85 protein-coding genes, 25 tRNA genes and 1 pseudogene are annotated in these 91,029 nt (G+C 42.6%); 70 read left to right on the top strand and 41 right to left on the bottom strand.

The window, feature by feature from the left end:
• Window positions 1–34 precede the first annotated feature (34 nt).
• On the bottom strand, window positions 35–1,489 hold the full coding sequence (locus V7K41_RS16545) for an MFS transporter (RefSeq protein ID WP_334849780.1): 1,455 nt from the start codon (window positions 1,487–1,489) through the stop codon (window positions 35–37).
• A gap of 226 nt (window positions 1,490–1,715) precedes the next feature.
• Here V7K41_RS16545 and V7K41_RS16540 point away from each other — a divergent pair, with 226 nt between their 5' ends.
• On the top strand, window positions 1,716–2,936 hold the full coding sequence (locus tag V7K41_RS16540; protein WP_334849786.1) for an ABC transporter substrate-binding protein: 1,221 nt from the start codon (window positions 1,716–1,718) through the stop codon (window positions 2,934–2,936).
• Between the two features lie 212 nt (window positions 2,937–3,148).
• On the opposite strand, the gene V7K41_RS16535 is transcribed toward V7K41_RS16540, so the two are convergent.
• Window positions 3,149–3,541 (bottom strand): type II toxin-antitoxin system VapC family toxin, encoded by a 393-nt coding sequence (locus V7K41_RS16535; RefSeq protein ID WP_334849778.1) that lies wholly within the window; start codon window positions 3,539–3,541, stop codon window positions 3,149–3,151.
• Entirely contained in the window at window positions 3,538–3,783 is a 246-nt protein-coding gene (locus V7K41_RS16530) for a type II toxin-antitoxin system Phd/YefM family antitoxin (RefSeq protein WP_334849777.1), read from the bottom strand. The genes V7K41_RS16535 and V7K41_RS16530 overlap by 4 nt, the downstream gene beginning before the upstream one ends.
• Before the next feature lie 31 nt (window positions 3,784–3,814).
• Between V7K41_RS16530 and V7K41_RS32910 the strand changes: the two genes are divergently transcribed.
• Entirely contained in the window at window positions 3,815–3,946 is a 132-nt protein-coding gene (locus V7K41_RS32910; protein WP_442943205.1) for a hypothetical protein, read from the top strand.
• Window positions 3,947–4,050: 104 nt separating this feature from the next.
• Window positions 4,051–4,962: a proline iminopeptidase-family hydrolase gene (locus V7K41_RS16520; RefSeq protein ID WP_334849776.1), complete on the top strand. Its 912-nt coding sequence runs from the start codon at window positions 4,051–4,053 to the stop codon at window positions 4,960–4,962.
• On the opposite strand, the gene V7K41_RS16515 is transcribed toward V7K41_RS16520, so the two are convergent.
• From V7K41_RS16515 to V7K41_RS16505, 3 genes are all read right to left on the bottom strand, one after another.
• Window positions 4,953–5,255, bottom strand: coding sequence for a type II toxin-antitoxin system VapC family toxin (locus tag V7K41_RS16515; protein WP_334849774.1), 303 nt, complete (start codon window positions 5,253–5,255; stop codon window positions 4,953–4,955). The genes V7K41_RS16520 and V7K41_RS16515 overlap by 10 nt on opposite strands.
• Entirely contained in the window at window positions 5,256–5,561 is a 306-nt protein-coding gene (locus tag V7K41_RS16510) for a hypothetical protein (RefSeq protein WP_334849772.1), read from the bottom strand.
• 343 nt (window positions 5,562–5,904) lie between these two features.
• Window positions 5,905–6,183 (bottom strand): hypothetical protein, encoded by a 279-nt coding sequence (locus V7K41_RS16505; protein ID WP_334849771.1) that lies wholly within the window; start codon window positions 6,181–6,183, stop codon window positions 5,905–5,907.
• A 213-nt stretch (window positions 6,184–6,396) separates the two neighbouring features.
• Here V7K41_RS16505 and V7K41_RS16500 point away from each other — a divergent pair, with 213 nt between their 5' ends.
• The 6 genes from V7K41_RS16500 (at window position 6,397) to petJ (ending at window position 10,398) form a co-directional block, all read left to right on the top strand.
• The gene (locus V7K41_RS16500; RefSeq protein ID WP_334849769.1) at window positions 6,397–7,305 is read left to right on the top strand and encodes a carbohydrate ABC transporter permease; all 909 of its coding nucleotides are present in this window, start codon (window positions 6,397–6,399) and stop codon (window positions 7,303–7,305) included.
• Complete coding sequence (locus V7K41_RS16495) at window positions 7,302–8,138, top strand: carbohydrate ABC transporter permease (RefSeq protein WP_334849767.1); 837 nt, start codon at window positions 7,302–7,304, stop codon at window positions 8,136–8,138. Before V7K41_RS16500 ends, V7K41_RS16495 begins: the two co-directional genes overlap by 4 nt.
• Before the next feature lie 157 nt (window positions 8,139–8,295).
• Complete coding sequence (locus tag V7K41_RS16490) at window positions 8,296–8,511, top strand: hypothetical protein (protein WP_334849765.1); 216 nt, start codon at window positions 8,296–8,298, stop codon at window positions 8,509–8,511.
• 128 nt (window positions 8,512–8,639) lie between these two features.
• Entirely contained in the window at window positions 8,640–9,131 is a 492-nt protein-coding gene (psbV, locus tag V7K41_RS16485) for a photosystem II cytochrome c-550 (protein ID WP_104908421.1), read from the top strand.
• A 257-nt stretch (window positions 9,132–9,388) separates the two neighbouring features.
• Window positions 9,389–9,805 carry a plastocyanin gene (petE, locus tag V7K41_RS16480; RefSeq protein WP_334849763.1) on the top strand — a complete coding sequence of 139 codons (417 nt, stop codon included), beginning with the start codon at window positions 9,389–9,391 and terminating at the stop codon, window positions 9,803–9,805.
• Window positions 9,806–10,053: 248 nt separating this feature from the next.
• Entirely contained in the window at window positions 10,054–10,398 is a 345-nt protein-coding gene (gene petJ, locus V7K41_RS16475; RefSeq protein WP_334849761.1) for a cytochrome c6 PetJ, read from the top strand.
• Between the two features lie 569 nt (window positions 10,399–10,967).
• On the opposite strand, the gene V7K41_RS16470 is transcribed toward petJ, so the two are convergent.
• Complete coding sequence (locus V7K41_RS16470) at window positions 10,968–12,476, bottom strand: hypothetical protein (protein ID WP_334849759.1); 1,509 nt, start codon at window positions 12,474–12,476, stop codon at window positions 10,968–10,970.
• A gap of 611 nt (window positions 12,477–13,087) precedes the next feature.
• Here V7K41_RS16470 and V7K41_RS16465 point away from each other — a divergent pair.
• On the top strand, window positions 13,088–13,783 hold the full coding sequence (locus V7K41_RS16465; protein WP_334849758.1) for an esterase/lipase family protein: 696 nt from the start codon (window positions 13,088–13,090) through the stop codon (window positions 13,781–13,783).
• Between the two features lie 100 nt (window positions 13,784–13,883).
• Entirely contained in the window at window positions 13,884–14,510 is a 627-nt protein-coding gene (locus V7K41_RS16460; protein WP_334849756.1) for a cytochrome b N-terminal domain-containing protein, read from the top strand.
• 329 nt (window positions 14,511–14,839) lie between these two features.
• Here V7K41_RS16460 and V7K41_RS16455 read toward each other — a convergent pair whose 3' ends face one another.
• Window positions 14,840–16,759: a cation:proton antiporter gene (locus V7K41_RS16455; RefSeq protein WP_334849754.1), complete on the bottom strand. Its 1,920-nt coding sequence runs from the start codon at window positions 16,757–16,759 to the stop codon at window positions 14,840–14,842.
• Between the two features lie 326 nt (window positions 16,760–17,085).
• Between V7K41_RS16455 and V7K41_RS16450 the strand changes: the two genes are divergently transcribed.
• Window positions 17,086–17,158 (top strand) — tRNA-Glu (locus V7K41_RS16450).
• Between the two features lie 94 nt (window positions 17,159–17,252).
• Here V7K41_RS16450 and V7K41_RS16445 read toward each other — a convergent pair.
• From V7K41_RS16445 to V7K41_RS16435, 3 genes are all read right to left on the bottom strand, one after another.
• Window positions 17,253–17,840, bottom strand: a complete 588-nt coding sequence (locus V7K41_RS16445) for an SRPBCC family protein (protein WP_334849752.1) — start codon at window positions 17,838–17,840, stop codon at window positions 17,253–17,255.
• 8 nt (window positions 17,841–17,848) lie between these two features.
• Complete coding sequence (locus V7K41_RS16440; RefSeq protein ID WP_334849750.1) at window positions 17,849–19,897, bottom strand: GAF domain-containing sensor histidine kinase; 2,049 nt, start codon at window positions 19,895–19,897, stop codon at window positions 17,849–17,851.
• Between the two features lie 827 nt (window positions 19,898–20,724).
• Window positions 20,725–21,060, bottom strand: a complete 336-nt coding sequence (locus V7K41_RS16435) for a hypothetical protein (protein WP_094347436.1) — start codon at window positions 21,058–21,060, stop codon at window positions 20,725–20,727.
• A gap of 71 nt (window positions 21,061–21,131) precedes the next feature.
• Here V7K41_RS16435 and V7K41_RS16430 point away from each other — a divergent pair, with 71 nt between their 5' ends.
• The 3 genes from V7K41_RS16430 to V7K41_RS16420 all read left to right on the top strand — a co-directional run bounded on the left by V7K41_RS16430 (window position 21,132) and on the right by V7K41_RS16420 (window position 22,410).
• Window positions 21,132–21,383 carry a hypothetical protein gene (locus V7K41_RS16430; RefSeq protein WP_334849748.1) on the top strand — a complete coding sequence of 84 codons (252 nt, stop codon included), beginning with the start codon at window positions 21,132–21,134 and terminating at the stop codon, window positions 21,381–21,383.
• Between the two features lie 114 nt (window positions 21,384–21,497).
• The gene (locus tag V7K41_RS16425) at window positions 21,498–22,004 is read left to right on the top strand and encodes an HNH endonuclease (protein ID WP_322695765.1); all 507 of its coding nucleotides are present in this window, start codon (window positions 21,498–21,500) and stop codon (window positions 22,002–22,004) included.
• 16 nt (window positions 22,005–22,020) lie between these two features.
• Window positions 22,021–22,410 carry an alr0857 family protein gene (locus V7K41_RS16420; protein WP_334849746.1) on the top strand — a complete coding sequence of 130 codons (390 nt, stop codon included), beginning with the start codon at window positions 22,021–22,023 and terminating at the stop codon, window positions 22,408–22,410.
• A 34-nt stretch (window positions 22,411–22,444) separates the two neighbouring features.
• Here the strand turns inward: V7K41_RS16420 and V7K41_RS16415 are convergent, their stop codons facing one another.
• Complete coding sequence (locus V7K41_RS16415) at window positions 22,445–23,293, bottom strand: polysaccharide deacetylase family protein (protein WP_334849745.1); 849 nt, start codon at window positions 23,291–23,293, stop codon at window positions 22,445–22,447.
• Window positions 23,294–23,488: 195 nt separating this feature from the next.
• Here V7K41_RS16415 and V7K41_RS16410 point away from each other — a divergent pair, with 195 nt between their 5' ends.
• From V7K41_RS16410 to V7K41_RS16290, 25 genes are all read left to right on the top strand, one after another.
• Entirely contained in the window at window positions 23,489–23,683 is a 195-nt protein-coding gene (locus V7K41_RS16410; RefSeq protein WP_334849743.1) for a hypothetical protein, read from the top strand.
• 117 nt (window positions 23,684–23,800) lie between these two features.
• Window positions 23,801–23,874: transfer RNA gene (locus V7K41_RS16405), tRNA-Asp, on the top strand.
• Between the two features lie 4 nt (window positions 23,875–23,878).
• Window positions 23,879–23,999 (top strand) — tRNA-OTHER (locus V7K41_RS16400).
• Between the two features lie 3 nt (window positions 24,000–24,002).
• Window positions 24,003–24,076 (top strand) — tRNA-Cys (locus V7K41_RS16395).
• Window positions 24,077–24,086: 10 nt separating this feature from the next.
• Window positions 24,087–24,162: transfer RNA gene (locus V7K41_RS16390), tRNA-Met, on the top strand.
• Between the two features lie 3 nt (window positions 24,163–24,165).
• Window positions 24,166–24,237 (top strand) — tRNA-Trp (locus V7K41_RS16385).
• A 65-nt stretch (window positions 24,238–24,302) separates the two neighbouring features.
• Window positions 24,303–24,373: transfer RNA gene (locus tag V7K41_RS16380), tRNA-Glu, on the top strand.
• Window positions 24,374–24,380: 7 nt separating this feature from the next.
• Window positions 24,381–24,463: transfer RNA gene (locus tag V7K41_RS16375), tRNA-Tyr, on the top strand.
• Between the two features lie 4 nt (window positions 24,464–24,467).
• Window positions 24,468–24,559, top strand: a tRNA-Ser gene (locus tag V7K41_RS16370).
• 4 nt (window positions 24,560–24,563) lie between these two features.
• Window positions 24,564–24,638: transfer RNA gene (locus V7K41_RS16365), tRNA-Arg, on the top strand.
• A 21-nt stretch (window positions 24,639–24,659) separates the two neighbouring features.
• Window positions 24,660–24,734: transfer RNA gene (locus V7K41_RS16360), tRNA-Phe, on the top strand.
• Window positions 24,735–24,740: 6 nt separating this feature from the next.
• A tRNA-Asn gene (locus V7K41_RS16355) sits at window positions 24,741–24,815 on the top strand.
• A gap of 5 nt (window positions 24,816–24,820) precedes the next feature.
• Window positions 24,821–24,893, top strand: a tRNA-Gln gene (locus V7K41_RS16350).
• Window positions 24,894–24,896: 3 nt separating this feature from the next.
• A tRNA-Gln gene (locus tag V7K41_RS16345) sits at window positions 24,897–24,972 on the top strand.
• Window positions 24,973–24,978: 6 nt separating this feature from the next.
• Window positions 24,979–25,055, top strand: a tRNA-Leu gene (locus tag V7K41_RS16340).
• Window positions 25,056–25,061: 6 nt separating this feature from the next.
• A tRNA-Leu gene (locus tag V7K41_RS16335) sits at window positions 25,062–25,139 on the top strand.
• Window positions 25,140–25,212, top strand: a tRNA-Pro gene (locus tag V7K41_RS16330).
• 3 nt (window positions 25,213–25,215) lie between these two features.
• A tRNA-Leu gene (locus V7K41_RS16325) sits at window positions 25,216–25,289 on the top strand.
• Between the two features lie 89 nt (window positions 25,290–25,378).
• Window positions 25,379–25,451, top strand: a tRNA-Pro gene (locus V7K41_RS16320).
• Window positions 25,452–25,455: 4 nt separating this feature from the next.
• Window positions 25,456–25,528 (top strand) — tRNA-Leu (locus tag V7K41_RS16315).
• A 10-nt stretch (window positions 25,529–25,538) separates the two neighbouring features.
• A tRNA-Met gene (locus V7K41_RS16310) sits at window positions 25,539–25,615 on the top strand.
• A gap of 8 nt (window positions 25,616–25,623) precedes the next feature.
• Window positions 25,624–25,696 (top strand) — tRNA-Thr (locus tag V7K41_RS16305).
• Between the two features lie 103 nt (window positions 25,697–25,799).
• Window positions 25,800–25,872: transfer RNA gene (locus tag V7K41_RS16300), tRNA-Gly, on the top strand.
• 139 nt (window positions 25,873–26,011) lie between these two features.
• Window positions 26,012–26,512, top strand: a complete 501-nt coding sequence (locus V7K41_RS16295) for a hypothetical protein (protein WP_334849741.1) — start codon at window positions 26,012–26,014, stop codon at window positions 26,510–26,512.
• A 163-nt stretch (window positions 26,513–26,675) separates the two neighbouring features.
• Window positions 26,676–26,746, top strand: a tRNA-Lys gene (locus V7K41_RS16290).
• A 94-nt stretch (window positions 26,747–26,840) separates the two neighbouring features.
• On the opposite strand, the gene V7K41_RS16285 is transcribed toward V7K41_RS16290, so the two are convergent.
• Complete coding sequence (locus tag V7K41_RS16285; protein ID WP_334849739.1) at window positions 26,841–27,929, bottom strand: glycoside hydrolase family 3 protein; 1,089 nt, start codon at window positions 27,927–27,929, stop codon at window positions 26,841–26,843.
• A 445-nt stretch (window positions 27,930–28,374) separates the two neighbouring features.
• Between V7K41_RS16285 and pds the strand changes: the two genes are divergently transcribed.
• The 4 genes from pds to V7K41_RS16265 all read left to right on the top strand — a co-directional run bounded on the left by pds (window position 28,375) and on the right by V7K41_RS16265 (window position 32,469).
• Entirely contained in the window at window positions 28,375–29,814 is a 1,440-nt protein-coding gene (gene pds / locus V7K41_RS16280) for a 15-cis-phytoene desaturase (RefSeq protein ID WP_334849737.1), read from the top strand.
• A complete protein-coding gene (gene crtB, locus V7K41_RS16275; RefSeq protein ID WP_334849735.1) occupies window positions 29,798–30,730 on the top strand; it encodes a 15-cis-phytoene synthase CrtB in 933 nt (310 codons plus the stop codon). The genes pds and crtB overlap by 17 nt, the downstream gene beginning before the upstream one ends.
• 132 nt (window positions 30,731–30,862) lie before the next feature.
• Window positions 30,863–30,954 (top strand) — tRNA-Ser (locus V7K41_RS16270).
• Window positions 30,955–31,146: 192 nt separating this feature from the next.
• Complete coding sequence (locus V7K41_RS16265) at window positions 31,147–32,469, top strand: ABC transporter substrate-binding protein (protein ID WP_334849733.1); 1,323 nt, start codon at window positions 31,147–31,149, stop codon at window positions 32,467–32,469.
• A gap of 56 nt (window positions 32,470–32,525) precedes the next feature.
• Here V7K41_RS16265 and V7K41_RS16260 read toward each other — a convergent pair whose 3' ends face one another.
• Window positions 32,526–33,368, bottom strand: a complete 843-nt coding sequence (locus V7K41_RS16260) for a hypothetical protein (RefSeq protein WP_334849731.1) — start codon at window positions 33,366–33,368, stop codon at window positions 32,526–32,528.
• A gap of 535 nt (window positions 33,369–33,903) precedes the next feature.
• Between V7K41_RS16260 and V7K41_RS16255 the strand changes: the two genes are divergently transcribed.
• Together V7K41_RS16255 and V7K41_RS16250 are read left to right on the top strand one after the other, a co-directional pair.
• Window positions 33,904–34,221: a hypothetical protein gene (locus V7K41_RS16255; protein ID WP_334849729.1), complete on the top strand. Its 318-nt coding sequence runs from the start codon at window positions 33,904–33,906 to the stop codon at window positions 34,219–34,221.
• A gap of 214 nt (window positions 34,222–34,435) precedes the next feature.
• The gene (locus V7K41_RS16250) at window positions 34,436–36,163 is read left to right on the top strand and encodes a succinate dehydrogenase/fumarate reductase flavoprotein subunit (protein WP_334849728.1); all 1,728 of its coding nucleotides are present in this window, start codon (window positions 34,436–34,438) and stop codon (window positions 36,161–36,163) included.
• Window positions 36,164–36,245: 82 nt separating this feature from the next.
• Here the strand turns inward: V7K41_RS16250 and V7K41_RS16245 are convergent, their stop codons facing one another.
• A complete protein-coding gene (locus V7K41_RS16245; protein ID WP_334849726.1) occupies window positions 36,246–36,446 on the bottom strand; it encodes a DUF6887 family protein in 201 nt (66 codons plus the stop codon).
• A gap of 51 nt (window positions 36,447–36,497) precedes the next feature.
• Here V7K41_RS16245 and tnpA point away from each other — a divergent pair.
• Both tnpA and V7K41_RS16235 read left to right on the top strand, forming a co-directional pair.
• Window positions 36,498–36,713: pseudogene (tnpA, locus tag V7K41_RS16240) on the top strand (IS200/IS605 family transposase); the annotation flags it as partial.
• Window positions 36,714–36,840: 127 nt separating this feature from the next.
• Window positions 36,841–37,026, top strand: a complete 186-nt coding sequence (locus V7K41_RS16235; RefSeq protein WP_334849724.1) for a DDE transposase family protein — start codon at window positions 36,841–36,843, stop codon at window positions 37,024–37,026.
• Window positions 37,027–37,105: 79 nt separating this feature from the next.
• On the opposite strand, the gene ctpC is transcribed toward V7K41_RS16235, so the two are convergent.
• Complete coding sequence (gene ctpC / locus V7K41_RS16230) at window positions 37,106–38,389, bottom strand: carboxyl-terminal processing protease CtpC (protein WP_334849723.1); 1,284 nt, start codon at window positions 38,387–38,389, stop codon at window positions 37,106–37,108.
• A 249-nt stretch (window positions 38,390–38,638) separates the two neighbouring features.
• On the bottom strand, window positions 38,639–39,865 hold the full coding sequence (ispG, locus tag V7K41_RS16225; RefSeq protein ID WP_334849721.1) for a (E)-4-hydroxy-3-methylbut-2-enyl-diphosphate synthase: 1,227 nt from the start codon (window positions 39,863–39,865) through the stop codon (window positions 38,639–38,641).
• A gap of 367 nt (window positions 39,866–40,232) precedes the next feature.
• Between ispG and V7K41_RS16220 the strand changes: the two genes are divergently transcribed.
• Both V7K41_RS16220 and V7K41_RS16215 read left to right on the top strand, forming a co-directional pair.
• The gene (locus V7K41_RS16220; protein ID WP_334849719.1) at window positions 40,233–40,400 is read left to right on the top strand and encodes a hypothetical protein; all 168 of its coding nucleotides are present in this window, start codon (window positions 40,233–40,235) and stop codon (window positions 40,398–40,400) included.
• Between the two features lie 85 nt (window positions 40,401–40,485).
• Window positions 40,486–41,520, top strand: coding sequence for an isochorismatase (locus tag V7K41_RS16215; RefSeq protein WP_334849717.1), 1,035 nt, complete (start codon window positions 40,486–40,488; stop codon window positions 41,518–41,520).
• A 118-nt stretch (window positions 41,521–41,638) separates the two neighbouring features.
• Here the strand turns inward: V7K41_RS16215 and V7K41_RS16210 are convergent, their stop codons facing one another.
• On the bottom strand, window positions 41,639–42,532 hold the full coding sequence (locus tag V7K41_RS16210; protein WP_334849716.1) for a LysM peptidoglycan-binding domain-containing M23 family metallopeptidase: 894 nt from the start codon (window positions 42,530–42,532) through the stop codon (window positions 41,639–41,641).
• Window positions 42,533–42,772: 240 nt separating this feature from the next.
• Between V7K41_RS16210 and V7K41_RS16205 the strand changes: the two genes are divergently transcribed.
• Window positions 42,773–43,981, top strand: a complete 1,209-nt coding sequence (locus V7K41_RS16205; protein WP_334849714.1) for an HhoA/HhoB/HtrA family serine endopeptidase — start codon at window positions 42,773–42,775, stop codon at window positions 43,979–43,981.
• Between the two features lie 235 nt (window positions 43,982–44,216).
• Here V7K41_RS16205 and V7K41_RS16200 read toward each other — a convergent pair whose 3' ends face one another.
• The 3 genes from V7K41_RS16200 to ispD all read right to left on the bottom strand — a co-directional run bounded on the left by V7K41_RS16200 (window position 44,217) and on the right by ispD (window position 46,233).
• The gene (locus tag V7K41_RS16200) at window positions 44,217–44,564 is read right to left on the bottom strand and encodes a DUF760 domain-containing protein (RefSeq protein ID WP_104908394.1); all 348 of its coding nucleotides are present in this window, start codon (window positions 44,562–44,564) and stop codon (window positions 44,217–44,219) included.
• A 149-nt stretch (window positions 44,565–44,713) separates the two neighbouring features.
• Window positions 44,714–45,256, bottom strand: coding sequence for an SMC-Scp complex subunit ScpB (gene scpB / locus V7K41_RS16195; protein WP_334849712.1), 543 nt, complete (start codon window positions 45,254–45,256; stop codon window positions 44,714–44,716).
• Between the two features lie 293 nt (window positions 45,257–45,549).
• Complete coding sequence (gene ispD, locus V7K41_RS16190) at window positions 45,550–46,233, bottom strand: 2-C-methyl-D-erythritol 4-phosphate cytidylyltransferase (RefSeq protein ID WP_334849710.1); 684 nt, start codon at window positions 46,231–46,233, stop codon at window positions 45,550–45,552.
• A 69-nt stretch (window positions 46,234–46,302) separates the two neighbouring features.
• Between ispD and V7K41_RS16185 the strand changes: the two genes are divergently transcribed.
• Window positions 46,303–47,262: a glycosyltransferase family 9 protein gene (locus V7K41_RS16185; protein ID WP_334849709.1), complete on the top strand. Its 960-nt coding sequence runs from the start codon at window positions 46,303–46,305 to the stop codon at window positions 47,260–47,262.
• 703 nt (window positions 47,263–47,965) lie between these two features.
• On the opposite strand, the gene V7K41_RS16180 is transcribed toward V7K41_RS16185, so the two are convergent.
• Together V7K41_RS16180 and V7K41_RS16175 are read right to left on the bottom strand one after the other, a co-directional pair.
• A complete protein-coding gene (locus tag V7K41_RS16180) occupies window positions 47,966–48,694 on the bottom strand; it encodes a class I SAM-dependent methyltransferase (RefSeq protein WP_334849707.1) in 729 nt (242 codons plus the stop codon).
• Between the two features lie 539 nt (window positions 48,695–49,233).
• Window positions 49,234–49,704: a CRR6 family NdhI maturation factor gene (locus tag V7K41_RS16175; RefSeq protein WP_334849784.1), complete on the bottom strand. Its 471-nt coding sequence runs from the start codon at window positions 49,702–49,704 to the stop codon at window positions 49,234–49,236.
• A gap of 504 nt (window positions 49,705–50,208) precedes the next feature.
• Here V7K41_RS16175 and V7K41_RS16170 point away from each other — a divergent pair.
• Window positions 50,209–51,555: a glutamate-cysteine ligase family protein gene (locus V7K41_RS16170; RefSeq protein ID WP_334849706.1), complete on the top strand. Its 1,347-nt coding sequence runs from the start codon at window positions 50,209–50,211 to the stop codon at window positions 51,553–51,555.
• A gap of 733 nt (window positions 51,556–52,288) precedes the next feature.
• On the top strand, window positions 52,289–52,735 hold the full coding sequence (locus V7K41_RS16165) for a Fur family transcriptional regulator (protein WP_334849704.1): 447 nt from the start codon (window positions 52,289–52,291) through the stop codon (window positions 52,733–52,735).
• Window positions 52,736–52,820: 85 nt separating this feature from the next.
• Here the strand turns inward: V7K41_RS16165 and V7K41_RS16160 are convergent, their stop codons facing one another.
• A complete protein-coding gene (locus tag V7K41_RS16160; RefSeq protein WP_334849702.1) occupies window positions 52,821–55,841 on the bottom strand; it encodes a pentapeptide repeat-containing protein in 3,021 nt (1,006 codons plus the stop codon).
• A 143-nt stretch (window positions 55,842–55,984) separates the two neighbouring features.
• On the opposite strand from V7K41_RS16160, the gene V7K41_RS16155 reads away from it, so the two are divergent.
• The 4 genes from V7K41_RS16155 to V7K41_RS16140 all read left to right on the top strand — a co-directional run bounded on the left by V7K41_RS16155 (window position 55,985) and on the right by V7K41_RS16140 (window position 60,532).
• A complete protein-coding gene (locus tag V7K41_RS16155; RefSeq protein WP_334849783.1) occupies window positions 55,985–57,754 on the top strand; it encodes a DUF3685 domain-containing protein in 1,770 nt (589 codons plus the stop codon).
• Between the two features lie 110 nt (window positions 57,755–57,864).
• The gene (locus tag V7K41_RS16150; protein WP_334849701.1) at window positions 57,865–58,572 is read left to right on the top strand and encodes a diacylglycerol/polyprenol kinase family protein; all 708 of its coding nucleotides are present in this window, start codon (window positions 57,865–57,867) and stop codon (window positions 58,570–58,572) included.
• 684 nt (window positions 58,573–59,256) lie between these two features.
• Window positions 59,257–59,853 carry a DUF4360 domain-containing protein gene (locus V7K41_RS16145; protein ID WP_334849699.1) on the top strand — a complete coding sequence of 199 codons (597 nt, stop codon included), beginning with the start codon at window positions 59,257–59,259 and terminating at the stop codon, window positions 59,851–59,853.
• Window positions 59,854–60,013: 160 nt separating this feature from the next.
• Window positions 60,014–60,532, top strand: coding sequence for a hypothetical protein (locus V7K41_RS16140; RefSeq protein WP_334849697.1), 519 nt, complete (start codon window positions 60,014–60,016; stop codon window positions 60,530–60,532).
• Window positions 60,533–60,833: 301 nt separating this feature from the next.
• On the opposite strand, the gene V7K41_RS16135 is transcribed toward V7K41_RS16140, so the two are convergent.
• From V7K41_RS16135 to V7K41_RS16120, 4 genes are all read right to left on the bottom strand, one after another.
• Window positions 60,834–62,285, bottom strand: a complete 1,452-nt coding sequence (locus tag V7K41_RS16135; RefSeq protein ID WP_334849695.1) for a dihydrolipoyl dehydrogenase family protein — start codon at window positions 62,283–62,285, stop codon at window positions 60,834–60,836.
• A 62-nt stretch (window positions 62,286–62,347) separates the two neighbouring features.
• Complete coding sequence (gene cobD / locus V7K41_RS16130; RefSeq protein WP_334849693.1) at window positions 62,348–63,475, bottom strand: threonine-phosphate decarboxylase CobD; 1,128 nt, start codon at window positions 63,473–63,475, stop codon at window positions 62,348–62,350.
• A gap of 26 nt (window positions 63,476–63,501) precedes the next feature.
• Window positions 63,502–63,786, bottom strand: a complete 285-nt coding sequence (locus tag V7K41_RS16125) for an HU family DNA-binding protein (protein WP_010998076.1) — start codon at window positions 63,784–63,786, stop codon at window positions 63,502–63,504.
• A gap of 676 nt (window positions 63,787–64,462) precedes the next feature.
• Entirely contained in the window at window positions 64,463–65,104 is a 642-nt protein-coding gene (locus V7K41_RS16120) for a Uma2 family endonuclease (protein WP_334849692.1), read from the bottom strand.
• Window positions 65,105–65,215: 111 nt separating this feature from the next.
• On the opposite strand from V7K41_RS16120, the gene V7K41_RS16115 reads away from it, so the two are divergent.
• The 3 genes from V7K41_RS16115 (at window position 65,216) to V7K41_RS16105 (ending at window position 66,756) form a co-directional block, all read left to right on the top strand.
• Window positions 65,216–65,836, top strand: a complete 621-nt coding sequence (locus V7K41_RS16115; protein WP_334849690.1) for a Uma2 family endonuclease — start codon at window positions 65,216–65,218, stop codon at window positions 65,834–65,836.
• A 58-nt stretch (window positions 65,837–65,894) separates the two neighbouring features.
• Complete coding sequence (locus V7K41_RS16110; protein WP_334849688.1) at window positions 65,895–66,185, top strand: DUF2281 domain-containing protein; 291 nt, start codon at window positions 65,895–65,897, stop codon at window positions 66,183–66,185.
• Window positions 66,186–66,306: 121 nt separating this feature from the next.
• Window positions 66,307–66,756: a type II toxin-antitoxin system VapC family toxin gene (locus V7K41_RS16105; RefSeq protein WP_334849686.1), complete on the top strand. Its 450-nt coding sequence runs from the start codon at window positions 66,307–66,309 to the stop codon at window positions 66,754–66,756.
• A 63-nt stretch (window positions 66,757–66,819) separates the two neighbouring features.
• Here the strand turns inward: V7K41_RS16105 and V7K41_RS16100 are convergent, their stop codons facing one another.
• From V7K41_RS16100 to V7K41_RS16085, 4 genes are all read right to left on the bottom strand, one after another.
• Window positions 66,820–67,395 (bottom strand): Uma2 family endonuclease, encoded by a 576-nt coding sequence (locus V7K41_RS16100; RefSeq protein ID WP_334849685.1) that lies wholly within the window; start codon window positions 67,393–67,395, stop codon window positions 66,820–66,822.
• Between the two features lie 344 nt (window positions 67,396–67,739).
• Complete coding sequence (locus tag V7K41_RS16095) at window positions 67,740–67,955, bottom strand: hypothetical protein (protein ID WP_334849684.1); 216 nt, start codon at window positions 67,953–67,955, stop codon at window positions 67,740–67,742.
• Between the two features lie 125 nt (window positions 67,956–68,080).
• Window positions 68,081–68,323 (bottom strand): hypothetical protein, encoded by a 243-nt coding sequence (locus tag V7K41_RS16090; protein WP_334849682.1) that lies wholly within the window; start codon window positions 68,321–68,323, stop codon window positions 68,081–68,083.
• Window positions 68,324–68,485: 162 nt separating this feature from the next.
• Complete coding sequence (locus V7K41_RS16085; protein ID WP_334849680.1) at window positions 68,486–70,759, bottom strand: AMIN domain-containing protein; 2,274 nt, start codon at window positions 70,757–70,759, stop codon at window positions 68,486–68,488.
• Between the two features lie 41 nt (window positions 70,760–70,800).
• Here V7K41_RS16085 and V7K41_RS16080 point away from each other — a divergent pair, with 41 nt between their 5' ends.
• Complete coding sequence (locus V7K41_RS16080) at window positions 70,801–71,001, top strand: hypothetical protein (protein ID WP_334849678.1); 201 nt, start codon at window positions 70,801–70,803, stop codon at window positions 70,999–71,001.
• A 69-nt stretch (window positions 71,002–71,070) separates the two neighbouring features.
• Here V7K41_RS16080 and V7K41_RS16075 read toward each other — a convergent pair whose 3' ends face one another.
• From V7K41_RS16075 to pilM, 3 genes are read right to left on the bottom strand one after another with little or no spacing between them, the layout of a single operon-like run.
• On the bottom strand, window positions 71,071–71,835 hold the full coding sequence (locus V7K41_RS16075; RefSeq protein ID WP_334849677.1) for a pilus assembly protein PilO: 765 nt from the start codon (window positions 71,833–71,835) through the stop codon (window positions 71,071–71,073).
• On the bottom strand, window positions 71,832–72,608 hold the full coding sequence (locus V7K41_RS16070) for a PilN domain-containing protein (protein WP_334849675.1): 777 nt from the start codon (window positions 72,606–72,608) through the stop codon (window positions 71,832–71,834). The genes V7K41_RS16075 and V7K41_RS16070 overlap by 4 nt, the downstream gene beginning before the upstream one ends.
• Before the next feature lie 4 nt (window positions 72,609–72,612).
• Complete coding sequence (pilM, locus tag V7K41_RS16065) at window positions 72,613–73,719, bottom strand: type IV pilus biogenesis protein PilM (RefSeq protein ID WP_334849673.1); 1,107 nt, start codon at window positions 73,717–73,719, stop codon at window positions 72,613–72,615.
• 152 nt (window positions 73,720–73,871) lie between these two features.
• Between pilM and V7K41_RS16060 the strand changes: the two genes are divergently transcribed.
• Entirely contained in the window at window positions 73,872–75,176 is a 1,305-nt protein-coding gene (locus V7K41_RS16060) for an ABC transporter substrate-binding protein (RefSeq protein WP_334849672.1), read from the top strand.
• Here the strand turns inward: V7K41_RS16060 and V7K41_RS16055 are convergent.
• The 4 genes from V7K41_RS16055 to V7K41_RS16040 all read right to left on the bottom strand — a co-directional run bounded on the left by V7K41_RS16055 (window position 75,166) and on the right by V7K41_RS16040 (window position 80,517).
• Window positions 75,166–77,268, bottom strand: coding sequence for a hypothetical protein (locus V7K41_RS16055; RefSeq protein ID WP_334849670.1), 2,103 nt, complete (start codon window positions 77,266–77,268; stop codon window positions 75,166–75,168). The two genes, V7K41_RS16060 and V7K41_RS16055, sit on opposite strands and share 11 nt — an antisense overlap.
• 841 nt (window positions 77,269–78,109) lie before the next feature.
• Window positions 78,110–79,411 (bottom strand): bifunctional folylpolyglutamate synthase/dihydrofolate synthase, encoded by a 1,302-nt coding sequence (locus V7K41_RS16050; protein WP_334849782.1) that lies wholly within the window; start codon window positions 79,409–79,411, stop codon window positions 78,110–78,112.
• A gap of 106 nt (window positions 79,412–79,517) precedes the next feature.
• Window positions 79,518–79,643, bottom strand: a complete 126-nt coding sequence (locus tag V7K41_RS16045) for a photosystem II protein Y (RefSeq protein WP_229547922.1) — start codon at window positions 79,641–79,643, stop codon at window positions 79,518–79,520.
• A gap of 346 nt (window positions 79,644–79,989) precedes the next feature.
• The gene (locus V7K41_RS16040; RefSeq protein ID WP_334849668.1) at window positions 79,990–80,517 is read right to left on the bottom strand and encodes a gamma carbonic anhydrase family protein; all 528 of its coding nucleotides are present in this window, start codon (window positions 80,515–80,517) and stop codon (window positions 79,990–79,992) included.
• A 242-nt stretch (window positions 80,518–80,759) separates the two neighbouring features.
• On the opposite strand from V7K41_RS16040, the gene V7K41_RS16035 reads away from it, so the two are divergent.
• The 3 genes from V7K41_RS16035 to V7K41_RS16025 all read left to right on the top strand — a co-directional run bounded on the left by V7K41_RS16035 (window position 80,760) and on the right by V7K41_RS16025 (window position 84,931).
• Window positions 80,760–81,269: a TIGR02652 family protein gene (locus V7K41_RS16035; RefSeq protein WP_442939936.1), complete on the top strand. Its 510-nt coding sequence runs from the start codon at window positions 80,760–80,762 to the stop codon at window positions 81,267–81,269.
• A gap of 169 nt (window positions 81,270–81,438) precedes the next feature.
• On the top strand, window positions 81,439–81,879 hold the full coding sequence (locus tag V7K41_RS16030; protein ID WP_334849667.1) for a VOC family protein: 441 nt from the start codon (window positions 81,439–81,441) through the stop codon (window positions 81,877–81,879).
• Between the two features lie 145 nt (window positions 81,880–82,024).
• Complete coding sequence (locus V7K41_RS16025) at window positions 82,025–84,931, top strand: M16 family metallopeptidase (protein ID WP_334849665.1); 2,907 nt, start codon at window positions 82,025–82,027, stop codon at window positions 84,929–84,931.
• Window positions 84,932–85,120: 189 nt separating this feature from the next.
• On the opposite strand, the gene V7K41_RS16020 is transcribed toward V7K41_RS16025, so the two are convergent.
• The gene (locus tag V7K41_RS16020; protein ID WP_334849663.1) at window positions 85,121–85,270 is read right to left on the bottom strand and encodes a hypothetical protein; all 150 of its coding nucleotides are present in this window, start codon (window positions 85,268–85,270) and stop codon (window positions 85,121–85,123) included.
• Window positions 85,271–85,506: 236 nt separating this feature from the next.
• Here V7K41_RS16020 and map point away from each other — a divergent pair, with 236 nt between their 5' ends.
• Together map and V7K41_RS16010 are read left to right on the top strand one after the other, a co-directional pair.
• Window positions 85,507–86,334, top strand: coding sequence for a type I methionyl aminopeptidase (gene map, locus V7K41_RS16015; RefSeq protein ID WP_334849661.1), 828 nt, complete (start codon window positions 85,507–85,509; stop codon window positions 86,332–86,334).
• A 399-nt stretch (window positions 86,335–86,733) separates the two neighbouring features.
• Window positions 86,734–86,967, top strand: a complete 234-nt coding sequence (locus V7K41_RS16010; protein ID WP_334849659.1) for a hypothetical protein — start codon at window positions 86,734–86,736, stop codon at window positions 86,965–86,967.
• Between the two features lie 220 nt (window positions 86,968–87,187).
• Here the strand turns inward: V7K41_RS16010 and V7K41_RS16005 are convergent, their stop codons facing one another.
• Window positions 87,188–88,507 (bottom strand): hypothetical protein, encoded by a 1,320-nt coding sequence (locus tag V7K41_RS16005; RefSeq protein ID WP_334849657.1) that lies wholly within the window; start codon window positions 88,505–88,507, stop codon window positions 87,188–87,190.
• Between the two features lie 304 nt (window positions 88,508–88,811).
• On the opposite strand from V7K41_RS16005, the gene V7K41_RS16000 reads away from it, so the two are divergent.
• On the top strand, window positions 88,812–90,215 hold the full coding sequence (locus V7K41_RS16000) for an amidase (protein ID WP_334849655.1): 1,404 nt from the start codon (window positions 88,812–88,814) through the stop codon (window positions 90,213–90,215).
• Between the two features lie 2 nt (window positions 90,216–90,217).
• Window positions 90,218–90,916 carry a Crp/Fnr family transcriptional regulator gene (locus V7K41_RS15995; protein WP_334849653.1) on the top strand — a complete coding sequence of 233 codons (699 nt, stop codon included), beginning with the start codon at window positions 90,218–90,220 and terminating at the stop codon, window positions 90,914–90,916.
• The last annotated feature ends 113 nt before the right edge of the window (window positions 90,917–91,029 follow it).

Below are 91,029 nucleotides of genomic sequence, written 5' to 3'. Positions count from 1 at the left end.
GGGAAAAAATACTACCTTATCCTCCTTATCTCCCTCATGCTCTGCCTGGCTCTTGAAGAAACATGAGTGGAACAAGGGCTACTAATCGGAATAGACCAGAGAGGGCAAACAAGCCTAGTAAGCCTCCAGACTGAGCAAATTGGACGAGAAAGCTGCCTATAGTTGTGCCTAGAGCACCACTCGCTCCAGCAACGGCAGCTGCGATCGCAAAATAGATAGACTGATTTTTAATTGGTGCGATTGCCAATTGTATATTGTTGCTGCACAAGTCAATTGCCGCCCAAGTACCTCCAGTCAAGATGTGTAGTAGTGGCAACCACAACCAGATGTCAAGGCGATTAACACCAATCCCCAGCCAAAGCAGTGGTGTGGCTGCAACCAAAATTCCAACACAGATGAGGATGGGACGATTGCCTATCTTGTCTGCTAATTTTCCCCACAATATGAGCATCAGCAAAGTCGCCCCCGCCTGAAGACTGTTGTAGATAGTCACGTAGCTTACGTCTAAATCCAGCGTGTCGAGCATATAGAGGTTAAAAAAAGGACTGCTGAGGTTAACAGCCAGCGTCCAAAAGCTGAAATACAGCAGAAACCTCAAAAAGTTAGAGTTTTTCCAGATGCTGTTATCTAATTGGTTTTGTGGAGTAGGTATATATGGTTGACAATTAGATTCAGGTACAGTACTCGCTTCATCTTTTACAACCTCTGTCTGAATCTCACTTGTTTGAGGAAACTTGCCAGAACAAGTGTTTTGCGTAGCTTGCTGCCGTAGGCATCGCGGATTCATATCCACCTGGAAATATTGACACCCCAATCCCACAATCCCAAACACAATGCCTACCAGTAGAACTACCCCATAACCTTGTAGAGATCCCCCATACCAATGCGATACAACTAGACCGGCCATTGGTACACAAACTAAATTAGTTAGACTAGCGGCACTATTGCGTGTTCCAAAATACCTGCCTCGTAATCGCCGGGGAACTATCATTGCCACCCAACTTAGCCACGATGGGCTTCCTAGTCCTCCCAAAAGATTGCTGAATAGAACAATCAAGAGTGTCAATATTACTAACTGGTGAGGATTAAACACTCCCCAGCTGACGCTTGCAATACCAATTACTAAAACTAGCCATAGCAGCCGACCAATTCCGTGTGTCCGAAGAGAATATTGAAAGCGGCTGGTGCTGCGTTCAGACAAGTAAGCACCCAACGGCTGAATGAGATTGACCAACATGGGAATAGAGGACAGCATCCCAAATACCACTGGACTAGCACCCAATTCCACCAAGAAATTGCTGAGTAAAATCCCGCCAGTTCCCAGAGAGTAAACCGATGCTAAGACAGAATCCGCAGTGGAAGCTTTTAAACTAGTGCGAATAGTATCCTTGGGAATTCGAGAGTTTGAAGAGATTGCTGTTGGTGGTGAGGCAATCTGGGTAAATTCCAGGGTCAGTGGCGCAGTTGTTTCAATCTGAACAGAATCCATCAACATAGATTATGGGTGAAGTATCCTCGGTTAAATCAGGTTGCAAAGGAACTCAGTATGCTTTAATTAGCATTGCTGATGATTTTTCGTTATTTTAGCTTGCAATTTTCAACCAAAATTTCAAATAAGTAAAATATCATTCCTTAATAGCCAAGGTATAAGCGAAAAAAGAGAATATTATTTGTTTGTGAACAATAAAGGATTATTTAATTTTTTGGCATTGGTGATGGCGATCGCGATCGCTATTATTGCTTGTCACAGCCTACAATTGCCAAGCAAACCCTTAGCATCTACCGCAGTCACCATCAAACTTAGCGGTTGGGGAGGCAATCTTGTTGAGCAAAAACTTTTGCAACAGGTACTGCTAGACTTTGAGGCACAGCATCCAAATATTAAGGTCAAATATGAGGCGATTTCTGACCAATACATGGATGTGCTCAAAACTCGTCTGGTTGGGGAAGCAGCGCCTGATGTCTTTTATCTGGAGTCGGTGGAAGCTCCTTTTTTGATGAGTCAAAATGTTCTCGAACCGCTAGAAGCTTACATTACCCCTGAATTTGACCTAGCGGACTTCGAGGATAGCCTACTTGACAGCTTCAAATACCAGAACCATATTTATGGTCTTCCTAAAGACTATTCCACCCTTGCCCTGTTTTATAACAAAAAAGCCTTTGCTGCCGCAGGCTTGAGTAATCCGCCAGCTACTTGGGATGAACTACGCACTTACTCTAAGCAATTGACAGGCAAACTTAACAGATACGGCTTTGGAGAAAACCCCGACTTAGCACGTCAGGTTTATAAAATTAAAGCCTTTGGTGGGCAACTCGTTGACCAAAATAGTTATGCTACCTTTGCCAGTGAGGCAAGTTTACAGGGTTTAGAGTTAGTGATAGATCAGTATCAAAAAGACCGCTCCTCTGCTCAAAAATCTGATGTTGGCACAAACTCAGGTAGTGAAATGTTTGGTCAAGGCAAGGTGGCAATGGTGATTGAAGGTAACTGGGCAATTCCTTACTTAACTCAAACCTTTCCCCAACTTGAGTTTGCTACCGTCCAAGTACCTACTATTAATAAAAAAAAAGGCACAATGCTGTTGACTGTTGCCTACGTGATGAACAAGCAAGCACAGCACAAAGCCGAAGCTTGGGAGTTGATTTCTTATCTCACGGGTAAAGTAGGGATGCAGAAGTGGACAGGAACAGGGTTTGCTTTGCCAACACGTAAATCAGTAGCAAAAAATTTGGGTTATGACCAAGACCCATTGCGATCGCCATTAGTAGCGGGTGTTGATTATGCTACACCGTGGCAAGTAGGTCAGTATCCAGCTGCGATCGTGAATAATTTTGATAACCAGTTTGTCAGCGCCTTATTGGGACAACAACCATTAAAGCAGGCGATGCTGAAGGCAGAGAATGAAGCTAATCAACAGATTAAGACGATGGAGTAAGTAATCTTTCTTAGGGACTTCCAAATAAAAAAATATTCTAAAACTGACGCAAAAATCCTCTTAATCTCTCCTCTCTCTGTGTTCTCTGCACAGCAGTTGCTTCTCCTGTCGGAGACGCTACGCGAACAAGTCGGGCATTGCCCGCCCAACGCACTGCCTCGTCTCTGTGGTTCGTTTTTTGAGATAATTTATTTCTTGGAAATCCCTTACCTCTACCAAATCACTTCTGAGTAGAAATTTGCTATCTCTTTATCAGATGTAATTATTCCAGCTTGATTACTTTTGGCTATTGCAACGACAACTCGATCTACTGGGTCTCGATGACCCCATTCTAAATTGACACTTTCCATCCAAATACTTTCATCAATAGGTACAATCTGAACGGTACTAGACTTTTTTAGCCTTACTACGTACTCGTTAAGATTGACTCCTAAATCTAGTTTTTGATTTTTGATTTTTATCGCAATTTCCCATATAGCTATGGACGGGACAAAACCATTTTTATCCCTTTCCATGTAGTTGCACGCTTCTTTGGCTTGTTCAGAAAGTTTGGCTGGATCTAAACTCCACCAGATTAGGGCACAAGTGTCAAGGACTATCTTCACAATTGTGTCCATTCCTCAGTGGTTGGTGTAGTTAAATCCTCAAAGTACTTCACTTTACCGCGCATCTCCCCAAATAATTCTTCTGTTGAAGGTGTTTGTGCGTATTTGGAAATTTTCACAACTGGCTTACCGCGATCAGTAACTACAATTTCTTCTCCCTCTGACTCTACAAGTCGTAAGAACTCAAGAAGCTGAGATTTAAGTTTACTTTTGGAAATTGATTTCATAATAACCATAGTCATGACTATAGTCATATTCTAATAGGACATAGCATTGGTTCTCACTTGCTTGCAATACAAATGCTCAATATTTCCCGCCTATGACCAAGACTTACTGCGATCGCCATTAGTGGCGGGAGTTAATAACTTTGATAACCAGTTTGTCAGCGCCTTGTTGTGGCAATAACCATGAAAGCAGGTGATGGTGGGAGGACAGAATGATGCTAATCAGCAGATCAAGGGGATGGAGTAATTACGTATACTTATTTAAAAAGTAAAAATATTAACTCCATGAGTACAATTTCTGCCATTGAAGATTTTATTTCATTCCGTAGTAATCAGGTATGGTATCGCATCGTTAAACCAGACCAAGAAGATTCTCAAAAGCTACCACTGCTGTGTCTTCACGGAGGCCCAGGAGTACCCCACGACTACTTGGAACCATTAGAAGCGTTGGCTTCGCCCGCCGCAGGCATCGCCACAACCGGACGCAGGGTGATTTTTTACGATCAATTAGGGTGTGGTAATAGCGATCGCCCCACAGACCCCAACTTATATTCTATTGATTTGTTCAAAGAAGAACTCTTCGCCGTCCGCAGTGCCTTAAATTTAGACCAAATTCATCTTTTTGGACAATCATGGGGCGGTTGTTTAGCATTGGAACATGCCCTTTCTCAACCTACTGGATTAGCCAGTCTCGTTCTAGCTAGCACACCTTCTAGTATTCAACAATTTGTCACTGAAGCTTATAGCCTGATGAATGAGCTACCAATCGAAGTGCAAGAGGTCATTCGTAAACACGAAGCCGATGGTACTACTCAAGACCCCGAATACAAAGAGGCAATGGAGGTATTCAATCATTCTTTTCTTTGCCGAGTAGACCCTTGGCCCAGCAGTTTAACTAGAGCCTACAGTAAAGTTGGTACAGAATTTCGGGGTGCTGGCAAAATCATCGACTGGAATATTGAAGACCGCCTTGGTGAAATTATCGTGCCTACACTGCTGCTTTCAGGTCGCTACGATGAAGTTACGCCCACTTGTGTCAAAACAGTTCACCAAGGTATTTCTGGCTCTGAGTGGGCACTGTTTGAAAACAGTTCACACATGCCTCATCTTGAAGAGACAGAAAGATTCTTGCAAGTCTTAGAAGACTTTTTGAATCGTGTTGAAGGTCATACGGATCGATCTATTTCTTACTCTTGAGACTCAACCTTTTCGTCCCATTCCTGGTAAATTGCCTCACTATTTAGTAACAATGGAGACAACGCTTTTAAGCAATTCACTTCTGTCTGTGTTTCTGCCACACTACGCCCTAAACCATTTCGCTCGGTTGGGCATGTGTAGACGTTCCAAAATTCAATCAAGTTTTGCGGTACGAAGTGCAATTGTTCGCCGCGATCGCGTAACGTCCTGATAGCATTGGTGGCATCTGGGTTCATCGGATGGCTAAGGTCTACACTCCTCAACAAGACATTAGTATCTACAAGGTAAGGCACTTAACCTCGTTCTCCATAAATACTTTCGCGGCTAATGGCTTCATCAGAAAGCGATGGGAGGTTAAGCTCTCGGTGGCTCTCCACCCACTCAGTAAATGCTGCTACCCACTCAGTAGGGCTTGCAGTTTCATAGAAAGGGCGTTCCTCGTCAGCTTGCACTAGCCGCTCAAGCATGGTATCCAGGTGAGGTTTAATTTCGGATGGACTGCGCTTGGAAATCTTCGCCAACAAAAACGTAATTGTCTCAATGTCCTCACTATGAGATTGTTCTAACTCATTCAGATTAGGTTTTGCTTGAGTGTTCATAGTCTGTTGATCATCACCATTTAAGTTAATGTCTTAATTCTCAGCTTACTAATAAATTCTTCTTCCTACTTATCTACAATAAAACTTGTAAACATTTAAATATATTAGGACTTACGCAAAATATCTCTCAAACTCTGATTTCTCTGTGTCCTCTGCGCCTCTGCGGTTCGTTATTCCGTAACTCGTGCGTAAGTCCTATATATTATAGACAAGTTGAGATGTAGGCGATCGCTATTACTCCTATACTTATTAGCAGCAGTTTTCGAGTAAAATCTCCTAATATTCCTAAAGTTATTTTTCCAAAACTGCCAAAACAGCGAGCACCATTTTTATGAGGTTCTTACTAATCCAAAGCCCATTCTAATTTCAGAGTTTCTAACTTAGGATTTTTCACACTCATTCTCTTACACTCTTCCAAAAATTCCTTGACTTGTTCTTCGTTAAGACTTAAGCTGCTATCTTGCAGATTATTGATATAAGTAATCATATCTGAAGTTGTTAAAGCTGAACTGATTTCTTCTAGAAGAATAGCATTTCTAACTTCCCGACAAACTAACTCAATATCTGATGAAGTAAATCTCACACTTTTATCTGCTAAAATTTCAAAGTTGATTAGCTGCATCCCCAAAGAAACTAAATACTAAATATATAGTTCCCTAAGTTACATCTTTAGCTAACTCACACAAGCGACGTCTTTTGACTCGCCGCTTTGGATCTTTTCCAAAGATAGAGACTCATTTAATGAGGTTAAATCTTTTTTGACAGGAGTACGATAAAATCATGCACTACCCATCGCTACAGCCGGGTTAGTGCGGGATTAGATGGAGGTTCAATAATGTTTGAAATTAGCCGGCGCCGGAGTAACCCCAGGTGGAACATTACAGAAGACTTGGCTGGGTATATGTTCATGATGCCCACCATTTTAGTTTTGGGAACTTTTGTAGTCTTACCTATTCTCTACGCCGTTTTTCTTTCCTTGCAAAAAGTCCAACTTCTTGGCGGTATTGAGTACGAGTTCATCGGTTTTCGGAACTTCACGCGATTAGCTGAAGATGAAAGGGTTTGGATTGCTTTGAGAAACACAGCCGAATATGTAGCTATTGTTGTGCCAACTCAAACAGTCTTAGCTTTAATTCTGGCGGTAACTCTCAATTCTGGGATTCGCGGTAAAAATTGGTGGCGCATCCTCTACTTTTTACCCACAGTCACTTCTTCAGCAGTGCTAACGCTAATCTTCATGTGGATTTATAACACTGATGGGCTACTAAACGATTTTCTCGCTTTTGTGGGGCTACCTACTTATAACTGGTTGGGCGATCCAGCAGTTGCGCTCAAAGGCATTATGCTTATGAACATTTGGTCAACCGCGCCGTTTTTTATGGTGATTTATCTGGCGGCGTTACAAGATATACCCCAAACACTTTATGAGGCGGCGGAACTCGATGGTGCAAATGGGTGGCAGCAATTTATCCGCATTACTCTTCCCCTGCTTGCGCCTGTAACCTTCTTTGTGGTAGCTGTGGGGGTAATTGGCACTTTTCAACTTTTTGACCAGTCTTACATCTTCTCTGGCGGTACTGGCGGGCCAAACAACGCTACCTTAACTGTGGTGCTGCTGATTTATCAAGCTGTATTTCGGAATTTACAAATGGGATATGCAGCTGCGATCGCATTTTTGTTAACAGCAGTCATCATTACCATCACTTTGATTCAGCGGCGACTTTTCGGAGGCGAACGAATTTGACTAACACCTCTGGCTTATCCTGGCTCAAAGCCCTGTTGTACATCTTACTGACACTCTATGCCATTATTACCCTAATTCCCTTTCTCTGGGCACTTTCAGCATCATTTAAGTCTCTAACAGAGATTGTCAGTGGTGAACCCAACTTTCTCCCCAAGAATTTTACTTTTGACAACTACAGGCAAATCTTTCTCCAAGAACCGCTATTTTGGCGTTGGTTGTTCAACAGTGTAGCGATCGCCGTCAGCGTTACGCTTTTAAACTTGTTGTTAAATTCAATGGCTGGTTATGCCCTGGCAAGACTGCGCTTTGTGGGCAAGCGCTTTTGGTTCTTCCTAATTTTGGCAGTACTAGCAGTACCGACGCAAATCACCCTGATTCCGACATTTTTGATTTTAAAAGCGATCGGCTGGCTAAATTCTTACCAAGGCATGATTGTTCCTAGCATGGTTAATGCCACTTTTATCTTCATGATGCGGCAGTTTTTCGTTAATTTTCCTAAAGAACTAGAAGAAGCAGCTCAACTCGATGGCTTAAATACTTTTGGAATTTTTCGACACATTGTCTTACCTTTGGCAAAACCAGCACTAGCAGCACAGGCAGTTTTTGTGTTCATGGGGAGTTGGAATAATTTTTTACTGCCTATAGTTATCCTATTTGACCCAGAAATGTTTACCCTTCCTTTGGGGCTGAACACTTTCAAAGGTCAATACATCAGCTATTGGAACTACATTATGGCGGCTTCTATGGTCTTTACCCTGCCAGCTTTAGGCATTTATGCCTTTTTTAATCGTTACTTTATTCAAAGCGTTACCTTTACCGGGGGAAAAGGTTAATAGGCATTGGGCATTGGGTATTGGGCGTTATTCCTCTTGTCTCCTTTGTCTCCCATGTTCCCATTCCCCAAACAGTATTTTGGGCGATAAATTGCACTCCTAACGTGATATTGGTATTACAGAGACTCAATCTCTATCTATCAGTAAAACAAGCATTATGGGTTTTGCAGACCTATCGATCGCAGAGATAGCAGCCGACTACAGCATTCCTGTAGAAAAAGTGTTTTCTCTGTGCAACCAACTGGGAATCGCCTACAAACACCAAAAGACCCGTTTGGCGTTAGAAGATGCAAAGGCAATTATTTCCCAAATATCGTCTGAAATACGCCCAAAAGGTACTAGCGACTCACTGGGTGATAACGAAGTCATCTAAAGGGCTATCTCGGCTTTGGCTAATCACTGATAGCTAATGACAAACAATGAGTCATTAGCAATTAGCAGCTTGGAGATTGAGAATCGCGTTCTTAGCTGTGTTGAGCGTCAAAATCTTTAAGGGGAAACATGTTTATAAGACTAATTGGCGTTGTTGTGGCTACTGTTTTACTTTCGTTTCAGTTGATTGTCGGTAGCGCGACAGCAGTGGAACTGGACAAAGCTACCCGAACAGTGCCATTAAATACTCAGGGTGATACCGTTGTACTCAGCCTTAAACAAGTCAAAGAAGGCAAACGCTTATTTAATTACGCTTGCGCCCAATGTCATGCTGGTGGAGTTACCAAGACAAACCAAAACGTGGGACTCACTCCAGAGGACTTGGCACTAGCAACACCTAACCGTAACAACATTGAAGGTTTAGTAGATTACCTAAAAAATCCCACTACTTACGACGGGGAAGAAGAGATTTCCGAAATACACCCCAGTCTCAAAAGCGCAGATATTTTCACAGCAGTGCGAAATCTGACGGATGATGACTTGGAAGCGATCGCCGGTCATATTCTCTTACAACCCAAAATCGTTGGTACTAAGTGGGGAGGCGGGAAAATCTATTACTAAATCCCGGAGTTGAATCATTGGGAATAGGGCATTGGGCATCGGGAATAGGGCATTGGGAAGAATTTAGTCCCCATTCCCCATTCCCCATTCCCCATTCCCTATTCCCCACTTGCTACTTATTGGACAGCTGGACAGCTTTTTGCAATAAATTGCTCTCCATTCTTAAAAAAAAAATTGATCTATGACAGATTGTCATATTTGGTGTTGATTTTATTTAAAATGAAAAAGGGAAAAAAATTGTTTGTTAGGAGAGAGCTATGAAATTAATTTCGGCAAGCTGGCGACGCCTTAGTTTAGCTGTATTGACAATCCTTTTAGTTGTTAGCAGCTTTGCTGTTTTTACTCCCAGTGCTTCGGCTGAAACCTACAAGGTGAAATTGGGTAGCGATAAAGGAATGCTAGCATTTGAACCGAAAAAGTTGAGCATCAAAGCAGGTGACACAATTGAATGGGTGAACAATAAAGTTCCTCCCCATAATGTAGTGTTTGATCCTGCCAAAAACCCCTCTAAGAGCGCTGATTTAGCTAAATCTCTGTCTCATAAGAAGTTGCTCATGAGTCCCGGTCAAAAGGAAACAACCACTTTTGCAGCAGACGCACCTGCTGGTGACTACACCTTCTACTGTGAACCTCATCGTGGTGCTGGTATGGTTGGTACAATCACTGTCCAATAGCTAGAAACACCAGCGTTTGACACGAGATGATTACTCAGTGAAATTAGCTCATCGCCACACGCTACACTCCTAGAGTGACGCACAAAATACACAAATGGCGGTAACGAGTCCTATCCTTACCTAAGACGCTAAACAATCTGTAGCGATCGAGGAGTGAACTCGTTACCGCCAATTTTGATCAAATTTGACTTAATCAAGGATTAATCGCGTTTATACTCTTGCTGGAGGCTTGTTGCGAGGAAACTCTGTTGAGAATACTTTTATTAATTCTACTGTCAACGATCGCCCTATTCAAATTTACATTCATTAGTCCAGCACTAGCTGCCGAAACATCCAACGGTGCTAAAATTTTCGAGGCTAACTGCGCTTCTTGCCATATAGGTGGCGGTAACATCCTTATCAGCCAGAAAACCTTGAAAAAGGAAGCATTGTCAAAGTACCTAGAAAATTACAATCAAGATTCAATCCAGGCAATTATTCACCAAGTGCAAAATGGTAAAAATGCCATGCCTGCCTTTAAAAATAAGTTAAGTTCTGAGGAGATTCTGGAGGTAGCTGCTTACGTTTTTCACAATGCAGAACAAGGCTGGTAAAGTGCCTATATCATCTAGTTTTTGTGGTGTGAGCGTTTGCTTATCTTTAATTACTAGCCAGCTAGGCGCTCATCCCAAAACATTGGAGAATATTATTTGTTGGAAATCCCTGAGTGCATTTCCTTCTTGGAAGCTTTTAACGAACTTCTAAGTTAAGTATTATGTATGACGAACTAGCGATCGCTAGTTCGTCAACTAGTAAAAACAATATTTTAAACCCAAAACCCTGATGTAGAGACGCGATTTATCGCGTCTTAAAAGACCAATTATCTACACCAATAGATATCTTGCACGAATACAAAACTAGCCCTCATCCCCCAACCCCTTCTCCCAAAATTGGGAGAAGGGGAGACAATTTCAAAGTCCCTCTCCCAAGCTTGGGAGAGGGATTTAGGGTGAGGGCTTTTGATTCATCCAAGAAGTCTAATAACTTTTAACCCAAGCGTATTGTATTTTAAACAAGACTCATGCAAACAATAGTCGAAAAGAATGATTTTCAGGTAGGTAAAAGGCCCTGGAGTACCCTCAGGGCCTTTTACCTACCTGAATCCAAAATCATCAGCAGGTGATTATTTTTCTGAATTAGACTTTTGTCTGCTTTCCTTAACTTCGCGCAACCGTTCTACTAATTTTTTATCCGATTCAGCAGCAGATGTAGACTGGCCCTGATTGATTTTCGGCAACAATAACGGTTCAGAAGTAGTAGCTGCCGATGAAGGCGTAGGCTGGTTATTTTTAATTTGCAGTTCAGATAATGGTTTGGGAGTAGCTGCTGGTGCAGTTAATGGTTTGAGAGTACCTGTTGGTGAGGACGTAGGCGGGTTATTTCTGATTTGTAAATTAGGTAATGGTTTAAAAGTAGCTGCTGGTGAGGGGTTAATCTGATTGTTATTGATTCCCGGTGCAGATAATGACGAGGGCTTTTGCTCTTGATTAATTCCCGTAAGATTGCTCGTGCTGTTTTGGAAACGTAGGTTGAATGGATAGGAACTAATCTGTTTATCTCCCTTGGGGGATTGCTTGTTGAAGTATTGCCTTGCTTTTAATTGCAATTCCGGGGAAATTAACTTGTCTTGAAATTTGATATCTAAGACCTTACCATCAGGATCTACAACCAATACACCCAAAACAGCACCTTCAAGATTTGACTTATCCGTGGATAATGTTTGGCGGATGACTGGTTTTTGTTCAGCGTTAGGGTATTGTTGCTGGACTTCCTTTCTCAGGTTGGCGTAGGAGTCTAGCTGTGCAATTGCCTGTTGGGTTCCCTTCGCCGATAAATCTGCTGTTTGTAGCGTGCTTCCCCTAGTTCCAATTAAAGTATTCCCATTGCTTGGAGCTTGTTTTAGAGAATTTATCAGCGGGTTTTGAGCAATTCTAGACGACGCATTATTATTAATCGGTTGCGTCATTGGCTGAGAAGTCGTATTTACCTGCGCTGTTGCAACGGGGGTAGTGTCAGATAAAATAGGAGGCTGGGCATTCCGCAGAATATCATCAGGTATTTGCTGCGACTGCAATTCTGGCAACCTATTTACAGCCAGCGGCTTAGATGGCTCGTATTTGGCAACGCTCTCACTCACATTCACACGAGGAACTGGCCGAGAGAATCTGGCGCTGGTATTAAATTTAGAACTATCAAATTTAGACGCGTCAAACCGCAAATTATCACTAGGAATCATCCGCAAAGACTGCCTTGTGGGCAAGGAGGAGACTCGATAGTTATTCGATGATGCCGGTAGCGGAGGTAATATCAGCTGACTCGATGATGATGGCGCTAATGGGGTTAATCCCGGTTGGACGCTAAAGTTTGGAGCAGCAAGTGGGGCGACTGGAGGTAATTGTTGTAAACCAATTTGGGGTGTGCTTTGCGGCAAACGGTTTTGGTCTGCTTGGCTCAATTCCAAAAGTCCAACTGTTTTAGATGATGCTGTTTCTTTGGGCTTGTTAGACTCCATCGGCATCAATGGTACGATCATGGCGATCGCACCGTGGATACCAAGGGAGGCTATAGCTGCTATCCCAATTGGCTGGCTTAAGATTTCTGGTATATTTTTCAGCAGGGAGACGTAAGACATAGCTTTTATCGTTCACTCACTCAGTTGCAGTTGACTAGCGATTTTCTTTTTTCGATATGGCAATATCTTGCAAGATATGCGTTCTTCATAAGAAAATAATAACTTCCTCTGCTGGCAATCAAAACGCTAAAATTGCCATTTATTCAAGTTTTTAATTAATGACGCTGTATCATATCTTCAAAATTCCAGCTTGATAAAGAAATATTTGAAAATTACTACTTTTGATTTTTTATTGTTATGACGCACACAATTAAAATTAATATCTGGGAGTCTTATAAAGTTTAAGTAAACGCACAAGTTTGAATACATCAAAACATCTGCCGAAGTTGCCTTGTTTTTTCAACTGTTTTTCAGTCAACTACACTTCTGTAACAGATGACACACGTGTTTGTTAGAAGACTGGGCCCTATTTGAAAATAGTACCACATTGGCAGCCCCTCAAACTGTTGCAAATTGTACAATTTTATTGACATTCTAGCCTTAAATTCCACCAAAGCTATTGGTTTTTTTCTAAGGAGTGAATCAGACGATCGCAATTCTAGCTCCTGAATCATGACTACTTCTTCGTCAAAAAAGTTCAAACCTTCAATCTTGCATCCCCAAAATTTCAAATGCCGTTACCGACAGTTATTTTGCCTGGATATTTAGAAAGTGCGATCGCTTATCGCCAGCTAGAACAATCCCTACAAAAGTTAGATTTTCCTACAGTTACAGTACCACTGCGAAGGCGTGATTGGCTCCCCACTTTGGGAGGAAGACCTGTAACCCTGATTCTGCAACAACTCGATCGTACGATTAAGCATACATTGCAGCAACATAATGCTACTCAAGTTAACTTGATTGGTCACTCAGCTGGAGGTTGGATATCCCGCATCTACATGGGAGAAAAGCCCTATTTAGGACGCGGTGATGTCAAACCATTTCTCTGGCAAGCGCATCCTTTGGTTGCTACTCTCATTACCTTGGGTACACCCCATATTAGCCAAGAACGCTGGACACGCCACAATCTAGATTTTGTCACCAATAATTACCCAGGAGCTTTTTACAAAAACGTTCGTTACGTTTGTGTAGCTGGCAAAACTATCTTTGGAGAAAGGCGGCCTGGTAGTTGGTTAGCTTACAGTAGTTACCAATTAACCTGTGGAAAGGGTAACACTTGGGGAGATGGCATCACACCTATTGAAGCTGCTCATTTGGAGGGGGCGGAAAATCTGGTAATTGAAGGTGTCAAGCATTCTCCCAGAAGTCCTGGAATTTGGTATGGCTCACCAGAACCCTTAAAAGCTTGGATGCACTATTTGATTTAAAAAACTTTATTTTTATATAATAAAAGTAAAATTTATTAAAATTTCTTAGCTAAAATTGTAATAAGAATAAATACTTACTTAAGAACAGGAGGGGTGAGCCATGCAAAGCACCCAGTTCGATCAGATTTTGCGACGAATAGCGACGATATTATCAGTCGTGATTTTGACTCTGTGTTTAATTTATATCTCTACCGGAGTAATGCTTTCTTTTTACTATGAACCGACAGCAGGCGGAGCTTATAACTCATTGAAGATGATTAATACACAACTGCCATACGGCTGGTTGTTTTGGAGAGCGCATGATATTGCTGGTAATGCGGTAATTGCGATCGCTCTAATTCAAATTGTGGTGATGTTTTTAGGTCGGCAATTTCGCAAGAGTTGGCTGGCTGCTTGGATTAGTGTGATTTTGTTAACCCTGAGTGCGATCGGGCTGGATTGGACAGCGATGATTTTAGATTGGACTCAGGAAGGGTACTGGCGTTTTAGCATTGAGTTAGGAACCATAGAAGCCATTCCTTTGATTGGTCGGCAACTGCGCGAAATCCTGACTGGTGGTGGAGCCATTAACACAATTACCGTCGAACACCTTTACACAATCCACAGTTATCTGATTTCGGTAACGACGCTAATTCTCGCCATAGTACATTTGTCTGCTTTACTCTGGCAAGAATGGCAAATGTATCAAGAAGCACCAAAACTAGAAAGCGAATTTATTCCTTCCTAAGGCTAATAAAGAGTCAAAGAAGAGGAAAAGGGGCAGGGGGCAGGAGCAGTGAGGAGAACTCCATAAATAAATTTAGGGGCTTGATTTTGAACGCATTATTTCTTGTGCTACCCATCTCGAAATAAATATTTAACATTAATAGGACTTACGCAAAAACCCTCTCAAACTCTCATTTCTCCGTGACCTCTGTGTCCTCTGTGGTTCGTTTTCCGTTACCTGTGCGTAAGTCATAATTAAGCATAAATAAATTTATTTGTTTTGGAACCCTCTACTGCTAGGAAATGACAGCATCTTCTCCCCTGCTCCCCTGCTCCCCTGCCCCATCCCCCTCATCCCCCAGGAGCCTCACTAGTAGAAAGTTGAGATAATTGGGTAAGGGATAGGTCTTCAACCTCTGGTAACTTCTCTAGAGAAAGGGGAGTGGATTGGGTAGCACCAGATAAGCGTTTTAAAAGGCTAGGTCTGGGGTCATGCAACAGATAAATAATGCGATCGCCAATTTCCCAATCTTGGTTAGCTGGTATTACCTGTAAGCGTTCTGCTCGTTCTACCAATAGCGGTATCAACACTCCAGTCCGAATTTTTTCTTGGATGCGATCGTATTGAGTCGAAAACTCCAACTCATCTAGCGTAGTTGTTCCCAACTTCACTCGCCCATCATTCAAATATTCATTCCAAGTTTTAATTGCTAAGTCTGGGATAAAAGCTTGATTAACTTTATTACTAGCTGAGGTACTCGCTTGCGGATCGCGGGGAAAAACAGCTAAGACGCGCGGGGGTTTAAATTCCTCAGCTGCTCGTTGAGCCAAAACAAAATTTACCTCACCATTACTTGTCATCGCCAAAAAAGTACCCATAGAGCCAAGTCCTGCCTCTTCTAAAACAGCAGCATCCAACGCACTGCTGGCAATAACTCGGAGATTTTGTGCCTCAGCTTGCACAAGACATTCGGGATCAGTATCAATCATCACCACATTTTCTCCCCGTTCTTGAAAGAAGCGGGCAATCAAAAGACTCAAAGGATTACAACCCACAATCACTGCTCCAGTTACATCCTTGGAGGTGATTTGCAGCCATTTAGCAACCCAGCCAGCTGTTAGCCCTTGGCAGACAACAGTCATGATAATTGTCAGGAATACTAGAGCTTTGATCGAATCACCGCCGTTAATGCCGCGTTGTGTCAACGAAATCGCAAAAAAAGAAGCTACAGAGGCAGCAACAATTCCTCTCGGAGCAACCCAGCTTAAAAACAGTTTCTGTCGCCAGTTTAAGTCACTGTTCCAGGTACACAAGAGGATATTAATCGGGCGAACGACAAACATTAGTACCAAAACAGTGAATAAACTACCCCAACCCAAAGCAAACACACTGGCAATGGATAAATCAGCAGCTAATAAGATAAATAGCACCGAGACACTGAGAATTGTCAGCTGACCCTTAAAGCTGCGTAACAGACGTTCTTCCGGGACTGAGGAGTTGGCAAAGACCGCTCCTGCAACTACTGTTGTCATTACTCCCGATTCACTGCGGATTATCTGCGATAAGGTAAACAAGCTCCAAAGTATCGCCAACACCACTAAGTTTTTTAGCTCAAATGACAGAAAACTGGCGCGTTTGAAAATCAAACTCATCAGATAACCGCCAGCACCACCAATTGCTGCTCCAACACCCAGACGTATAAGTAAACCGACGATCGCATTGATCGGGTCAGCATCGCCGTTCAAAATCGTATCGAGGACAACGAAGGCGAGGATAGCTCCTACAGGGTCAATTAAAACCCCTTCTCCTTCCAAAAGTGTTGCCACTTGTCGATCTACATTGATTTGTTTGAGCAATGGGCCAACGACGGTTGGGCCTGTCACCACGACTATGGAAGCATAGAGAAAAGCTATGTTCCAGGGAAATTCACCCAGCCAGTGAGCAGCCATACTCCCGCCAAGCAGGGTGATTAGCGTTCCGAGACTGACGAGCAATTGTAGGCTGACTGAAACTGTACCTAACTCACGCAGATCCAAGTTAAGTCCGCCTTCAAACAAAATGATTGCCGTTGCGAGGGCGACTATAACTTCCAGTCCAGTGCCTAGCGAATGGGGATGCAATAGCCCTATGCCATCAGAGCCAAACAAAATGCCCAACAGCAATAACAAAACGATGCTGGGTACACGAAGGTATGCAGCCAGCACTTGGGCGCTAATGCCTGCAAAGACAGCGATCGCCATCTGTATGGTGATTTCAAAAGATGCTTCCATGTTGTAGATTTTGAGCGATTTATTTCAAAATCTCTTGTAAAAAACCGTAGATATTAACTCTACAGGGTACAACATCATACCCTTTGTTCCTTGCTGTCTTCAGCGTTTTTTAGATATGTGTATACCCCGAAATTCCCCATACCCAACGCTGACGCACCCTGCGCCTTTTCGCAGAAGCATCTACGGACTTTTTTATCTGTCTCCATATCTTTGTATCCTCTTCGAGCTTTTGCTTCCACCCAGTTTAGCTGCCAGAAACTTTTTTTGGCAAAACCTGTTGACAACGGCAAGGAAATTGGTTAACTTATAAAAGGTCTGAGTCCAATGCCCCCATCGTCTAGAGGCCTAGGACACCTCCCTTTCACGGAGGTAACGGGGATTCGAATTCCCCTGGGGGTACTTAAAAACAATAAAAAGCAAAAGCTTTTTTGTTTGAAATCTAGCAATAAAAACCATCATCCAGGAATACAGCTGAATGATGGTTTAATTGTTATTATGCATACGGTTCTTTGCTGGCTAGTTCTTCTACACGTTGGTGAATAGCCAAAAGATTTAACCGCAAATCTTTGCTCAGGCGATTTTCAATAATTCCCACTGGCATAGTGAGTTTAGGCCAAACTTGAATTGTGTAGGACAGATTTGTTCCTAGATACTCACCGAAAGAATAAGGCTCTAAGCACCAGCTACCAGAAAAGCCTTTAAAATCTCCCTCTACCATGCGGAAATTAATTGCTTTGGGGAAGCATTCTTCCAAATCTAGAACTACCCGCGCACAAAAGTTGAAATTCAGTAAGCGTTGGGAGCCTACTTGCTCCAGTCGAATCCCACCATTGGGATGCTCGATTAGATCACTCTTGGCAAGATTGGGGATGAAGTCAGGTAAGGCTTCATAATTTGTCAGAACCTTCCAGATTTGCTCCACTGGGTGGGGAATTTGGACTTTAGCACTGATTTGCCGCTGTCGCTCTGCTATTTTCTCAATTTGAACTTCTACCTGAGCAGGCAAATCCCCTTCTAGGTTGGTGTCATCAGTGGGAGACTGCAAATTAGGGTTCTCTGTTGTGTTCTGTTTTTTAGTCACTTTCAGAATTATGGTTTGCTTTCGTCAGAAAATTGGGGCAGAGTCAGGATGAAGCAAATTTCGCTCTGTTCAGAATCCGAAATTGGGAGACTTTCAACAGCGATCGCTCCATTTAGATGCTGCACTAAAGACTTGACTAAAGCAAGTCCCAAGCCAGTCCCTGGAGTCCAACGCCCTTTTCCACGACGGAACTTATCAAAGATGTAGGTCGCTTCTTCTTCTGAGATGGCACGTCCTGTATTCGTCACCTTCATGATAACTTGATCGATTTGTCGATCGACTTGGTGAACAGCTTCAAGGCGGACTATTGTATCAGGCTCTGAGTATTTACAGGCATTCGTTAATAATTCTTGCAGGATGCGGTCAAAGCTCTCCAGTTCAGTTTGTAGTTTGAGCGATTCCTCCGGCAAATCTACAGAAATCTTTAATCCTTTTTCCGCAAGTTTTTTCTCAAAAGATGCTGCTATATCCTGAATTCTAGTATTTAAATTTATAGATTCTAATTGCGGGGCTTCGTGAGGCGACTCTAGCTTTTGGAGGGTCAACAAGTCATTAATCAAGTTGATTTCCTTTGAACATTCCTGCTCAAGAATATCTAAATATTTACCCTGACGCTCTGGTGCTATTCCTGGCAAACGCAAGTTTTTTATTGACATCAGCATATTTGTCAAGGGGTAGCGTAGGCGATCGCTCATGTTACTCAAAAATTCATCTTTGAGTTCATTCAGTTTCCGTAGCTGCTCAACATACTGCCGTGTTCTTTCATGCAATTTTGCCTGGAGTTCCAGACTACTCTGGAGTTTTGCCGTCCGTTCATCTACCAAAGTTTGCACTTGGCGCAATGTCTGTGACTGAATTATGGCGTTACTCACTTGAGCGCAAACCATTTCCACAAGATTTAATTCTGCTGGTTGCCAATTGCGAATCACAGATTGCTGTAGCACCAAGAATCCTAAAATTTTACCTTGACTCTCCAATGGCACTAAAAGTACCGCAGGTAATTCTTCTATTGCAAATAATGGAGTAGCTGTCAAGGTATCGTTTTGGTCTGTATAGTCATCGAAGATTACTGGTTTTCCAGAATCCATGAAGGCACGCTGGCATAAACCACAGTCTGAAATAAAGAAAGACTCAGCTAAGGTATCTAGTTTATTAGTGCCAGAATTTTGTGTTTCTCTAGCCCATTCAGCAATTACATTAGCTTTCGCTTTGGGGATTTGTTTTTTAGCTTGAGTCTTAAATAGTGGATCTGTATATTTCAGTAATATGAGCAAACCCCGATCTGCCTGTAGAGATTCGGCTGTCGAGGCGATAACTAACTGGAGCATTTGATTCAGCTCCAAGTTGCTACGACTCAATAAGGTTAATTGCTTGATCAAGCTTTGATGCTGCTTGCTTTTTTCCAGGGACTGCTCTTGATGAGTAATTTGTTGAGCTTGTGCTACTCCAGAAAAAGCGATCGCGCAAGCCGACTCAACTTCTTTGAGCAATTGTTTTTCTGATTCACTCCATTCATAAGGTTGGAATTTAATCAGATTAATCACTCCATTATTATTGCCACCAAACCGAGTCGGAATTGCCAAAACCGCTTTTATCGGTAGTGGTAAATATTGACACCCAACTACTAGACTGTTCTGAATTATGGAAATGTCTTCAATAGTCAATGGTTGGGCAGCACATTGCAGCACTGGCGAGTGCATAAGTAACTGTTCCATCGAAAACATTTCTTCTGGGTGTGGCAACCCTAGAAACTCATCAGCACACCAATTAGTAGTAATTGCTTCGTCTGATGTTTCATCCGCCACAGAAACCAAGCAGCAGCAATCTACTTGAAAAGCAACTCCTAGCAATTGAGCAATCTCTTGCAGCATCAAAGCCGTAGCCGAGCTATTAGCAATGATTTGGTTAATCTTTCGTACCAACTCGCGGGCAGGTTCTTCCTGATGCTGCATCAGCTTGACTTGGTAAGGTTGTAGTCGGTCTATGTCATCTACGTAATGTGGCGGCGATGATAAAGGCTTTTTCATTTCTGGCACGCCCTCGGATAATAACCCCATTGTTCTTGCACCCAACCTCTTGGCATATTCTTCACGGTTAGTTGTGTTGCTACACCTTGATAATTAACAAATTTTGTGTGAATACTTTCTCTCACCTGTTATAGCCCTTTTCTATCTCAGATGGCCAAATTTCCACTGCATCAAGCAAATTGCTACATTGGTACATAAGTAATAGAATACTTAAGATATCCTATAAATCCTTAAGTTAGCTTATTTTTAACTGCTCTATCTTGAAATAATTTACTAACTTTATCCTGTCTGTAAGTATACATAAACCGTAATTTCTCTGGAATTACAGCAAAATTCACCTTTTGAGGGCGTAAAATTACGTAACTTGTTTTATAAAGCTTTATTACATTTATTGGAAAAATTAGTAGGTTTAACAAGCTACTCTTTGATCTCCGTAACTCTCAGTAAAACATCAATAAAAGTAAAGGAAACGCGAGGAGGTTGCTCTTGCGGTGTAGGCTTCTCTTCTCTACAAGAGGCTGCACTAACGCGACACACTCGTATTCAGACCTACACTGATAGCGTAACTGTGGTAGCGAGTTCGTGAGCGTCTTGCTCTCAAACTGTGGCAGAAATTTGGAGTAGAGCTTAAATTTAAATAAATTCTTGCTGACCAGAGGTTGCGGCAGTTCTGGCTAAATTTTGAATGCAGCCCAGTTATTAGTAAAAATAACTAGGCTGCATTCGTCTGAATATAAAACTAAACACATCTATTTTGAAAACTATATTTTTTAAAGTAGTAAGAGCATTTTGTCCTCCCTGCTGGTAGTAGCGGGCTTTTCGGCCCGCCCTACTCCAGGTTTCAAAATGGACGAGGTTTATCCAGCCAAGCTCTCGACACTCAGAGGAACCATATCGCCATTCCTCGTCAGTCCTAGCAACATCGGTTCTTGGGGTTGAATTAGTTGACCTGTAAGTACACAGCGTTCTTCTTGCTGAGCTGTGGCAGCTATGCTAGCTCGAATGTCGGATCGCGAAAATCGAGGCTTCCACTCACCTGATTTTTGCTGGACATAATTCCAAAGGATATCTCGGATCAGAGCTTGATATCCCTGATTCCCAGCTATTTCTTTGAGTTTATCTTTGAGTTCCCGCTCTAGGCGAATGCTGGTAACTTCCATATCGGTGGTTGGGGTGCGAGCGATCGTATGCATCAGTTTTTCTCCTTAAAGGTATAGACAGGATAGTAATACAAGTGTAGTATGTTTAAAGGAATGTTCAATAGGTGAAATTTTCTGTGAAATCCATTTACCCCATCTCTACTTCAATTTTGTGCGCTACCAATTGTCGAACCAATTGGGAATCAGCTGCTATGGAAGTGGAGTATTTATTTATGGGCGATGGTAGCCGAAATCATGGGCAAATCACAGAAGGTAATGATGATTATAAGTATGTAGGCATTAGTGCACTAATTGCAAAACCACAACTAAATCAAAAAAGCGGGGGGTACAGGCAAAGGAATCCTGTACCGATATGAGACCAGAAAACTTTCCGGTCAATTCTAACCCCCGCTTCACCGAAAACTTGAAGCGGGGGTTTTTTTATAAGGAGTTAAGCTGTGACGATATCTTCCATGCGCGGCGCGAACGCAATGCAAGTGTTAGAGCAATCTGTGGTGGTGTTTTCTCAAAATTACTTGCCACTATGTCGGGTCAATATCAAGCGGGCGATTGTGCTGTTAGTAACCAATAAGGCGCAACCGCTGGGTTTTACCACAGAAAGCGGATGGCAAGTTCACTCACCCAGTTTGGTAATTGATGTGCCAAAACATATTCGTTTGACAATCACTTCTAATGAGCGGATGTGGAAAGTTCCGCCAGTGAATCGGCGGGAAGTATTGCGACGAGACCATCACAGTTGCCAATATTGCGGCAGCGGCAAACATCTAACGCTAGATCATGTGATGCCGCGTTCTAAAGGTGGTTCTCACACTTGGGATAACGTAGTCGCAGCTTGTGAAAGATGTAACTCCCGTAAAGGCGATCGCACCCTGTTTGAAGCTGGTATGCAACTGCGTACCAAACCAAAAGCGCCAATCCACCCCGCGATTTCTTTTGCTGAACAGTTTTGGATAGATATGCAAGCAAACCTGGAATAGCAGGAGAGCATAAGGAATGCTGAAATTAACTTACACTGAAAGCAGTTTTGATTTGGAATGTGTCACTCTGTCGCTAGAAGAATGGGTAGCGCAACGAGTGATTTTAGCCCTGCGAGTTGGGCAAGGTTTGTGCATTGAACCCACTACCGCTTCCTTTTTGCTTCCTGTTGATTTGCCAGGAGTAGAAGTACTTAGGGCTGAGGTAAAAAGAGATGACAGAGAAATCATTGCCCTCTGTGCGTGTGATGCCGAATATATGGAAGTCAGCCTGCGGGGTTCTTGGCTATCAGTTAGTTCTAAAGATTCTGTCGGTGTGTTTGTCACCACTATGAGCGATCGTGCTGAGTTCTTTTTGCAGAAACTTTGGCAGGAAGCTCAATCTTGTGCTTCTGTCATGAGCGAATAAACGAAATAGTCGGGTGAGAAATTCTCCTCACCCTTTATTGCGCCATTTTTAGTAGTTCAGGAATTGTCACAAATCGGTAGCCTTGCTGTTTGAGTCCGCTGATGATTTGTGGCAAAGCTTCTACAGTTCTGTGGCGATCGCCACCACCATCATGCATTAAAACAATGAAACCAGGTTTCGCGCCTTTGAGGACATTATTTACAAATGCCTGGGGTTTGGCGTGAGGATCGGTATCAGCGGAAGTTAACGACCACATAATTACAGCATCTTTCTGGCTTTTGGCGTAAGCGGCTAGTCCGTTATTTAAAAAGCCTCCAGGAGGACGAAACAGAACAGTTTTCACTCCTGTAGTTTTGTATATCAAATCAGCTGTGCGATCGATTTCATTCTTGGCTGTGGCTTCATCCATTCGCCGATACCAATGATGCCAAGTATGGTTGCCAATGGCGTGTCCTTCGGCTACCTCTTGCTTTGCTAGGTCAGGATTTGCTTGTAAGGCTTGTCCTACCCAAAAGAATGTCGCTTTAACATCATTTTGCTTCAAGATATCCAGCATTTCTAGGGTTGTCTTTGGCCAGGGCCCATCATCAATGCTTAGAGCAATAACCTTTTCGTTGCTGCTGGGTTGCACCTTATAAACTGTTTTTCCTTGAAATTTAGCTGGGACTGTAAATGTAGGGTTTTCTACTTTAACTGATGGTGGTAGTTGGGCATTAACTTGGTCCTTTGCTGGAACTTGAACTTGTGCAGCATGGCTTTTGCTTAAAGGCTTGTTCAACCCCAATTGTGGGGAATTACCTGGAGCAATACTACAAGCTGTAATCGTAGAGGCGATCGCGACAAAACTAATTATCTTTTGTCGCTTGAGGTAGTTGTTTATCACGTCAGGCTTTTAAAAACTCACCCAATCATAAACTGTAGTTTAACTTTTAAGAGGTGTGAGCAAGTTCAAATCTAAGTACAGAAGCTTTTCTAGACAATTTCAAAAAAACTTTCTGAAACCCCTTGACACCTCTTGTAGTGTTTTGTAGTATAAATGTAGTGAAGCGAAAGACAAAGCTTCTCAAGGGTGAAAGTCATGTTCTACATACAACTCAAACAGAGGCGCTGGAATCAACCAGAGTCCTCAGTCAAGAAAGCCGCTTCTACTGGTAAACCATATGAAGTAGAGGCAATCAACCAAAAAAGTTTTAAGTTTGCACTTAGCAAAACCACAGAATACATCCGTAATACACAAAAGGCTTGCTACCTAGAATTTCGGTTGTTTTCCTAACAGTTTCTCACAGTAAAAAGTAAACTTTCTGAACCTTGAAAACTAAATAAGAAATGGGCAATTTCACCAAAATTCTGTGCCTAAAAACCTAAAAATTTAGGCACAGATTCAAAAAATCGGGGTGTAGCTCAACTGGCTAGAGCGTTCCGTTGTCTGCGGAAATGTTGCGGGTTCAAGTCCCGTCACCCTGGTTGAAGTCGTGTAGGCGAATAGTTTAAGCCGTCAGTTTACGGCAGTCGCTACAACGGAGGAACCTCCGCAACGCGCTGCCTCCTCAAACTGAAGATTGCGAGTGCGAATCTCGTCGGGACTCCCAAATGGTCAGGTAGCCAAGTGGTCGAAGGCGTTGGTCTGCAAAACCGATTAGCGCGGGTTCAAATCCCGCTCTGACCTCTGGTGCGATCGCAGTGTAACTTAACCAGCAAAGCCCCAGGTTCATACCCTGGTATATGCGGGTGCAAATCCCGCCACTGCTACCAAATGCAGGGATGGTGTAACGGTAACACCTCGCGACTCCAAATCCGATGTTCTAGGTTCAAATCCTAGTCCCTGTGTCAGACAATTTTGGATTTTAGATTTTAGATTAAAAAATTTAAAATCTAAAATTCAGTCAATTAAGCCCTCGTGGACGAATGGTTAAGTCAGTGTTCTTTCAAAACACAGATGCGAGTTCAATTCTCGTCGAGGGAATGATTATGGGTCGGTGGCCGAGTCTGGCTGAAGGCGACAGTCTGTAAAACTGTTCTTTTTTGCACGCAGGTTCAAATCCTGCTCGACCCACTATGGAGAGGTGGCTGAGGGGCTGAAAGCGGCAGATTGCTAATCTGTTGTACGGCAAGCGACTCCGTACCGAGGGTTCAAATCTCTCTCTCTCCGTTTTGAGAGTGTGGTGTAACTGGATAACATCTCAGTCTACGAAACTGAAGACTTGAGGGTTCGATTCCCTCCACTCTCGTTACATCATCTCTTCTTTTATCCCCCGGTAGCTCAGTTGGTAGTTAGCGCCTGTCTGAAGAACAGGAGGTCGTCGGTTCGATTCCGACCTGGGGGGCTTCGTTGCCTCATAGCTCAATGGGAGAGCAAGCGGCTGTTAACCGCGCGGTTGTAGGTTCGAGTCCTACTGAGGCAGCCATTCATTGCCGGGTGGACGAATTGGTAAGTCGCATCGCTCTGAACGATGAGGTTGCAGGTTCAAACCCTGCCCTGGCAATAAAGCCCTGTGGTGTAATTGGCAACATAGCGCCCTTTGAAGGCGAAGATTCCAGGTTCGAGTCCTGGTGGGGCTGCCAAACTTTGCTCTTGTAGCCCAATTGGAAGAGGCTGCCGTTTCAAAAACGGTATGTTGTGGGTTCAATTCCCACCAAGAGTACCAAAACTTACTCCTGTAGCCCAATTGGAAGAGGTGGCAGACTTAAAATCTGTTTGGTTGTGGGTTCGACTCCCACCAGGAGTACCACGGGATGTAATTCAGTGGCCAGAAGCCATGCTTTGGGAGCATGGAGTCGCAGGTTCGAGTCCTGCCGTCCCGATATGCCCCTGTGACGAAACCGATATACGTGCTGGAATCAGAGTCCAGATTTTGCAGGTTCAAATCCTGTCAGGGGTACTAATGCTCTCGTGGCGGAATGGAAGACGCACACTTACCGAGGATCTAGTTTTTTGCAGGTTCAAATCTTGTCGGAAGTACCAAAATATCTGGGTGTAGCGCAGTTAGGAGCACGGGAGTTTCGGGAACTCCAGGTCGCAGGTTCAATCCCTGTCACTCAGATTTTGCCCTTGTAGCCCAACGGAAGAGGCGCTTCGCTTAGAACGAAGAGGTTGCTGGTTCAAATCCAGTCAGGGGTATTGGTGAATATGCGGGGATAGAGCAACGGTGGCTCGTCAGGCTCATAACCTGAACATCAGCAGGTTCGACTCCTGCCCCCGTCACCAAAATTAGTGCTGGTGTAGCTCAATTGGCAGAGCAACTGACTTGTAATCAGTAGGTTGCAGGTTCAATTCCTGTTACCAGCTTGACTAATGCGGGTGTAATGTAACAGCAGAGACGTTTCCACCGTCTTCGTGCGAGTACCCTACGGGGATGTTGCTACAAATCTCGCCGTCCGCTCTGAAACTTGGGAGTGTGATGTAGTTGGTAGCATCTGAGTACGCCATACTCAGTGCGTGGGTTCAAATCCCTCCATCTTCCTCTGTCCATAAAACATTGTCAAATCTACCCAGAGGCGAAGCAAGTGGGGGTCATGGGAAGTAAAAATTGCAAGTGTACGTTCTAATCGCACAGGAAACCGCATAGTCCCTTTTGATTTTGCATCCTGTGATGTTCTTGCTGTGTATATAGAGCCTCTCGACAAAATATGCTTTCTACATTCTTCTGAAGTTGCTGGGAAAAATTATATTGCTTTGAGAGAGACAACAGTACATCAATCTAAACTTCTTTCTATATCAGAGTTAGCTAATCCACAACGTATCTGCCACTCTAATAAGGACATAGCTAAGGACTTAATAGAGGTCAATGAATTAACCGTAGAATCTAGTGATTTGCTTGAGGATATATCAACGAAAGTATTATGCAAAAGGCAGCTAACTCATAAGGATTCTAGTGTGACCTTAATAAATAAAGACAGAGTTTTGCTTAAATCTAGGAAAGTTGAGCGTCCTTCTAAGGAAGATTTAAAAAAGATGATTTGGGAAACTTCTGTTCTTGAGGGGAGTCACAAGTTTGGAGTGTCTGACGTTGCAATAGCTAAGTGGTGCAAAAAATACGGTATTCCTAGACCTCCAAGGGGTTACTGGGCTAAGAAAAATCAGTCTAGAAATTCCACAGTGTAGATTTAGCAATCTTTTCCACCTGAAGCCGAAAAGCGAGGCACTGTGCTGATAACACAGAAATAGGAGGGGCAGTACCTCCCTGGTGGATTTATATCTAGTGTTGGTGTAAGGCTTGCGATGTAAAAAATATGCGATCGCACCGACTCATTTCTTTATTTAACTAGGGTGGTTGGCATACCGGCTGTGCAGCGGGCTTTTAACCCGCAGAAATTGGTTCGACCCCTATACCACCCACTAAAGAATTCAAAATTCAAAATTCAAAATTAAGAAATGCAATCTTAGTTAGCCTTTTGGCAATTGCTAATATGCAATTTGAATGCACGTTGGGTTATGAGTAGCAACTAGCGATCGCTAGTTGAGCATGTTGCGATAATACATCTTTATCCAAAGCATGTATGGGATATTGCGGTGTTACTGCCAGTAGTTTCTCAATTCTTTCTCTAGCTGCTTCTACCACTGCTTCATCTAAGCTACCGTTACTGAGCGAATCAGCAAAATCTTCAGCAATCCGATAAGTTCTTTCAATAGATGATGAATTAATATTACGCGACACAATAAACAGATCGCAGCCTGCATTAAATGACCGCGCCACAGTACCAGCTTTCATAAACATATCTGAGATCGCTTTCATATCCAAATCATCAGATACAACCACTCCCTCAAAGCCAAGTTCCTCTCTAAGTATGGTTTTGAGGATAGCCTGGGAAAGGGTTGCTGGCACATCAGGATCTATTTTGGGAAATAAGATATGGACAGTCATAATCAAAGGAATCTGGACTTCAATTAGGGCTTTGAAGGGTATAAGTTCTCGAAGTCGCAGGTCTTCTAGAGTTAAATTCAGTATTGGTAGCTCAATGTGAGAGTCCTTGCTGGTGTCTCCATGTCCGGGGAAGTGTTTAGCGCATCCCAAAATTCCTGAATCTCGAAGTCCAAGGTAATAGTCACAAGCACCTTGAGTAGCAGTTTCGGGAGTGTTACCAAAGGCGCGAGGCCCAATCACGGGGTTGTCGGGATGGGAAAAAATATCGGCTACTGGTGCCCAAGATAAATTGATTCCCAATGATTTTAGTTCTACCGCTGTGGCTTTTGCTACTTCATAAGCGTGCGATCGCAGCAATAAGGCATGAGGAAAGCGGGTAATTGGTGGTGGTGTACGAATTACACGACCTCCTTCATGATCGAGAGTGATGAACATGGAATCACGTTCAGTGTATTCTCGTATCTGCCTGTTTAAATCTTTGAAGCTTTCCAGCCAAACCTGATATCGGGTGCCATCCAAAAAGTTCTTAGCAAAAAATATCGCCCCAATCGGCTTTAATTCATTGAGTGCGCGTTTATCGTCATCGCTTAATGTAGTACTGGAAATACCTAGAATCAGGTGATGTCCAAAGCGCCTTAGCTCCTGCGATACACTCATAATCTTTTACCTATAAGTTGTGAGGTAAACAACTGGGTTGTTCAACCTAGAGGACATAAACATTTATCCTACACCCTTATAGAGAGAGCAAAGTTTTCAAAGTAGTCCTTAAGCAATACCCTAGATATTTTTTCATACTAAATACACAAATTAGCAAAGAAATCAACTACTTTAAGATTACTTTTGAAATTAGCTATTTTCAGTCAAAGGAAATACTTTTGTTTCTCGAAATCACTTGCATGTAAATATAGATAAAGTGCACGCTGCAAAGCTATTGCCAATAATGATATTGGTAATTTATTTGGGTAGGTGTGTGTAGGTAAAATTCCCTTTGGCAAAAGTTTTTTGGGGAAGCGATCGCACAATAACTGCCAAATGTAACAGATTGCAACGTATAATGAGAACGACAAAACCATTAAGAAATATTGAAGGGCATTAGGGTTAAATGCGAGTAGCGATCGCGGGTGCTGGTTTAGCAGGACTTTCCTGCGCAAAATATCTCACAGACGCAGGTCACACTCCTATTGTCTTGGAAAGCCGGGACGTACTGGGTGGTCTTGTTGCGGCGTGGAAAGACTCTGACGGCGACTGGTACGAAACCGGGTTACACGCCTTCTTTGGGGCATACCCCAATATGCTTCAATTGCTTAAGGAGTTGGGCATTGAAGACAGACTCCAGTGGAAACAGCATACGCTGATTTTCAATCAACCGGACAAGCCTGGGACACTATCACGTTTTGATGTTCCAGATATTCCATCTCCTTTCAACGTGATTGCATCGATTCTTCGCAACAAAGACATGTTGACTTGGGAGCAGAAGATTCGGTTTGCAATTGGCCTACTTCCAGCAGTGGTTCGGGGTCAGAAGTATGTTGAAGACATGGACAAGTACAGCTTCTTAGAGTGGTTAAAGAGGCAAGGTGTTGATGAGCGAGTAACTAGTGACGTTTTTATAGCTGCATGTAAAGCGCTCACATTTATCAATCCTGATGAAGTTTCTGCAACGATCCTATTAACTGCACTGAATCGCTTTCTGCAAGAACGATATGGTTCCAAGATTGCATTTTTAGATGGTTCTCCCACAGAACGGCTATGCAGACCTATCGTAGATTACATTACAGAACGCTGTGGAGAAGTGCGGTTGAATGCCCCGTTGAAAGAGATTTTACTGAACACTGATGGCACGGTGAAAGGATACTTGATTCGAGGGTTAAATGGGGCAGAAGATGAAGTTTTCACGGCTGATGTGTATGTATCTGCCATATCGGTTGACCCGTTAAAGGTAATCTTGCCTAAACCTTGGAAGCAAATGGAGTTTTTCAAGAAGCTAGAAGGCTTAGAAGGAGTACCAGTGATTAACCTGCATCTGTGGTTTGACCGGAAACTTACAGAAATTGATCACTTACTTTTTTCGCGATCGCCCCTCCTAAGCGTTTATGCTGATATGAGCAATACCTGCCGTGAATACGCCAACCCCAATCGCTCGATGCTGGAATTAGTTCTAGCTCCGGCAAAAGATTGGATTGCCAAATCTGATGAGGAGATTGTGGCTGCAACGATTGCTGAATTGGAAAAACTCTTCCCCGACCACTTTGGGGGAGACAATCCAGCAACATTGCTGAAATCTCATGTGGTGAAAACGCCGCGTTCAGTTTACAAAGCGACCCCAGGTCGTCAACAGTACCGTCCCGCACAAGTTACGCCCATTGCCAACTTCTATCTCGCCGGAAGTTATACCATGCAACGCTACTTAGGCAGTATGGAAGGTGCCGTACTTTCTGGTAAGCTGACAGCGCAGGCAATTTCTGAGGCCTTCCCGGTAGCAAATTCCTCAAACCTGCAAACGCTCACCCGACCGCCCGCAACGAATGCTGCAACTGCCTGATTCCCCGCCGCGCATGAAAACGCTGGTCTCTGTAGACGAGTCATACAAACTTTGTCGGCATCTCACAGCAAAGTATGCCAAGACTTTTTACCTGGGTACTTTGCTGATGAGTCCGGTAAAACGTCAATCTATTTGGTCAATTTATGCTTGGTGTCGCCGTACAGATGAATTGGTGGATGGTCCTGCATCTGCTATTACCACGCCAGAAACCCTAGACCTATGGGAACAGCAGCTGGAATCGATTTTTGCGGGACGCCCATTAGAAAATTACGATGTAGCTTTAGTTGATACTCTCCAGCGCTTTCCGATGGACATTCAGCCATTTCGGGATATGATTGCCGGTCAGCGCATGGACTTATATCGCAGTCGTTATGAAACCTTTGAGGAGTTATACCTCTACTGTTACCGTGTAGCTGGCACTGTTGGCTTAATGTCAACAGCAGTTATGGGTGTGGATAACACCATATATGCAGCACCGTGGCAGCAAAACATCCAACCTTATATTCCCACAGAAGAAGCGATCGCTCTGGGAATTGCCAATCAACTCACCAACATCCTGCGGGATGTGGGAGAAGATGCCAAACGGGGACGGATCTACATTCCTCTTGAGGACTTGGCAAAATTCAACTATACCGAGCAAGACTTCTTCAACGGTGTGGTTGATGAGCGTTGGCGGGCATTGATGCGCTTTCAAATTGACCGCGCCCGCCAATTTTACACTACATCAGACCGGGGAATTACTTATTTAGCATCCGATGCCCGTTGGCCTGTGTGGGCAGCATCAATGCTGTACGGTCAAATTTTGGAGGCGATTGAACGCAACGCTTACGATGTATTCAGTCAGCGGGCTTTTGTTCCCCAGTGGAAAAAGTTACGCACCTTGCCCATAGCTTGGATGCGATCGCAAGTCCTTTAAAAAATTAGTCATTTGTCCCTAGTCCTTAGTCCTCTGTATTTTATAAAAAACCAATGACAAATGACAAATGACAAATGACAAATGACTATTGACTCTTCCCACAAACCTGCTATCATTATTATTTGTGAGTCAGGAGAGGTGGCTGAGTGGTCGAAAGCGGCAGATTGCTAATCTGTTGTACGGCAGGCAACTCCGTACCGAGGGTTCGAATCCCTCCCTCTCCGTTTTTCAGTCTTTGATACACGGAGTATATTCTGTGTAGAAAAATAAATATTAATGCCGGGTAAATACTCCTACTCCCAAAGATGGATGATATGATTTATCCTTTGAAGTCTTGATAAGATCCACCTAAGTTACAAATCTAGTTCGGATTTTGTTTTTAGGCTCCTAAGTATTTTGAGGAGTGAGAGTAACTTATGAAAAAAATTAGTACCGCCTTAGCCTTCAGTATAGCTACCCTAGCAACTGGATTTCTAGTTGGGGCTTGTGGTGATAGCAGTACCCCCAACGGTACAGCGAATAACGCAAGTACTGCTACCCCAGCGGCAAACTCAACTACTACAAGCAGTGCTAAAGGACTAAAAATTGGTTCCCTGCTACCGACAACAGGCGACTTGGCTTCTGTAGGACAGCAGATGCTAGGTTCTGTCCCTTTACTTGTCGATACGGTCAACGCTTGCGGTGGGGTAAATGGCGAACCTGTTACCTTGGTACAAGTAGACGACCAAACTGACCCCAGAGCGGGTGCAGCAGGTATGACTAAACTAGCAACTTTAGATAAAGTAGCAGGTGTTGTTGGTTCCTTTGCCAGTAGCGTTTCTAGTGCAGCAGTCTCCATTGCCACACCAAATAAAGTCATGCTGGTTTCCCCTGGTAGTACCAGTCCTGTATTTACCGAAAAGGCTCAAAAAGGCGACTATAAAGGCTTTTGGGCACGTACAGCTCCCCCCGATACATACCAAGCACTAGCTTTAGCCCAACTTGCTAGAAAAAAAGGTTTCAAGCGAGTTTCAACAGTCGTAATTAATAATGACTATGGCGTAGGGTTTGAAAAAGCATTCGTGCAAACTTTTGAAAAATTGGGTGGAACTATAGTTAATAAAGATAAGCCTGTCCGCTACGATCCAAAAGCCCAAACATTTGATACAGAAGCGGCTGCTGCTTTTGCTGGTAAGCCAGATGCAGTTCTGGCTGTACTCTATGCGGAAACTGGTAGTCTGTTCCTGAAAGCCGCCTATCAGCAAGGTGTGGCGAAGGGAGTACAGATTCTGCTGACAGATGGGGTAAAATCACCAACTTTTCCCGAACAAGTTGGCAAAGGCGGTGATGGTAAATATATTTTAACAGGAGCGATCGGTACAGTACCGGGTTCCGATGGTAAAGCATTAGAAGCTTTCAACAAGCTGTGGAAGGATAAAAAGGGTGGTGCACCAGGCGAATACGCTCCTCAAGCTTGGGATGCGACTGCTTTATTGACATTGGCGGCGCAAGCTGCTAAAGAAAATACAGGCGTTGGCATAGCCAGCAAAATCCGGGAAGTTGCTGATGGGCCTGGCACAGAAGTTACTGATGTCTGCGAGGGGCTGAAGTTACTTAAAGATGGTAAAAAGATAAACTACCAAGGAGCCAGCGGCAACGTAGATGTCGATGCTAACGGCGATGTCGTTGGTGTATACGATGTTTGGACAGTAGGAGATGATGGCACAATCAAGGTGATTGACAAAGTTACCCCTAAATAAAAACTAAGGAGTTATGAGTTATAAATTTAATCTTAATAACTCCTAACTCCTAATTCTTAAAGCCCACTGAAGTTGTAACCAACTCCTAACAACAAGCCGACATCAGTTTCATCGAAAAATCCGGCATTTATAGCAGCCGTTGCTGTAAATTGAGAAGTTAGAGGCACATCAATGCCAGCAGATGCCAAAAAGGCAAATTGCGAATCATCACCAGTTTTATAAGCTGCACCCACTCCGATGTAAGGTGCGATCGCTAATGGTTCGCTAAAAGCATCTGCTGATTTGAAGGTAAAATCATAGGTGATAGGAAGTAAAATTGTGGTGTTATCCCCAAATACGGCTGAGGGTCGCACTGATATAGAATTTGTCAGTCCGATTTTGCTGACTACCGCAAAGTTACCGTCGCCCAAAGACGTGTCACCACCACTCAAACCAATGTTAGCAGCGATCCCAAGATAGCTACTACCACCACTGGTAGTTCTACCTAAATCAATATCTGATTGCGCCACTTTGGTAGCAGATGGTTGAGCAGTAGCTTTAGAAGTCGGTTGTACAAATTCAGAGGTAAGCGTTGCAGATGAAGTCGCCACTGTGCCTGGAACGGGTGTCGGTGTTACACTGGCGTTTTCTTGTATCGCAGTGTTGGGCAACTGCTCTACCTTAGTTAAATTTGTGACTATAAAAGTTTTAGTTATTTCTGGAGAGAGATTTTGGCTTTCAGTGTCTATTTCTGGATTAAACTCGTTGGGAGACGCTACGGTTGCAGAAGGTTCAATTAATGGCTGACTGCTCACCTTGTCTACTGTCTGGGCGCTTGCAGATAAACCGCTACTCAGGAATGCAAGAGCAGCTAAACTTGGCAACCAAAAAACACCTTTACGAAGAAAAATAGTATTCACATTCACTCCTAAAACAATGTTGCCACGAAAAATAAAGGTTTTTATTGATTTAAGTCAATAAATTCGGGCAATACTCAAAATTTAACATCAAAAAATCGGTTTTTGCACATTTGGGATGCTCCCGTCGGGTATCTATAGGTTACAATTTTCACAATTAAATAAGATTGCTAAATATTCTAAATATCCTGAATTTGACAGATGACATTAAGCAAACAAACTATTTGTTAAGAAGGCGATCGCAATTGCGACTTCTCCTATGAAGGGAAGAAGTTTTTTAGCATAACTGCCTTGCTTGTCAAAAGCAATACGGTTCAGTTAAGCATTTTTTCTTCTCTCTGTATCCTCTGCGCCTCTGCGGTTCGTAAAAAAAACTGACTTTGGCAAAGAGTTTTAACCTTAACTGAACCGTATTGCCGCCAAAGGCAGCTAGATTGTGAAGTGATATTACAAAGCTTGCAAAAATATTTAGAAATTGCCTACAAGGCAAACATAGTTCTAACGTAGAACCTATTAGGAGAGACTTGAGGCAAATGTGATGAGCGACAATAATATTCAAAAGTATCGGTTTGTCTGTACCCTGACTTTCGGTGATATCTACGGTCAAATAATTGTTTGGTTGATTACAATTACCCTAAGTTTGGCATCAGCTTTGGCGCTGATGGGTGCCAAGCGGCCCGTGTACGCTTTAGCAACAGCAGGTCTTGTCGTTCTGCTATCGCTACCTTTCTTGGTGTTTGCGTTTGTCACTACCTTGTTAAATCATATTGAAGTCAGTCCTGTAGGGCCGGGAACCAAAATGGAACCTATACCAGGTAATGTGTCTCAGCAACAACCTGTACAAGCAACTAGCTAAAGAGTTAGGAGTTATGAGTTATGAGTTATGAGTCACTGCATCTGTGCCATAACTCTTTGTTTTTAACTTTTCACTCCTAATTTCAAAATTTTTTATAACATCCCTGTCTATAGGCAGGGAATTTTTTTGTAGAGATGCGACTGTTACAACGCACTAGCTGATTAATCACGTCTCTACAATAGAACAGCAGTGGTTTGCAATCAAGGGGCTAATTATGCTGGGACACGATGTGATTATTGTCGGGGGTGGATTGGCGGGATGTCGCGCTGCTGTAGAAATTGCCCGCACTGACCCTAGTTTAAATATTGCTGTGGTTGCAAAAACCCACCCAATTCGTTCTCACTCGGTTGCGGCTCAAGGTGGTATGGCTGCATCGCTGAAAAATGTTGATTCCGAAGATAGTTGGCAAGCACATGCTTTTGATACTGTCAAGGGTTCTGACTACTTGGCAGACCAAGATGCTGTGGCGATTCTCGCCCAAGAAGCGCCAGATGTGGTGATTGACTTGGAACATCTCGGCGTTTTGTTCTCTCGTTTACCCGATGGGCGCATTGCCCAAAGGGCTTTTGGCGGCCATTCTCACAACCGCACTTGCTACGCTGCTGACAAAACAGGTCATGCGATTTTGCACGAATTGGTTAACAATTTGCGGCGTTATGGGGTGCAAGTTTACGAAGAGTGGTACGTGATGCGTCTTATTTTAGAAGAAAATGAGGCGAAGGGTGTGGTAATGTTCCATCTTTTGGATGGACGTATTGAAGTGGTACGCGCTAAGGCGGTGATGTTTGCCACCGGGGGTTATGGTCGCGTTTATAATACTACCTCTAATGATTACGCTTCTTCAGGTGATGGTTTGGCAATGACTGCGATCGCAGGTTTGCCCCTCGAAGATATGGAATTTGTGCAGTTTCATCCCACTGGTTTATATCCGGTAGGGGTACTGATTTCAGAAGCGGTGCGGGGAGAAGGGGCCTATCTGATTAATAGTGAAGGCGATCGCTTTATGGCGAACTATGCACCCAGTCGCATGGAACTAGCTCCTCGTGATATTACCTCACGAGCGATCGCTTACGAAATTCGCGCCGGACGTGGTATTCATCTCAATGGAAGTGCTGGAGGCCCCTTTGTTTATCTGGATCTACGCCATTTAGGCAAAGAAAAAATTATGAGTCGCGTTCCCTTCTGTTGGGAAGAAGCCCACCGTCTAGTAGGTGTTGACGCAGTAACTCAACCTATGCCAGTCCGCCCGACAATTCACTATTGTATGGGTGGTATACCAGTTAACACCGATGGTCAAGTTCGTAGTAGTGGCGATGGTTTAGTTGACGCTTTCTTTGCTGCGGGTGAAACATCTTGTGTTTCCGTGCATGGAGCGAATCGCTTGGGCAGTAATTCTCTGCTGGAATGTGTCGTTTATGGCAAGAGAACTGGGGCTGCGATCGCCAAATTTGTGCAAAAACGTAAGTTACCCTCGGTAGATGAGCAACGGTATGTAATAGAAGCCCAGCAACAAATTCAAGCTTTGCTAGAACAACCAGGACAGTACCGTATTAACCAAGTCCGTCAAGCTTTTCAGGATTGTATGACTGAGTATTGTGGTGTTTTCCGCACTCAAGCATTAATGACTGAAGGTTTGCAGAAACTAGAAAAAATACAACAGCAATATCCTCAAATTTATTTAGATGATAAAGGCAGTTGCTGGAATACCGAACTTGTGGAAGCCTTGGAATTGCTAAGTTTGATGGTAGTGGGACAGACGATTTTGGCATCCGCGCTGAATCGCCAAGAAAGTCGTGGCGCTCATTTCCGTGAGGATTATTCCGAGCGAGATGATACCAACTTCCTCAAACACACAATGGCTTACTATTCACCAGCAGGAATTGAGATTCAATATCGACCGGTGGCGATTACCATGTTTGAGCCAAAAGAACGGAAGTATTAGTTAAAGGTAAATTTCTGTGAGAAATCGAGGTGATTACAAAAATTTTGTCCACCTCGATTAAGAATATGAAATTATTAAGTTATCAATGAGAACCTAATTGTTTCTGAATCACAGCTATTATCTTTTCTTGCCAAGCCGGATCATCTAATTTTATTGCAGCATCACGATGACGAGATTTTCGTCTATCCATGTAAGCATAAAAGGCTTCCTTGTCATCCTTGTGGGTAATAAAGTAACTCTTTAGCTCTTGGTCACTCATTGCTGCATAGTTTACCTTATTCATGGTGCTATACTACCATCTGGCGTAATTTATAGCTCTATTCCTTCATTTTGCCCAGCTAATATTCATTTATTTTTGAACGTAAAGCCAACAGACAACCCATCACAAATCATGAACAGGATTAAAGGACGGGCTTCTCATCATTTAAGAAAAGAGTTTCCAGAATTACTTAAACTTCCAACTCTATGGACACCCAGTTATTTTGTTTCTACTGCTGGGAATATTTCTACAAAAAATGTAATAGAGTATATAGCACATCAAAAAGATTAAGTCAGAACACCCGCATAGTGTCAATAAGCTTTCATCCCCTGCCTAAAGTACGAAAAACGCAACTGCGTTGCTGTTTCTCAGGGGTTTTCAGCATTTTCCTTATAAAAACAAGATTTTTATTTAAAATATGAACGACTCACAAACTTGGTATATTGTCAAGCGTTCTGCTGGAAATTGTGAAATTATCCCCAGCGACCAAGTTGGCGACGATAATTTAGAAATTATAGAACAGTGGGGGCCTTTTAGTTCGCAAGAAGAAGCGATCGCTCGGCGTATTGGACTTATTAGGGCTGGGAAGTGCCAACCAGTTTAAGTTAAAAGTTAGGTAGTTGACAGTGACGGACTTTATTCTTAACTCCTCACTATTCACTCCTAACTTTATTCCTAACTCTTCATTTTTCTGCTGTAGGTGTACCCTTAACAGCAATTTTTTTACCTATCACTTCCACCGCTTTAGCAAATTGAGGGTCTGCTAAAGTAGCTAGTTTGTCACGTTCATGGAGCCACAAATCCTCCATCTGTTTCTTGGTCAAATCCACCTTCACATCTGGTGAAATGCCTTTGTGATTGATATCTGTACCATTGGGGGTATAGTAATGAGCAATTGTCACCGCCAATCCTGAACCATCTTCCAGGGGACGCACCGATTGCACTAGTCCCTTACCAAAGGTTTGAGTACCGACCAAAGTAGCACGCTTATTATCCTGCAAAGCCCCTGAAAGGATTTCACTGGCACTAGCTGAACCTTTATCTACCAACACCACCAATGGTTTAGTTGTCAAGGCTCGTCCGTTTGCTTCTTCTTTTTCTGCCTCTCCTTGGCGTTCAACAGTGGAGACAATCTTACCTTTATCTATCCACATCCGAGCAATATCCACGCTGGAGAAGAGTAAGCCGCCTGGATTACCACGCAGATCGAGAATATATCCAGCTACCTTTTTGTTTTCTAAATTTTTGATAGCGGTTTGCATTTCTTTACCAGCATTGGCGCTGAACTGATTCAAGCGAATGTAACCAAGATTGCCTGCTGGGGTTTTCTTTTCAGAAAACTTAACTGGATGGATTTCAATTCGCGCCCGTGTAATATCAAATTGTTTTATCTGACTGTCGCGCCCAATAGTCAAGCTGACTTGCGTTCCTGCCTCACCCCTAATCAAGGATACTGCCTGATTGGTATCCATCCCCTTGGTATCTTTGCCGTTAATTTTGAGGATGATATCTTTTGCCAAAACACCAGCTTTAAAGGCTGGTGTATCTTCGATTGGCGCAATTACAACCAATTGCTTGGTTTTTTCATCTTGACTAATCGTGATCCCAATCCCTGTCAATTCTCCAGAGGTATCCACTTGCATATTCTTGAATTCCTCTGGGTCCATAAACCTGGTGTAGGGATCTTCTAGCTTTTTCAGCATTTCCCGAATGGACTTATACGCATCCTGCGGATTACTGTAGGACTTGCTTAAGTATTCCTTACGAACAGCTTGCCAATCTACCTGATTAAAAGTACCGTCTACATATTGGCGCTGAACAATTTGCCAAACTTCATCTACTAATTCTTTAGGACTTGCTTTAAATAAAGCCTGACCTCGTGAGTGAATGCCAAGGCTAGTAACAGCGATCGTGGAGAGTGTAACTGCCGTAGCACCCAAAACAAGCCTACTTTTTGTAATCACCATAATGACAGCTGCGTCAGAGGGAAAATTTATAGTCAGTATGCTCAATCTAACACAGGCTACCACTTACAGACCAAGTATGTATTCTTAATTTAAACAAAATACTTGACAATCAGACGACCTTGGTGGTTAAAAGATATAAAGTTTTTGGGGATGGGGCATAGGGCACAAGAGGCAGAGGTGCAGAGGGGCAGAGGGGAAAAACTTATTGCAACTTCAATTTTCCCCTGCTCCCCTGCTCCCCTGCTCCCTTTAAGGTTCTACCCAGCGTTCATCTGCTTTAATGAGGTTAATTAATTCCTCTACGCCCTTATCTTCTGGGACTTTTTTAATTTCTTCTCGACCACGATACAAAGAAATATAACCAGGTGTTTTGCCAACATAGCCATAGTCAGCATCTGCCATTTCTCCAGGGCCGTTGACAATACAACCCATAACTGCAATGTCTAGACCAGTTAAATGTTTAGTAGCTTCTCGGACTTTGTGCAGCACTTCCTCTAGATTAAACAAAGTGCGTCCACAGGAAGGACAAGCGACGTATTCCACCATCGTTTTTCGCAATCCCAAAGCTTGGAGAATGCTGTAGCAGACAGGGATTTCTTTTTCTGGTGCTTCTGTGAGTGAGACGCGGATTGTATCACCAATGCCATCAGCAAGTAAGGTAGCAATACCAGCCGTGGATTTAATTCGCCCGTATTCGCCATCACCGGCTTCCGTAACGCCTAAATGTAACGGGTAATCCATACCCAGTTCATCCATGCGCTTGGCAATGAGGCGATAGGCGGCTATCATCACCGGTACTCTTGAGGCTTTCATGGAAATTATCAGGTTGTGGAAATCCAAAGATTCACAGATGCGAATGAATTCTATGGCAGATTCCACCATTCCTTCGGGGGTGTCACCGTAAGTAAATAGCATCCTCTCTGCGAGAGAACCGTGATTTACCCCAATTCGCATCGATTTCCCTTGATCGCGCAAAGAAATTACTAGAGGTTCTAAGGTTTCGCGGATTTTTTCGCCAATTTCGTCAAATTCGCTTTTAGTATATTCAGTTCGATTGATGTTTGGCTTTTCAAACACATACAAGCCCGGATTAATCCGTACTTTTTCTATGTGCTTGGCGACTTCCACAGCGATTTTCAGCCCATTGTGATGGACATCAGCCACAACTGGAACATCTTGGTAAGTTTTAATTAATTTTTGTTTAATTTCCCCTAAAGCTTTAGCATGAGCCATACTCGGCACTGTGACGCGGACAATTTCACAGCCAATTTCGTGCAGACGACGAATAGCAGCTACGGAACCATCAATATCAAGAGTGTCTTCGTTAATCATTGACTGTACTACAACGGGGTAGCCACCGCCAATGGTGACATTTCCCACCTTTACAGGGCGGGTTCTACGCCGCTTGATAGTTGTATCAAAGGTAGGTTGACTAGATGTAGTGTTTGAAGTATCTATTATGGGCAGGGTTTGCATAACCTGATTAGGTAAATTTGTTGTCGTTAAAATATCAGATTTGATAAATCTCTGTTTCCCAGATTGCCACAGGTGGTGGCTCTTTTGGACGATTAGGATAGAAAAAAATGGAAAATAACACAGACAAAGAAATAAAGAGCAATTGAAGAGTTTTGCTCATTTGTAAAAATATATTACTTAAAAATCTTTTTAAGTGAGTAGCTTGAGTGCGATCGCGCAGGTTCCACAAGAAAGCTTAAGGAAGCGACGCCTTATGACTGAGTTATAAATACTACCACTAGTTTCTGATTATATGACCTAACCTGCAATATCTGTAATCCCTCTTTAATCACTATTGGTAGAGAAAAATCTAAAACCCTTATTTCTCATGACTTTTATCAATTTAGACGTAGGTTGGGTTGAGGAACGAAACCCAACACCCAAAGACCTTAGAAAAGTTGGGTTTCACTTTGTTCAACCCAACCTACATTTATTTTTCTTTCCCCAAAGTGATAAAAGAGGGATAAGAGCGATCGCTAAATTTATATTTTTGTAATACAAATATACTATTGAGTTTAGACTTGAGAAAATTTGGGGATTGAAATCATAGATGTTATTACAGAATAAAAGCGGCTGTAATTATGAACACCCAAATAACACCCCAACAACTAATTCCCCCACACTTTAACCCTGAAGAAGTGGGCAAAGTCTGGCGTGTACCTTACCAAGAACGTGCCGCTGAAGCTGAAATCTGGGCAAAACAACACGACATAAAACCAGCATCTTTAGATAAAACTCGTATTTGCCTACTATTAATTGATGTCCAAAACACCTTCTGCATCCCCGGCTTTGAATTATTTGTAGGTGGAAAATCCGGTAATGCAGCGGTGGATGATAACGTCAGATTATCTGAGTTTATTTATCGAAACTTGGGAATAATTACGAAAATTGTACCAACTCTAGATACTCACACTGCAACGCAAATTTTCCATCCAATCTTTTGGGTGAACGCAGCGGGAGAACATCCCACTCCAGCAGCAACTAGCATCACACCAGCAGATATTGAACAAGGTATCTGGAAAGTTAACCCAGCAGTTGCTAACAGTGTTACTAATGGAGATTATGAATTATTAGAAAAACACGCTTACCATTACCTTAAAAAACTCACTCAAGACGGTAAATATCCCCTGACTGTTTGGCCTTATCATTCTATGTTGGGTGGTATTGGTCATGCTCTAGTTTCATCAGTAGAAGAAGCGATATTTTTCCACGGCATTGCGCGTCAGAGTCAGACACAATTTGAAATCAAAGGTGAAAACCCCTTAACAGAAAACTATTCAATCTTACGTCCAGAGGTGTTAGAAGATTTTGAGCAACGTCCACTTGGTCAAAAAAACGCGCGTTTGATTAAGCAACTTTTAGAATTTGATACTGTTATTATTGGTGGTCAAGCTAAAAGTCATTGCGTCGCCTGGACAATTGACGATTTATTAACAGAAATTAAACAGGTAGATGCTAGCCTTGCGAAAAAAATATATCTACTAGAAGATTGCACTTCTCCCGTTGTCGTTCCCGATGTTGTAGACTACACAGAACAGGCAGATGCAGCATTTACAAGGTTTGCAGAGGCAGGAATGCACATCGTAAAATCTAGCGAATCCATAGCATTTTTTTAACGCAAAGGATCGCAAAGGTTTCGCAAAGGTTTCGCAAAGGTTTCGCAGAGGAACACAGAGATTTCCTTTGCGTTTCTTTGCGCTTCCCTCTGCGTTCCTCTGCGTTTAAAAACAAACCTCATTTCTTCAAATAACCCTTTGGATCTTGCGCTACCCAACCCAGAGATGAGCTAGAACGTACTTCAAAATGGAGATGCGGTTGAGTGGATGTTGGTTTTCCACTAGTACCTACTGTTCCTAGTAAGTCTCCTTTTTTCACTTGTTGACCGACAGTAACTTTGATACTGTCAAGCTGGGCGTAGCGGCTTTGGAGTCCGCCACTGTGGTTAATAATGACCAATTTGCCATAAGAACCTTGATCGCTAGCAAAGGCTACAGTTCCAGGTGCGATCGCCAGCACATTAGTACCAACTGGTGCTAATAAGTCAACACCACTGTGAAAGAAAACTTCACCTGTCGCAGGATTAATTTGCCAGCCATAAGCTAATCCTACAGTTGCCACTTGTGCTAAGGGATATCCAGACAAGGATGCACGGTTTGGTGTACCTGCATCAGTAGGCAAAGGGGACTTAGTTACAACACCATTGGGCGACCAATTTACCCCCGGAACAAACACGATTCTGGGGTTTTGTTGGCAGCCATTTACCTCAAACAGGCTATCAGCACGAACTTTGTATTGTGCCGCCACTTGTCGCCAAGTTTGACCGCGAGGCACTTCGACTACAATCCCATTGTAGGGAGGAATCTGAAGCACACTACCAACGGCGGCAGCTGCACCATTCTGCAAAGCTGGATTCATGCCAATAATAGTTGTCGGAATGAGATTGTAGCGCTGCGCTATGCTCTCCAAAGTTTCGCCACGAACAACTTTATGGCGTTGGAATCGAGATAGGGCTGGAGTTGAGCAACCACCCACAGCAGCCTTAGCACTGTTTGAGTATGGCAGTATGCTTACTAGGCCCAAGGCGCTAACTAAGCTACAGAGAAACAGTTGACGAAAGGGTAAAGTCATGTACACAGGTCAAGAGCGCATTAACTTTAGATTTTAGATGGAGAGTGTGGGAAGTGGGGAGCAAAGGGAGCAGGGGAAGAAATAACTAATGCTCAATGACTAATGACTAATGACCAATGACTAATGACCAATGACCAATGACTAATGACTAATTTCTCGTAAATTGATCTGTCCACTTGCCGTTAGCTTGACTACACTTAGAAATTAGCAACTGCATTGCTGTTCTTGAGCAAAACAATTATGAAGTTATCCTTAAAGCAATTGGCGGTTTATGTGTTTTTACTGGTAATTGGCGGTAGTGCAGGTTGGTTTGGCAGTCGCTATCTCATTCCACAAAATCGCTCGTTCCAACAATTAAAAAATGTCACAATGGCTTCACCGCCAGAATCCGTAGTTCCGAATTCTGCTAACGGAGCTATTGGGGCTACTGGTGGCGATAACGTGAATTTTATTGCGACGGCAGTGCAAAAAGTTGGCCCGGCTGTAGTGCGAATTAATGCCACTCGTAAAGTAGCCAATCCCATCTCTGACGCTTTGAAAAATCCCATATTGCGGCGATTCTTTGGGGAGGATGACCAACCAATTCCTCAAGAACGCATTGAGCGCGGTACAGGATCGGGATTTATTTTGAGCGAAGATGGAGAATTACTCACCAACGCTCATGTAGTGGCAGATACAGATACAGTACAAGTTACCCTCAAGGATGGTCGAAGTCTACAGGGGAAGGTGGTAGGAGTTGATTCTGTGACAGATGTGGCGGTGGTGAAAATAAAAGCGAATGATTTGCCGACGGTAAAACTGGGCAATTCGCAAAACCTGATCCCAGGAGAATGGGCGATCGCTATTGGCAATCCTCTGGGTTTAGATAATACTGTTACTATTGGTATCATCAGCGCTACCGATCGCACCAGCACTCAAGTTGGTGTCCCAGATAAGCGAGTCAGCTTTATCCAAACTGATGCCGCAATTAATCCTGGGAATTCTGGTGGCCCCTTATTAAACGCCCAAGGCGAAGTGATTGGTATTAACACTGCCATCCGCGCTGATGCTCAAGGACTCGGTTTTGCCATCCCCATTGAAACCGCCGCCCGCATCGCCAATGAACTTTTTACTAAAGGGCGTGTGGAACATCCTTTCTTGGGTATTGAAATGGCAGACCTTTCTCCCATCAGAAAGCAGCAGATTAATCAAGAAAATCAACTGAACATTCAGCAGGATGCTGGAATTGTGATTAAAGGAGTCACAGATGATTCCCCGGCCAAGCGTGGAGGACTGCTTCCTGGAGACGTGATTCAAAAATTTAATGGTAAATCGGTCAAAACTTCAGCCCAAGTTCAAAGGCTGGTAGAGTCAAGCAAAGTTGGAGACATAATAGCTATCGAAGTCAACCGCAGCGGTAAAATTCAAACTTTTAAAGTCCAATCAGGAGCTTATCCTGAAAGGAAGTAGTCAAAATAATTCGTAATTCGTAATTCGTGCTTACAAGATACTCTCTACGAGACGCTAAAAGCGAATGCGAACTCGCTAAGGCTGTGCTATCAGTGGAAGATTTAACTTTCCATAAATATCTTGTTGACCACTAAATTTTAATTCAGTGTCGGCTACTATACCTTTTTTAATTACGAATTACGAATTAGTCATTATTTGGTCAATAGTCCCAGAATGTTTGATTACTGACTATTAATTATTGACCATTAGACAAATGCTCTAACTGCATTCTTTGTTCCATCTGGCGCAGAAAATACCCCGTCATCATGGCTGAGGCTAGAAGTCCAGCTAAATTCTCGCGATCTGTTGTGATTTGCACGTTGAAATTTTCTGCCGGGAGCATCCCCACTAGCCCTTGGACATTTTGCGAGATGATTTGTTTAATTTCGGGGCTGGCGGACTGAGCAATCCTAGCTAAAACATCAGGAGACTGATGCTGTAGATATTTGAGTAACTGATTAGGGTATTCCTCAGAGTGGTCGGAAAGAAGTTGATTAGGGTGTTCCTCGGAGTTGTCATTCAAAAAGTCAGGATTAAACACCATTGGCAGTTTTATTTAGCTTAATTGCTAACTCTACTCTAAACCATAGTACAAGGGTAGCGCATTCACCACAGGTATAAGTCATTGGTATTGGGGATTGGGGATTGGGGATTAGGAATTGGGGAATTTTCCTAGTCCCTAGTCTCCAGTCCCTAGTCCCCACTCCCTACTCCCTTTAGTTCTAGTTCTAGTTCTAGTTGTTCTTCCTTTTGACTGATAGAAAGTATTTGCGGAAGTTGTTCGATTTGGAAATACTGATGAAATTTCGGTGTTACTTGGAGCGAGTAGGAGCGAGAATCGCTGTCTCGGCGTTTGCGGATGAAACCAAGTTCAACAAGTTCTGGAACGTGCTGATATACTCCCGAACCGCGCAGGTTAATCAAGTCGCTTTGGAGTATGGGACTATTAAGGGCGATCGCTGCCAAAGTTCGCAATGCACCTACACCCAATTCTACTGGTATCATCGTTTGCACCAAATCGTGAAAGTCAGACCGGAGTTGCAAACTGTAACCATCTGGGGTTTCTATTACCTCTAGAGCGCTATCTCGGTGGGCATAGTTGTCCATAAGTTCAATTATGCCTTCTTTGACAGTGGCGCGATCGCACGCTGCATACTCGGCGATTTCGCCGAGCGACAAGGGTTTACCTTTTAAATAGAGAATTGCTTCTATCTTCGTCGCTGTGGCTGTAATCATTTAGTCATTAGTCGTTAGTCATTGGTCATTAGTCATTGGTCATTAGTACATGACAACTAATAATCAACAAGTGTGTGGCATTATATCGTAAATTGTCAAAGTATTTTTTAAAACTTTCAAATTTGGCATTGGGATTAGGAAAGAGGTGACAGGTGACAGGGAATAATCTTTACCATATTCCCTTCTTCACTCTTAGGACTTACGCAAAAAACCTCTCTAACTCTTATTCCTCTGTGTTCTCTGCGTTCTCTGTGGTTTGATTTTCCGTGACCTGTGCGTAAGTCCTGACTCTCTCAAAAGCCTCTATTTGTAAGAATAAATTCTGCGATCGCTAAATCTTGTGGAGTGGTCAGTTTTAAATTTGTCTCCTCTCCCTTGACAATTCGGACTTCGATGCCGCACTTTTCAAATAAAGCAGCATCGTCTGTTACTTCCCAACCTTGACGGACTCCTTCAGCATGGCACTGTTTCAACAACTTGACATCAAATCCTTGGGGAGTTTGTGCCGCCCATAGTTGTCGTCTGTCGGGTGTATCTTGAATTATGCCTTGTTCGTTGACAACTTTGATGGTGTCTTTGACGGGTACACCAGCAATTAAACCGGGACAGTGGTGAATGGCCTCGGCACAAGAGTTAAATAAATCTGGTGTGGCCAGGCATCTAGCACCATCGTGAATCAACACTTGTTTTGCGGCTATTGGCAGAGATTGCAAGCCATTGTAAACAGATTCTTGGCGGGTGGAGCCGCCTTGAATCAATTCCACTGGTTTAGTCAGCTTTAGATCGGCGATAATTGCTTTGAACTCTGGCCAATCAGTAGACTGAGAAATAATCCCGATCCAACTGATTGTACTGGCGGCTTCTGCGGCTAATAAAGTCCAAGCAATAATTGGTTGCGATCGCACGAGTAGCAGGAGTTTATTGCGGTTACTACCCATTCTTTTTCCGATTCCCGCAGCTGGAATTAGTAAATACACAGAATTCCTCAATCTTTAAGCTATATATTTTCCCCTAAAATAGGGAGCGAGTAAGCGTCAATAAATATTATGCGAGTAGTAGCCCTTGTACCTGGCGGAATTGGCGACCAAATTCTCTTCTTTCCGACTCTAGATGACCTGAAGCGCCATTACCCTAACGCTCAGATAGATGTCGTTGTTGAACCCCGGTCAAAGGCTGCCTACCGAGTGAGCAAGTCAGTTCACGAGGTACTGAACTTTGATTTTAATGACCGTAATAGTCTGGCGGATTGGGGTAACTTAGTGGGGACAATTCGCGATCGCGAATACGATGTTGCCATTGCTGTTAAGCAAAATTGGTTGGTGGGTCTTTTACTCTGGTTGACGGGAATTCCTATACGCATTGGCTATCAAGGCAAAGGATCGGGTTTTCTTACCCATGCTGTGCCGTTCAAACCATCTCAGTATGCGGCGGCAGTATATCACGACTTGCTGCAACCGTTGGAAATAAATAGTCCTGTCCCAGAGTTAGCAGTAAATGTACCAAAACCAGATATTGAGTGGGCACAAAAGGAACAAAAACGTTTAGGGGTTCATGAAACAGGCTATATCTTGATTCATGGCAGTTCTGGCCAGTTATTACAGGCTAAAGAACTAGATAAAATCTACCCTGTCGAGAATTGGCAGCAAATTATTCAAGCCTTCCAACAAAAACAGCCCGATCTACCTGTGGTGGTTATTAAGGGACTTGATGATGAGCTGTTGGTGCGATCGCTTCTGGAGTCTTCTCCAGATATCAAGGTGACTGCCCCAGATGATATTGGTAAGTTAACTGCCATAATTGCTGGAGCAAATTTGATGTTATCTACTGATAGCGCGGCACTACAACTGAGTGTTGCAGTTCAAACCTATACCATTGCCGTATTTGGCCCCAGCGATCCAGCTAAGTTGTTGCCGAAAAACGATAAATTCCTGGCTATTAAATCTCTCACGGGAAAAACAGCGGATATTTCACCAAACACAGTTTTAGAGAAAATTTGGGGTGGCTAAACCAGTAGTTTTCCCAAACTTAGATACCTAGAACAGAGAGTAAGTCTCAAAACCTCTCTCTTTACAGGAGAGAGGTGAATGTATATTGCATACAAATGAAAAGCTCTATAATTTATCATTCAGCCGTTGTCACAAGTAGGGAACGGCTTTCAGTTTTTATTTAGACAAATCGACCTATTCTAGTGCGTTATACCATTTCCAAAAATCTTTGCAACATATTGGCTGTAGGGGCATACAGATGTACATAGGTGTCAACTTAACGCTAAACCCGCTTGGTGAAAACATTTTGCCCTCACCCCCAGCCCCTCTCCCAAGAGAGAGGGGAGCTAGACATTCAATTCCCCTTCTCCCAAGGGAGAAGGGGTTAGGGGATGAGGGCGTGAGGGATTTACAAAACGCCTGTCTGATATAGTTTTCGGCTTAAGTTGACACGTATGACAGATGTACGCCCCTACCTATTTATCTGTATCAGATATTTCGTGAAATGATACTACCCATCACTAATACACTCTAAAAAATTTGATTTTTTAATTGGGAATCTCTTAACTTAACGTGAGTTCAATGAACCTCTCCCACCTAGCCCAATACCGTTCAGTTAAACCCAAAATCTTTAGATATGCGTTAGCCCAGCAAGATGAAGTACAATTTTGCATCTCTACAGATCGAGGTCAAATTCCCCATCTAAAATCCAAAATGGTATTAATTAGAGGCAAGCAATAAATGTCCAGCTTGCCATATATGTTCCCACAAAGATACTGGGATAATCAGTATTACTATCGGAAATAAACCAGTCAGGAGTCGCTTTCTGCTGTCGAACCCTCTTTTCCAAACCAATTTGTAAAGATATATTCTCATGAACAATTTTTGCATTAGCAATTTCTAGCATTTTTTCTATTGACTTTTGTAGCCACTCTGCTCGAACAAACAAAGTATGAGATGGATGATCGCCGTAGCAAAAAGGTACAATGAGAACAAGATATCCTTTGTCGTTTAGTATTTTATTCAGGCAAAATTGAATAATTTCTTGATCGTCTTTTTTCTCTTGGGTATCTTTGTTAATACTGTGAAATAACAAACCCGCTAGGACGACTGCATCAAATTTTTGATTATCTTCAACAAGTTCAGATAGGAAAAGCGATAAATCTTTGGTAACAAACTTTCTATTTGGGTAGAGTTTTAAACATTGTTCAATAGCTAATTCACTGTGATCGACTCCTAGATAGTCACATCGAGCCGGAAGATATTTGCTTAAAGCCCCATTACCGCATCCTAAATCTAATAAAGAGAATGAATTTTCTGGAAAAGCGTTACTTAAAAAACCACCTGTAGGTGTATATCGGGTGACATTTTCCGGGGATTCAAAGTAAGAATAATAATCATCTTGGAAACGTTCTTCTTCAGATGTTGCACGCTCAGGGACTAAATTTTTCATTCCAAAACCCTCATTTTCTCAAGCTTGTTGGATTACAAAATTGCTCTTTCAGCATATTGCGAACTACTGAAAGCGCTCTACTGAACAAGTATAAAATATAAATTGCTATCTTTCCTGTATAATAAACAGGTTTCTATCCTCAGCATATTTGCTATAGTTAATTTAAAAAATATCTTTTTAGATAGATAAAACTTTCATCCTTAGAGGACGTTTTAAATATCGCAAAATATACTATAGCAATCCTAAATGAGTCGTGAAAATCTCCGATTCCTCTCTCTGCGTTCTCTGCGCCTCTGCGGTTAATTTATTTTCACAAATGATTTAGGACTGCTATATGCATCAATACGATTCAGTTAAGTTTTTGGTATTGATTTCGGCAAATAGAGGCGCGAAATTATACTTCGTGTCTAGGCGCTAACGCTTCTCTACAGAGGATTTAGGGCTTAACTGAATGATATTGCATATAAGAAGAATAGCCTCACACAGTCCACTAAAACGAAGAAAATTTTCTCAAAACTCTTCCATGACCTATTAGCTATTTAAAATATTTCAAAAAAAGCATCATCTAATTCATAACCTAGAATTTGCGCCATAGATTTTAGTCGCGAGAGGCTAGGGATGTCCTGTTGTTTGAGCCAGTCACCTAAAGTAAAGATTTTGTGCATCAAAAATATCTCTAAGGCTTCGGGATTATACTGAATACCTTCTTGGGGACTGAACTGGTGTGGTACAAGCATTGCAGCATAACGGGCAAATTCCCCAGCTTTCCAATCTAGTAAAAATGGCAACCAGGGATATTTGGCATCTAGACGCACAAACCACAGCCGCACCTCTGGAATTTCTGAGAGTTCCCGTGGGTCGCCAGGTTCGAGATTGTAATTGACATCAAAGCGTAGCTGCTGTTCGTGGGATGCAACCCCATCTTGCAGCAGTTTTTCAATCACCGTTGATGCAGGGGACAGATCCAGATTGTTAATGAAGTCATTATTGAGTGCGATCGCGATTGTCATTGATTCAGCAGCCACTTTCTTGATGCTCAACTGTAGGATCGACAATCTACAGTAGCAGCTTTCAGGGATTGACGCTAGATTGACCTTTAGTTGCACAAACCAAAGTTAGCAGTCTCAACCCTTTGGCTGTGCATAATTGCCTCGCTGGGGATGCTTCTCGGTTTTGGCTTACCCTTAACTACAAACGTAACCGCTCATAAATTTCTTGCCATTTTTCATCTTTTTGCCATTGCCGGAAGTAATGATACACAGTTTTCCACTTAGGAAAATCGTTTGGGGAACTCCAGAAAATAAATTATCCAATTTCACGCCCATCAAAACGACTTTCCCTCCCCCTGCCCCCTGCCCCCTGCCCCCTGCCCCCTGCCCCCTGCCCCCTGCCCCCTGCCCCTGCCCTCAAAGCAATGGGATATTTTTTAAATTGGAAGTCCCTTGGGAGCATTCGCCATGCATAATGATGCGTGATGGCAGCAGGTAAAATATTATGCTCTTGTGGAGGTCTAGATGAATGTATTAAAGCGTCGTATTGGTCTTGAGCAAGAATTTTTTCTGGTAGATGAGACTGGTTATCTGAGCGAGCGCGCCGATGAGTTTTTGGAAGGTTGTCACTTAATGGCGCAAACACAAAGTTTAAACCCAAAGTACTTTGTGCCAGAGTTCGTCAAAAGCATGGTAGAAATTAACACACCTCCTGCCGACACTGGTACAGAACTAGCAAGAGTTTATCTCAAAAATCTCAAATTGGCGCTTTCTGTGGCGCAACAGATGGGTTTACGACTTTACCCTCTGTCTAGCTACCCTTTGCACATTACACCAGTTATGCGCGATCAGCCTAATTACCATATCCAAGCGCGGACTGTCGGCTATGAGAAATTTTTACACGCCGGCAAATGTACAGGTACACACCTGCATTTGGAAGTCCCGCCTGGGGTAATTGACCCTGATGTTGCAGTATCCTACAACTCGACATCAAAAGAGCGAGAAGAACTACTAAATATCTATAATTTAGCTACAGCTTGCGACTCAGCACTCATTTCTCTGACACGGGCGTGTCCCTTTTATGAAGGACAGGCGATCGGACTAGCCGCGCACACAACTCGTTATCGAGGTAGTGAAACCTTTGGCTGGGAAGGAGTTTACACTGATTTACAGCCAGTCGGCGGACTCATGCCTTATGCATTGAGTGTGGAGGGTTTAGTTGAACAGCAATTTGCTCGTTATTATACTTGGTTGCAAGCAATGGAAAAAGCTGGAATTGAACCGAACCTGTTCAAAGAAGCAGGAGTCAGCTTACTCAAGTCAGCTTGGAATCCAGTTAGACTCAACAATCTCGGCACAGTAGAAATTAGATGTATAGATAGTAACTATCCTTTAGTAATTTTAGCTGTAATTACACTGCTTGAGAAGGCGGCTGATCGAGTCAGGCGTGAGAAGTTAACAGTAAGACCAGCGAAAGAAATGCAGATATTTGAACTAGTTGGCGATCGCCTGTATGTACCAGATTTTGAATATCTATCAGGGGAATTGCTCTATACCTCGGCTACAGAGGGAGTTAAAAACCCCAAAGTTAAGGCTTATGTGAATTCAATTTTGCAGTTTGCAAGCGCTCCGGGTGGCGAAGGAGCAAATTTTCTGGCGAAAGTGAGCAAACACCTCGATCGCTATCAGACGGTAGAAGCTGGGATATTGCAAGAGTTTACCCCAACAACTGCTCAACTTCCATTAGATGACGGTTTGCGTTTAGTGCGTGAATGTTGTAACAAGCTAGAAGCACAAGTTTCGTCGATAGATACAGAAAATCCCCTAGCAGCGTTGGATGCTGATGAAGGATTGCTACTACAGCAGCATTAATCGAAACAGAGTGCAAAGTTTTTCATAAATACTTGAGGGGATAAGAAATAGTTGCCAACGGCAACTACCTCCTATATCATGTCCGCATAATTAGTTGTGATTCCCACAGTCATTGCACCCCACTCCTTTGTCTCCCCTCCCCGCTTGTGGGGAGGGGAGACAAAGGGCAGTTCGTTTAATAGATATTAATGCATCTTTATAGCGAATTGGTATGAAACTTTTTTGCTGACCTATACAAGGTTTATACACAAGTCTAACCTTCTCAAACTTATTTGATACTTTTGCTTAGTTTTCACTGGTTATAACAAATATACATCTAGTTCCTAGTCTTGATATGAGTTGCTGTCCATCGCCACTCACGTACACCGGATTTTGCTAAACTTAAATGTTACTTTCTAATTACGATAAATACTTGCATTTAACTAAAAAATTACTACACGATTAACATGGTATGTCATTAGAATTATCCTACTTGGAAAAGGCAACGCCTGCCCCAAGGTGGACATTTACAGCAATTTTAAGTTAAAGTTGTAATGAGTTTGTTTTAGATTAAGGTCTGACAAAGTAGCCGTCAAGAAGCAAAAAAATCATTATCGCCACCTGTCACTTTTGCAGCATCAAAAGCCAAAACATAAGTGCAGGTAAAACAGCGGTGTGCAATATCATTGCATATATTAAATAACCAATAAACATTTAGATCGGAAAATTCCCCCAACAGTTAACAAGCTGTAATATGCAAAATCAAACAATTACTACAAAACCAATTCGTTCCTTAGAAGATGCGCTTGAGCGCTGTCAAATCTTGGGTATGCGCGTTAGTCGTCAGCGTCGTTTTATTCTGGAATTACTTTGGCAAGCAAATGAACATCTTGCTGCAAGAGAGATTTACGATCGCTTGAACCACCAAGGTAAAGAGATCGGTCATACCTCTGTTTATCAAAATTTAGAAGCATTATCCAGTCAAGGCATCATTGAGTGTATTGAACGCTGTGATGGGCGTTTGTACGGCAACATTAGTGACTCTCACAGTCATATCAACTGTGTGGATACAAATCAAATTCTTGATGTTCATGTGGAACTACCAGAAGATTTGATCCGCAAAATTGAAGAAGAAACAGGAGTGCGGATTACTGAGTACAGTATTAACTTTTTTGGCTACCGCAATCCGCAGGAGGGCTAGGGGATTGGGGAGCAGGGGAGAAGTTGCAGTAAGTTTTCTCCTCTGCCTCTGTGCCCCTTTCCACCTCTTCCCCGTGCCCAATGCCCTATTCCCCAATCGAATTATTGCCAAAAACTGTTTCATCATCGGCATCATCATCATCTAAATCTACTGACAAAATTGCGCCTTCACAGCTTTCAATTAGTCCGATCGCAGGGGTTTTGTTCCAATTAACATTTGTGTTTGGCGTGATTTTCACGGTGTTTAAGAAGGGTTGCTGCAATCGCAAATGTTTCAGTTTTTGAAACAACTCTTTAGATAATAAAGCACCATTATCAGCGGCCAATTTTTTGTCAGTTGCAGCAAGGATGGCGTCAAATAAGCAAGCGTTGGTGAGATCGGCAGAATTAAGATTTGTCCCCATAAGGTTTGCCTGTTGCAAGTTTGCGCCTGTGAGATTTGCCTGTTGTAGATTCGCACCTGCAAGGTTTGCGTGTTGTAAGTTTGCACCTGTGAGGTTCGCCTGTTGCAAATTAGCTCCAGCCAAATTCGCCCCTGTTAACTCCGCATTAGATAAATTTGTTTGCTCAAGATTTACCCCAGTTAATATCACTTGCGATAAAGAGGCTCCCGATAAATTGAGTCCAGACAGAGACTTAATTCGGGTTGCAAAGGCACTTTTATGTAAAATCGTTGTCCTAGCAATTAGCACACTCAGCACCTCTGGATTGAACTCTGTCAAATTGACTGGATTCCCACAAGGCCAAAAAGGAACTTTTGTTTCTCGGTAGCAAGCACAAAGCAATAAAAATAGATTCAGTCCCACCGCAGCGTTCACTTGTTCAACATTGACAAGGTTTTGCAGTGCGTGAAAATTAGTCAAAGCGTTGTGGGCTATCCCCTCATCTAACCAACGTCCTTGACAGTAAGCACGCCAGAAAGATAAAAGACGTTGAAACAAAACTTCAAACGAAAATTTGTGCTTTTGTTGGCGACGCAATCCGGCGATCGCTAGTTCTTCAATTTCTTGGCTAAGTATCCCGTAACCTAGTAAATTATAAATATTCTGGGCTACGCTACTAGGAGAATCAAGTACAAAAGTGGGCGTACCATAAGCTTCATCTTGGTACTGAGTCAGAAGTTTAAGTTGGGCAGCAATCGCATCTGCACAAAGAGATTCTCCTAACTTGAGATGCGAAAACTCAATTAAACTACTTTTCGTTGCGCTTTCGCCTGAGCTTTCTACATCCCAAATTTTAAAATAAAACGCTGGTAAAGTATTAAATTCACCAGCTAGATTAATTTGATGACGTTGGGAGTGTAAAATTTTGAGAGCGATCGCTTGCATCTGCTCAAGTAAATTTTGGGGATGACGATCGGCGAGTAAATTAGCGATCGCTTCTGGAGTCCGGTGGATATGAGCCGTACCCGAACGCAGTAGCATTGTTTTGATCCCACCACTTAGCGGATAACCCAACAACCATCGACTCAGCCGATGATGAATTTCTGATAACAGAAAAGACTTTTGGGTATTAGCAGCTAACTGCAACAGTTCATCATCTAGCAATCCTTCGCGGTGCAAGATGCCCAACAAATGCAGCATTAGGGGTTGACGGACAAGGGCAGATAATTCTCTTAACTTTGATTGGCTGGTAAATAACCCTGCTTGTTTTAGAAATGTAAAGAAATTTTGAGTAATGGGTAATGATTGCACTTTTGCCCACTGTTGAAACCATTGTTTGAGTTCGTCCACATCCAATGGCTGAATAATAATTCGCCTCAACAACAATAGGGGTAGTTCGGAAATGATTTCTGGTAACGTCTTTGACCGACTCGTTAACACAATTTTGTGTCGCTGCTGAGATTGAAAGTTCAATAATTGCTGAATAAAAATTGCTTGTGCCCTGATACCCTGAGCAGAATGGGGCAATTCATCCAAACCATCCAGCAGCAACAGACAAGGAAGATTTTCTTGCTCTAACCAAGTTGAAAGATTAACACCAAAGGCAGAATTTAGAGTTTCAATTAAAGTTTTACCGTATTTTACATTTCGCAACCTAATTACTATAGGCATCCAAGTAGGGTACAATTCCTGTGCTACCTGGGCTGCCCAAAGTTGGCAAAAACTAGTTTTTCCATAACCAGGTTCTGACTCAATGACAGCGATCGTTTCTAAATCAGTTAGCTGTTGCTGTACCCATGTTTTTAAATCAACTGGTTTAACAGCTTTTTTATCTTGCTCAGAAATATTTTCCTCTATTGGTAAGCCTTTTTGTGGCACATAGATATCCTTAAGAGCAAAGGATTCCATTAGCAAAGGTATACTGAGGTTTTTAATCAAGCTTGCACGGTAATGTTCTCGGTGCAAATCAATTTTCTCACCGACTGTAGAACCAACTTCTGGGGTAATGAAACTGCGAGATAACGAAATCCCCAAACGGAAAAATTTTTGCAGTTGGGCTAAAGGTGCAGCATTCTCAGTGACGACTACCAGTATGTCACCAGGAAGTGAGTTGACCAAACGCTGTGTTATAAGTTTCGCTTCCGGTTCCTCTGCACCATTGGCAACTAACCAAGCTATAGTAACGTTATTTATTTGTTGCACCAGTAATGAATCTGCAACCGAAGACAGTGCTTGTTCAGCTTGAGTATCAGTCAATTTACCTGGGCTGAGAGTTTTCAGCAATCCTTGTAGTTGCGGTTCTTGGAGGATGAATTTACCAACGTCCTCTTTAAGGATGTGTGGTTGTATGGGTATAATTGCCCGGTCTAACCACGGTTTTTGTAGGCTTGCTTCCTGCTCTAAAATTGCTTGTAAAGCCTGGAGATAGGCAATTTGAAACGCTAACCATGTGCCTTCGTTACGTTTTAATGGTTTTTTTTGGCTAAGGCTACGTAACAGTTTTTCTGTCAACTGGGAAATGACACTGATTTCTTCCCAAACAATACTTAAAGGCAGTTCTAAAACCTCTACTAAGGTACAGATATTAAAAGGCATTAGGCTTTTGACTTCCATATCCTGAACAATATGGTAGGCAATACCTGCTAATTGCCCCTCAGAAAAACCTTTGATTTGATTGATTGCGATATGGCGTTCTGCCAACCAGTGCCGAATACTCAGGTTCATTTAATTACACAGTGAAGGCTGCATAAGGCAATTATGATCGATTTATCAGTTTGCGAAAACAGGTGACAATGAAGAAGACAAAGTTTTGTATCAAAGCTGTTTTCTGATTGGTAAAAAACAGTGCTGATGTAATTGAGTGGATTATGAGCGATCGCCCTCTAAAATTATTGTTAATCGACCAAGACCCGATTTTCCGTCTGGGATTACGGGTAGCCCTAGAAGCGATTCCTAACTTAGAAGCGATCGCAGTTGTAGAAACCGACACCATTGCCTTGCAGATTCTAGCAGAAATTGCTGAAAAAGACCCTAATCAAATAAATTTGGTAGTTTTAGAATTCGGTAATGGTCGCTCCACCACCAGTCAACAGCTAGGTTTACAATTCTGTCGGCAACTCAGAGCTTTATATCCCAACCTACCAATTTTGCTCCTCAGTTCTGTGCAAGAACAAGGACTGCTATTAGCTGCGAAATCTGTTGGTGTAAATGGCTACTGCCCCAAAGGTACACCACTTCCTGAGTTAGTCGCCGCCATGCAAGAAGTTGCAGATGGTGGTTCCTATTGGTTTCAGGACACGCAAGCAATAATAACTCCTAATTTCCCTAGTACAGAAGCGATTAATCGCGTCTCTTCCCACTCCCTACTCCCCTTCTCTAAGCTGCGAAATAATTTACGTTTGTCAGGAATCGCTAATATTGATGCTACCTTCGCCGCAGTAACAACACAATTACAAGTTCCTGGATTACCAGTACTAGATCGAGCCATTCTAGCTGGACAGCGGCGAGAACTGCTAGCGGCTCGTTGGTTGCTAAATCGGTTGTTGGTTTCATCACAAGAAAGGCAAGAGGAACAGATTCCGCTTGCTGATGAGCCACCTTTGACTCCTTCATTAAGTAGTGCCATTCAACAAAGGCAAACCGTATCACCTTTACTTAGTCCAGGAACCCTACAGTCTGCCTTGTTTACATCTTGTGTTACTAAACTTCAATTTCCTTTAAGAAATGTCACAGATATACCTTTAGAAATTGATATCTTTCGTGAAGATAAAAAACGGGAATTACTTTATCTGATACTACAAAAATTGGCTGAACAGTTGGATGAACTGCGTGCTTCTCAAATAGAGATAAATCAATTATATGAACTAAAAAATACTTTAATAAGTGATTTATGGCAAGTAGCAATTATAAATTTCTTTGGGAAATTTTCTCGGATAAAAATAGTTAATAAAAATGTAAAAATTGTTAATTTACTGCTGCAAAATACAGAGGTTGTACAAAGAGATATCCTCAATAAAATTCCGCTAGTTTGTGAGTTGTATTCTTATCTCTTATTTCAAACAGAATTGAACATTGATAATACCTCTTATCCAGTAGTGAGCGCCGAAGCCAAGTCGCAAGCATTGACGATTTTAGAGAACTTGTTGATTCAGGTAGCGAATGGAGTAGTGCAACCACTGTTAAATTCTTTAGCAGATGTAGAAGAGATTAAGCAAAACTTTTATGGGCGCCAGTTGATTTCTACAAGGGAAATTGAACGGTTTAGAAATGATTTGTCGTGGAAATATAGATTAAAAAATTATATAAACGAGCCAAAAGCAGTTTTTGAAAGTCGCTATGAACTATTTGTAATTGTACCTCGTGGCATTGCCAATACTTCAGTTTATGCTCCTCGAAATCAAGAGTTAGTAAAACTTTCTAATATTCCTTTAGTAGTAACATTGCTCCTAGAATTTAGTGATGCGATCGCACCGCGTCTAAAATCGCTAGTAGCTTTTGTCGGTAGCGGTATAGTTTTTATCCTTACCCAAATAGTTGGTCGGGGTTTAGGTTTAATCGGTCGTGGTATTCTTCAAGGTATTGGTAGCGTTTCGTCAGCAGAAAAGAACTTTAGACGAAATAGCGATCGACCCAAATGAAAAAGCAGGGCGGCAAAGGGCACAGGGAGGCAGGGAAAGAATGACCAATGACAAATGACCAATGACCAATGACCAATGACCAATGACAAATGACAAATGACCAATGACAAATGACAAATGACTTTATTGGGCTAGCAATTTCTTATGTTTACGCTACCAGTCTGCTTGTGATTGGCGAGGGATTGCGTAAGCTGTTTGCCGTGAAGCCAGATTTAACTCGCAAAGTAATCCATATTGGTGCAGGGATGTGGGCTTTCGGCGTCCTGCTACTGTTTAGGAACTGGGAAATCGGAATTATACCTTTTGCTACCTTTATCGGACTGAACTACCTGTTTTACCGCTACCGAATCATCGGCGCAATGGATACCCAGGATAGCTCACCCGGTACGATTTATTTCGCTATCTCAGTGACACTGCTTTTCGGGCTACTATGGCGACCAGAGGGGCCAGTAGATAGCGCTCCAATTGCTGTAGCAGGGATAATGGCGATGACCTGGGGTGATGCACTAGCAGCATTAATTGGTAGACGTTTTGGGCAGCATAAATACCAAGTGGGAAGTTCTGTACGTTCCTGGGAAGGTTCAGCAGTAATGTTTGTAACGAGTACAGTAGTGATTTTCTTGGTGCTGTTACTGCTACCTGGTTCGTCGCTGAGTCCCCTCGCAACGCCTTTAAGCTTAGGATGGGCCTTGTTGACGGCGGTGGTAACTGCTACTTTCGCAACCCTAGCAGAGGCAGTTTCGCCCCACGGCACAGATAACCTCAGCGTACCTCTAACAGCGGCGGGAGTAGTTTGGATTTTCATGCAGGGTTTTTAAAGCATTTCCAATTACCTCGTTCCCAGTCTACAACTTGAATTTCAGCCACTCATAATGTAGATTTTCAATAAAAACAGCTATTTCACTCCGATGTCTGCGGCGGGCTGTGACGCTCGACGGCTTACTAACGCTGCGCTATTGGTATCGCACTATTAAATCGGTGATTTATACCCCTAATTTTTAGCACCTAACTTTGGAGTACTGCTCCTTCATACTACAATACTACTATTTTGAAGTTTGCAGTGTTCGGAAACACAATATGTCTGTGATCGAGAACACATATTTGTTGATAAAGACAACTATATGATCTTCCACACATGGAAGTACAGCAAGAACGCATCTTGCAACTTGATGTCCATTTTATTTCTGTTAATTCCAGTGATACACCGTTATGCTTCATTTTCTGATTGAGCAGAAATTGTCAAAGCATACCTGAAAGGATTTCCCACAATTGAAGAAGGCAGAAGCCTGTAAGTATCAATCAAAACTTTAGTTGTGGGTGATTGCCCACTACTAGAACAAAATTGTGTCGAGATATGTAACACCAGACACAAAGCATCCTTGCTTCAATCTCATGCTTTTAAGCGTGGGATTAAACCAAAGATGCCTTCATACCTCGTACCTTCTGGCTTCTGAATGCATTTTTCATCAAAAAACAACTCTAGCAACATAGGTACAATCAATATGAACTTTAAACAATTTGGTGTATTACTGTCTATATCTACAATTCTTGGAATCAACGTGATTGCGACCAAGGTTTTGGCTGAAGACTCGCCTAGTATTACTTTTGGAGATGCAATCGGATCTGGTGGATGTATTGTTGACGATCAGCTTCCTGGAGAGGATGGTAGAAGCTTATCGATCGTCTTGGATAACTTTAATGCATTCAATGGTCAGCGTAAAAAGTGTATTTTACGTGTTCAAACTTTTATTCCAAGTGGTTTTATCGTCCAAGATGTACAAGTACTGTACCAAGGAACTACTGATGTTGATAGCAAGAGTAAAGGTACCAGCTTAAACAGAACTTATAGCTTTAGTGGTGGTGCTCTTGGTCAAGCTGTAGCTCCCGCTAAAACTACCAAGTTTACATCTGGTAAGGCATTTGCAGAGCAAGATGAGATTACTGTTCTAGCTGCTTCAGGTTTATGTAGTGGTGGTGGACAAGGACTATTAGGTATTAATCTGATTGCACAATCCTCACAAGGAAGTAATATTTTCGTTGATACAGCCGATCTCAATGCTGGGGATGTGAGACTTTATTTTGACCTAAAGCGTTGCTAGTCGTTGCTTTTAGCGATTCTGCGGATAGATAATGATACACCGCACCAAATTCCAAATTTAGTGGTCTTCAATGAGTGGTGAGTCTAAATCCCCCACTCATTGAATCTACCGAATGTATTCTTCTTTAAGATTATAAATTTCTGTTGATGGAGAGGAAGTTATGTTGAGATTAAGTGATGCACGTAATTTTTTCATATTAATGTGCTTGTCTTTTATCTGTTGTTATGATGCCAATTCATCTAGCGCTGCTGCTCCAATAGACAACCAGCCAAAATTTTCGGTTAATAAGAGATGTAATATAAGTTTCGATCCGCAAATAAGTCAGTTTACACTTCGCGCTCCTATAACTGTAAATGCACAATCGTCAAGGGCTAGATGTATCATTAGAATTGATACCTCTAATACTCAAAAGCAATTTAGGCTCGTGCCTTTAGCTTTCAAAGGTGTAGTAAAGAAAGCACCAGCACGAGTAGCTATCACATCATTTTTACTTGGCGATAAAGCAACACCATATCAAATAACATATGGAAGTGCTATAAATTTTGATTTGACCAATAAAATACTTCCAACTAACTATACAGCTACAGGAAAAAGTGTTTTAGGCATTAATTTAGTATTAACAACAACCGGAGGAGAATTAGAGTTGACAGAGCTAAAGTTTGCAGTTCAACAAAAATAAGAAGAGGATGTTTTAAAAGTCACAAAAGATATAATTTTGCTATTCAGCACGGGGTTAAGTGCGACGAAAAATTAAGGTTTTACCCATGTACTGAGATGCTTGGCTGTGCTAACTATGAGAGCAAAATACTCTTTTAAAACATCCTCTAAGCTCAATTTTGAGGGATGCTCCCCAATTATAATGACGTTGCGTTTACAATCAAGGTGCTGTCAATATTGGCAAAGGCAGCGAGAACTGCAAAGTCAGTAATAATATCAGCACCTTCTTTAAGTTATTATAGTGACAACTCTGTGCGTAAATGCTAATTCCAATTGCGGCAGAAATGGAAGAAGCCTTCTAAAAACTCTTGCAAAGGAATGTTGGTATTTAACTTTTGCTTACTCCACTCTCTTGCAGTTCGTTCCAAAATTTCTGAAAAACTGGGATAGGCATGAGATAAATTTGCTAGATGTTTGACTTTAATTTTTTGTGATATTGCTAAGGCAATCAAATTAATTAATTCGCCAGCTTCTGCCCCCAATATCGAAGCTCCCAAAATTTCGCCGTTGTATAGCACAATTAATTTACACATACCAGTGGTTTCGTTCCGAAGTTGGGCTGCTGCCACTGTTTTAAAATATTGTCGCAAAACTAAAATTTTATCTCGGCTAAATAGGCGTTTTGCCTGTGCTTCTGTCAAACCCACTTGCGCCAGCATCGGTACAGAAAACATCGCCCAAGGAATGGAGCGATAATTTACTCGTAACCTGGGGAAAAAGAGTGCATTGTTTAGCGCAATTTTTGCTTCATAATTAGCGATATTGGCAAAGTCGTAACCACCAATTACATCACCACAAGCATAAATACGGTGGTTAGTGGTTTGCAGCTTATCATTCACAACTAAGCTACGCTGATGCCATTTCACACTTACTGCTGCCAGATTTAAAGATTCAAGATTCGGCTGTTGTCCAGTCGCCACTAAAATTTCATCAGTTTCAATGGCCTTATCTCCTGCTTGAATCCACTTTTTATTCTCAATTAGCCTCACCTGAGTTACTGGTTTTTTAGTGAGGACGCGTACACCTTCGACTTCCAACTGCGCCTGAAGCAATATAGCTATCTCAGGGTCTAGATATGGAAGAATATATGGATGCTTGACTACCAGCGTCACACTGCAACCAAACCTTGCTAAAGTTTGAGCGATTTCAATGCTTTGGGGAATTCCACCGATAATTACCCAATTTTTGGGTAATGTCCCTCCCTGTAAGGATTGCCAAATATTAGAAAGGGTTAGATAGCCAGTGGCTTGCAATCCTTCAATTTCAGGAATTTCTGGAAGCGAACCACTGGCCAGCAAATAAGTACGGGCACGTAGTAGGCGATTGTTAACGGCAAAAGCCAATTGGGGTGAAGATTGAAATTGACCACTGCCAACGATGACATCGACTCCCTGCGCCGCCAGGATAGCTGGGGAATACTGTTCTTGGAAATTTGAGGCGACGCATTGAGCATACAGCATCGCTTCTTGCCACGCCATAGATATGTGGCATTCTTCTGAGGTATCAGTGTATGTGGCATGAATACCAAAACCAGCCACATCCTTCAACTTCTGCGCTATTTTACCAATTTCGATAAGAGCATGGTGATGAGTAAACCCGTAGTCTACTTTGGGTTGTACCAAGGCAACTGTAGCACGTAGTTGGGTTGCAGCAAGAGCAGCATAGTATCCAGCAAGACTGCCACCAATAATTACAACATCATAGTCAATTGTCATTTGTCATTTGTCATTTGTCATTGGGCATGAAGGAGAATGAAAAATTAGCTCATCTCCCTCATCTACCCTACTCCCCACTTCTCACTCAGCACTGAGTTTAACGCTGTTAGTAAACGTTGGTTATCGGACTCTTTACGTACAGCAACCCGGAAAAAGCGATCGCCTAGTTCTTTAAAACTAAGGCAATCGCGAATTAAAATCTGGTGATGCTTGAGTAATTGTTGCTGTAACTGGGAAGTAGATTCTTGAGACTCAACCAGTAAAAAATTAGCAGCACTTGCTTGGGGTTGCAATCCTGGAATTTCAGCTAAACCCTGAAACAGTTGGTTTCGTGCAGGTGGTAGCCATGCCCAGGTTTCCTGCTGAAACTCCGTATCTTGGAGTGCCGCAATTGCTGCTGCTGCCGCTAGTGTGTTTACAGGCCAAGGATCGCGCCATAGCTGCCATTTAGCTAGGCAGTCAGGGTGTGCGATCGCATATCCTAATCGCAGTCCTGGAAGACTGTAAAATTTGGTCAGCGATCGCAACACTACTAAATTTGGATATTCTTGCACCACCGGAATTAGGCTTTGTTCTTCATTGGGCGGCACAAAATCCATAAATGCTTCATCCACCACAACCAAAGCAAATTGCTCGAGGTAGGGCAAAATAGACTCCCGCGAAAATAACTTTCCGGTTGGGTTGTGGGGGTTATTCAGCAATAGTCCTTTGTCCTTTGTCCTTTGTCCTTTCTCAATGACCAATACTTCTCTACGAGAGGCTGCGCCAACGGCAAAGCTCAGTACAAGTGACCAATGACCAATGACCAATGACAAAGGACACTCCAGCACTTTAGCGTTGTACGCTGCCAAGGTTCGGTAGTAGTCGCCAAAGGCTGGAGTGATTAAAATTGTTGCGGCTAATTGAGCTAATTCCCTACCGATTAAAGTGAGTAATTCTGCGGAGCCGTTACCCGGCAGAATCCACTCAGACGGCAGTTGATGGAAGTGACTGAGAGCTAGTCTCAGTTCACTATAATTTGGGTCTGGATAGTGCTTAAGATTACCAATCTGGGACTTAATAGCAGCGATCGCGCTATTTGGAGGCCCTAACGGGCTGATGCTAGCAGAAAAATCCAGAATAGCATCAGGGGGACAGCCAGCCAGTGCTGCTGCCCAGGCTAAATTTCCCCCGTGTGCAGGTTGCCGCATTAAAAAAGAGTTCCCGAAGACAGAACCTATGCTTTTGGGGGTGCTACCTTTTCTCTAAACAGTTTTCCTGCCGAGAAGGCAGGAACTCTCGTCGCTGGAATTTCCATCTTTTCATTTGTTTTCGGGTTACGGCCTTCGCGGGCTTTACGTTCCCGTGATTCAAATGAGCCAAATCCCACCAACGTTACCTTATCACCAGAGGAAACTGCTTCAATAATCGTTTCCAAAGCGGCAGTTAAGACTGCATCCGCTTGTTTCTTGGTAACACTAGCCTTTTCAGCTACGGCATCAACTAATTCACCTTTGTTCATGTCAAACTCCTGAAGGTTTACTTGAGATTTCAGTACGGATGCACATTAATACATTTGTACTGAAATCTTTGCTTGCGGAAATACAAAAATCAGCCTTTGGGAGTATTTTTACTCAAAACGGCTGTACATCCCATCGGCTCGACTTTTCAATGAATCATTCTAAGGTGTTGTAGCCTGATGTGGATAGATGAAACCATTAATTTATATAGATTTCGGGATTTTTTGTAATTTTAGGGTACTTATTTCCCTAAAAACTACCCCAAAAGTAGGAAAAAATACTTAATAAATAGCGCAATCGTCAAGAAAACTGAGGAGTGGGGAGGTGGGAAATAGTCAGCCTTTGTTGGGATTAATTACTAATGTTGAAGAGTTATTGCTGAGATTAAGCAATTCTTATGGAAATTGAAGGCTCAGATTCCCGATTTCTCCAAAAAGTCGGGGATTTTGTTTACTTTTCATGTCATCTGGAAAATCCAATGTGAAAATTAACCTCTTAGCAAGCTTCTTTGATAGGGAAGGGAGAAAAATTAAAGCCTTTACCCTATAAATCTATCCATTAGTCACATCTTTCTTAACATTTGGGTAGCGATCGCTGCACCAACGTCTTCTGGTACGTCCACTATGCGTAGCTTGCTTCTTCATAGGGGTACAACGAACGCAGGCACTCAATAAACGCTTATTCCCTAGCAGAAATTTTCTGTTGCACCCAAGCCCGAAAAGCACGGGTAGTAGCAATTTCCCCATTCTTCTTCGCTTCTTGGATAAACCGAGGAATCTCCTTGACCGACACAGGTGCAAAAGTAGGGCTGGTTTCGACTTCTGAGTATTGCCTATCTGCAAGCGTGTAGACTCGCAACACACTGCCGTTATAGCGCCAAAATTCAGGGACTCCCATTGCAGCATAAAGCTTAAGCTTGTCTATTGCAGACCTGGAATATTCCACTTCCAGCACAAGGTCAGGGGGCGGATCGGTGGCGATGTCAATATTTTCTTGATCTCGAACTAGCGCTTCATTTTGGATGTAATAGCTACTATCTGGCTCCGCTCCTTGCTGCAAATCATCCCGCGTTAAAGTTAATGAACCAGCGCGTCTAATTTCCCAGCCCAACTCTTCGCACAGGACAACAACAAAACCTTCAATTACACGGTTTGAGTTCTCGTGTGGCATTTGTGGGGTCATGATTTCTACGGTTCCATTGTCATAAGCCAGTCGGGAGTTACGATCTGAACCCATTTCAGCCAGCATAGTTTTAAATGTCTGCCAGCTGATGTTTTGGAGTAAAACCCTATTTTCTGCGGATGTTGTTATTGCCACCATAGTTCACTTCTTTGCAACAAACCTTTTGCCAGTACTGTACCCCTTAATATTACTGTTAAGGCAGAACGTAAGGAAGGGTATGATCGAAACAACTACTAGGGGTGATAGATTATGACTCAAGCCATACCAAAACTAGTAACCTTTGAAGATTTTGCAGCGTGGCGACCCGAAGGTGGAAGATATGAATTACATGATGGAGTGATTGTTGAAATGGCACAACCAGTAGGAGACCATGAGGATATTGTTGGGTTTCTGGTTGAAAAAATTGCTATTGAGTACGTTCGTAATGGTCTACCTTATACAATCCCCAAAACTGCGCTCATTAAACCAACTAATTCGGAATCTGCCTATTCCCCAGATGTGCTATTACTGAATCGCCCTAATTTAGTGAATGAGCCGCTATGGAAAAAAGAATCAACTGTAACCCTTGCAGCATCAATTCCCTTAGTAGTTGAGGTAGTTAGTACCAACTGGGATGATGATTACTACACAAAACAGGGTAAGTATGAAGGTATTGGAATTCCTGAATACTGGGTTGTAGATTATCTCGCTCTAGGTGCTAAAAAGTTCACTGGCAATCCCAAACAGCCTACTATATCTATTTATCAATTAATCGATGGTGAATACCAAGTTACTCAATTTAGAGGCAGCGCTAACATAGTCTCGCCTACTTTCCCGGAATTGAATTTAACCGCCGAACAGATTTTTCAAGCTGGAGGTCTACCAACGTAGCCACAAATCCATTTGCTGTTTTATGCTCCTAAAAAATGTCAGTTAAAGAGGCGTGAATATGAAAATAAAAGAACAACTTATCAAAGAAATTGAATCAGCACCAGATGCACTTTTGACTGAAACACTTAATTTCTTACGTTTTTTGAAAACAAAGGAAACTCAAGTGCAACCAACACAACATCAAGTAGAATCTGCTAATCATACTACTGTTAATTCCACAGGAAGCTCACTTCTAGAACATCTGAAAACTATAAATACTTGGGAAGGCGATGACTTAGAGGAGTGTCTAAAGCTAGTAATTGCTAGTCGCGGTCAAGCAGAGTTTAATGAAGATAATCCTTTTGAATAAGTAGGTCGGTATAAAGATTTGTTGTTGGGATAAGGCAGGAGGCAGAAGGCACGAGGAAAGAGGGTTTTAGTCTAGTTTATCTTTCTTCACATAGTTTGGTTTTATTGTACCAACTTACTTAATGTACCTAATCGATACAAATCACTGTAGTCAAGCTATTTTAGGTAATGTCAATATATTAAGTCGTCTTGCTGAGGTTGAAAACAGTCTAGTTTCAACTTGTGTCATTGTGCAGGGAGAATTAATAGATATGGCAGCACGTTCTCAAAAGCAACAAATTAATTTAGCATTAGTAAGAAATTTTCTTAGCGGTATATACATTTACAATATTGACCAGAAAACTGCTAATACTTATGGTCAACTCAAAGCTGCTTTATTCAATCAATTTGCACCAAAAGAAAAAAGTAAACGTAGAAAAACTAAAATAACTGATTTAGGTTTTGGTGAAAATGATTTGTGGATTGCTTCTATTGCTCTGCAACAAAATCTCACTATTGTCTCAGCCGATAGCGACTTTCAACGTATTCAACAAGTAAGAACATTATCTATTGAATCTTGGTTTACAAGCTGAAAACTCATATTTTTTCAAATATTTTTATAGTATATGAGAACTGAAATTCACACACCGAAACTTTTACCAAATTCGTTGTATATTAAGTATAAAATCAGGTAAAATATTTTCCCCGGAAATAGTTTGAGGAGATTTTAAAACTTCTACGTCTTGTACTGGACTATAAATTTCTACTTCCTGTTTTTTTCGGTTGATTAACCAACCTAGACGACAACCATTTTCGATATACTCTTGTATCTTATTCTGAGTTTTTTTCAAGCTGTCATTAGGCGAAAGTATCTCGATCGCAAAATCAGGACATAGGGGAATAAATTTTTCTTTTTGTTCTTTAGTCAAAGCGTCCCAACGAGATTTTTCCACCCAAGAAACATCTGGAGAACGGTCAGCACCTGAAGGTAAAGTAAATCCAGTTGATGAATCAAATACTTCGCCCAATTGATTTTGGTCGTTCCAGAACCATATTTGAGCGTTAATAGTAGAATTAGTTTTTCCTGTTTCTCCTCCTGTAGGTGGCATTATAATCAACTCTCCTTGGGCATTGCGTTCTAATTTTAAATTGGGGTTTTCTTCACACAATTGATAAAACTGCTCTCTTGTCAGTTTAATTACAGAATTGAGATTTAATGTAAGTGCTGTCATAAGAGTATTTCCCTTTTTATTAGATGACTGGCTAAAAACCTTCAGTTAAAGTTTTTTGATAAAAATTCTAAATCACAAATACACGATAAATCGTCTTCATATTACATCTAGATTACTTCTCAGATTTATCCTAGTAATTCAATCAAAAATAGAAACTACATTAATACTAGTTACTCGACAATACGGTTCGGTTAACGTGTTTATTCCTCAAAGATCCCCCCAACCCCCCTTAACAAGCAGGGCTTACAACCCTCTTTTACCCCCTTTTTAAGGGGGTCGCCGTAGGCGGGGGGATCTTAACCGAACCGTATTGAGTTACTCGATGCATGGGCTTTGTTCTTTTCTCAGTTGTGACTAATTCTTCTGCACCAACTGACTAACGCCACAGCTACATGAAGCGCGTCCATGGCTGCTAAACCATACTGAGAAACAATTTGGTAAGCCTCTTGAACAATATGAGTCAAATCACTCGCCCAGTAGGTAACATCACTAAAAAATTCTTCATAGAATTGAGCTTCTTCGGTTTGCTTGTTAAAAACCGCTTTTGGACTTACTTCCAATTTGACAAACTCACTACAAGCAAATTCCCGTTAGGAATCTCCTAATATTTCAAGGGCTTTATCGGCAATTCTACCAACACCATCTGTTGCGCTGATTAATACCCCTGAATCAATATAAGTTATTTTCATTCTTCTTTACCCTGTAGCCCACCTCTGCGACTGGCAAGTTCTTTTTCGATTTCATCTTCATCTAATAAATGTTTACCAGAAGCAACAATCTTAGTGCGAATTTGCTGCAAACGTTCTCCCAATGGAATTTTATTTGCAGAGTTTTTCAAACCACTAAATTCAACAAAATCTAAAACTTCCTTTTGTTTATCTTGTGGAAGAAAACGCCACTTTGTTAATAACTTTTGTTCTAGACTCATTAGTATTTACCCACTACTGTTACTTCTATTATGATTGAGTATTTTTATTCTAGAATGACATTTAAACTTAATCCTACTCGTGAACAAGAAAATCCCCGACTTTTTTAAAAAGTCGGGGATCTGAGCATTTGCCAGAGGTGACTTACCTGCTTATTATCTTTATTACCTCGCCGGAACTTTCAACCCCCGACGTTCAAGGATTTGCCGCACTTCTGGGCTGGGGTTGTAGTTATAACCGTAAGAGGAGTTTTCAGAGTCGTCCATAATTTGAGGTGTGAGCAATACAATCACCTCATTACGCTGATTATTTCTGTTTGTACTTCTAAATAGCGAACCAATCAACGGAAGATCGCCTAAGATAGGAATCTTGGTGATAGTTGTCCGGTCTGTGTCTTGAATGATGCCTGAGAGTATCAGTGTTTGACCGTCTCGTAGGCGAATTGTACCAGAATTTAGCGATCGCTCAGACACCAAAAATATTTGTTGGACATTACCTCCTCCCAAATTTAGATTAGCTGCCGATTGGGGTGCTTTAACAACGGGAGCCACTGATAGGGATACAAAACCATTGTCATCAATCCGATCTACTTTGACAGCTAGGGTTAAACCCACGTCTGTTTTCTCAGCTGTAATTGTTTGTGTAGCGAGATTATCAGCACTACTTATTGTGCTCGTAATGTTTCCTAGCACTTCCTGGGTCAGCTTGACAGTAGCCTGTTGACCTTCTTGCACAATTAAGGTGGGGTCAGTCAAAATCTTGGCGTTGCCATTTGTAACCTGAGCCTGCAAACTAGCGAGTAACCGTTTGGGGAACTGGTATAAACTTGGTAAGGCTAATGTAGTGGTTGCTCCGGTAATGCCTGTAATACCTGCTGTTTGAGGATTAGAGTTTGCTCCAGCAGTACCTGTTCCGTTAATCGGATCAATAAAAACATTTGCGCTACTAAGTGGATTAATGGTTGTAGGTGTACTAGTCACACTGCTTCTCGCTTCAGCATTTGTAGCTGGTCTCGAACCGCCAAAATTAAAAGTTGCTGCACCACCTTCACTGTTAAAGTAGTTGTTGCCGATCCCAAAAGAAAAGCTGGTGTTGTAGTCCTGGGTGTTCAAAAGGTTAACATCAATAATCTTGACGTTGACTACCACTTGACGACGGCGGATATCAAGTTGAGTTAGTTGAGCCATTGCAATCTCAATGAGTCTAGGAGGGCCAATTAAGGTAAGTGAATTGGTGCGCTCGTCTCCTAATGCCTGTAAACCTCTTAGTAATGGGCTAGAGTCTTGAAAATTAGCACGTTGGGTTTCCAGTCTGGTTTCTGTCGTCGTCTGGGTTTGGGTGATAGGTGCAACTCCAGTACCCACAGGTACGGCACTAACACTCGTAACTTGTCGTTCGCGGCTGACGGCACTTTCTGCTCCTAAGCCAACCAAAAAATTCAGAGCGGTTCCCACCGTTACCTGATTGAGTCGCATACTACGCATAACCATGTCACGTGTCGCATTAGGTAGTTTAGCCCCTACAAAAACTGTACGACCACTGCGGTTAGCTTCTAAACCACTCAGACGCAAAACGTAGTTAAACACATCTTGCACTGGCTCGTTTTCTATATCCAAAGAGATTGTTTGAGAGGTTGCTGGTGCATTCGCAGAAGCAGCTTGCTCACCTCCCACATAAGCCAAGTTCAAACCAGCAGCACGAGCAAGCAATGACAAAACTTCACGTACTGGGGCATCTCGCAGTACTAGACGAGGTACACGTTCCTGAGTTGCTAAGTCAACAGTGCTAGGAGAAGCATCGGTAGCCGAAATAGCAATATCTCCCACTGGTGGGGCGACAGCTCGAGGTAAGAATGGTGGAGCCTGACTCAGAGGTTGACCTGGCCCAGCAGCTTGTGCAGGTTGTCCGTCAATGGTGACTTGCGGGTTGGGAACGAGAACATCTGGCTTTTGACCAGGTTGAACTGGAGTAGTAATAGGCGGTGCTGTGGATGGTGGCGCTGTTGACGTTGGTACTGATGCTGTAGTGCCAGCAGATGGGCTAAAGCTGAGTGTAATTCCATTTGGAGATCGCATCACAGGTTGACTGCTTGGTACATTGTTGCTGCCAGTTACCGTCACCCGAATGCTATTAGCATCAAGCTGACTAACCTCAACAGAGGTAATTCCTGGTGCTGGGTTATCTTGACGAAAACTATTACCTTGTGGTAATCGTAATTGAGTGTTGATAACATCTGCGACTAAAGTCTTGCCTCTTTTTGTAGTGAAAACTTGGGGGCGTGACCCAGAAGAGGTTTTCAAAGCAACGTTAATTCCACCATTAACTGGATTTAACTTCACATCAGTAACTTGACTAATTTGTGCCCAAACTGGTTGAGCTGCCAAAAATACAAAAGCGGCAGTACCTAAAATAAAACTATTACCGTGAAGCTGTTTCACAGTTCATTCCTCACCTTATAAAACCTTGTTTACATACAATTTTGAGTAGACTGTTAGAAGCCGCACCCCAGTTGCTTCTCCTGTCGGAGGCGCTACGCGAACAAGTCGGTAAAGCCGACACCAGTTGCTTATGGGGAAACCCTCAAGAGTTCGCTGGCTCGTCTACACGAGACTTTACCCACTTACCCTGCAAAAACGCCAAGGGCGAACGTGAGTTTCAAAACCCTCAATTATTTCCTTAGTCTGCGTGCGGGAAAGCTTTATCTACGCTTGTGTAGCCGCTAATTCTATTCGTCCTAGCTCTGATTTGACTACTTTTTCGGAGCAGCTAAAGCTGCTGCGGCAATTTCTTCTGGACTAAGTGGCATCAATACCTGTAACTGGAATGATGTATTAATCGCTGCGGGGCCTACCTGCATCGGCGTTTTATCTAATGGGGATCTTGTCTCTGCTGGAGCTAAAGTTGCTTGATAATCTTTAACCATTAACAAAGGCTGTAACCGCTCAATGTTACGAATTATCGATTGTGTTTGTTCATAAGTTGCTGTAATCTCAGCGCTGATAGTACTGCGTTGCAGCTTGCCGTTAACCTCTAGTCCTAGACTTCCATCAGTAATCGGTTCTGGTTTTTGGGAAATTGGCACATATTTCTTCAATTTAGCTTTTACTGCGTTAATAGAAGTTGCAGTATTGCCAGACTCAATTAAGCGGTTCAAATCCAACAGCAATGTATCTAAGGTTTTTTCGTTAGCAAATAAACTTAAAACCTGAACTTTTTGCTGCTTTGCCTGTGCTAGCTCGTCTTTAACTTTGTCAATCTGTTTGATATTGGCTTTTTTTTGCTCAATTTGCGCTTGCAGTTCAGAGCTTTTGGCTTGCTGCTGCTGATAGCTTTCCCAAGCTGGCATCAGCAGGTTTAATAATATATAACCTGCTCCCGCTAAACCAATTACCCCTACCAAGATCCCAATAATTTTTGGTGTGAAGGCAATACCAAATACCACAGGTGCGGCTGGCGTTTCCCGATCGAATTCCCCACCTTGTTCGCCAAAATTTAAATCATCACTCAGCGTCATTTTGAAATGACTCCTGTTTGTTGCATATTACGAATTCGAGTCACTAACCCCACTGTGCCTTTTTTTTCCAACTCTCGAATTAATTCCGACGCTGGAACGTTGTTCATGCTCGATTGAATAGTGTATTTAACTACTTGGGGAGGCTTAATTATTACATTATTAGAAGATTGACTCGCACTTGATGTTAAGGGAGCCTCTACTAACGTTGCTGTCAGAATTCTGGTTTCTGTGGGCTTTAAAAACTGGGACTGTTGTAAACTCAATAAGAAATCATTGACATCATTAAAGGAACGAGCCAATCCGTTAATTTCTAATCCCCCTGCGGGATTATTTGGTGGCTGACCTGCTGCTACTGCAATGGGTGGGATTTGCTTGATGTTCTCGATTTGCACTGCTGTTGGGATGCGATCGCGCAAATCTTGCAGCATTGCTGACCAAGGTCGAATTTGGTCAAATACAGTAACTAAAGCTTGGGTTTCTCCTTTAATTGCCTTCGTCTCGTCTTTGATTTTATTAATATTTCCTATTTCTGTATCTAACCTCTTGCTTTCTTGATCTAGTTGTGCTATTTGACCATCTAATTCAACAATCTTCCCTTGCAGCAACCACCAACCAACTCCCAATAAAGCTGGAAGACCTACACCTACTGCAACTCCCACATACACTAGTGTCAAATCCCCAGTAGGAAATTTTAGGGCTATTCCTCCCTTTCTCTCTGGCTTTTTCTGGTATGCTGGGCGGTCTTTAAGAAAGTTAACATCTAGGCTGTACATTTTATTACACCTCCCGCATTCCTAGACCGAGTACAATCGCCAGACCAGAGCGTTGTACCTGTGGATATTTATCAGTGTCAACTTCCAAAGATAAAGACCCGATTGGATCTATTTGAGTAGTTGGCAAGCTCAATCGTTGGGTAAAGAATTCATCTAGCTGTTGGAGTCCACCTCCTGGACCGGCTAATAAAATCTGCGCTACCTCCAAATTTTCACTTTGATTCAGGTAAAAATCGATGGAACGGCGCAGTTCATCCGTTAGTTCTCCCAAGACTCTCAATATGGCAGCCATGCCAGGATCGAGTTCGGTAACGCCAGTTTTACCGCCGTCTATGGGAGTTGCAGGAATAACCATTCCGTGTAACAGTTCCATATCTCGTGATGTAGGTAAGCTCATTGCCCTTGCTAAGGCAGTTTGCATTTGATAAGTCCCGATGGGGACTGTGCGCGAAAATTGCGGCACTCCGTTAACGATGATGGCTATTTCTGTACTATCGAACTCGATATCAACTAGTACTGCTGCTTCTTGCGGGCCAAATTGTCGCAGTTGTTCGCGAATAGTCCGAATCAGAGCAAAACTGTTAATTTCTAAAACATCAATTTGTAATCCTGCCTGCTCGAAGGTACTTATATAGGTATCCGTTATCTCCTTGCGGGTGGCAACTAGGAGTACGTGTACTTTTTCAATGCCATCTTCATCTACAAAGTACCCAAGTTTCTGATAATCTACATCAGCCTCTTCACGAGGATAGGGTAAATACAAACCTGCTTCATGGTTCAGCACCATTTCTCGCAGCTCTTTATCATCTAACTCTGCTGGCACTGGTATAATCCGAACGATAGAATCTCGTCCTGGTACACCAGTAGCAACGCGAGAAGTTTTGATTTTGCTCTCAGTTAGCGCCTGCTGGATTAATTGCGCCATTGCTGGAGGGTCATTGATTTGACCATCGGTAACTATCCCTTCTGGAACTGCTACCGATGTATAGATTTCTAGTTTCAAGCCTTGACCCTGCTTGCGTAGCTGAACTACATTCACCCGTTCGGGAGCAAGTTCAATGCCTACCCCTTTTTTCGATTTGCCAAACAGACTATTGAAGCTTTTTACCACAGTTGTGCCCGCTGGACTGCTAAATTGAAAATTTAAATTTGTTGCAGTAAAGGCGTTATATATTACGTCTTTACGGGTAATTTATTTAGCCTATAATCTCAACAATTCTGTCTAAGCTTTTCACACCGATCAAGCGTAAAAATACTGGGAAAATGATTCAATTGCGAAAATTTAAACAACTTGTTGCTTTGGTACTGCTTGGCTTATTAACCAGTTGGATTGTAAGTTGCAGTACAGGTAATGTTAATACAAGTACAAAACAAGCTACTTCAGGAGTGGGAACTGTTGAGTTTTGGACAATGCAACTCCAACCTCAATTTACCGACTACTTTAAAAGCCTAATTGCGAATTTTGAATCGCAAAATCCAGGTATAAAGATTAACTGGGTTGATGTACCTTGGGCGGCAATGGAGAACAAAATATTAACAGCTGTCTCTGCAAAAACGCCGCCTGATGTAGTTAACTTGAATCCGGGTTTCGCTTCCCAACTTGCCGGACGAAATGCCTGGTTAGATTTAGATGCGAAAGTCCCAAATGATATACGTTCCTCCTATCTGCCGAATATCTGGAAAGCAAGCACGCTTAATGGTAAGAGTTTTGGGATTCCCTGGTATCTCACCACACGGCTAACCATTTATAACACTGATTTATTAAAACAGGCAGGTATCAATAAAGTCCCTGAAACCTACGCAGAATTGGCACAAGCAGCGCAACAAATTAAAGATAAGACGGGAAAATATGCCTTTTTTGTGACTTTCGTACCGCAAGATTCTGGTGAAGTGCTGGAATCTTTTGTGCAAATGGGAGTCACCTTAATAGATGCTGAGGGTAAAGCGGCGTTTAATTCAGCACAAGGGAAAGCCGCGTTTCAATATTGGGTAGACTTGTATAAAAAAGGGTTGCTTCCTAAAGAGGCTTTGACCCAAGGACATCGCCACGCGATCGATTTATACCAATCTGGAGAGACGGCGTTTCTAGCTTCTGGCCCAGAGTTCCTGAAAACGATCGCTAATAATGCCCCAAAAATCGCTCAAGCTACGGGAATAGCACCTCAACTCACTGGTGATACAGGCAAGAAAAATGTCGCGGTGATGAACATAGTTATTCCCCGCGATAGCAAACAACCAGATGGTGCTGTGAAGTTTGCTTTGTTTGTCACCAATGACGAAAATCAGTTAGCCTTTGCTAAAGCTGCAAATGTTCTACCTTCTACAATCAAAGCATTGTCTGATAGTTACTTTAAAGATGTTCCAGCTAATGCTTCAACAATAGAAAAAGCGCGAGTTATGAGCGCTCAAGAACTGCTAAAGGCAGAAATATTGACCCCCACCTTGAAGGATTTCAACAAACTGCAAAAGGCAGTTTACGAGAACTTGCAAGCAGCAATGTTAGGCGAGAAGACTGTAGATAAAGCTGTAGAAGATGCGGCGCAGGAGTGGAACAGTACTAGGAGTTAGGAGACAGCACCACAAAATTTAATGCCGTAAGAGTTGGCGCACCAGTTAGAGTCGCAAATAGACCACCGCTACTAAAACCAGCCGCGCTGCCATTTTGGTTGTAGAACAACTGCCCACTCACAGGATCGTAGACAATTGTTGCCGTGCTAGTCCCTGCTGAAGAAGTGATTTCAAAATCACTGCTGTTACTAAAACTTGCTCCCGCAGTTGAAGCGATGCCTACGGCAACCCGAAGCGGGAACGCACTAAAAGTAGTTTTATCTAGGATAATTTGATCGCCTTGGGAACTCTTAAAGTCAGCGATCGCATCTACACCAATACCACTCAGGCCAAAAGCAGCATCAGTGTTGTAAAGGAATTTGTCAGCACCCGTACCACCTGTGAGTACGTCATTGCCAGCACCGCCAACGAGAGTATCATTGCCGAATCCACCAGTGAGAGTATCATTGCCTGACCCACCCCGCAACAGGTCATTACCACCGAAGCCATTAATAATGTCGTTACCAGCATTGCCGTCGATGATGTTGTTGCTGTCTGTGCCGACAAGAGTATCTTTACCAGCAGTTCCCGTTAGGTTAATGGTGCTGCTCTTGCCTATATTCTTCCCACCAAATACCACGTAGGCCTGCCCTCCTGAATTGGTGTCGTTGGGGGAGGCTTTTGGTGCCCCGATAATCAGGTCAGCGATGCCATCTGAGTTGACATCTCCGGCACTGCTGACAGAATTGCCTGACCAGTCCAATAAACTGATGCCATTGATAATGAAGCCGTTAGCACCGTTAAGGTCAGAGAGTTTGAGAGTGGCGCTCCATCCTGTCCTCTTGCCAAATACCACGTAGCTCTGCCCAGATAAGTAGCCATTGGGGTCGGCACCGTCTGCCCCGATAATCAGGTCGTCGATGCCGTCGGAGTTGACATCTCCGGCACTGCTGACAGACTCGCCTGACCAGTCACTTTCATTGATGCCGTTGATCGCAAAACCGTTAGCGCCGTTAAGGTCGGAGAGGTTGAAAGTGGCGCTCCATCCTGTGCTCTTGCCAAATACCACGTAGCTCTGCCCTGACCCGATGCCGTTGGGTTTGGCAAATCTTGCCCCAATAATCAAGTCGTCGATACCGTCGGAGTTAACATCTCCGGCACTGCTGACAGAAACGCCTGAGTTGTCATATTCATTGATGCCGTTGATCGCGAAGCCGTTAGCGCCGTTGAGGTCAGAGAGATTGAGAGTGGCGCTCCATCCTGTGCTCTTGCCAAATACCACGTAGCTCTGCCCTAACGCGATGCCGTTGGGGTCGGCTTCCTGTGCCCCGATAATCACGTCAGCGATGCCGTCTGAGTTGACATCTCCGGCACTGCTGACAGAAAAGCCTGAGGAGTCATCCTGATTGATGCCGTTGATCGCGAAGCCGTTAGCGCCGTTGAGGTCAGAGAGGTTGAGAGTGGCGCTCCATCCTGTCCTCTTACCAAATACCACGTAGCTTTGCCCTGAATTGGAGCCGTTGGGGTCGGCATGGTATGCTCCGATAATCAAGTCAGCGATGCCGTCGGCGTTGACATCTCCGGCACTGCTGACAGAACGGCCTAAAATGTCATATTTATTGATGCCGTTGATCGCGAAGCCGTTAGCGCCGTTGAGGTCAGAGAGGTTGAGAGTGGCGCTCCATCCTGTGCTCTTGCCAAATACCACGTAGCTCTGCCCTGACGAGTAGCCATTGGGGTTGGCTCCAAATGCCCCGATAATCAGGTCAGCGATGCCGTCGGAGTTGACATCTCCGGCACTACTGACAGAAATGCCTGAGGCGTCACCTTTATTGATGCCGTTGATCGCGAAGCCATTAGCGCCGTTGAGGTCAGAGAGGTTGAGTTGGGGGCTAAAACCTGTGCTCTTGCCAAAGACCACGTAGCTCTGCCCTGAAAGGGAGCCGTTAGGGTCGGCGAAATATGCCCCGATAATTAGGTCAGCGATGCCGTCGGAGTTGACATCTCCAGCACTACTGACAGAAACGCCTGATTCGTCACCTCTATTGATACCGTTGATCGCGAAGCCGTTAGCACCGTTGAGGTCAGAGAGATTCAATGATGCATTAACCATGATTTTCTCATGTATTGGTAGTGATTTAGGAAGTCGAGAGCCTTGGTAAATGGAATTGGCGGCTACACAAAGTCTTTTTGCCTGCGCGGACTCACAAAAAATTCCTGTTTTGAAACCTGCCTTCGTGTAGCGTCCCCTTTGTAATTCGTAATTCGTAATACTCGTATACAGGCAACAAGCAAGCTACGTAATTCGTAATTAGGAAGTTTAATCACGAATTACAAGGCTTACAATTACCAGTTGTGTAGATGTGCGTCGGCATCACCCTTACGGGGTGACAAATTCAAGCTAAGAAAAATTGTACCTCAACAGCGATGCCTGCGGTGGTCACTGAGCTTTGTCGTTCGCGCAGCGTCTCGTAGAGAAGTGCGGGCTACGCCTACGCACTCATCCTCAGCAGCCAGTAGAATTTCCCGCAGCTTCATTCCAAGAGTGAGCATTTTTCTTCTATGAAACTTAAATTACTTGTGTGATGATACACCAACACCTGCTTTAAGCCGCTTCTCTACCAGACGCTTTGCGAATGCGTCTACATGGATTGCCGCTACAGCTTGTAGTTTTGCCTAAATCCTGTAGGCGCATCTTCAAAAATAAATGGTATTACTATCTCAACTTTGAACATTTGCAGCAAATGTTATTCAATATATAAGAAAAGCTTAAGTATTTACAGGAAAGGTATAATTATTTGCAGCAATTACTTTAACCTTTGTAACAAATACTCTTATATGTATAAGAAAGCCTTAAGTATTTCCAGGAAATGTATAATCATTTGCTGCAAATACTTTAACCTTTGTAACAAATACTCTTACATATATAAGAAAGGCTTAAGCAATTGCAACAATCATTGTAGTGAACTTATAGATATAGTTGTTGCTAAAAAATTGCCTACTAAATAAAGTGAACCACACACAATTATTAAATCGTCTGTGGTAGCGGTTGAGGTTGCGGCTTCTAGTGCTGTGAATAAATCTGGATGGATTTGGCGATCGCTTAATTGGGGACAGAGGCTGTAAGCTAGGTTTGATAAGTAGTCTAGGTCAGCGGAAGTTCTACCGGGCCAAGGTTCTACTGGTATTGGCACTAAAAAAAGGCGATCGCCTGGTCGCAGTAAAGCGGTAAAAATATCAGTATGATCCTTATCGGCAAACATTCCCATAACCCAATTGACGGGCTTGTGTTTAACTGCCTCTAAGCTATCAACATACTGACGGAGAACTTGGGCTGCGGCGGTATTATGAGCGCCATCAAGTAATAATTTATGGTTTTTCCAAGTAGTCCATTGCATCCGCCCCGGCCATTTAGTTTTAGCCATGCCGTTAATTATGGCTTCTTCTGAAATCTGCCAACCCTGTTGTTGGAGAATTTCTAAAGCAGCTAAAGCCAAAGCTGAATTAGTTAACTGAATCTGTCCCGCCAAAGACAACGAATATTTAATTAAATTAGAATTTTGAATAGTTTGATATTCTGCCCATCCAGAGGTTATTTCACGGGCGGGTTGAGGCGTAAAGATCGGGCATTGTAATTCTAAAGCACGCGATCGCACCACTTTGTCTGCCTCTGGTGGCAATGGCCCAATCACAACGGGACATCCAGGTTTGAGAATACCTGCTTTTTCTCTAGCAATATCAGTGATGGTAGGGCCAAGTTGCTGCCAGTGTTCTCGGCTAATGGAAGTAATGAGCGTAACCAAAGGTTCTAAGCAGACATTGGTAGCATCTAAGCGCCCTCCTAGTCCGACTTCTACCACAGCCACATCAACTTGTTGCTGGGCAAAATATAACCAAGCAGCCGTCGTGATTACTTCAAACTGAGTTGCCGATTCGTCCTGATGACGAATAAGCGCTTGGACTTTTTCTAATAATTGACTCAATTCCTCAGAGGAAATTGGCTGTTCATTCAGACAAATACGTTCCGTCCAATCAACTAAATGGGGGGAAGTGTAGCGTCCTGTACGATAACCAGCCTCAGTGAGTACCGAGGAAAGATAAGCACAGACTGAACCTTTGCCATTAGTGCCAGCAACATGAATTATCGGGACTTGATGATGGGGATTGCCAAGATTTGCCAATAGATTGACAATGCGATCGAGTCCCAAATGGACACCAAAGCGTTGCAGTGGTTGTATTACAGAATCGATATCCAAGGAATGAGAGTGAGGAGTAAGGAGTGAAGACAAGAGGACAACAGGACAAGGGGAATAATCAATGCCCAATGCCCTGTGCCCCATACCCAATAACCGATTAATGAATTTAAGCTTCTCTATCCAAAAAGCCTTGAATTTGTCTTAAAGCCGCAGCGCCAATATTAAACACTGCCCAGCCAGCAGCAATGGCAACTGGTGCTAAAACGATCGCTATACGAAAATCGATATCCATATTTAAGAACCCCTCTTTTAAGTAGAAATTAAAGTTTTGTCAACAGCTCTCATTTTTATTTTTAGCTGAAGTGGGCAATTTTTCCAAATCTAAATGTAAAGAATGTTTAATTTATGGGGCATGGGGTATGGGGCATGGGGCATTGGTTATTAATAGGACTTACGCACAAGTTACGGAATAACGAACCGCAGAGGCACAGAGAAGCCAGTGCGTTGGGCGGGTTCCCCGACTTGTAGCAACTGGCGCGGCACGGAGAAATCATAGTTTGAGAGATATTTTGCGTAAGTCCTAATTAATTCTTGTCCCTCATCTTCCCCTGCTTCCCCTACTTCCCAGTCCCCACTCCCTAAGCCTTGCTAAAACCAATATCAGTACCCTTACCAGCATGAACTAAAGCTAACTTTTGGTAACGTTTAGCGTGTTCAATCAGTTCTGCGGCTTCAACATCTGTTACTTGGCGTAACACTTTACCAGGAATACCGACAACTAGAGACAAAGGCGGTATATTTTTAGTTACCACTGCGCCAGCACCAATAATGCTACCAGTACCCACTCGTACCCCATCTAAAATCACTGCGCCAATGCCAATCAAACTTCCACGCTCAATGTAAGCAGAATGTACCACAGCGCGATGCCCTACGGTAACATGATCTTCTAAGATTGTTGGAAAACCAGCATCACCATGTAGAATTGCACCATCCTGAATATTTGTGCATTCGCCAATTTCAATCCGTTCTACATCTCCCCTCACCACTGCTCCATACCAAATGCTCACTCCTGTTGCTATATTTACCGAACCCATAACAACAGCATTGCCCGCAATGAAGGCAGCTTGAGAAAAATCAGGAGATGTCCAGTAAGAAGCGGTAGACACGATAGAATATGAATATGGTACCCAGGAACACTGGAGAAACTCCAACTTTTGAGGCTGGTTGCACAACCAGGATATCACAGCGTCAAGCCTCTACGCTGAGGAAAACACTAGTGAACAATGTTCCTGCCGCAACACCGTGTCTATGCAGCAGTGAGCAAGTAACCCAAAGTGGTTGAGCCGAAGTGTATAATCCAACCCACTAGTGCTGGTGAAGACAAAATTATGTTTGTACGCACTTCATGATGAATCCAGGTTTGCAGTACCCGATGTTTGGGCCGGAAATACAGTGTCCCCATTGTCGCCAGACTATTCCGGCGTTGACACTAACAGATACCTATTTGTGTCCTCGTCATGGCGCGTTTGAAGCTAATCCTAAAAATGGAGAGTTAATCCATTTGCAATCGGGGCGTCATTGGCGGAGGTGGAATAATGAATGGTATAGACAACATACTCATCCTGATGGTATTCGCTTTGAAATTCACGAAGCATTAGATAAGCTCTATACCCAAGGCTTTCGAGCAACACGAGTGATTATTGCTCGACGCTATCAGGAATTGATGAGTGGCTACTTGGAACGCAGCACGCCTTGGCGTTCTGGACAACCAGAAGCTACTGCTGCGCGATTGTACGGTTTACCCGTGGAGTTTAGCCCCGATACTTCAGATGATGCCTGTTGGGAAGTGATTAATTTTGACTTGGAAAAAGAGCCTGGTGTCCCTGTACGCTACCCTTATTTCAGGTTATTTGAATAATGGTCATTGGTCATTGGTCATTTGTCATTTGTCATTGGTCATTTGTCATTAGTGAGTAACAAACGACAAAGTGCAAAGTTCTGATCGGAGGAAACCTTTGATTGGAACTTTGTAAGAGAAAACAAGTGACAAAGGATTACTGACAAAGGACTACTGACAAAGGACAAATATGCACCATGCTTCTATTCGGACTGCGAATATTCATCGAGCGATCGCTTTCTACGAACTTTTAGGGTTTACAATCTCAGAACGCTTTACCACAGGCTACACCCTAGCTTGCTGGATGGAAGGATTGGGCGGCAGAATTGAACTGATCCAAATTCCCGAACCAAAACCAGCCCCAGATGCTTTTGCTGATGAGCATTATGTAGGGTATTATCATCTCTCGTTTGATTTAACTGAGATTACACCAGATTTACCTAGCTGGTTGACAAATTTGCAAAAATGTGCATTGCAATCTGCTGAGAGTCATCCCGAAGGATTAGAACCGTTGAAGGTGCTTTTAGAACCGACACAACAGCAAATAGGCGATCGCATTTACGAAGTGGCTTTCATCGCCGATACTGATGGCTTACCTCTGGAATTTATTCGGGTTTTAGCAAAACTCTGATAATTTAGCTTTTTTATTATCTTTGTTGCTAATATATTGTTTTTCTGTATTGTTACCGAAGTCACAGATTTTTTTGCCAGATTAAAGTGTAGTCACTCTGCCAAATAACTATGTAACTTAATTTACAGATATATCTGCTCAATATATGTACGGATTTTCCAAATTTTATTTTAAATTTTATAAATATCCTTTGCCGTTATTACTTTTAAGTTTATGGCTAGTAGCTGTTTTTTTGTTGAGCGATCGACCTGCTCATAGCCAACATCCAGTTATATTTACTAACAAAGAAAAATATCAGTCAACCTTGCTAGCAAAAAGAAGAATGCCCTCAACACTGACAGAAAATGTCCGCAAGACAGTACTAGAGAATGGTCTAACTGTCCTGACAAAGGAAGTGCATACTGCGCCAGTGGTGACGGTGCAGGTGTGGTACAAGGTTGGCTCACGCAACGAAGAACCGGGTGTGAATGGCATTGCCCACCAGCTAGAACACATGATGTTTAAAGGCACTCGAAATCGTCCAATTCAATTTGGACGTTTGTTTAGTGCTTTAGGTAGTGATTCCAATGCTTTCACCAGCTACGATCAAACTGCATATTACGGTACTGTAGAACGAAACAAGCTGAAAGCGCTCTTAGTGCTGGAAGCTGACAGAATGCAAAATTCCCAGATTGAGCCAGAGCAATTAGCGAGTGAAAAGCGCGTAGTAATTTCGGAGTTGCAGGGTTACGAAAATAGTCCAGAATATCGCCTCAACCGTGCTGTCATGCAAGCGGTGTTTCCCAATCATGCTTATGGGTTGCCTGTAGGTGGCACAAAAGCTGATGTCGAAAAATTTGAAGTTGAACAGGTAGAAAAATATTACCGCAATTTTTACAGTCCCGATAATGCTGTCTTAGTGATTGTTGGAGATTTTCAAACTGCAAATACCCTCGAAACAATTAAAGAAGTATTTGGGAAATTACCGAGGCAGGAGGCAGGGGGCAGGGGGCAGGGGGCAGGAGTTATTTTTCCCTTATCTCCATCACTCAGCACTCAGCACTGGCCCAACCCTAGTTATCCGCTAACAGCACTGGCTCAACCCAAGCTATCCGCTAACAACCCTCCCATAGTATTGCGAGAACCGGGAGCAGGGCGGCTGTTACAAGTTGTGTATCCGCTACCGGATGCAAATCAACCGGATGTCCCGGCGCTGGATGTAATGGATTACATTTTGACAGAAGGACGGAATTCTAGACTTTATCAAGCATTGGTGGAGTCAGGTTTAGCTAGTGAAGTTACAGCATCCGTTACCAGTTTGCGAGAATCTGGTTGGTATGAAGTGTTGGTAACGGCTGGTTCTAAACAAGATTTGAAAAAAATTGACTCAATGTTGAGTAGCGCGATCGCCAATGTAGCAGAAAAAGGTGTGACATCTGAGGAAGTAGAACGAGCCAAAACTCAATTAACAGCAGATGTAATTTTGAGTAACCGTGATATCACCTCTCAAGGAATGCGATTGGGTACTGATGAGACAACTGTTGGTGATTATAGCTACACAGACCGTTATTTGGCTGCTGTCCGTCTGGTGAAGTCGGCTGATGTCGTTGCTGTGATTAACAAATACCTGACAAAAGAAGCGCGGACAGTTGGCTTTTTTGAACCAACCCAGAAGCGGATAACAGAGGTTGCTGACAAACCAGACTCAGCCCAAACTACAGAAAACTTCTCTGCTGGTGCACCCGTACTTTTTTCTGAGGTGATAAAGTACTTACCGCCTGTGGATTTGGCTACAGATGCGATTGCCCAAGTCTTACCTGATGAATTTAAATTTACCAACGGACTGCGGATATTACTGTTACCCGATCGGAGTACTCCCACCGTTACCCTGAGTGGTTATATTCAAGCCGGGACAGAATTCGATCCAGATAATAGAGCTGGGTTGGCTGCTTTTGTGGCAGATAATTTGCTCAATGGCACTAATAGCAAGGATGTCTTTACTATTGCTAAAGTCTTAGGAGAACGAGGGGCAAGTCTAGACTTTCAAGCCTACCGTGAAGGTGTGCATATCGAAGGTGATAGTTTAGCTCTTGATTTGCCGATACTCCTAGAGATATTGGCAGATGTTGTAAAAAATAGTAACTTTCCAGTCAAAGAGTTGGAATTGCATCGCCAACAAACTTTAACCGAACTGCAACTGGAATTAGATGAGCCATCAGAAGTAGCCAGAAGAGTATTTGTTCAGTCAATTTATCCGAAAAAACATCCCTTACATACTTTTCCTACAGACGAAAGTTTACAGCAGATTCAGCGCCAGGATGTGATTGATTTCAAAGCTAAACATTATCGTCCAGATACAACAGTGCTAGCGCTGGTGGGAGATTTTGATCTAGACAAAGTGCGATCGCTGATTAAAAATAAGTTTGGAGATTGGGAAGTTAACGGAAAAGCACCCACATTAAAATACCCTCCGGTGGCAATGCCGGAGAAAATCGTTAGTGTCAACCCAGTTTTACCAGATAAAGCCCAAGCTGTGACTTATATGGGTTACACAGGCATTAACCGTTACGATCCTCGGTTTCATGCAGCCTTAGTATTGAACCAGATTTTGGGAGGCGATACCTTATCTAGTAGACTAGGTTCAGAAGTGCGCGATCGCCAAGGTTTGAGCTATGGAATTTATAGCTCCTTCCAAGCTCTTAAGAATGTAGGGACATTTTTGATTGAGATGCAGACTAGTCCTCAAGATAGCAGTAAAGCGATCGCTAGTACCCGCCAAATACTACAGCAAATCCATCAACAAGGTGTAACTGCACTGGAAGTAGAAACAGCTAAACGCACTCTCATCAGCAATTACAACGTTTCCCTAGCAAACCCAGAGGAATTAACAGATAGAATTCTGATGAATGAAGTGTACGGGCTAGATAAAGTAGAATTGCACTCCTTCACTGATAAAATCCAGAAAGTCACCCTTACCCAAGTGAATCAAGCGGCTCGTGAGTTACTCCACCCAGATAAAATCGTAGTCGTTACTGCTGGGCCATCTGTGTTAGCAGAGAAAAGCATTAGGTAGAGATGGGCACTGAGCATGGATAATATAAAGAATGGGTAAAGTGGTTTTTCCTGCTATCTATAAATTGTTCTTGCTCATCAGTATTGCCTTTTGAAAACTAGTGATGAAAATTTATCACCATTTTTACGAAATTGTAATTAAACCTCTTGCTTTCTCAACTCCTACTTGGGTGCAAATATTACGGTAGAACTAGGTGATATTAGCGTTGCTCCTAGCTCTAAATTTCATTGCTGCTACTCCAGCAATCGCGGCGAATTTGTCTGGCGATTTGCTCAAGTAACCAGCTACAGAAATTACAGTTAGCTTGGGTAATTCGGCTAACGAACTAAAATCCCTCATTTTAGACAAAACTGTACTAACTCCCATAGTGTATCGTGAATAACTTAAGGCGTTTTTGATTCAAATCCAACATATTAGGAGTATGCAAATATGTTATTCTATATACATTAGCGCCCAAAATAGAAGAATCCCTATCAGCGATTAAAATAACTTAAATTATAGATATTATTTCTCAATTAATCTAGAGAAAGCATTGATACTTCAGCATCAAAGCCACCAGTAATTATTAATTTCCCATGAACATTTTCAGTAACTTACTTTCTCAAGCAACTCAGTCTGCACCTGCGAAAAAACAGCGCCGAGGAATTGAAATTAAATCGCCGCGTGAAATTGAAATCATGCGGAAATCATCGGCAATTGTGGCAACTGTTTTAAAAGAAATTTCCGAGCTAGTAAAGCCAGGAATGACAACAGCTGATTTGGATGCTTATGCAGAAAAGCGCATCCGCGAAATGGGTGCAACACCCAGTTTTAAAGGATATCACGGTTTTCCAGGTTCTATTTGCTCCAGCATTAACAATGAAGCTGTACATGGCATTCCTAGCCCCAAAAAAGTGATTCGCGTCGGGGATGTATTAAAAGTAGATACAGGTGCTTATTACCAAGGCTTTCATGGTGATTCTTGTATTTCAATTGCTGTCGGTGAAGTGACGCAAGAAGCTGCTAAATTAATTCGCGTAGCAGAAGAAGCTTTATATAAAGGCATTGAGCAAGTAAAGGCTGGTGTATACCTACTTGACTTAGCTGGAGCAATTGAAGATCATGTGAAATCTAACGGTTTTAGTATAGTCGAAGAATTCACTGGACACGGTGTCGGTCGTAACCTACATGAAGAACCTTCAGTATTCAACTATCGTACCCGCGAGATGCCAAATGTTAAACTCCGGGCGGGGATGACGCTGGCAATTGAGCCAATTTTAAATGCGGGTTCCAGACACACACGAACATTATCTGACCGTTGGACAGCAGTCACTATGGACAATTCTTTATCGGCTCAGTTTGAGCATACAGTTTTAGTGACAGAGACTGGTTATGAGATTTTAACTGACCGTTCTCAGGTGTAATTGTTAGTTGTAATTATCTGTTGTTAAAGAGGTGAAGCGTCGAAACAGGGCGATTTACCTCTTTATTTTTTTACGAAAATCGAAAAGCTCGGATTTATGACTTCTTAGAGAAATCATAAATCTTGTAATCGTTTTTTAGTTTTGAATTATTATCTGATCGCCGCATAGTTAGTTTTATAAATAGGAAGTGTTTCTTTTGGTTTAGGGATTGTAAAGATTAGTAATCAATTTTCGTAGTTATTGGAATTTGTAGTTTAATTTTCAGTTGTAGGTTTAGATATACTATTGCAAGAAATTTTATGAAACTTTTAAATTCAATAGGTTCTAGCTTATTGTCTTTGAGCGCTTTGCTGTTGCTCGGTACCACTGCTACATCTCCTGCACAGGGGGAAACTAGGTATGGATGCCCATCTGGGTACTTTTGCATCTATCCAGAAAATGTTTACTATGGTAATTCAACACCCAGTAATAAATATTACCGTTATGGTACTTATAAGCTCTATAAACAGTACAATTACCACTGGCTCTACAACAACCAGACCGGAGGCGCTTCGGTCGCGCTATGTAGAAACTCGAATGGAACCGATTGTCGGCTTACTATATTTCCGAATCAGTATAGTTATTACAATTTAACTCCAATCAATTCTATCAAACTCATAAAGTAACTAAGAGGATGTTTTAAAAGGCTCTTTTGCTTTCTTAGTTAGGACAACAATGTATCTCAATACATCGCTAAAACCTTGATTTATCGTCAAAGTTAACCCCTAAATGAGAACACCAAAATTATATCTTCTGAGACTTTTAAAACATCCTCTAATAAATCGATCGCCTATTGCCATTTGTCTTGTGCTTCCTACCGAACTAATAGTGAATGAGGCGAATTTTGTACAAATAAATTAGCTTCTATTGCTAGTTTGTGAGCTGACTCTAAGTTTGCTAAGGCTTTCTTTTCAATTAACACTCTTTGACTTATAGATTTATAGTTAATTCGATAGTAAGCCAATTTCTTCTTTGCTCGCTCAGAAACTGATGTTTCATTAGGAATACTATCTAACAAGATTATTGCCTGATGCCATTTAGTTTCTGCTTCTTGCCAGATTTGTAGAGGATGCGGCGGATTTTGAACCAGAGAAGCAGCCTCCATACCGAGTTTTTGAGCAGATTTAAACTTAGCATAAGCACTTCTTTCTTGAGTTAAACTTAGACTTTGTTCTCTAATTTTCCAACCACCAAAAGTTAAGAGTAATAAACTTAAGGCTATAATCAAAGCTGAACGTACTATTTTTGGTGTAGAAAACTTCGGTACTATTTCGACTTCTTGATCATTAATTGCTTCTTCACTGCTTTCCTGTTCAATCTTGTTCAGGGCTTGTTCTGCCTGTTGATTTAAAGTGTCATATTGCACGATCGAAGTAGCAATTTGTTCTTGGAAAAAATCACAATCATTGAGAATATCTGTCAATTCTTTAAATTTTCCCTCACTCGATATGATTAATTCGTGGTCATCATCTAACCACTCTAAAGCGAAACCAGATTTACCATAAAAAGCTGATACACCTAATAAAATATTTAATAAACTGCGACTATTTTTAATAGTATTAAAAATATGATTTAATTTTTGTTGTAACTGTAATAGTTGTTTTTGATAATCGCTAATTTTTTGAATTTGATGTGTTAATATATTAAATTTGCCAAAGTTTAAGTTAATTTTTAAGTTTTCATTAAGTCTTTGAAGTTCATTGGATATGCTTAGATGACTAATATCAGAATTTAGTTGATTGACCAATTGAAGATCGCTGAGAATATCAGCGGCTATTGCCTGCAAAAAATAACCCCATTCAATCCAAGAATCAATTTTTGATTGTAAATCAATTAATGAAATTTTAGTTTCTGAGTTGCCAAATTTTTCTGCTATAGCTGGATCTACTAATCCAACACTAGGTATAAACAAACTCGCTACTGTACCTATTCGAGGAAGTGTAGCGATCGCAGAATTTTTGCCGTTCTCAAATCTCAATTCCTGAGCGATTAATTTTTTAATATTTCGTAGTTTTTCCTGAGCATTATTAATCGGGATAATTTGTTCGATGATTTGATTAGAATCGCCAATAGTCAGTTTTAGACTCTGAATCAATGTTGGCAATTCACTAACAAGTATTTCTAGGTTAGCCATAAATACCCTTTAGGGATTTGTCGAAAGTTTATGCGAAACAATTAAAATGGCTTGAGTAAGAATGTAACCACGCCTGTTGCATCTAAGCATCCTAAATGAGTCACAAATTTCAGGAGCTATAGCAAAGTGCTGAGTGCTGAGTGCTGAGTAAAAACCCACTTTTGTCAAGGCTTTGAGCGATCAACACTGTCCTAACCTATGTGACTACGGCTATATAAAATGTATAGTTCCCGGAAATCCTGCTAAAGTAACAATTTCAGTTTAAAAATCCCAGAGAAAGACAAAATTATCCATTCACTAACCTATGAATGAAGTTGATTTAGCATTTACCCCAGCACTAGAGTTGGCACAATTGATTCGTCGTCGGGAAATATCACCGCTAGAGTTGGTAGAAATATATTTAGAACGGATTGGGCAATTAAATCCCCAATTAGGAAGTTATTTTACGGTGACGGCAGAATTAGCGATCGCAGATGCCAAAGCTAAAACAGAATTATTGACAACTACCTCAGAACTACCGCCATTTTTTGGCGTGCCGATTTCCATTAAAGACCTCAACGCAGTAGCAGGTGTTACTTGTACTTATGGAAATCCGGCATTACTGAACAATATTCCTAACTATGATGATGGCGTTGTAACGCGGATTAAGCAAGCTGGATTTACTATTCTCGGTAAAACAGCTACTTCCGAATTAGGTTCATTCCCATACAGCGAACCTATGGGTTTTCCCCCAGCCAGAAATCCGTGGAATTTAGAATACACCCCTGGCGGTTCCAGTGGTGGGGCAGCAGCGGCGGTAGCAGCGGGATTGTGTGCGATCGCTCAAGGTTCTGATGGCGGTGGTTCAATTCGGGGGCCTGCGGCTTGTTGTGGTTTGGTGGGAATTAAACCATCTAGGGGCAGGGTAAGTAAAGCACCCGTAGGCGAACGTCTCGCTGGAATTGCCGTCAACGGGCCAATCGCCCGCACTGTGGCTGATGCTGCTGCCCTTTTGGATGCCATCTCTGGGTATACAACAGGCGATCCTTACTGGTTGCCAGATCCCGAACCATCATTTCTCGCCGCTACTCAGACAAAACTTGGTGCTTTGCGAATTGCCTTTGACACTAGTATTTCTCCTTTAGGAGAAGCTGACGCGAACTGTCAGCAAGGTGTCCGCCAAACAGTCCAGTTATTAGAACAACTCGGCCACCACGTTCAACAAAAATCCCCAGATTTTAGTGGTTTAGTTGAACCATTTCAAATCGTTTGGCAAGCTGGGGTAGCTGCATCAGGACTTCCTGTTGAAGCTTTGCAACCATTAAATCGCTGGCTATTTGCACGTACAGGTTCTGTTGCCCAGTACCTGCAAGCAGTTTCCCAAATGCAGGTAGTGGCACGTCAAATTGTGGCATTTTTCGATACCGTGGATGTGCTGGTATTGCCAGTTTATCTACATTCACCCATCCGCGTTGGGGAATGGGCTTCCCTGAGTTTAGAAGAGACATTCCAAAATATTATTGAGTGGGTTGCCCCTTGTCCGCCTGCGAATGCAACTGGACAACCTGCGATCGCAATTCCTGTGGGCTTTGACAGTAAGGGTTTACCCATGAGCGTGCAGCTAATTGGTAAACCTGCCGCTGAAGCCACAATTATTAGCCTAGCAGCACAACTAGAAGCGGCTAACCCTTGGATTGATCGCCGTCCAGCCTGGGCAATATCAAGCTAATCATGCAGGCATCCCTGGAACAACTTTCGCAAATTATTGTGTTTGCAGGTTTAGAAACAGCAGAGAAGATCGGTTTGCAACCTGACACTCAGGTGCAACGCCATCTTAAAGGAGAGATTATTCTCCATGAAGGCGATCGCTTACCAGCAAAACTCTACGCTGTTGTCAGTGGATCAATCCAAGTTACCAAAACAGCAACAACGGGGAAAGAAACAATTCTCCGCGCCTTAGCTGCTGGGGAAATTTTTGCGGCTCCGGCTTTGTTGGGAAATGGAATTTCTCCGGCAACTGTCACTGCTGAATCTGATTGTGAAATTATCACTGTAGAGCGAGATGCTTTATTAAAAGCTATTGGTCAAAATCCTGAAATTGCCTTACGAATGCTGATGGTTTTTAACAGTCGGATTCAGCAATTACATGAAACAGTCCACGGATTAGTTTCTGAAAGAGCTATTGTTCGCCTTGCCAGATTAATACAATATTTTGCTGCCGAATCGGGAACTGAATCTACTTCCCAAGGCGAATGTTTAAAAATCAAATTATCTTATTATCGGATGGCTCGAAGTAGTGGTATTACTTACGAAGAATGCGTGCGATTAATTAAAAGTCTCAAGTCAGTAATTGCTTATCGCCGTGGCGGGACGATTATAATACTTGATGCTGATAAATTAGATGCGATCGCTTCTGGAAATATAGATTAGTAGGGGCACACAGCTGTGCATTGGTGTCAACTTAAGAAAAAATCTGCTTTGAGAGGACGTTTTGCCCTCATCCCCTAACCCCTTCTCCCAAGTTGGGATTCGGGGAACTAGAG

Source organism: Nostoc sp. (genome assembly GCF_036917415.1).
Classification (GTDB): domain Bacteria; phylum Cyanobacteriota; class Cyanobacteriia; order Cyanobacteriales; family Nostocaceae; genus Nostoc.
This window is presented reverse-complemented; position numbering and strand designations above follow the sequence as displayed.

Coding starts and splice junctions, on each gene's coding strand:
- V7K41_RS16545 (WP_334849780.1), bottom strand. CDS start 1,489: ATGGATTCTGTTCAGATTGAAACAACTGCGCCACTGACCCTGGAATTT.
- V7K41_RS16540 (WP_334849786.1), top strand. CDS start 1,716: ATGGCGATCGCGATCGCTATTATTGCTTGTCACAGCCTACAATTGCCA.
- V7K41_RS16530 (WP_334849777.1), bottom strand. CDS start 3,783: ATGACTATGGTTATTATGAAATCAATTTCCAAAAGTAAACTTAAATCT.
- V7K41_RS16520 (WP_334849776.1), top strand. CDS start 4,051: ATGAGTACAATTTCTGCCATTGAAGATTTTATTTCATTCCGTAGTAAT.
- V7K41_RS16510 (WP_334849772.1), bottom strand. CDS start 5,561: ATGAACACTCAAGCAAAACCTAATCTGAATGAGTTAGAACAATCTCAT.
- V7K41_RS16505 (WP_334849771.1), bottom strand. CDS start 6,183: ATGCAGCTAATCAACTTTGAAATTTTAGCAGATAAAAGTGTGAGATTT.
- V7K41_RS16500 (WP_334849769.1), top strand. CDS start 6,397: ATGTTTGAAATTAGCCGGCGCCGGAGTAACCCCAGGTGGAACATTACA.
- V7K41_RS16490 (WP_334849765.1), top strand. CDS start 8,296: ATGGGTTTTGCAGACCTATCGATCGCAGAGATAGCAGCCGACTACAGC.
- psbV (WP_104908421.1), top strand. CDS start 8,640: ATGTTTATAAGACTAATTGGCGTTGTTGTGGCTACTGTTTTACTTTCG.
- petE (WP_334849763.1), top strand. CDS start 9,389: ATGAAATTAATTTCGGCAAGCTGGCGACGCCTTAGTTTAGCTGTATTG.
- V7K41_RS16470 (WP_334849759.1), bottom strand. CDS start 12,476: ATGTCTTACGTCTCCCTGCTGAAAAATATACCAGAAATCTTAAGCCAG.
- V7K41_RS16465 (WP_334849758.1), top strand. CDS start 13,088: ATGCCGTTACCGACAGTTATTTTGCCTGGATATTTAGAAAGTGCGATC.
- V7K41_RS16460 (WP_334849756.1), top strand. CDS start 13,884: ATGCAAAGCACCCAGTTCGATCAGATTTTGCGACGAATAGCGACGATA.
- V7K41_RS16455 (WP_334849754.1), bottom strand. CDS start 16,759: ATGGAAGCATCTTTTGAAATCACCATACAGATGGCGATCGCTGTCTTT.
- V7K41_RS16440 (WP_334849750.1), bottom strand. CDS start 19,897: ATGGGGTTATTATCCGAGGGCGTGCCAGAAATGAAAAAGCCTTTATCA.
- V7K41_RS16435 (WP_094347436.1), bottom strand. CDS start 21,060: ATGCATACGATCGCTCGCACCCCAACCACCGATATGGAAGTTACCAGC.
- V7K41_RS16425 (WP_322695765.1), top strand. CDS start 21,498: ATGCAAGTGTTAGAGCAATCTGTGGTGGTGTTTTCTCAAAATTACTTG.
- V7K41_RS16420 (WP_334849746.1), top strand. CDS start 22,021: ATGCTGAAATTAACTTACACTGAAAGCAGTTTTGATTTGGAATGTGTC.
- V7K41_RS16410 (WP_334849743.1), top strand. CDS start 23,489: ATGTTCTACATACAACTCAAACAGAGGCGCTGGAATCAACCAGAGTCC.
- V7K41_RS16285 (WP_334849739.1), bottom strand. CDS start 27,929: ATGAGTGTATCGCAGGAGCTAAGGCGCTTTGGACATCACCTGATTCTA.
- pds (WP_334849737.1), top strand. CDS start 28,375: ATGCGAGTAGCGATCGCGGGTGCTGGTTTAGCAGGACTTTCCTGCGCA.
- crtB (WP_334849735.1), top strand. CDS start 29,798: ATGCTGCAACTGCCTGATTCCCCGCCGCGCATGAAAACGCTGGTCTCT.
- V7K41_RS16265 (WP_334849733.1), top strand. CDS start 31,147: ATGAAAAAAATTAGTACCGCCTTAGCCTTCAGTATAGCTACCCTAGCA.
- V7K41_RS16255 (WP_334849729.1), top strand. CDS start 33,904: ATGAGCGACAATAATATTCAAAAGTATCGGTTTGTCTGTACCCTGACT.
- V7K41_RS16250 (WP_334849728.1), top strand. CDS start 34,436: ATGCTGGGACACGATGTGATTATTGTCGGGGGTGGATTGGCGGGATGT.
- V7K41_RS16245 (WP_334849726.1), bottom strand. CDS start 36,446: ATGAATAAGGTAAACTATGCAGCAATGAGTGACCAAGAGCTAAAGAGT.
- V7K41_RS16235 (WP_334849724.1), top strand. CDS start 36,841: ATGAACGACTCACAAACTTGGTATATTGTCAAGCGTTCTGCTGGAAAT.
- ctpC (WP_334849723.1), bottom strand. CDS start 38,389: ATGGTGATTACAAAAAGTAGGCTTGTTTTGGGTGCTACGGCAGTTACA.
- ispG (WP_334849721.1), bottom strand. CDS start 39,865: ATGCAAACCCTGCCCATAATAGATACTTCAAACACTACATCTAGTCAA.
- V7K41_RS16220 (WP_334849719.1), top strand. CDS start 40,233: ATGACTTTTATCAATTTAGACGTAGGTTGGGTTGAGGAACGAAACCCA.
- V7K41_RS16215 (WP_334849717.1), top strand. CDS start 40,486: ATGAACACCCAAATAACACCCCAACAACTAATTCCCCCACACTTTAAC.
- V7K41_RS16210 (WP_334849716.1), bottom strand. CDS start 42,532: ATGACTTTACCCTTTCGTCAACTGTTTCTCTGTAGCTTAGTTAGCGCC.
- V7K41_RS16205 (WP_334849714.1), top strand. CDS start 42,773: ATGAAGTTATCCTTAAAGCAATTGGCGGTTTATGTGTTTTTACTGGTA.
- V7K41_RS16200 (WP_104908394.1), bottom strand. CDS start 44,564: ATGGTGTTTAATCCTGACTTTTTGAATGACAACTCCGAGGAACACCCT.
- scpB (WP_334849712.1), bottom strand. CDS start 45,256: ATGATTACAGCCACAGCGACGAAGATAGAAGCAATTCTCTATTTAAAA.
- V7K41_RS16185 (WP_334849709.1), top strand. CDS start 46,303: ATGCGAGTAGTAGCCCTTGTACCTGGCGGAATTGGCGACCAAATTCTC.
- V7K41_RS16180 (WP_334849707.1), bottom strand. CDS start 48,694: ATGAAAAATTTAGTCCCTGAGCGTGCAACATCTGAAGAAGAACGTTTC.
- V7K41_RS16175 (WP_334849784.1), bottom strand. CDS start 49,704: ATGACAATCGCGATCGCACTCAATAATGACTTCATTAACAATCTGGAT.
- V7K41_RS16170 (WP_334849706.1), top strand. CDS start 50,209: ATGAATGTATTAAAGCGTCGTATTGGTCTTGAGCAAGAATTTTTTCTG.
- V7K41_RS16165 (WP_334849704.1), top strand. CDS start 52,289: ATGCAAAATCAAACAATTACTACAAAACCAATTCGTTCCTTAGAAGAT.
- V7K41_RS16160 (WP_334849702.1), bottom strand. CDS start 55,841: ATGAACCTGAGTATTCGGCACTGGTTGGCAGAACGCCATATCGCAATC.
- V7K41_RS16155 (WP_334849783.1), top strand. CDS start 55,985: ATGAGCGATCGCCCTCTAAAATTATTGTTAATCGACCAAGACCCGATT.
- V7K41_RS16150 (WP_334849701.1), top strand. CDS start 57,865: ATGACAAATGACTTTATTGGGCTAGCAATTTCTTATGTTTACGCTACC.
- V7K41_RS16145 (WP_334849699.1), top strand. CDS start 59,257: ATGAACTTTAAACAATTTGGTGTATTACTGTCTATATCTACAATTCTT.
- V7K41_RS16140 (WP_334849697.1), top strand. CDS start 60,014: ATGTTGAGATTAAGTGATGCACGTAATTTTTTCATATTAATGTGCTTG.
- V7K41_RS16135 (WP_334849695.1), bottom strand. CDS start 62,285: ATGACAATTGACTATGATGTTGTAATTATTGGTGGCAGTCTTGCTGGA.
- cobD (WP_334849693.1), bottom strand. CDS start 63,475: ATGCGGCAACCTGCACACGGGGGAAATTTAGCCTGGGCAGCAGCACTG.
- V7K41_RS16125 (WP_010998076.1), bottom strand. CDS start 63,786: ATGAACAAAGGTGAATTAGTTGATGCCGTAGCTGAAAAGGCTAGTGTT.
- V7K41_RS16120 (WP_334849692.1), bottom strand. CDS start 65,104: ATGGTGGCAATAACAACATCCGCAGAAAATAGGGTTTTACTCCAAAAC.
- V7K41_RS16115 (WP_334849690.1), top strand. CDS start 65,216: ATGACTCAAGCCATACCAAAACTAGTAACCTTTGAAGATTTTGCAGCG.
- V7K41_RS16110 (WP_334849688.1), top strand. CDS start 65,895: ATGAAAATAAAAGAACAACTTATCAAAGAAATTGAATCAGCACCAGAT.
- V7K41_RS16105 (WP_334849686.1), top strand. CDS start 66,307: ATGTACCTAATCGATACAAATCACTGTAGTCAAGCTATTTTAGGTAAT.
- V7K41_RS16100 (WP_334849685.1), bottom strand. CDS start 67,395: ATGACAGCACTTACATTAAATCTCAATTCTGTAATTAAACTGACAAGA.
- V7K41_RS16090 (WP_334849682.1), bottom strand. CDS start 68,323: ATGAGTCTAGAACAAAAGTTATTAACAAAGTGGCGTTTTCTTCCACAA.
- V7K41_RS16075 (WP_334849677.1), bottom strand. CDS start 71,835: ATGACGCTGAGTGATGATTTAAATTTTGGCGAACAAGGTGGGGAATTC.
- V7K41_RS16070 (WP_334849675.1), bottom strand. CDS start 72,608: ATGTACAGCCTAGATGTTAACTTTCTTAAAGACCGCCCAGCATACCAG.
- V7K41_RS16060 (WP_334849672.1), top strand. CDS start 73,872: ATGATTCAATTGCGAAAATTTAAACAACTTGTTGCTTTGGTACTGCTT.
- V7K41_RS16055 (WP_334849670.1), bottom strand. CDS start 77,268: ATGGTTAATGCATCATTGAATCTCTCTGACCTCAACGGTGCTAACGGC.
- V7K41_RS16045 (WP_229547922.1), bottom strand. CDS start 79,643: ATGGATATCGATTTTCGTATAGCGATCGTTTTAGCACCAGTTGCCATT.
- V7K41_RS16035 (WP_442939936.1), top strand. CDS start 80,760: ATGAATCCAGGTTTGCAGTACCCGATGTTTGGGCCGGAAATACAGTGT.
- V7K41_RS16030 (WP_334849667.1), top strand. CDS start 81,439: ATGCACCATGCTTCTATTCGGACTGCGAATATTCATCGAGCGATCGCT.
- V7K41_RS16025 (WP_334849665.1), top strand. CDS start 82,025: ATGTACGGATTTTCCAAATTTTATTTTAAATTTTATAAATATCCTTTG.
- V7K41_RS16020 (WP_334849663.1), bottom strand. CDS start 85,270: ATGAGGGATTTTAGTTCGTTAGCCGAATTACCCAAGCTAACTGTAATT.
- map (WP_334849661.1), top strand. CDS start 85,507: ATGAACATTTTCAGTAACTTACTTTCTCAAGCAACTCAGTCTGCACCT.
- V7K41_RS16010 (WP_334849659.1), top strand. CDS start 86,734: ATGGATGCCCATCTGGGTACTTTTGCATCTATCCAGAAAATGTTTACT.
- V7K41_RS16005 (WP_334849657.1), bottom strand. CDS start 88,507: ATGGCTAACCTAGAAATACTTGTTAGTGAATTGCCAACATTGATTCAG.
- V7K41_RS16000 (WP_334849655.1), top strand. CDS start 88,812: ATGAATGAAGTTGATTTAGCATTTACCCCAGCACTAGAGTTGGCACAA.
- V7K41_RS15995 (WP_334849653.1), top strand. CDS start 90,218: ATGCAGGCATCCCTGGAACAACTTTCGCAAATTATTGTGTTTGCAGGT.